Source organism: Sporosarcina sp. P29 (genome assembly GCF_002743265.1).
Taxonomy (GTDB): domain Bacteria; phylum Bacillota; class Bacilli; order Bacillales_A; family Planococcaceae; genus Sporosarcina.
Window position 1 is genome coordinate 230,686 of record NZ_PDYX01000002.1, and the last position, 110,638, is coordinate 341,323.

A 110,638-nucleotide genomic window follows, 5' to 3' on the forward strand; every position below is an offset into this window, starting at 1 on the left:
ATATTAAAGGTGAAGGTCAGGACGTTCGGATTAGCGAGACGATTGAGCCAACGAATAATCACCACGCGGAGTTTCAAGCGCTTGTGAGAGGTCTTGAGGAGGCGTCTAATCTGACAACAGGTATGGTGTCGGTAAGGTCGGATTCGAAGGTGGTCGTGCAGTCGATGGAGAAGGAGTTTGTAAAGAACGAACAGTATGCACCTCATTTGAAGGAAGCATTGAGACTGGCAGCGACGTTTGACTTTTTCTTTATTAAGTGGATTGCGGACAGCACAAACAAGACGGCAGATACACTTGCACGGCAGGCGATTTTGATGCAGAAGAAGCAAAAGGAATAGCCTGAGCGAACTGTTTTATTGTCTATTATAACCGTCACTAAAAGAGTGTACTGCTACTGTTCCATTTTTATTCGGAAAAGGTCGTGCTTCATGACGACCTTTTTGCACGAGGTTAAGTGGTTGCGATTTGTCGCTTTAGCTGGACGTGTATCTTATAAGCGGTGAACAACACCCTTCGTTTCGATCAACTAAGTGAGTGTGTTATGGTGTATGCCAAAATAAATACATCACTACGAAGAACAATAAGTAGATAACTATAATTATTGGAAAAACGTAAAGTGACACTCTCCCGAATTTGTCTTTTCTGCTAAACAAGGCTAAAACGAATGAGAATACAAGAAGGATAAATCCAAGTGGCATTGCAATGAATAGTCTACCTGAAAAAATAAACAGGCAGAGGAAAACCAATCCTATAAGTAGACTAATAAAAGAAATCATGCCTAATCTCCGTGTATTTTGCAAGTGTATGACCTCCTAATTCTCGACAAGAGGATAGCCCGTTACATGTTTTTTTATTCCACATATCCACCTTATTACACGCGATATTTCATTGCCGAGAATTTGATTAGCTTCAATAAAACGATCTTCATACTTTTCGTATCCATTACTTCGCACTCTAGTCGTTTGATTCATTCCCCGATAGCTTCGACTTCTCGCCATTTTCCATATCGGTAATACATAAATGCAGCGATACTACTAATAACAAAACTGACGCCCATCCCGAGTGCAATTCCTTTCTCACCCATCATGCCTGACAATATGTACGTAATTGGAAAACGAAGAATCCAAAAAGAAATGATGTTTAGCACAAGCACTTGGAACATGGCTCCCGCTGCACGGACAGCCCCATTTAAAACAAAATTAATGCCTAAGAATGGATAAAATAATGCAATCGCCTTTAAATAGTTTATACCAAAATCAGCAGCTTCCGGTTCTGTTATGAACAGCTTAATCCCATAATCTGCAAATAGGATGATCAGAATGGCGATCGCAAACATGACAATCAAATTATATATAAACCCGTACAACGTAATTTTATGAACTCGGTCCCATCTGCCTGCCCCGATATTTTGACCCGCCATACTATTGACCGCAGTTCCGAGTGCTTGGGCTGGCAGCATAATCAAACTATCCAATCGTTGTGCCGCCCCGTATCCCGCGACAACTGCTGGGCCGAATGATGCGACTACACTCATGATTGCCATCACACCTGCCGAAATGACACTCATCTGTAAACCCGCAGGAATTCCCAACTTTAATATATCGAGTACTTCTCGGCGCGCTGGAATATGTGGTTTTGAGAATGGAACCAGGCTTTTACGCACTGAATAAATAGCACCAGCGGCAAATGCGATTCCCTGTGATAATATCGTTGCATAAGCAGCGCCTTGAACTCCCCATCCAAAGACGTAAATAAATAAAGGATCCAGTACTGTGTTCAAAATAACTGCGGCTAGCACAAAATAAAGCGGTGTCTTCGAGTCGCCTACCGACCTAAATACGGTACCAATAAAATTATAGCCGAATAAGAAAAGGATGCCGATAAAATTAATTCGCAAATACGAAACGCCCATCGCCAACATCTCGTCAGGGGTCCCAAGTAAAAGCAAGAGTGGTTCCGCAAATATAAATCCTGCAATACCGAGTACGACGGACATACCGGAAAGCAGAACGACAAATGCATTTAAATAACGCCGAAGTCCTGACTCGCTACCTCTGCCTTTTTGCTGGGATAAAATTGTCAATGCAGCGTTGTTCAAGCCGATGACGAATGACAAAACCGTAAAGACGACCGTCCCGGAAATAGCCACAGCACCAAGTGCATCCGCACCAATTAAATTCCCAACCCACAAGCTATCGATAAATTGATAGGATGCTTGTAGTAAATTTGTTATCATAATGGGTCCTGAAAAAAGCATGAGTTGTTTGATTATACTTCCTTCTGTGAAATCCTGTTGCCTTGCCATTCTTTTCCTCCCTGCTTTTAATAAAAACTTACCATTTTATCTTTTTTAATATCTTAGCGATCTATTTTGGGAAAGCTGTTTAATGTATTATTTAAAAATTATGCCTGATTAAAACAGTGGCATCCTATACGGTATTGGTTAATTAATAAGAATAAATTTGGACAATTCATCAAAATTTACTTACATTCCCCTGTAACAGCGCCAGGGTTTCTTCTAATACAATGGACCAGGCATCAGATTTTGGATCAATTAATTTAAAGTGTTCAGCAGAAGATACTTCCACAAACTTCACATTTTCGTTCATACTATCAGCCATTTTTTATAACCTTGGCTAATCCCAATCGGAATGATATTATCCAATGCACCATGAATCAGTACTTGTGGTACACCAAGTGGAAGCAATCGAATTGGGGAGGCTTGCTCATAACGTTCCGGAACCTCAAGTGGTGTACCACCGAGTAAATCCCGCACAGGATTAAATTTGTTCTTCAGAATTTTTTCACCGGCGCTAAGCACATCTTCCATAAGGGAAAGATCGGCAACACCTGCTAAACTGATCGCCCCTTGCACAGCAAATGGCGAGTTACTTGTGTTAATCGCACTTTTTTCAGGAAGGCGATGGCGGCCAGCTAACCATAATGCCAAGTGTCCCCCTGCCGAATGCCCAATTGTCACGACACGACTTAAATCTAAGTTGACGTTCTTTGCCAATTCGGCTAAATAGTCAATAGCTAGAGCTGCATCTGTTAACGTCCCTGGCCATCCGCCACCAGCTTGTCCCACCCTGCGATATTCAATACTCCATGTAGCTATTCCGTGTTTTGTTAAACTTTTAGCAAGGTCAGCAATGGTATCCAACGCAACATCTGACTTCCAATAACCTCCGTGGATAACTACCGCTACGGGATGGGGACCTTCGCTGTTAGGAATCCGCAAGTCGCCGAATTGATAATCGAGATCGCCGTAATAATATCTTTTTATTGCCAATTGATTTTCGTTGTTACCTTCCATAAGATCACCTCTATTTTTAAGTTAATTAAACAAAAACTTTCAAATAATTATGGCCCTATCGTAGACCGAGTGCAAATACTTATTCCAGAATTACGCTCGTTAGTTACGTATTTTAAACTCTCCTTGAATCTGTTTCGTTTTTGCTTAATTTAAAGATGAGAACATAAACAACAGATAATAAATTCAAGATGAACATAATCCAATAATAGAGACTTGTAGAACCTTCTAAAAGGTAAGTTCCATACCTCGAAGTATTAAGTCCTAAAACAGCTAATAACGCTACAAAGATTTTAGTGCTTAAATTTGTCGCACTATTTTTTGAAACCTCGTAATTATTCATCTTAACCCTCCACTATATTCCGTTAAATGGCTCAATTCTAACTTAAATCTTATACGATAACTGCGCCCTTTTGATGAGAATTGTGATAAGAGTTACAATTCACTTCCGAAATTTACCTGGATTCTCAATCCTTGTAGATACAACCTCTCCACAATTCAGACAGAAGGTAAATATTTTATTCGATCCAACTGATAACTTTTTGTTCAGTGGTTTAACGGCCATAAAATCCGTACCTTCACCAAACTCAGTACCGTTACACTTCGGGCATTCATTTTTATTCATTCATAACATCTCCCTTATTTTTCTATACGACCGACCGAACTGATCCAATCTAGAGTACAATTCCCGTTCAAGAATTTGGCCTATAACTAAATAGGGTGCAAAACTCTTATACAAGAATCGCACCCTTTTGTTAAATAAACCACTATTTCGTTGTCTTTGATATGTCTATATAAGGTTTCAATTCTATTGTAAAAAAACTTCAATACATTGTTTTTTTAAAAATTACTCCCCCAGCGACTGATACTCTGCTGCAAGGCCTTTTTGAACGCCTGGTCGTTTCGCAATGCGATGAGACCATTCCAATAGATGAGTATATTCATCCATGTTTAAAAATTCATAAGAGCCTTCATACAATTTTCCTAAAGCTAAACGTCCGTACCAAGACCAGATCGCAATATCTGCAATGGTATAAGTGTCGCCAGCAATATAAGAACGCTGAGCTAATATTTTATCTAGTAAGTCTAATTGACGTTTCGTTTCCATAGTAAAACGATCAATTGGGTATTTCATTGGCTCTGGCGCATAAGCGAAAAAGTGACCAAATCCTCCACCAACATAAGGACCCGCGCCAATTTGCCAGAATAGCCAATTAAGGGTTTCTGTCCGTCCATGAATATCTGTCGGGATCAGTTTATTGAATTTCTCAGCCAAGTAAAGCAAAATCGATCCTGATTCAAAAATTTCCAAACGCGGACTTTGACTTTGATCAACTAGGGCCGGGATCTTTGAATTAGGATTGACCTTGACGAAATCTGAACCAAATTGTTCCTCGGCTCCAATATTGATTTCATACAAATCATAATCTGCACCATCGACATCCAACTCTTTTAATTCTTCCAGCATAATCGTCACTTTAATTCCGTTCGGTGTTCCGAGTGAATAGAGTTGGAACGGTGCCTCTCCGACCGGTAGTTTTTGTTCAAAACGTTCACCAGCTGTCGGGCGGTTCCCCCATCTATTTGAATTCTCTTCTTCCCACTTCCACACGTTTGATAATTCATATTTTGTCATCTGAACACTCCTCCTACTATTTATTTAGTAATTCCATCATACTAACAGTACAAAATTATTCCTAATATTTAGTTTACCACCTATAATTCTTTAACCTTCAACGCCGTCATACCAAAGATATACAAATAGATTTTAAAAATAAAAAAGCACCGCAAAATGCGATGCTTCCCTTACTATTTCACTATTCATTTCTCAACTAAACAGGTCAGACATAAACCTATTTAGCGTTGTGACACTTTCATAAATCTAACGGTTTGTTCTTCGGAATCGTATAACACCCATTCTCTAGAGCCCACTACAGCCCCTACGTTGACCACCGTTCGGGAACCCCTCACTGACATCTCTTCGTTCCAGTTAATCGCTATGTGTTTCCCATCGCTTGTAATGCCTGACCGATGGGTATGTCCGTGAAACACTACGCGTGATTCTGGTAGATGCTCAGCAAGCCACGCCGCCGCTTCGTTATGCGGCCATTGGTGACCGTGGATGATGATTGCCTCATCTATCTTCAAAGTCTCCGGTAAGTCGTTCAAGAAGTCCCGTATAGGTTCCGTTTGCTTGGTCAGCAGCAGAATGCGTTGTTCTTGATTGCCGTAAATGGACGAAAAAGTGAATAGCTCATCGATACCATCCGGATGTTTGATCACTTCTTCGATAGTGTGATAAATCTGCCCATGAAGGTCTTTTTTGCTGACCGTGCATTCGTATAAATCACCCGTCCCAATAAGAGTCGCTTCAGGTGCTTCATTAGCAATTTGCGCCAGAACGGCTTGCAAATCTTCTTTTGATGAATGAATATCTCCGAGCAATGCAAATTGCATCGTGTTTCAACCCCTTATTGCGGTTTCGATCGGTGCGTCGTCTTTTGAAATCCAGTCGCTGAAACTACCAACATATAGTTTTACATTTGGATAGTCCAGTTCTTTAAGTGCTGCGAATAAAGGGGAAGCCGTTACACCACTGCCACAGTAGACGATGACATCATCTTCAGGTGACACAACTTGTTGTAAGTGTTCTTTCGCTTGCTGCACGTCATACTGCCCATCTTGCTTTAATTGTTCCCAATCAAAGTTTCGCGCTGTCGGTATATGGCCCGCCTTGTGGTAGAGCGGTTCTATTTCTCCCCGATAGCGAACTTCAGAACGAGCGTCGACAAGTTGTGACGCTCGATTTCCCGCCACCACTTCTTCGACTTCCCTTCTACTTGCATATAGGTGATCTTGCCACTGCGGTTCCACTGTTGAGCGTGCAGGTGTTACAGAGTCACTTGTTACGTCAACGATTTCGCGTAATTCAGCATATCCTTCTGTTACAACATGCACATCCGTGAAGCCTCCATATTGCAACATCCACCAAGCACGTGTTGCAAAAGGACTCCCACCATCGTCGTAAATCAAAATTGTATCCGTACGTTCCAGTCCACTTTTACGGAATAGTTCAGTCAACTGTTCAGTAGAAGGCAACGGATGACGTCCACCTTCTACTGATGTGCCTGAAAGATCTTCTGCTAAATCCCAATGAACAGCGCCTTTTACGTGTTCTTTTTGATAATCAAGTTTGCCACGTTCTTCATCTTGCAATGAAAAGCGCGCATCGATCCATTTCGCATGACCTGTCTCTATATCGTGAATAGATACGAATACTTGTGTCATTGAACCAACTCCTCTTGACGGATTTTTTCATACGTTTTCTGCCATTGTTCCAGCTGCTCCGAACCATCAAGCAATGTACGCTCCGATTCGATTTGCACTAGACTTTCCTGCAATAAATGAACGCGTAATGCTTCTGCTTCATCGTCGATCCATAAGTCTGCCCACTTCTCAATACGTTCTTTCTGATCGCCAAGATAGCTCGATGCATCTTTTTTCAATATTTCTTCCAGCTTCGCTTTTAAGATATCGCGATCACCGCGCTCAAAGAACGATTTTTGATTTTTGAAGGATTTATTGACCGCACTATATACCATAGGTTCTTCATATGGCGTATCAAATGACAGCATGTCTTTGTCATTTGGCTCATATGGTGAAGGCACGATCGACTGATCCATTTCGGATAATGACCGAACTTCCATCCGTTGACGTTCTAGCAACTGCTTCTTCATGTACTGGAGAATACGCAAATTCGTTACTTTTAATTCCTGTGTTAAGTCAAAGCCTACCATATTGACTGTTTCCGCCAACGCAATTTTTAATGCTTTATCCGATGAGTTCTTCGCGAACGTGGACGGACTATAGCCTTCTTTAAAGAAATCGCCGAAACGCAAGAAGACGCGTTGCAAAATATAGTAGACAAGTTCACTCAATTCATCTTGAGTGGATTTCACTAAGATCTCACTTGCGCTCTTTTCAAAGCGCTCTTTAATTGCCTTTTCAGCAGTCGCGAGTTCCTCTAGTCTTTCCGCTTTACGTGAACGGTTTTGAATCGTTCTATCGATTAACGAAGCTAGACGATCGATTGTTTTCGTCGTTTCTTCTTCCAGAGCCTGAACAACTTGCGCGCGCAAATCATGCTCTAGGAATGAATAAAACTTCTCTTCAAAATCGACCATTAATGGATTCGGTTGTTGTGTTAATTTACCTTCCAACGCTTCAAGGCTTGAAATACCGTGCACTCGTGGATTACGGATTCCAAATTTCTGCAATTCATTCGCAACGAAGCCTTTTACTTCTTCTCCTTCTTCTTCATTCGAAGCAAGGTCGATTGCGTTGACGATAAAGAACATTTTATCAAGTTCGAATGCATCTTTTACACGGCCCAGCTGAATAAGGAATTCACGGTCGGCACGTGCGAATGCATGATTATAGTACGTTACAAAAAGAATCGCATCGGCATTACGAATATATTCAAATGCTACGTCGGTATGACGCGCGTTGATCGAATCCGCTCCCGGTGTATCCACTAATGTAATACCGTGGCGAGTTAAGGCACAATCATAAAAGAAGTCGATCGATTCGACGAAACAGCTACGTTCCTCTTGTGCAACAAATTTCGTAAACTCTTCACGCTCTACCGTCAACGTCGTACCGAGTGCAGGCGTATAGAGTGGATACCCTCTCTGGAATGCGCTGATGAACGACTTATGGATGTGCAAGTTCTCGTCTTCAAGTGGTTGTTTCATCGCAGCATCTGTTTTATTGAAAGCATCTTCAAGTGAAGAAATATTGATACCAAGTGCACCGAAAGAGAGCGCTACGTCTTCTGTCATCGTGGCAACATCTTTCAAGTGGATATCTGCAGTATTATGTAAGTGCGTTTCACTTACTGGACGAATTCGGTTGATCGCAGCGGTTGTTGGGTTCGGTGAAACAGGTAATACTTTTTCACCTATTAACGCGTTTGAGAATGAAGATTTACCCGCACTGAATGCACCAAACAACGCAACTGTGAATTCTTGCCCTTTTAAGCGATCTGCTTTTGTCATCAAATACGATGCCGTTTCTGCAAATCCTGGAATGGCTTCAACAGACCCTGCGATGTGTTGTGCATGAATGATTGCTTTTTCTGAATCGACGATTTGACGTTGTTCTTCCACCACTTCTTCTACTTCTTCAGCAACCGTTTCTTGCTCTTCTACTTTCGCTACATATTCAATTGTTTCAATTTTCTTAGGCTGTTCCCACTTAGCAACGAGTTGATCGCGGCCCATACGCGTCGGTGCTGACGGATTGGCGATTTCTTTATCGACCCATTCCATACGCTCTTGCCATTTATTCATTTCTTTTAGTGCATCTACTTTTTCTTGCAACACCGCAATCGTTTCCACTAGAGGTCCTGATTGCTCGCCACCGGATTCTTTCGCAATCACTGACATTTCCTGTTTCCATTTATCCGTTTTGCGCTTGTACACTAAATGAATAGCACGTTTCATTTGCTCTGCGTAATTCAAAATGGTTTCGCCGGTGATCACTTCTTGTACATGTAGTTGCTCATCCACTTCGTCAAACGGTAGTGTCAGATCCATATTATCAATCGCAAGTGAACGCTCATCGGTTAAAATCCCTGCTTGTTTCAATGAACTCTTCATCAAAGACTTCATATAAATTTCGATTTGCGTGTGGGCTAGACCTGAAATATTATCATCTAGCTTTTGACGACGTCTTTCGCGCTCTTCTGCTGTCTTCTTCGCGCCAAATAGTAAACCGACTTTGAATTTCGGTGACTTCGCTTCTAGATGATCTTTTAATAATTCTCTCGTTTCAAACGGCGCTAGTCCCGCGTTCGATAATAATTCATTGCGTTCTTTTTCAAAATTCACATAGAATTCGTCACCCGAGACTAGTTCTAAACGTTTTTTCGCATCTTTCAAATCTTGATTTAACTCTTCAAACTGCTCCCACTCGGATTCGCTTAAGATTTCCGAATGGTTCTCCTTCAAGTCATCTACTTGCTGCTGAAGATATGTCATATGCTCATCTTTTAATTTTAATAATGATTGTTCAATATTCTGTTCAAAGTTCTCTTCGCGGTGTTCAATCGAACCGTCAACAATCGCCTTAACTTTTTCAAAGTCATTATGCGGGTGATCCAGTTGTTTCAATGACGTGTAGAAAATTCCTTTTGGCACAACCCCCCATAACTTAAACGAATCTTCAACGGACTTTTTGAACTCATCGAATGATAATTCACTGTCACGGTGCTTATCGATCTGGTTAATAATTAAATACACATTACTGTTATAACGCATTAATTCTTTTGTGAAGCGGAAGTTCATTTCAGATTGTACATGGTTATAGTCCATCGTATAAAATACAAGATCCGCTAAGTGCAATGAAGACTCGGTAGATAGTCTATGTGCATCATCTGTCGAGTCGACACCTGGTGTATCCATTACCGTAATTCCTTCTGGTAAATTAGATTCGGTATGACCAATTTCAACTAATGAAACTTCAGCCCCGTCCTTACTGTAGGCTTTTACGCCTTCAGAGAAACCATGACCGCTGAATTTCACCGCACTTCCATCGACGCGGTGGATAATGGCATAATCCTCATCCGCTTTATGCACCTTCACAATATTCGCACTTGTCGGAATAGGGCTAGATGGTAAAAGGTCGTCTCCTGTTAATGCATTGATTGTCGAAGATTTCCCTGCTGAAAAGTGTCCAGCAAAAGCAATTGTATATTCTTTGTCGATTATTTTATTAGCGAGTAATGTCGTCTTTGCTTTGCGTTCATCATCTTCATTGTTTGAAAAAATTTGTCCATATGTAGCAGACTGCTGTAAAAACTCATGATTTGTAGACATAATCGTCGTCCTTTCAATTTAAACTCATCTCATCATACCATTAATGCGTGAAAAAATAGATAGTTACTTTATAAGTATTACTTTAATAATGAAGAATGTATGATGCAGGTGTGATTTGTATAATCATCCAAGCAAATTTTGTGGAAATTGAATGAATAGTGATAGTAGGACTATTCATTCAAAATTTATCTAGTCTTTTAGATATGTTTAGTGATATGATTGAACTACAAAATCGCTCGTGAAAGGATGTCCCTTTAGATGGATACAGCAACAAATGTTCAAAAAGTTTTAAATGCAACGATTGCCTCCCTCACTACTGTTGTTCCATTAAAATTCCAAGTGCTTTCTCCCACCCTTATACAGCAACCGTATGAACAACGTGAAATCAGTGTATTGATCGGTCTTATTGGAGATATTAAAGGTCGTTTAATTGTAGAGCCTACCCACTCCATTATCAGTGACATCGGTCTAGCTATGTTCGGTATGCAGATCGAAGGAGAAATGGCCGAGTCATTTACTGGAGAACTCGGGAATATGATTGCGGGAAACCTTTGTACAGTATTAGAAAAGGCTGATCTGACGCTAGATATTTCACCACCTACTGTCATGACAGGACAAACAAAGTTTTATGGCTTTAAGCAGGCATTTCAAATCCCAGTGAAGTTTGAAGATGGCCAGACGCTAAATTTATTGCTTACCATTGACGAAGAACGATGACAGGCAAAAAGCGTGTAGATATCGGAACTCCGATGTCTGCACGCTTTTTCTATCTTGTTCACGAGAATGGTACAGGCAACACACGTTCCATGACCGGTAATAATTCTATATTCTCTGGTTTTACAAATAAATGAATTGTACCGTGGTCATCGCTCGTTCGAATTAATCGTCCAATTCCTTGTCGCAAACGCAATAGCATAAATGGTAAGTCCACTTCGTCAAACGGATCTTCCGCAAATTCCCTTCTAGCTTGGAATAGCGGATCATGCGGTGGAAACGGTAAGTCAAAGATGATGACACGAGTCAACGCGTCATTCGGCAAATCCAGACCTTCCCATAAATGATAAGAGAAGAAGACATTCACTTTCTGCTGTTGGAAATCTTTCACTAAGGACGATAAGGAACGTTCCCCTTCATACGTCACCATGACACTTTGTTCGAGCGGTAATTGATCATAGGCTTCCATCATCGATTGCTTGGAACTGAACAATACCAATGTCTGTTCCTCTTCTTCGAGAAGTTCGGAAAGACGCGTGATGTTCTCTTGCGTATTGCCTTGTTCTAAATGAATTTTCATGACATTTTCATAGTCGAATGGTGATGCGATTGAAAATGATTGATAATCTACGATACCTAAGCTGTATGCCAAGTAATCAAATGATTTCTCAACTGACAATGTAGCAGAAGAGAAGATAATCGGCATCGTTCCAGTGAATAACTTCTCTTTCAAGATAGACGTGACAAGTCGCGGCATAATGAGCAAAGTACTTTCTTCACGACGATTTTCAAGCCAATCTACTGCGTCATTGTCACCCGCAAATAGCTCCATTGAATAAATATACTGTTCCAAATACTCTTCGACAATTTTTAAGTCGTACTCAGGAATCACATATAATTCGCCTTCAAAAACAAATTCTTCGAGAAGTTCATGCGATAATGCGACTGCTGTCTTAGCAAGCTTCATCATTTCCTGATTCTTTTCGATTGTCAGACGTTCATTGTCATGTTGAACGGCATTACTTTTCAACTGTTTGAAAAACAGTTCATGTGTTTCGAGTAATTGCTCCATTAACTGCAACGTTTTCTCTCGGATGCCGTCAACCATAATACGTTCAAGCAAATTGATAATCGTTTGTTCTTGCACTTCATATGTCAATGCACGCTGTGCGGAATACTCAAGCAAATGTCCTTCATCAAAAACAACCATTGATACTTCAGGTAATAAAGGTAACTGACCTTGTCTAACACGGGATTCTTTTGTCCATAAATGCTCCATATAGAAGTCATGTGAACAAATGATCAAGTCAGCAGCTTCACGATAATGATTACGATGAATCGTTTGCCCACAACGATTACGAATATCACAAGCTGCACATTGCATAATTGGATGGTAATTGATCATTTCCCACTCTTCATCAGCTAAATAAGGATAATCTGAACGCTCACCATAAGGATAGACCGACTGTAAAGAACGCTCCGCATTCACGAATTCCGGTAACTGATCTTCAACTAAATCGACAAAATCCTCGTTCGTCTTCATGCTTGTTTCTTCCAGACGTTTTAGACAAATATACTGATTACGCGCTTTCGCCAAACGTACGTCCACTGTCATATTGAGTGCGGTACTCAATTTCTGAATATCGCCTTCTTCTTTGATCAATTGATCGATCAGTGTTTCATCCGCGCAGGAAATTACAGCTGGCTTACCTGTATAACGTGCATACGCAATAGCCGGTAGTAAATAGGCAATCGTTTTTCCTGTACCTACTCCTGCTTCTGCAAGCAAGACGTTTTTTTCTTTCAGTGCTTTTTCTATTTGAAATGCCATATAAATTTGCTCATCACGGCATTCGAATCCTTTTTCTGTTAAATCATCATATAACGTATCTCCGAGCCAATCGTTGAGAGATTCATAAAACGTTTGCCCTTTATCCAACTCAAATGGAATTTTTGTACTCATACTGACTCCTCCTGATTGCAAGCGAAAGGAAGAGGGATCTACTCCTCTTCCTGCCCGTCTAATTATGAACGCTGTCCCCAGAACTGATATAAATCAGTACGGATGAAACCGTTAAATAGTTTACGTTTTTTCGTTGCACGTTTGCCGTACATCGTTTCATAGTTTTCAAGTGAAGATAAAATATATACGGACCATGATGGATATTGTTTCATAATCTCACCAAGTACTTCTGCAATATCTTCTGCTTCTTCCACTTCACCAAGTCGTTCACCGTATGGTGGGTTGGCGATCAAAACTCCATTTTGTCCTTCAAGACTCAAATCACGCACGTCTCGCTGTTCGAATGAAATCAAATCTGTAAATCCTGCTTCCATAGCATTCCGCTGTGCCACAGCGACGATATTATGATCTACATCAAAGCCACGAATATCAAGTGGTAAATCATATTTCGCAACGTCTTCTACTTCTTCGCGAACACGATCCCACACATTTGCTGTCATCCAAGGCCATTCTTCACTTAAGAAAGAACGATTATAACCTGGCGCTAAATTTTGTCCAATCATCGCGGCTTCGATAGCAATCGTACCAGAACCACAGAACGGGTCTACAAATGGACGATTCGGGTTCCACTTAGAAAGCTTAACGAGTGCAGCTGCCATCGTTTCCTTTAGTGGTGCATCCCCTTGGGCCATACGATAGCCGCGTTTATGCAAGCCTTGGCCACTTGAGTCTATTGTCAATGTTACTTTATCTTTTAATATAGAAACTTCTAATTTAAAAAGTGGACCTGATTCACTTAAGAATCCAGTTCGTTTATACGCGCCATTCAATCGTTCCACAATCGCTTTTTTCACGATCGCCTGACAGTCTGGCACGCTAAATAATTTTGACTTGACGGATTTACCCGAAACCGGGAAAGCGGCATCTACCGGCAAGAACTCTTCCCATGGCAAAGCTTTCGTACGTTCAAATAACTCATCGAATGTAAAGGCTTTGAATTCGCCGACAATAATCCGAACACGGTCACCTACACGCAACCACATATTCGTTCTAGCGATTGCTTCTTCGTCACCCGTAAAATAGACTTTTCCGTTCTCTGTTTGGCAGTCATAACCAAGATCTTTTATTTCAGATGCTACGATGGATTCGAGTCCCATGGCAGCAGTTGCTACTAAATTGTATTTACTCATGTTTCAACACTCCATTCTCTTCTTTCGGTCAATATGTCCCTTCTATCTTTAGAAAGGTATATGTATACGTTCGTTTCTATAAAAAGAAAAACTCTCCCAAAACTGTAGGAGAGCTAATTGTAAGATAAATGCCATAGAATATTCTGTAAGCCATGTTTTGTTCTTCGGTACTCAAACGGCTCGCGCCTCGTACTTGAAGTGGTAATCATCTATCTACAGACAATTGCCTGTTCCTTCCTCCATTGAATTCTTTTGGAAGAACGCCCCTACCATAATTTGGGTTTCTCACTCGTGGGGTTTACCCGTTCCACTCGACATGTTTCCATGCCGACTACGTCACTGTGGCACTTTCAGAGAATCTAGTCCATATCCGAAGACTTAGGAGTTATTCCCGCCATCAATGCAGATGCATTGCCCCGGCTTATTTTTTCACCGAGCACGAACACTACGGTCATCTCAGATCCGTGTGAGCATGGACTTTCCTCTACAACCGAAGTTGCAGCGATTACCTGAATACTCTCTATGGCACTCCTGAGTATACACCAAATCAGTTCGTTATACAATGGATTCGTTTGAAACTGTTAGATTTTATGTTTGGAGTGATATGGAGGGCGAATTAGTGTTATCTAAGATCTTATTTTAATTCAAAAGCAGATTATGTTCAGAATTTGATGTAGATACAGTGTGGATTGAGCGGTTATAACTAGTTTATGAGCGGTTAGAATGCAGTATAGAGCGGATACGGGTGAAGTATGAGCGGTTGCTGGAAGTTAAGAGCGGTTGAAGCGAAAGTATGAGCGCTTAACGGAATTAATGAGCGCAGACGACTTCGCTTACGTTAATTAATCACTTTTTCAACTAAATACCACATAAAATTGATCGTTTAGCATTAGCAAAGTGTTGGAAGCAGCTCTTTATACTGCCCCCCCTCAATTTCCCCAAATTACATAGTGTAACTTCTATAAAATAGGGAAATCATCTAGCAAGACTAGTATTTACGTTGTACAGGAGGGCTATTGTATGAAGGAAATCAAAGATGAGATTGTTTTGCGCGGACTACGAGAAAACAATTTGAAAGATATAGATTTAAATTTGCCGAAGGAACAGATTACGGTGTTTACTGGCTTATCTGGGTCGGGCAAGAGCTCGGTCGTGTTTGATACGCTTGCGACGGAAAGTAGACGTCAGATGACGTTGAATTACCCACTGTATGTACGAAACCAAATGCCTCGTTACGAACGGCCACGTGCTGATTTAATGCAGCATTTGAGCCCAGTTATTGTGGTGGAGCAAAAACCTGTTGGGGGTAATACTCGCTCGACAGTTGGGACGTATATGGATATTCATCCATTGATCCGTCTTTTGTTCTCGCGCATCGGTACACCTGCAATTGGCTCGGCTACTGATTTCTCCAGTCAAAGTTCATTTGGTAAATGTCCAGAGTGTAATGGTTTCGGTGAAGTCGTGTACCCTGATTTGCATAAAATTATCGACTTGGACAAGTCACTTCGTGAGTACGCCGTAAAGTTTAAGCCCTTGTCCCCTTCTGGTTGGCAAGGTAGATGGATGATGACAGGTGGATTATTCGACCCCGATTTGCCAATTAAAGAGTACCCACCAGATCAATACAATTTATTGATCTATGGTCCTCCTGAAGGTGAAAGAGTGTTTGCACCATTCCATACGAAAGATGGTCCGCATGATCATGAGTGGGATGGCTTATTACCTAGATTTGTACGTCTTTATATTAATCGAGATATCTCAAAGCTCAAACAAACATCACAAGAAGATGTTCTAGCTGTATCGACACACACATTATGCCCAACCTGTGATGGTTCAGGATTAAATCCTGAAGTGTTGAAGTCTAAAATTAACGGTTTCAATATCGCTGCGTACGATCACTTGGAACTGACAGAGCTTCTGCCAGAACTAAAAAACATACGTGATCCTTTAGGTGAGTCTATTGCGCAACAAGCAATCCCCAATGTAGAGCAACTAATTGACTTAGGACTTGGCTATTTAAGTCTATCAAGAAAAATGGGGACACTTTCTGGTGGAGAAGCGCAACGTGTGAAAATCGCACGGCATTTAGGTAGCAGTTTAAACAATATTACGTATATTTTCGATGAGCCAAGTGCTGGCCTTCATCCAGAAGAAGTGGATATGCTCATTCAAATGCTACAAAGCTTGAAAGCTAACCATAATACCGTCATCGTGATTGAACACGATTTATCCGTTATAAAGGTAGCGGATGAAATTGTGGAAATGGGGCCAGGCGCTGGTGCTGCTGGTGGGGAGATTGTTTATCAAGGTGAGCCAAATGGATTACAGAATGCTTCTGCATTAACGAAACTTGATCACAAATTAGAAATCAATCAGAACCCACGTGAGTCAAATGGACATTTCTCCGTGACTAGAGCGAATAATAATAACTTAAAGGATGTATCGATTGATATCCCTAAAAACGTTCTCGTATCTGTCTGCGGTGTTTCAGGTTCAGGGAAGAGTTCTTTACTATTTGAAGCGTTCTCAGCAAAATACCCCGATATAATTAAAGTTAACCAAGGCCGTATCGGAATCTCTAGCCGCTCGACGCTAGCTACCTATATGGGAATCATGGATGACATACGGCAGATCCTTGCGAAAGAAACGGGACAACCGGCTGGTCTATTTAGCTTTAACTCATTAGGCGCTTGCCCAGTATGTGATGGAAAAGGAGTCACCACTCCTGATGTCGCCTTTGCAGATCCGGTAACAGTAGTTTGCGAGGCTTGCGGCGGGTTACGCTATTCCGATGAGGCTCTTTCCTATGTGTACCGTGGAAAGAACATCGCAGAAATCTTGGAGTTGACAGTAGACGAATCACAAGAGTATTTTGTTTCGCCGAAGATATTAAAAAGAATGGATATGCTGGATGAAGTCGGTTTAAATTACCTCACATTAGGACAAACAACTAGTTCGTTTAGCGGTGGAGAAATTCAACGACTTAAACTGGCGAGTCACTTACAAAATGAAGGACAAATCTACCTGTTAGACGAACCGTCATTAGGGTTGCATATGAGCGATAATGATAAGCTGCTTGAATTGTTCCAAAGACTTGTAAACAAAGGGAATTCCGTGATCATCATTGAACATAATCTAGACTTCATTGCAGCCAGTGACTGGGTAATCGAGCTAGGTCCGGGCGGTGGGAAACGTGGAGGTACCATACTCTTTGAAGGAACACCGCAAGAAATGCTGTCTGCGGACACGCTAACAGCAAAATGGTTGAAGGATGGCGTTTGAATCTTTACTAGTTAACTTCAAGATAAGAGGTGAGCGATTTGGAAACACTTCGAATTCGTATACAAGATCCTGTAGTCAAATCTATTTGCGCGAAGGACCCTATACTTAAACAATTGATTACACTCATTGGTGATATTGAAGTTTCATTACGATCAGATTATCTATCTTCTATTGTACGATCCATCATAGGTCAGCAGATTTCAGTAAGTGCCGCAAGTGCCATCTACGCACGTTTGCTACATTTGCTCGGAGGTCGTATAACAGTGGACGGATTGCTAGCCACGTCTTTGGAAAAATTTAGGGAAGTCGGCTTGACTATGAGAAAAGCCGAGTATGTAAAGGACCTTGCGGATAAAATAGCGAACCGTGAGCTGGATCTTCGGAATATTGCAGACTATGATGATAACGCAATTCTCAAGCAATTGATCCATGTCAAAGGGATTGGTAAATGGACAGCAGAAATGTTTTTGATTTTATCACTCGGCCGTCAAGACGTGCTTGCGATCGATGATGTAGGAATCCAGCGATCTGCACAATGGCTATATGGAGTGGAAAAATCCGAACGCCGTCAACTACTTATTGAGAAATCACCGCTTTGGGCACCCAATCGTTCCATTGCGTCCTATTATCTTTGGGAAGCAATTCATCTAGGTTTCGTTCAGGATTTTGACTCGATTGAGGAATTGATCGATACGAGAAATGAACTTCAATAATTCAAAAAGCACCGCCACATATTATAAACTGTGGCGGTGCTTTTATTTCAAGGTAAAATTTTTATTCTTCAGGCTGAACTAGTTTGTCGCCAAATACTTCTCTTTCTAGGTTCGCGATGCGTTGAATGATATCAATATTCGTCGTTTGAGGAGCCGGTGTTGCAGAGCGTCTTTGAGAAGAATTGACTTCAGACTTCAATCTAGTATTCTCTTCTTGTAGACGTGCAATTTCTTTTTTGAATGTTTCATAATCTTGAATGACATCATCCAAAAACCAGTCCACTTCTTCTTGCTTATAACCCCGAATGGCTTGCTTAAATTCTTTTTCCAAAATCGTTTTCGTATCTAGCTTAAATTCCATGACAAAACGTCCTTCCGTCTATGATTCCATAAGGTCATTATAGCATATGTTGTCATTCTTTGTCTTACTGAAAAAGACTATTGTTCTTCATCTGTCGCTTCTTGCGCTTGCCCAGGAAATAACTTTCTATTCACTCGCATTTCCCGTTTTTCTAAAGATTTCTTCATCCGATTACTGAAGCGCAGCGTGAAATCATTGGATTGTTGCAATAATTGATCCGCACGTAGTATGTGCTCATATGCCAGCGAATAATCCTTTATTTGGTGTTCGTATAATTTTGCTAGTTCCTCATTAGCTAGTACTTGCTCCCTGCCTGCGCCATGCGTGGCGACGATGTCAAATGACTGAATGGCCCTGTCGAATTCTTTATGGCGCTTCAATAAAAATCCTAGATGATAATGCGTCATAGGATAACTCGTCCCGTAGACTTCCGCAATTCGTTGAAGTTCTGAAAAACTATGATCTTTCAAACCAAGATCTTGAAACCATTTGGCGATATTCGTTGCGATTTGAGCATTTTGCTGACTAGTTTCCTCCATGACAATATCCGTAGACAGACTAAACAGTGTCACAAGCGACAGAATATCCCATTCATTATGCCACATGACTTTCATTAAAATTTCTGCACGACCATTTTTCACCGCATCTTGATAAATAATAGGTGCCATATGGCCAGGTATATCATCTTTCCGGTGAAAGCCTAGCTGCGTTCGCTCTACTTCGGTCAACTTGAATGATTCCATCTGCCCTTTCCAAATTCGACGCGATCCATGTAACAAATCAATTTGATGCGGTACAGGCAGTGGCGGCAATAGCTTCCTATGCAATGACCAACGTGTCTGGAGTTGAGGGAAGTCAAAACTTTTCCCGTTATAGGTGACGAGTGTTAGTCCTTCTCTCCATAATTCTGAAGCATACAGAAATGCCGCTTCATGATCTGGATTCGGCAACACATACTGTGTCATGACGAATTCATCGGACTGTAATTCCAACAGTCCAATTAAAAAAATGACAGCTCCAGCGCCTTTTAAACCTGTTGTCTCCGTATCAAAAAATAACAACTTACCGGCGTTTGGCGATAAAGGATGCATGTAATCCGCTTCAGACCACTTTAGCAACTTTTGCTTCACATCGCCCAAGCGAAAGTCCCCATGCATCGTATCGAGCGGATAATGAATAACACGCTTATACACGACACCGAATTCATTTTCAATTTTCTCCATACCTGTCGTCAGCCAGCGTTTTTCATAGTTTGGTGCTGGTGGCGTCTTGAACGTCTCTTCCACTTCCTGAACAACTGTCGTCTTTTTTAACAGCGACTTCATCGCCATCAGTTTCTGCTCATATGACATGACGATTCAACTCATCTATCTGTTCCTCTAATTGTTGGCTATCCACTATATGTTGAACCCCTTGTCTATATAACCTATTAAATTTCTCTTTAGTTACATTCTGGTCTATCATAACTTCACCTCAGAAATGATCGTATTGCTCTAAATTATACATGATATGTCTAGATGTATATGAAATTTGATTTTCAAACGTTTTAATACATCTTATCTCGAACATTGAAAAAAGCGATGCATCCTTGAAAACCGGATAGATCGCTTGTATTCCTTCTATATTTATTCGATTAAACGATTACCGTTTCTTTCTCTCTTACAGGAACGACTGCCAGTACTTGGTCGATCAGGAAAGTTCGTTTAGAGTTTCGCAGAAAACAGTACGCTGTAAATGTTTTACCATGTAGATTCAGTACACGAATTTTTCGTTTGCTAATGGAGCCATCTTTCGCTTGGTACATCACTTCGAGAATATCACCATATCGTAATGCCTTTTCTAATGAAGACCGCACATTCGTTCCCTCCCTTTTACTCCAGTATAAAGAATGTGTGTTCTGTTGTAAAGAATTTTACATAATTAATTTTCACGTTTTTTGTAGTTCTTTCCAGGGTACTGTAGAGAAAAAAGGATGTGAGGATATGCCATTCAATTACGACTTAGATTACAGTACGTTAGACTTACGCAAAAACCCAGAATTATATAGAGTAGGAAGAGGCGAACAAGGTGTGTTGCTCGTTGAACCTTATAAAAGTGAAATTTTACCGCATTGGCGTTTTAAAACACCCGAAATCGCGAAAGAGTCTGCCACTCAAATTTATGAACTTTTTGAAGAGTATCGAAAGCAGGAAGACTTCGTTGGAATGGATATGGCGCGTAAATTCATTCAAATGGGATATACCCGTGCACGTCGCTATGCAAATCATAAAAGCGGACGGAAATATAATGAAGACGGAACGGTAAAAGAGCGCGATATGGATCCTGTTAAAGCAAAGTCTGCACAAATTTTCAAAGAACGATGGGACGCTATCCGCGAAGATGAAGATTATATTAAGCGAAAAAAAGCACATCAGAAAGCATATGGATAGCTAGTAAAAGCGGTGAATGCCTATTAGACATTCACCGCTTTATTCACTTCGTTAGTTCATGGATGACTTGAAGTTTCTCTTGTAACCTTGAACTATCCAATGACTCAAGTACTGAATGAGTAAAATGGTTCCACACATAATTGGACATCAACAACACTAGATCTTTTGTCTCTTGATCTTCCGAATATATTGCAATATACAGTAGTGCGTCTAGTAAAGCATTAAGAATACTTGCATCTTCTTTACCGTAATAACTAATTTGACTGAACGCTGCATAGAAATAGTCTCGCGTACTTGGATATACCGCCACTATACTTGGTTGGTTCTCCTCGGTATACGTCACCGCGACTCCCCCTGGCAACAAAGTAGCTCGCTGCAACACTTCCCCTATCGAATGAATACACCGGATTGCGGTATTAGGGTCATTGATTCCTGGAGAAAGCGCACGCAACGCAATTTCCACGATCTTTTCGATGCCATACTCTACATCTTGTAAAATTGAGCGTTCTTCACCTAATACGAAATGCGATGAAAGATCGTCAACAGCAAGTTCTTTCTGAGAATATACAGTAGCTAGGCTCGTATGTGATCCGCAAAAAGCTCCAATTGGCTTCACGACATCTACAATGGCATGATGATCAATCGCCCATTCTGTCAATTTTTCATACTCGATATATTGTATGTATCCAAAATCATGACTCTTGAGTTCCGTTACAAAAGGAAAACTCTGCATGAAGAATGGTTTTTCATCACTCCAAACGACACGATTTTCTTTCATTCCTTTTTTCTCACTTTTGAGCGCAGTTAGCACATCTTCGGTTAATTCACGAATTAACCGACTGACTTGAACCGAAGTTCCGACGTTATGTATAAAAAACGCAAAGAATGCAAGACAAATCACCGCAAGCACGACTCCGACAGAAGCGGAAATCACTTCGTGGTTAATGGATGCTTTGCGCATAAATAATAACGATAATATCGTATAAACAAAGCCACCCATAAAGATTCCTAGTACACGTTGGGTAGATGATTTATTCAAGAAGTTTTGAAGTGCACGGGGTGAAAATTGTGAAGAGTACATCGTCAGCACGACCATGATGGTTGAGAACGTAACGGTTGTCATAGTTAGCAATGCACCTGATAACGTACCTAAAATAGTTTGTGCCAAATCCACTGTTGTCCTGAAATAACTAGGTATGTATTCTTTCAGGGCGTTGTTATACTTCGTGTCGACTAATACCGTTGCGAGCGCAAGAATAGAGGCAAATGTCGTATAAACGCTCGGAATAAACCAAATACTTTCACGCATCTTCACGAGTAATCTTGTGAGCATAGACCTCATCTCCGTTTCCTTACTGCCTAAGTAACCATTCCGTTTAATGTACCCTATTTTGCTAGTTAAAAACCATATTAAATACGGTATACAGAGTATAAAACGACGTGTAAAATAGTCACCTTGACAAATGTAGTTGTCAAGATGAATACCATACATTACAATACAATGAAGAGGTGAGGCTAGTGAGAACAAGATTAAAAGAATTAAGAGCGCGTGACGGGCTTAACCAAACGGAACTTGCCAAGCGAGCAAAAGTATCTAGGCAAACGATTAGCTTAATTGAAAGGGAAGAATTTGTGCCTTCCTTGCTTATAGCGAAACGGATTGCACATATTTTCGATGAAACAATTGAAAGCATTTTTATTTTTGAGGAGGAGGAATTATAATGAGAATAATCATTTGGACACTGATCGGAGCTGCAGTTGGATTTTTTGGAATGTATGCCGCGTTATCTATTGACTTCAAGGCAGGCTTTCCGCCCATTGGATTTGAGGTGAATAGTGTGTTGATCGCAATCACTTTATTGCTTTTTGTCTACAGTGCTGTCAGTTCTGCTCAAATGAAAAAGAATGCCCATCTTCCTCTGACGGGTGTTGACGAAGATGAACGCGATGTTTGGCAGTATAAACGATTCAGTGACCTAAATTTATGTAATACCATCGCGCTGATCGTAAGTATCATGGCTCTTGGCGTCTCTATCATCACCGATCAGCCAACGTGGTTATTACTAACTTCCGGAGGCGTCCTACTAATATCCATCATATTTTCCATGTTGGTCCCCGGTTTGATGAAAATTGTTTATCCGGACCGTGATCTTCCCTCGGCTTCTGAGAAAAACTTTGCTAAGAAATTGCTAGCCGCTTCAGATGAAGGCGAGAGATTCGTTATGCTTCAAGGCTATTATAAAACGTTTAACACGATGAATCTGTCATTGATTATCGCATTGATGTTATTTATTCTGTACTCCGTGGGCACGGGGGATTCCCAGTTATTCTCTATTTTCATTGTAGGACTCATACTCATTGTAACGAACGCACAATATTTGCTAACGATACGAAATAAATGAACAGTAGCTCGATATATTGATACTCACTGTTCAAGTGTTTATTTCCTTGAACAGCGAGTATTTGTATTTGATCACTCCACTTGCTGATGATCCAAGATTTCTTTTAATACGACAGCTTGATTATTGATTTCATCTTTCGCTCCAAATACTAGCGTGATATTCTTCTTATGTTTCTTCGTCCAATCCTTCAGTTTATCTAACTCTTCTTGCTGTTCTTCATTGTTTTTCAATTCTTCTTTATACTTTTTCTTAAAACCTTCAAATTTATCAGGATCATGACCAAACCATTGACGAAGTTCCTTGCTCGGTCCTACTTCTTTCAGCCATTCATCCACATGTGCATCTTCCTTACTCATTCCACGTGGCCATAGACGATCCACTAGCACTCGCAATCCATCAGTTTTCTCTGCATCTTCATAAACCCGCTTGATTTGAACTGGCATATTGATCTCCTCCTATTCGGTTCTCCTAATTCTTCTACCCTATATTCTATAAATGAACAGGTCATTTGGTTTTAATGTATTACAAAGGATGCAGCGTCGAGATTCATCTCGACACTATCTTTATTCTTCATTTACTTAATAATACATTGGTAATAGGTTTGCCCAGTTTGGATCACTCCATTTGACCATTTCGAGTATATCCGTCGTTTCCATTTGTGCCGTACTTGTTTCAATCTGAAACGTCCACCGTACCATTTTGAATTTGAAAGATTGGCTTCGTATAATCGACGCGATACCATTTCGTTCTGTCAATTTTCATTTTATTGTATGAAGAATTGGAAATCAGATAACCTTGTGACTCTAAACTGTAAATAGTACGTCGGATTTTATTGAGTGACCAAAATGGGATTTCTTCTTTCCAGTCTTCATACGTTTTATATACCCATTTATACCCGTCCCGTACATTTTTTGATATAAGCGAACGATAATGTAGATGCTGCAGTAAAAAGGCTTCATTAAATCCTACTTCCATAACTAAGGTTGTTTGCAATGTAAATGATGGTTCATCGAGTAATAAATACATATAGTGTCCTCCTAATGAAATCAAATGTAAGAGATACATTTTCATCTCCTCATATGCTATATAGAGGCATAGTGCGGAAAGGATACATCTAGTAATTTTTTTTCAGGACAATTGATAATTATCATCATATTTATAATTACATGTTCCTGAGTATTCCATATTAAAGAGTTACAGGGATACTATAAAAAAATAACGTGATGACTGTTTGAAAGAGAGAAAATTTGTGAATAGAAAGAAGAAGGATAAAAGGAGTGTCACTACATGAAGACAAGTCGTATGGAAGCATTTAGTGATGGTGTACTAGCAATCATCATTACGATCATGGTTTTAGAGCTGAAGCCACCAACCGCCATAGATAAAGAAGCATTCCTTATATTGATACCGACCATCGTCAGTTATATGTTAAGTTTCGTATATGTCGGTATTTACTGGAACAATCATCACCACTTGGTTCATAAATTAACACGTTTGAACGGACACGTACTGTGGAGTAATTTGCATTGGTTATTTTGGATGTCGCTCATTCCGTTTTCGACCGCTTGGGTAGGAATGAACCCGTTAGAAGCGGTCCCAACATTATTTTATGGTGTGATTCTTTTCCTTTGTGCTGTGTCGTACTTATTCTTACAAAACCAAGTCGTTCAATGCGAAGGGACAGAATCAGATTTAGCGAAAGAAATAGGTTTTGACTGGAAAGGTAAAGTGTCCATGCTACTGTATGTCACTGGGGTAGTATTTGCATTTTGGGTACCGGCTGTTTCGTATGGTTTGTATTTAGTAGTGGCAATTATTTGGTTCATCCCAGATAAACGAATTGAAAAAACGTTTGTACAGTAGCCCCAAAAAATTGACGTATGTAACTTTTATTCCACATAAATGGTCTAATCGCAAACAGATGGAAAAGAATGTGGATACGTTGTAAAGCTTAATGTCCAACGAGTATGGGAAGGTTTGGATACGAAGACGGTTTCGATAGAGAGAGCAAGTGATTCAGCAATATGTAGCATAAAAATGTTAGTTCAACGACAAGAAGGACGCAAATTCACCTGTGAATTTGCGTCCTCATTTGCTATACTTTTTAACGTTTCCTTCGCATGTTCCAAACCCGTTAGATTAAGAACTAGCACTTATCAGTGAACACACATTACTTATTCAAATCAATAATTCGTCCTTCAATCTCAGGCTTAACTGTCCCAAGCTTGATCATATGATCGCGTAAGTTGACCCAGTCGTCTAAACCGAGATCAGTTACACGTCCATTTTCATAGGCTTCTCCAAGAACTTTAAACCCATCTCCGCCTCTTGCTGTAAAGGCATTTGTCGTGATCACGTATTCTTTATCCATCTCGACATCAACAAACTCATCATTCATCTTTACTTGCATAGTTTGAACACGTTTGCCTACTTCTTTACTACTGTCAAATGTCATCTTCATTCCGGACATATGCAAGAAACCGCCCTCTTCATTAGGAGAGTTTCGCACACTATGCTCAAGCGTATTTTTGATTTCTGCACCTGTTAGCGTGACAAGAGATAATGTATTACCAAATGGTAGTACTTCAATTACTGCTCCGACTGTGACTTGTCCTTTATTCAAATGGTTGCGGATTCCACCACCATTTTGCAGAGCAATGACTGTTTTCACATCATATTCTTTCGCTTTCTCAAGCATTCCGTCTGTTACTAAGTTACCAAGTGCTGTTTCATTGGCACGGACACTATCAGTCGGACCTTCATCTCCGCGACTTCTCGGATTTGGTAGATCTACTTCTAATGTTGCGCCAATTTCTTTACCAAACGTTTCATCGATTTTGCCCGAATACTTCAGAAGTGCTTTCGCTGCCTCTGCATCATTCGCTTTGTCTTTTAAGCTGATTAATTCACCAGCATGCCCTGTAATGACACCTTGATTATCAAATTCTACATCCAAAGTTCCAAGATGAGTCAAATATTGATCAGCTTGAACTATAACTGTAGGATCTTTGCTTTCTCCACTTACATTTTTATCGACAATGACCGGTTCTGTTAATTTCGTATGTGAATGACCACCTACAATAATATCAATCCCATCAACGGCTTGAGCTAGAAGTAAATCATTCCCTACAGATGGGTCACTATCAAATCCTAGATGATTTACAGAAATAATTTTATTGATTCCTTGACTCTCAAAGTAAGCTACGGCTTTTTCAGCTGACTCTTTATAATCCAAAAACTCTACTGCTCCTGGACTAGCGACAAATGCCGTACTTTCTGTAGTCAATCCAAAGATTCCAACTTTTTCCCCATTCACTTCTTTGATCAAGCCTTTATGAATTTCTCCCAATGCTGGCGTACTTGTAAATTCCGTTTCACTTACTAGATTTTTCATAGCTGGGTCTTTGGAAAAATCTATGTTGGTGCCGATTACAGGGAAGTTGGCGCCTTTCACAAAATTCGCCAATGATTGGTGGCCATTTATACTGTCGCCTAAATCAAATTCATGATTACCAAATACCATTGCATCCAAACCCATTAAATTCATCAATTCTAGATCGGCTTGTCCTTCAAACTCTGAGAAATACAATGTTCCTGAGAATACATCTCCGCCGTGAAGAAGCAATGCATCGGGCTTTTTATCTCGCACTTCTTTAATAGCAGTTATGGCTTTGGGCATTTCCGCAACGCGTGCATGCGAGTCATTCATATGCATCAATGATAATGTGAAATCACCTGGATTTAATTGGTTGGCACGGTGAATGAATGATGAGAATGCGCCCCGTGTAACAGGCTCGTTCGGTCTGAAATTAGTCAGTTGATCGGTCAAGCCGAGATTCGCAAGGATTTGCACACCTCTTTTATGGGACTCTCCTACATTTGATAAGTTGATTGTCACTTTTTTGCCTGTATCGTATTTTTCAAGATCCAATGCATTCACTAGAACATTCGCCATTTGTTGACGCGTGAGGGCTGCTGTCGGTTTAAAATTGCCATTTGAGTCCCCTTTAAACACATTCGCGTTCGCTAGAGTTGCCATTTCTTTCGCGTAGAAACTGTCCGCTGAAATATCTTTAAACTTTTTTAATGCATCCGCCACATTATTCGGTTCTTCAAAGTCCCCTAACTTTGCCAAAATTAACGCCGCGTGACGTCGTTCGATTGAATTCCCAGGCTTAAACTGATTTCCGGGATATCCACTAATGATTTGTTGATCCGTCAACGCTTTAATTGCTTCATAATGGGTGTTATCCTTTGATACGTCGGTATACCATTGCTCTGCTGCACTAACAGAACCCCCTGCCATTACAATGGCGCTAGCGACAGCAAATGTCGCACCAAACCTATGAACTTTTCTTTTATTCATCTGTTTTTACCTCCCCATTTTTACTAGTCTGATAGTTGTACATATTCATATTATCAGAATATACCTCAGTTTGGTTAGAGAGTCGGGAAGTTTTTTGATTTTCATGAATTTATTTACTTATTTCTTTTTATCCATAAAAAAAGAGTCGAAGTGATTCACTTCGACTCTTTTTCTACTCACTTGGCCAACTCTACTAGCAAGCTATGTGCACGGTGTTTGTTATTCTTCTGTCCTGCTTCCTGCGCTCCAATACAAACAGGACAGCCATATTCACAACGACATTCCGCTACATGATCCGCTGCAAGCATCAATAATTCTTTCCAACGACTATAAATATTTTCACTTAAACCAATTCCACCTGGATAACTATCGTAAATGAAGAATGTCGGTCGCTCCATGTGAATCGCTTTCACTTGTGGCACGACATGGATATCATTTCGATCGCATTTGATGAATAGAGGTACTAACGACTGAATGGCGTAGGCAGCAGCTGTCATCGCATCGGTCAAGTCTGACTTCTCCCAGTCTTCGGGAACATCGAACGTTAACCATGTACCGGACGTATGCATTTCTTCCGCCGGCAACGAGATCGGACCTGACCCAATATTGTCATGTGTATCAAACTTAATTTTCTTAAAGATGGTCGGAATGGCGAGTACCGCTAAATCACCGTAAGCTAACGTACGCTCCTCGTCTTCCATTCGCTTGTCTTCACTGATTACTTTCAGTTCCACCGCGAGATTGGCATCGGTGAAATAATCGACATCGACGACGGTCACATACGCTTTCTTTTCTTCCCAATCCAACTTCTCCACTTGATACTGCGTTCCTTGATGTAAATAAATTGCTTCTTCATGCAATAATGTCATGGCGCTGAATCGGTCCATCTCTCCAATGACGCGCGTTTCTTTCGGAAGTGACTGGTCAATGATGATGACATTTTCTTGTGAAGCCGACCGTAAACTGATTTCTCCAGCAGGAAAACGATCGGTCATCCAATGCCATTTATCCGATGTTTGTAACAACACACCTTCACTTTGCAAAAAAGCTAATAATTCTTGTACTTCAAATTCACCATACGTCTCAGTTGAACTAAATGGCAGTTCGAATGAAGCACATTTCAGATGATCCATCAATATCAGCATATTGTCCGGGTGAATATGAATCTCTTCCGGTTGCCTTCCGAGCAAATATTGCGGATGTTGAATAATATATTGATCAAGTGGCATCGATTGCGCTACATAAATAATTAGCGCATCTTCTTGGCGTCTACCCGCACGACCCGCTTGTTGCAATGCACTGGCAATATTTCCCGGGTAACCTGTCATAATACACGCTTGCAATTGACCGATATCAATACCCAGTTCCAAAGCGTTTGTACTGACTACGGTGCGAATATCACCATTTTTCAAACCACTTTCGATTGTTCTACGTTCTGATGGTAAGTAGCCGCCACGATAGCCCATTACAGTTTTATCGAATAACTTTTTCTTCGTTAGCTCTTTCATATAAGTCACGAGCATTTCTACACGCACACGACTTCGGGCAAAAATAATGGTCTGAATATGCTTTTGATATAAAAATGCGCCAAGATCTCGGACCACAAGCACTGCACTTCTTCGTATACCAAACACATCGTGAACAATGGGCGGATTGTAAAACACAAAATGTTTCTTACCGCGTGGTGCCCCATTCTGATCTATTAGCACCATATCTTTATTCGTCAAATTATCCGCCAATTCCTTGGCATTTGAAATCGTTGCGGACGTACAAATAAAAATTGGATCACTGCCATAAAATCGACAAATACGCTGTAATCTTCTTAAAACATGCGCCACATGACTACCGAACACACCTTTATACGTATGGAGCTCATCGACCACGATATATTTCAAGTTCTCGAACAATGAAATCCATTTAGTATGATGAGGCAGTATGGCCGAGTGAAGCATATCCGGGTTCGTTAAAATAATATGTCCAGATTTTCTCACTTTGGTTCGCAAGCCAGGTGCTGTATCACCGTCATACGTATGACTTAAAATCGTTTCGCCACTCGCTTCAATAAAATCATGCAAATCTGCTAACTGATCTTGTGCCAATGCTTTCGTTGGGAATAAATACAGAGCCCGTGAAGATGGATCATCCAAAATCGACTGCAATACTGGCAAATGATAACAAAGTGACTTCCCTGAGGCAGTCGGCGTTATAGCGGTAATCGAGTGACCTTCACGCACTTCATCAAACGCTTGTCGCTGGTGGCTATATAACTGTGTGATCCCTTTCGTTGCCAACGCTTTACGAATCGACGAATGTAAAACTGGAGGAAACTCCGCGGTGACGGCTTCTTGCTCTTTTAGTGTTTCGATATAGGCAATATTTGGCCCAAAGCGCGAGTCTGCGAATAGTTCTTGAATAGTATCGGGTATACTTTGTTTATTCATTCACACGGTCCTCTCCCCGGTCCGCGTTCATTGCGTCCAAAACCGTTTGCAATGTATAGCGCGCCGCACGGATAGATAGAATGAAACGTTTTTTTCCAGTTGCTTTATAGAATGATTGGACGACGAATTGTGTCATCGAGTCTTTCAGTGAATCCACTTGTACTTCATGCACATACCGTGGCTTTTCCTTCTGTATCCACACCTTCATCTCTTCCGCCCACTGCGCGATTGCCTTGTGACTTACATCGGCATATGGCTTCACTTCTTCAAAGAAATCAGGATCATGATCCGTCTCACGCATATGATAAAACCGTTGTTCGCATTCATCACAAATTGTCAGCAATAGCTTTGTGTCTTCAATCTTGCTCATTTATATAAAACTCCTTTAGAATTCATTATAATCAATGTACTCCCCTCATTTTATCAGATATTCAACTGTAGCTCCACTTTCTACGAACAAACATTCCAAGACGTCACCAATTTGACTACTTTTGACACGTTGGAAACTTTCTTTTTGGTAACTCGTCTAATAGTCGGTATGATATGATGTAGAGTACGAGGTGGTCACATTGGCGATACGTTATCCAAACGGAAAAAAGTTCAATCCTTCCGTGTCTTCTACGAAAAAGAAAACCTATGACTACTCCTTTAGTAATCGGGGTAAATCATTAGAAGACGAACTCAACGACACAAATGAATACTATTTGGCGCATGGTCTTGCCGTCATCCATAAAAAGCCGGTTCCCATACAAATCGTCAATGTCCGCTACCCTGCAAGAAGTGCTGCGGTGATCACAGAAGCGTATTTCCGTACACCTTCGACAACTGACTATAATGGTGTGTGGAATGGATATTATGTGGACTTTGAAGCGAAGGAAACAAAAAACAAAACTTCCTTGCCCCTGCAAAATATTCATTTGCATCAAGTGCAGCATATGAAGCAAGTAATCGACCAATCCGGACTTGCTTTTTTTATTGTCAATTTTACATTGTTGGATCGATATTTCTTACTGCCCTTTGAGGAATTCTATCCTCTGTGGCAACGCATGGAAGATGGCGGAAGAAAGTCTATTACGTTATCTGAAATAGAAGAACGATCTATCGAAATCAATACCGGTTTTCATCCTCGGCTAGATTATATACAAGCCGTGGCGGATTGGATGAAGCGCAAGACAGATTAATGAAAGCGAAAGGCAGGAACTACTATGAGTGATAACATAAACTCGAGAACGGCAAGAAGATCGAAACAAGTGAAGGAGCAACCGAAGCGTCCGCAGAAGAAACTTCCTAATGAATTATGGAAGAAAATCCTTTTAGGAATTGCAGCACTGTTTCTTTTAGTGCTAGTGGGCGGAGCTTCATTATTCGCTTATTATGCAAGTACTGCACCTGATTTAGACGAAGAGCTATTGAAAGATCCACTGACTTCGAACTTCGTGACAAAAGATGGCGATGTATTCATGAAGTTCGGTGCAGAGAAACGGGAATTCGTCCCGTATAAGGAAATTCCCGAGCAAATGAAAGATGCTATTTTAGCTACGGAAGACATTCGATTCTTTAAGCATGGCGGAATTGACTTTTATCGTCTTGGAGGAGCAATTATTGCCAACTTCCGTAGTGGGTTCGGATCACAAGGTGCTTCGACATTGACACAACAAGTCATCAAAAACTCATTCCTGAAGAATGAAAAAACATTAAAGCGTAAAGCGCAGGAAGCTTGGCTTGCGCACAAATTGGAAAAAGAATATACAAAAGAAGAAATTTTCGAGATGTACTTCAATAAAGTTCTTATGTCAGGCACTCGCTACGGAATCGGTACAGGTGCAAGTTACTTCTACGGTAAAAAAGTAGGCGAACTGGAGTTACCTGAAATGGCTATGCTCGCGGGTATGCCACAGTCTCCTAACGGCTATAATCCATTTAAGAATCCGGAGCGCTCAGAAAAGCGACGCAATATTGTACTAACACTTATGGAACGTCACGGTAAAATCACGACAGCTGAAATGAACGAAGCGAAAAAGGTCCCAGTTACTTCCACTTTATTAGCAGAAGAAAATCGCGAAGTGTTCGGTAAATACCCAGCTTATGTAGATGCAGTGCTAGATGAAATTGAAGCAGCAGGTTTTACGGATCTTTTATCTGAAGGTGTTACAGTTCAAACTGCTTTAGATCCAAAAGTACAAGAAACTGTAGAAGCCAAAATCAATGATCCAAGCTATTATGAATCAGATGAAATGCAAGCCGGTATGACAGTGTTGGATACGAAAACAAGTGCGATCGTGGCTATTGGTGGTGGACGCAATTATTCGGGGCGTGACTTGAATTTCGCCGAAGTCAGACGTGCACCAGGTTCGAGTATTAAGCCCATTTTATCTTATGGCCCGGCAATTGAAGAGCTAGATTGGTCTACAGGTCAAAAGGTAGTCGATGAACCTTACAGCTATAAAGGTTCAGGTACAGCCATTGGAAACGCAGATGGTAAATTCCTCGGTACTTTGACTATGCGGCAGGCGTTATATTGGTCAAGAAATATACCTGCAGTCAAAACGTTTGAACAAGTAGGACCGAAAAAAGCCGAAGCCTTTGCCAAGAAACTTGGGTTTACGTATAAAAATATAGATTCTTCCAACGCGCTTGGTGGCGGGGATGAATTCTCCACAGTTCAAATGGCAGGCGCTTATGCTGCTTTTGGTAATGGAGGTATTTATACAAAACCTCATACTGTCAATAAGCTGATCTTGCGTGACGGCAAGACGGAAAAGAATTTACGTCCGGACCCTGTCACTGCAATGAAAGATTCTACTGCGTACATGCTTACAGATGTATTGCGTGATGTCCTTACCGAGTATGAAGCAACAGGTACTCGAGCAAATATTAGCAATATGGACATTGCCGGAAAGACAGGTACAACAAATTATTCAGCTAAAAAAATGAAAAAAGACAATATGGAAAGTCATTTTGTGCCTGATACGTGGTTCACAGGCTATACAACCGAGTACACCATTTCAACATGGGGCGGGTATGGAGATTTCTCACCGATTAAGACCTATGACAATGGACGCTATGTACCGCAAAATTTATTCAGAGATGTTATGAGCAGTATCGCCAAAGATCCAGGTACGTTCGTTCAACCCGACTCCGTTGAAGAAGCAGCAATCGTCAAAGGCAGCGACCCTATTATGCTTGCTAGTTCATTCACTTATAGTAACCTCGTCAGTAATGAATTATTTGTCAGAGGCACATTACCTAAAAAAGCATCAATTCCTGAAAAGGTTTCAATTCCAAGTCCGGATGGATTAACTGCACAATTCGATGCGAATTCCAATACAGTTCAATTACAATGGAATTACGATGTGCCGAATAAATACAGCAGTCTCGGAAGTCCCACATTCAACGTCAGTGTTTCTGTTGATGGGGGTGGACCACAAAGTATTACGACGACATCCGATAAACAAACCACATACTCTGGTGTGGAGTACGGTAAGAACTACACATTCTATGTCAGTGCCAATATGGGCGGGTATACAAGTGGATCGGCTACAGCTTCCCTTTCGATAAAAGGTGCTGATGAACCGGTCATTGAAGATGAGCCTATCGTTGAACCCGATGAAAACCAAGATGATCAAAACAATAACGAGGATGATCAATCTGGAAATGATTCGGAAGACAATAATGATATAGACAATGAAGAGCCCGATCAATCAGAACCAGACGGCTCGAACAATCCAGATGGCAATAACTCAACTAACGACCAGAACGACCAAGACCAGAATCAGGATCAAAACCAAGGTCAGGGTCAGTCTAACCAAGGACAAGGAAATCAAGGGAACCAAGGCAATCAAGGACAAGGTCAAAATCCTAACGATGCCGGGGATACTTCATCTGACTCCTCTTCCAATTAAAAATAGAGCGACTCCACACGTCAAACAACGTGTAGAGTCGCTCTTTTTATTTACTGTTGAACACGTAACCGCGCTGCTTTCTTTTTCATCTCATCATACAGCATAGTCAGCTGTATGACTGCATAATGACTGTTTTTTTGAACTTTGATAAACTCGATTCGTTCCCCATAATTATTTGGTGCGAGTACGTGATACATTTTTCCTGTGTGTAGATTCTGAAGCTCTTCGCTTTGCTCAACTATCCATTCGAGTTGATCGATAGCTGGTTGTATTAATTCCAATTTACGCGGATCATTTACGGCGTATGCCTTTTCTACTTCAGGCTTTTGCTGTCCCCATATATCGAGTACTTGTTGTACGTTTTTCTTTAATTGTTCATGTGTCATTTCGCTTTCATCCTTTTCCGGCCTTCGCGGCATAAATCCAATAACGGACATTCTGGACAATTGGGATTTTGCGCTTTGCAATGATAGCGACCAAAGAAAATTACTTGATGATGGGTTTGTGTCCACTGTTCCATTGGCGTCCAACGCATGATTTTTTCTTCTACATCAATCGGGCGATCTTTCCAGCGATTCATACCTAATCTCTTCGCTACACGTTCGACATGTGTGTCGACAGCTAATGCCGGCACACCGAACGCGTTCGACACGACGACATTTGCTGTTTTCCTGCCCACACCCGGCAACGTCATCATGATATCTCGATTAGGAGGTACTTCTCCCCCAAATTCTTCAATCAAACGAAGGCTAAGTGCTTGGATATTTTTTGATTTATTACGGAACAAACCAATTGAACGAATATCTTGCTGTAATTCCTCAATGGGTACGGCTAAATAGTCTTCCGGTGTCTTATATTTCTTAAATAGCTCTGCTGTCACTCGGTTGACTAATACGTCCGTACATTGCGCTGATAAAAGTGTCGCGATCAGCAATTCAAAAGCGTTCTTATGAACGAGTTCACAATGTGCTTCGGGAAACATCTCATCGAACGTTTGCAAGCATGTTTGCCACTGTGTTTTTGTCAGCATCGTCTCACCTACTCCCGTTCTTCGAGCCAATTGTAGAAAGGCACATCTTTAATCGTCGTTTTCACTTGCGGCGTTGTTGCTACCGTCGTAGGACGAAACGCTTTAGTCTGCTTTTCTACATCACGCATCGTTTTTACATTTTTCTTTTTCCATTCAAATAAAATTCTGTCGATATAGCGCAAACTCATTTTTTGTGCTAATACGGCTTCTCTTAATGCCGCGCGAATGATTTCCGTTGAATGACCATCTTTATCAATCCACATACCGATTGTTTCAAATTCCATAGGGGATAGGAAGCGACCAAATTCCTGTTCAAACAACGAGAAGATTTCTCCCTCTTCATGCTTGACCACTTCTTCTTCGATTTCCATCGATTGTTTTTCGACTTCATCTATCAATCGTTTCCACAAAGGATAAAATGAAAACTGTTCATGTAATACTTTATTTTCATCGGTACTTTGCTCAATAGAAAACAATCCTTTTTGCATCATACGTTGTAGACAATTCGTTACATCTTTCTCTTGCAGTTGCATACGATTCGCGATATCGGTAGGCGTTGGAAAATAGTTCCCCGCTCCTTGAAATGCAATCAAATGCAATAATACCATGGCGTCACTATCTGAAATCAGCAGTTGTTTATAATGTTGAAAAAAGAGCTGGGAAATAGAAACATTTCCCTGCTCCATCCAAATTTTCAGCCGCTCATCTTGCTGCATATTTGAAACTTCCTCTCATCAGCAACTTGTTGGTTGCTTCTGTATTACGCTTTCCAATGATCTCTTACAAACTGATCGATACGTGTAATTCCTTCTTCCAGCTGATCGATCGATGTGGCATAAGAAAGACGGATCGTAGTATCTGAACCGAATCCTGAACCCGGAATGACAGCAACTTTAGCCTCTGTCAATAATGCTTGTGCAAAATCATCTACGTTGGCATAACCAGTTTTCTTTACTGCTTCCTGTACGTCTGGCAATAAATAAAATGCGCCTTGTGGCTTCAATACATTGAAACCTGGGATAGCAGAAAGCTTGGGGTACGCTTGATTTAAACGGGATTCAAAATCTTTCCGCATGACTTCTACAGTGTCTTGAGGTCCGTTATATGCTTCAATTGCTGCATATTGCGAAGTCGTTGTCGGATTGGATGTAGAATGGCTAGCGAGGTTTGTCATTGCGCTTACTACTTCTTCATTACCCGCAATATATCCTATTCTCCAGCCTGTCATTGAATGGGATTTCGATACTCCATTAATAATGAATGTACGATCTTTGGCATCATCTGAAAGCTGCGCAATCGATACATGCTCTTTACCATCATAAACAAGCTTTTCATAAATTTCATCCGAAATGATCCATACATCTTTTTCACGGCAAACTTCTGCAATGGCTGTGAGTTCTTCTTTCGAATAAATCATACCTGTTGGATTACCCGGTGAGTTGATGATGATGGCTTTTGTTTGATCCGTGATGGCATCACGAATTTGCTTGGCTGATACTTTGAACTGCTCAGCAGCTGTTCCTTCAACGAACACAGGAGTACCTTCTGCGAGCTTCACTTGTTCAGGATAACTCACCCAAAACGGAGAAGGGATGATGACTTCGTCACCTTTATTCAGAAGTACTTGGAAAAGTGTATAGAGCACATGCTTTGCTCCAATACCGACTAACACTTCCTTGCGTGTATATGTCAATCCTTGGTCTCTTTTCAATTTGTCAATTATGGCATCCTTTAGTTGCGGAAGACCACCGGCCGGAGTATATTTCGTCTTGCCATCCTTCATTGATTGATACGCTGCTTCTAAGATGTTTTTAGGCGTGTTATAATCAGGTTCTCCAGCTCCGAGTCCGATCACATCGATGCCCGCTGCCTTCATTTCTTTTGCCTTCGCTGTAATCGCTAATGTTGTAGATGGTGATAAAGTATTTACTCTGGACGCTAATTGCTTTCTCAAATTGACCGCTCTCCTTTTAGTCCTAATTCCATTTTTCTCTATAGTTTTGAAATTCGCTTTAACCATTTTCCATCTGCAAAATTCAGATACGCGTAGTTTAAGAAATCCTCGTCGTCCAGATAGCTGACTTCCCAAAACGGAGTGTCATTTTCCATACCCAATGAAGCATTGAGGACTTTTTTAACGTTCTTCTCATTTTTTACGATGTCTGTGGCTTTTCGCTTAGTAATACCATCTTTAATTGATACGGCTTTCAGAATTTTCGTCGTCTTTTCTTCCACAAAGATGATTTTTTCATGGTTATTTTTATCTGTACCATAGACGGTAATCCATGACGTCTTACCATGAAAATGATCCATCCTATCTACTTTTTCAAGAACATTATTTTCCAATACAGCTTCTTTCACTATGTTTTCAGATGCAGCAAACGGTTTCTCTGCTTGATAGAAAACGACAATAGTAATCGTGAACCCGAGCGCGAGTAAAAATAGGAATAGAAACTTAATCCAGTTGAGCATAAGTGACACTTCCTATCGAATGAACCGCTGATTTTTTTCGATTCATTTTCTAACCTGCTTTCTATTTGTACATCATTCATTATAACAATTTTCGATCTCGTTAACTAGACCTTCCAAAGATACTTTTTTTACAGATGACGTAGGCAATGCTTGTAAAAAGGATGTGCCGTAGGATTTCGTGTCTATGCGTCGATCCAATATGATGAAGAACCCTTGTTCATCTGATGAACGGATTAATCTACCAAATCCCTGTCTAAAACGCAGTATCGCTTCCGGTAAACCTAAATGGGTGAATGCATTTTTATGCTCCGCTACTAAAGCTTCTGAACGAGCTTTAAATAAAGGTTCCTCGGGTGAAGTAAACGGTAAACGAACGACCACTACTGCCGATAATTGTTCACTTGGAACATCCACACCTTCCCAGAAGCTTGTCGTGCCGAATAATACGGCTTTCTTTTGCTGTTTAAACGTCTTCAGCAACTTATGTCGGCTCCCCGAGCTAACACCTTGTGCGATCAGCATGTATTCTTCTTGTAATGACTCACTGTCGATTACTGCTTGATGCGTCTTCTTCAACATGTCATGAGACAAGAACAATGCAAAGACGCGTCCTTCAATCGCAACCGCTGTTTGGATTAACGCATCTGCCACCGCTTCGATGTACTCTTCATTTGAAACTTGCTGAATATCCGGCATATCTTCCACAATCAACGTATGAGCACCTTCATAGAAGTTCGCGGGTGCATCAAATGTGTAAAGCGGGACGCTAGAAGGCAATCCTGCCTGGTCTAGTACGAAGCGGTCCTGCTGCCCCGCGGTTAACGTTCCGGACGTCCAAACGATGCCTGCCTCCCCTTCAAACGTATCTATAAAATCACGGATTACTTGTGCACCGTTTACCGGACTTTTCTTGATCTGTAAACTGCCAGGCAAACTTCGACTATCTTTTTCCATCCAAATGGTCGTGCTTGATTTTGGCTGTTCTAAAAATAATTCAATCCACTCGCCAGCTTTAATTTTCATTTCATTGACCCAATAAAACCATTCATTTAGTGCTGCTTGCTCATGCAAGGTCAATTCGCTCGACAAATTCTGGATTGGCATGGCATAGTTCTCGGTAACACCGATATAATCATTCATCTTACGCAACACTTTGTCGAAAATTTCATTCGATCGCAGACGTTTGGACAATGGCTTTACTGTTCTTGTCGTCTGCTTATTATCGCTATTTGAGTTCGAGTTCACTAGTACGAGCATCGATTCATCGAATGCGAGCATGAATTCATTGAATGAATGTTGAAGTCGTTCGGTAGTAGTTTTGTGATTGAAATGAAATCGCTTTAAGATATCTTGAATATCAAACAGTAATTGACAGCTACTTAAACCGTTCAATTGACTCATTACATATTTCCATTTCGTATAGGAAAACACTTGTTGGTGAGTCCGTATTGCCGCTTGGTTCAGTTGATGGGCTTCATCAATCACCAACCCACTGATGGAGTGAAACAGCGGATCGTAACGCTGTTGGTCATTTACTAACATCGAATGATTCGTCAATAGCACCATCGACTGCTGACAGTTTTTTATGGTATGTGTATAAAAATCTGCTACTCGTTCGTCTTTCTTCACTCGCATCGAACGCTTACGAATTCGGTCGATAAATAACTGACCACCACCTGATACATTGACCTCATCCAAATCACCAGTAGTCGTTTCTGTTAACCAGACCAATAACTGCATGATGGTGATGGAGTCATCGTAAACCTCATCATTAAAATGCAAGAGCTCCTCAAATTTCCCAAATGAAATGTAATTCGCCATGCCTTTAACAACGGTCGTTGGAATCGTCACCTGCAAAGCCTTTTCAAGCTTCTGGACTTCTTCCGCAAGTGTGTCGACTAAGTGATTCGTAAACGTACTAATGACAACAGGCTGCTTTGTTTCATATGCACGGATTAAAGCAGGCACTAAATAACCGATCGTCTTGCCAGCACCGGTTGGAATCTCTACAGCGATTTGCTTCTTCTCAACAAAAGCTTGCCATGTTAAATCCATCAATTGTGCCTGACCTTCTCTCACATGGTAAGATGGATCAATTTTCTGCATGACTCGATCTTTCGCCGGAACATCGGCAGGAAAATCTATCGGCTGTGACCATGCTGTTGCAGGTAGCTTTGATTTCAAATACGGAATCCCGCGAAATAGCGCATAGTCAGCGGATGTTTCCTTTCCACGTACATGCTTCAGTGCTTCATAAAATAATGTTGAAACGTCAGATTTCATTGCGAATGAACGCTCATGCATACGATTCAGCGTCTCTTTAGGTAACGTTTTGATTTTCTCAATAGCCTGCAATAAAAACAATGCCGTTGCTTCCGCATCATCATCTGCCCGGTGAGCCTGCTTTAACGAAATATTTAATGATTCGGCAATATCCTGCAAACGATAGCCAGATAAAGTAGGATACATAATCTTCGCCAGCTCTACTGTATCAATTGTCTTACCATGCCATTTGGATACACCACAACGAACCAATTCTTTTTGTAGAAACGATACGTCAAAATCTGTATTGTGTGCGACAAAAATACATCCAGCAAGCAAATCCGCCACTTCTTCAGCAATGTTTTCAAAAGGAGCAGCATCCTTCACGTCTTCATCACCGATGGATGTAAGTTGGTGAATAAAAGGCGGAATCGAGCGCTGCGGATGCACGTAACGCATATATGTATCTATTATTTTATTGTTCTCAATAAAAACAATTGCAATTTGAATGATCCGATCTCCATTTGAAGGCGAATGACCAGTCGTTTCCAAATCGACAACTGCATATTTGCTTGTAGACATACCATCATCAACTTCCTATTTGGTTTCTAAAGCAAATTGTATCACACTTACCACGACGACTCACGTCTTGCATTCAGGGCAACCGAAAACCATTTGAACCAATAAACGAAAAAGTAATTCTGATAGCGGTTCGTGATTGAAGCTCCACCTTAGGACGCTTTCTTGTGGGCCCAGCTGGAGCAAAGCGAACAACGAAAGGTTTGCTTAGCCCAAGATCCCTCCCACGGAAAGCGCCCGCCTGGAACGCAGATCGACTTTGCTACCTTTCCCCACTTACTTAATCTACAAATGAAACCCCCATTCGAATAACTCTCAAATGGGGGTTTAGTACTCATTAGAATATAGCGACGCCTGGCTTTTCCGTGATAACTTCCTTCACACGATTCTGCTCATCCATAATCAACACAGTCGGCTGATGAGTACGAGCCTCTTCGTCCGACACATAAGCATAGGAAAGAATGATAACGATGTCGCCTGGCTGCACTAGACGCGCTGCAGCTCCATTGACACAAATTACTCCACTGCCCGGCTCTCCCTCGATAATATACGTTTCGAAGCGCGCACCGTTATTATTATTGACGATTTGCACCTTCTCATTCGGCAACATACCCGCAGCCTCTAATAGCGCTCCGTCGATTGTAATGCTCCCTACGTAATTCAAATTAGCTTCCGTCACAGTAGCGCGGTGTAATTTTCCATTCATCATCATTCTAAACATTTTTCTCATCCTTTATAGTTGACATAATAATATTATCTATCAATCTTGCGTGAGTAAATTGTACTGCCGCGGCCAAGATTACTTCCTGCGTATCATCGATCTTCTCTTCCAGTGACGGATACGCAAGTACTTCGACATAATCAATTGTACCGGATGTTTCTTCTTCGATCTCTTTGCGCACAATCTTCGCGACTTCTTGCAGTGGAACGCCTTCATAATAACTGCGTTTCCCCTGTGATAGTGCACGGTAGATTGCACTCGCTTCATTCCGTTCATGTTCAAGCAAACGAACATTACGAGAACTTTTTGCAAGTCCGTCTTCTTCTCGAACAGTAGGTACACGTGCAATCGACGTGCGAAGATTAAAATCACGAACGAACGTTTCGATAATCGCTAGTTGTTGCGCATCTTTCATGCCAAAATACGATTCATCTGGATCGACGATGCTGAATAATTTCAACAGAACTTTCAATACTCCGTCGAAATGTCCTGGCCTCGAAGCTCCACATAGTCGCGATGCTTGTTCTCCAGGTAAAATACTAATGCCGCTCTTACGAGGATACATTTCATCAACAGACGGAATAAATAAATAGTCGACACCTGCTGTGGAAGCCAGTTCTGCATCATGTTGTTCATCGCGTGGGTATGCTTCGTAATCTTCTCCTGGTCCAAACTGCGCAGGATTAACGAAAATACTCATTACGACAATATCATGATCTCTTCTAGCTTCTTCTACTAATTCCATATGGCCTTCGTGAAGGAAGCCCATTGTCGGTACGAAACCTACCGTGCGTCCTTCACGCTTTCTAGGATTTAAGATGTTTTGCAACTCTGCGATCGACCGAACTATTTGCATGGTGGCACTAGTATTCATAGTGTCTTGCCCCCGTACAATGCTTCAAGTTCTTCTTCTTTCATTGTAAAGCGATGGCTTTCAGAAGGGAATGATCCATCCTTAACTGCTAAATTATATAACTTCATTGCACCTTCAATATCTTTACCGACTTCTGCGTAACTTTCGACGAATTTCGGTAATTTATGATTACCGTAGCGCACCATATCATGGAATACGAGTACTTGGCCATCTGCTTCAGCGCCCGCACCGATGCCAATGATAGGAATAGATACTGCCTGCGCGACTTCTCTCGCCAATTGGAAAGGAATGCATTCCAGTACAATCATAAACGCACCCGCTGCTTCACAAGCTTTAGCATCTTCAATCAGTTGTTTAGCTGCAGCTGCCGTTTTCCCTTGTACCTTGTATCCGCCACTAACCCCAGCAGACTGCGGAAGCAATCCTAAGTGTGCACATACCGGCATGCCAGCTGTCGTCATCAAGTTGATTTTATCGATGACCGCACCACTTCCTTCAACTTTCAATGCATTCGCTGAAGTTTCCTGGAATAAACGTAAAGCATTCTGTAATGTGGTATCAGCAGATCCGTGATACGTACCAAACGGCATGTCTACGATTACGAATGTATCTTTTGCACCTCGTCGAACCGCTTTACCGTGGTGAATCATTTCATCAAGCGTTACATGTGCTGTCGAATCATAGCCAAGCACGACCATCCCTAAGGAATCCCCGACAAGAAGTACATCAATCTCGGCTTGTTCTGCAATTTGCGCTGTCGGATAATCATATGCAGTTAGCATACTAATCTTTTCACCGTTCGCTTTCATTTTCGAAAAATCTGTTGTAGATTTCACTGTTCATCTTCTCCTTTACGTCTGATTTCAGCAGGCGTTTGGTAGGCAAAAAAACCAAAAATAAAACCCTACTGATCCAAATTTGGACAGAAGGGTTGCGTAAGCGTTTGATTATGCTTCCTCCGTCCCTGTCTAAATAGATCAAGGCAGATCTCGTATATAATTCATTTGCCAAACAGGTGCAGCTCCAAAATCGATACCGCCCTATGCGTACACTATATCAAAACAGTAAGATTCTGTATAGTTTTAATTCTTAACTTCAATGTCTGCTGAATAAATTCCACGTACAGTGCCGTCAGCCAATCGAAGTTCTAGCATGCCATCATGAGAAATACCAAGTGCAATTCCTTCAACTGTTTCATGGACCATACTCGCTTTGATTTTCTTACCCGTAATCGCAGCATAGCTCTCCCATAAAATTTTAATTGGCGCAAATCCTTTTTCGACATATAAATCTGTATATTGCTCAAGGTACTTAAGAATAGCCGCCACTAATTGCGCACGGTTAATCATTTCTCCTTTTTCAATACGCAATGAAGTCGCTATTGTCTGAAGTTCTTCAGGGAAATCAGACTGCTGCTGATTGGCATTGATTCCCATCCCTAAAATAATTGCTTTGACACGATCGGGATCGGACTGAAGCTCTGTCAGGATACCTGTAACTTTTTTGCCATTTATTAATATATCGTTTGGCCACTTAATAACCGGTTGAATATCCGCTACCTCTTCAATCGCGCGAACAATTGCGACCGCTGCAACCAATGTCAGTTGTGGCGCATATTGAGGTGCCAAATCAGGACGAATAATCAAACTCATCCAAATACCTCGATTTGCTTTTGATTTCCAAGGTCTCGCTAAACGTCCTTTACCCGCTGTCTGCTCTTCCGAAATAATCAACGTGCCATCTTCCGCTCCATTTTGCGCATCTTCATGTGCAATGGTCTGCGTAGTAGGCACGGTTGTAAAGTATTTAATTGTATGACCGTAGCGTTGTGTCGTTAAATATTCGGTGATATTTCCTTGGTTGACTAAATCCGGTGCTTCTATTAAGTAATAGCCTTTTTTACGTTGTGACCCAATTTCATAGCCCTCTTCTTCAAGTTCTTTTATATATTTCCAGATTGCTGTGCGGGAAAGACCGAATTCATCGGCAATATCTTGACCCGATATGGGCTCACCTTGTGCGGCAAATAATCGTTTTAATAATTCATTTTTCACGGGAAGTTTCATTTATAAACCATTCCTTTATCGCCAGTGCGTCATTTTCGATTTGTCCGTAGACAACCGCTCGTTCAATTTTCATAATCCACTCACTTGTCCATCTGCCACCGCTTTTTCCTGACCATATCAATAAATCTTTTCCTGTGAACGCCAAGTCTGCACGTTGCAGAATCGGCAACTGCTTTTTATGTTGTTCAATTTGCTGACTGCTGAGATCATGACCTTCATGATTGGTGTAATAGATTCTTCCCACTACTTCCAGTACGTCGGTTGGATAACTATAGAAATCCCAAAGGTCAAATGGTCGTTCTGTACGTACAGCATATGCTTCTTCATATAGTTTCAGGAAGCGTTTTTCTTCATTGGATAATTTGTAGAGCCTAGCTAGTTCTGTTGCCGATGTGTCCGTTACTGTCAGCATCGCTGCGAAGCCATGGCGTGCGTGAAGAAAAGGTGTATAGCGATCCAGTGATTCAAACGCTGTAAATAACTCGGGAAATAGTTTGGGTAATCCAATTTCACGTCCGTAATGAAACGCCCGTGAAGGGTTCAGCCCTTGAAACAGTTTATCCATTTCTGTTTTGATCCGTTCAATTGCTACATGACGTAACGATGAAGCTAGTTGTCCCATCGAATACAATGTTTGCCATTCTATTTCAAAATCTAAAACAGACGAAAAACGCAAAGCACGGAAAATTCGCAGCGGATCTTCTTGAATGCGTTCTTCCGGTCTTCCAACAGAACGAATAACCTTTTGCCTCAAATCTTTAAGTCCATCAAATAAATCAATAAGTTCTCCGTCAACTGTCATAGCAAGCGCATTGACCGTAAAGTCACGGTGTTGCAAGTCCTCTTGCAATGAAGTTACATAGACGGTATGACTCAGTTCGTTGTATGTAGTGTCTGTCCGGTATGTCGTCACTTCAATCGGCTCGCCATGCATCAGCACAAGGATTGTCCCATGTTCAATGCCTATATCAATCGTGTGGCGGAACACCTCTTTCACTTGATGCGGTGTGGCGGAAGTCGTAATGTCAATATCCAATGGTTTTTTACCAAGCTCGGCATCACGTACTGCCCCACCAACAAATACAGCCTCATAGCCCGCTGCGTGCAATTCTCTAAGTACTTGCCGGCTCGCTGCTGAACCGAATGAAGCTGTCATTTCATCGCCGCCACTTCATAATATAATTCTTCATATTGTTCTACTATTGATTCGGAACTGAATTCTTCCACTACAGTTCGCATAGCATTCCTCTTCATTTGTTGATGTAATGTGGAATCACTCAGCAACTGTGTCACACGATTTGCGACGGCTTGCACATCACCTAATTCCACCAAAAATCCGTTGACCCCATCTTCCACAACTTCTGGAATACCACCTATCGCATTTGCTACAGCTGGCACACCACAAGCAAACGCTTCAAGTAACACGAGACCAAACGCTTCTTTCTCGGAAAGCAACAGCATCACATCACTGATGGATAATAATTCGGGCAGATCATCACGCTTCCCTAGGAACAAAATGTCGTCTTGCAACCCATTATCCTCAACATATTTCTCCAAATCAAATTTCTCCGGGCCTTCACCCACTAATAACAATTTTGCTTTATGTTGCTGATCTAGCAAACGGAAGCTTTCGATAATATCGGGAATACGCTTCACTTTACGGAAGTTAGATATATGAATTAGAACTTTTTCATCTGCTGCAATGCCGAGCTCTTCCCGAAGATGTCCCACTTCACGTGGATAATACTTTTCTTCATCGATGAAGTTATAAATCGTTCGAATTTCTGTCGTCGGTTGTAGCAACTCGATCGTTTCATTACGTAGAGATCGCGATACAGCCGTGACACGATCAGATTTATTAATACCATAAGACAATGTGTTTTTTAATGCAGGGTCGTGACCGAGAATCGTCACATCGGTGCCATGTAGAGTCGTAATGATACCAATAGATGATTGTGCCATATCTTTCGCCAGAACAGCGGAGATCGCATGTGGGACTGCGTAGTGGACATGCAGTAAATCCAGCTGTTCTGATTCAATGACTTGCGCGATGCGGTTGGCAAGGGCGATGTCATACGGAGGATACTTGAATACTGCATAGCCTTCTATCGTTACTTCATGAAAATGGATATTCGGATGGATATCTAAAAATCGAAACGGTTTACTAGATGTAATATAATGCATCTCATGACCTTTAGCCGCCATTTTTAGTCCTAACTCCGTTGCCACTACACCTGACCCTCCGAGTGAAGGATAACAAATGACGCCTACTTTTAATTTTCTTTGTTGCATACGTTAACCGCCTCACTGCAAAAGTTTAATCTATAATTTTTTCAAGACCGTAAATGAATCGTGTAGAAGAAACAGATTCACGGATTGCCAATAGTATTCCTGGCATAAAGGACTTTCGATCGAATGAATCATGTCGGATCTTGAGTAATTCCCCTTCACCGCCAAGTAGTACTTCTTGATGTGCGAGTAATCCCGGTAAACGAATGCTATGGATTTTCATTCCTTCAATATCTGCACCGCGTGCACCTTTAAGTGTCTCTTGTTCTTCTGGGTGCCCTTGAATGTGAGCTGCACGTACTTCACGGATCATCTCAGCTGTCTTGACAGCTGTTCCGGACGGTGCATCCAATTTACGATCATGATGCATTTCTATTATTTCAACGTCCCCTAAGTAACGAGCAGCTTGTTGAGCAAATTTCATCATGAGAACCGCACCAATAGAGAAGTTTGGTGCAATAATACAGCTTTTTTGCTGTTCATTAGACAAGTTCTCTAAATCTGTAAGCATTTCAGCAGTCAAGCCGGATGTTCCAATTACCACGTCCATGCCGAGTGACAACGCTTGACTTGCATTAGCGAATACAGCATCTGGATCTGTGACATCGAGTAGTACATCGGGATGGTGTGCAGCATGCAAAGCTTCGAGCGACGTATAAATCGGTATCCCATCTTTGGCATCTGTAACTATTCCATTATGTAAATATTCTCCATCATGTTTATAATCAAGTACTGCCACAATCTCAATGTCTGCTGCTTCCGTGCCTGCTATTATTGCAGTTCCACCCATTCTTCCACGTGCACCTGCTATCGCTAATTTAATCGTCATTCTTCTTCCTCCTTTTTCGTCCAACGGTCTTTATCTCTTGTGTTGAATTTTGTCATTACGGAATCAAGCGCTTCGGATAAATCAATTTGTTGTGAGTTGGCAAAACAGATGAGGACGAATAATAGATCGCCCGTTTCTTCCTCCAATGTTCGTACGGCCTCTGTAGATTTTTTCTTCTTCATACCGTAGCGATCCTGCACTTCACGGGATAATTCCCCTAACTCTTCTGATAGTCGAGCGATGAGTTCCATTGGAGGAAAATATCCTTCTTTAAAGCCGGTTATGTATGTATCCACATCTTGTTGCAATTGTTCCATTGTTTTAGTCATCGTAATCCACTCCCCTTCCTATCGTATGCATTCTTCTGGCTATTGTCAAAATATAATATTTAGCACATACTATGTATATTGCACGTATGGTCGAATGATAATACGCGCGTATATGGGACAAGCTACATAGAACAAGAAGCTCAATTACATCTAGAGTCAATTAACGGGAGGAGTGTTGTGTTTGTTCACTGGAATTCGTATACGAAATATCTTATTAATTATGTTAGGTGCAGCACTATTTAGTTTCGGACTCGTGAACTTTACGATTCAGCATGAACTGGCAGAAGGTGGATTTACCGGGATCACCTTGATTTTGTTGTTTGCTTTTAATTGGGATCCCGCTTTAATGAACCTAGTGCTGAATATTCCAATGTTCATAATAGGCTGGAAGATGCTCGGTAGACGTTCCTTTATATATACTGTCATTGGTACGGTAGCCGTGTCGCTTTTCATTAAAATCTTCATGAAGTATCAAGTGAACATCCATATGGAAGGTGATCTGTTTCTTGTCGCGTTATTTGCCGGCGTTTTCATCGGTGTAGGACTAGGTATAATATTTAGAAGCGGCGGGACGACAGGTGGCTCCGATATCATTGCGAGACTCGTGCATAATAAATATGGAATTACAATGGGCAAAACGATGTTTGTGTTTGATGCAGCTATTATTTTGTTATCGTGGGCTGTCTATTTAGATTATCGCTCCATGATGTATACATTAGTTGCGTTATTCGTCGGTGCCCGTGTCATTGATTTCGTGCAAGAAGGAGCCTACTCCGCTAGAGGTGCATTCATCGTCACAAACTTCCCGGATGAAATTGCTAGTAAAATCTCAGATTCAATGGAAAGAGGCGTGACAGTATTCAAAGGTTACGGTCATTTCTCAAAAGAAAATCGTGAAATACTTTATTGCGTAGTCGGAAAAAATGAAATGATTCGATTGAAAAATCTCATCACTTCTGTAGATCCCGAAGCATTTGTCTCCATGATGGAAGTGCATGATGTGATGGGAGAAGGATTTACATTGGATGAACAGAAACGACCTATAGGTGATTAAAAAAATCCTTCTGCATGAGCAGAAGGATTTTTTCTTTATTAGTCGCGGTTTGTAAAGATTAAAATCAAACGAACTAGTTCAAGTACTGCTACTGCAGTTGCGGCAACATATGTCATCGCGGCTGCACTTAATACTTTCTTCGCTTGTGGTTCTTCATCGTTACGAATAATACCTAGTTGAACGATTTGATCCATCGCACGTGATGATGCGTTAAACTCTACTGGCAAAGTGACTATTTGGAATAGTACCCCAACTGCCATCAACAGAATCCCAATACCTAGCAAAGAGTTCATGCTAGAGAAGATGATCCCGATCATGATGAATACCCATGATGCGTTGGAAGTTAAACTTGCGACTGGCGCCAATCTGTGGCGGAAACGCAAAAATGAATAAGCTTCTTTGTCTTGAATCGCGTGGCCAACTTCGTGCGCCGCTACTGCTGTACCTGCTACAGATGATTCGTGATAGTTACTTGTGGACAATGCCACGATTTTTGTCATTGGATTATAGTGATCCGTTAAGAATCCTTGGCTTTCCACAACTTTTACATCATGTAAACCATTTTGATCCAGAATGAGTCTCGCTACTTGAGCACCCGTCATCCCAGAAGTAGAACGAATCTTTGAATACTTTTTATATGTGCTTTTCACTTTAAATTGCGCATAGATAGGAAGCAATAAAATGATACCAAAGTAAATCCAGAACACGTCTATCTCTCCCCTTTCTCTCTACCCTTAATTTTATAATGTTTACTTACTTACTGCAACTATTAACTACGCTTTCAACACCCGTACATCCAGTCTTGACCTATAATTCCACATGGCAATGACAATACAAGCAATGGATAACCAAAATGTGAAATAACCGATTTGGGGACTGAATTGCGTCAAGTCATGATAGATCGGCATTTGTCCGAAAACATAATCGATGACATCGTTATGAAGTGTCCAAATTGCGGCAATTGCAATATGCCAAGCTGTGAACTTATACTTTGGCAGGTATAAGATTCCTTGCAATGCCATCGCGAAGTGAGAGGCAATCAACATCCAGCCTACCCAGCCGATTGAACCCGTTACAACGAGTGTCAACAAATTCATAGCGACAGCCCATAAGCCATACTTTACTAACGTGATGAGTGCAAGAGCCTCCATCAATTTAAAGTTTCGATTGAGTAGCCAGCCTATTATGGCGATACAAAAGAACAAAGTAGCTGTAGGACTATCCGGTACGAAAATCCGGAATTTCGGCTCAGTGATTTCTAATTGCCACATATACCAATCATAGCCGTAGACCGAGCCTACTATATTAATAAAAAGAAGAATCCATAAGAATGATTTATGTGAAAGGATCATCCAGATTTGTGCCCATAACATTCGCAAAAACATCACCACTTCCATCGGAATGTACTACTTCTATGTATAGTTTATTTACGGATAAATATATAGAAAAAAAGAGTCAGTTTCCTGACTCTTTTTTCTTACTTCGTTTCTAGCTCAGATATAAATTCAGCAAGTACTTGAAGATCTTCATCTGAACCTTCCCATGTACCAGCAGGCATTGAACCTCGGCCATCATGAGCGATTTCGATAATTTCTTCAGCTGTCATACCTGTGTTAGTTAACGGTAAGCCCAATCCACCTTGGAAGGAGTCACCGTGACAGCCAATACAGGAAGAGCCCTGATAAATCTCATACCCTTCAGCCGTTTCATCATATTCTACTTCATCCACAATTGCACCTTGAACTTTTGCTGCTTCCCAGTCGTGGTTTTCGACTGATTCCCAAGTCAAGTAGAAGATAGCTAAGAATGAAAGAATCATGAAGCCTGTTGGCAACGGACGCTTAAATGGACGTCTCTCTTTCGTTGTATCCATGAATGGAACTAGCATTAATGCCATAAATGCCAATCCTGGAATGACGATCGCACCGATCACGTTATAAGGACCGGAAGCGAATTCATATTTCAATAGCTGATACATGAATAGGAAATACCAGTCTGGTATCGGTATATACATTGTATCCGTCGGGTCCGCTTGACGCTCAAGCGGTGACGGGTGTGCAAGAGTAACGATTAGATAGCCGATTAAGAAAACTGCTCCAACCATCCACTCTTTCAATAGAAAGTTTGGCCAGAATGCTTCGGTTTTACCCGGATATTCTGAGTAGTCTTTTGGTGTATTCGCCATCTTGCCTGAAGCCTTGATGCGCGAATCCCCAACAAATTTCATCCCTTTTCCGCGGTGCATGTTATTCCCTCCTTCTTAAATTTCAGATGACCCTAACCATAAAACTGGTTCTTATAGTGGTCCGGAAATACCTTGTCTTCTGATCATGATAAAGTGTGCTGCAAGCAACCCAAGCAAAGCAGCTGGTAGGAAAAATACATGAATCGCGAAGAATCTTGTTAACGTCTGTGCACCTAAAATCGTGGAATCACCCGCGAGAAGGATTTTAATCTGTTCTCCGATGAAAGGTACTGACGCGGCAATCTCAATCCCAACTTTTGTTGCAAATAGAGCTTTCATATCCCAAGGTAATAGATATCCTGTGAATCCAAGACCTAGCATGACACCGAAGATCAATACTCCGACGATCCAGTTCAATTCACGAGGCTTCTTATAAGACCCTGTAAAGAATACACGCAAAGTATGTAGGAACATCATTACGATAACTAACGAAGCTCCCCAGTGGTGCATCCCTCGCACAAGTTCACCGAATGCAACATCGTTTTGAAGGTAGAAAACTGATTTCCATGCGTTTTCAATATCCGGTGTGTAATACATTGTCAGGAACATACCAGACAAGATTTGGATAACCGTTACGAAAAACGTCAAACCTCCGAAACAATAGATGAATGCAGAAAAATGATGTGCAGGGTTTACGTGCTCAGGTACTTCGTGGTCAGCGATATCTCGCCAAATTGGTGTGATATCTAACCGTTCATCCACCCAATCATAAATTTTATTTAACACTGCGGTCGTACCCCCTTACCCTTTAGACTAATGTGTTCGGTATTACTCCACCAAGATAGACAAATCCGTCGATGATTTCTACTTCAAACTCATCAAGCGGTCCAAGCGGCGGTGTTCCTGGAATATTATCACCATTTTTCTTGTAACGTCCAGCGTGACAAGGGCAGAAAAACTCGTTTTTATGCTCGTCGCCTTCCCAGTTAACTGTACACCCTAAGTGTTTACAGACCGGAGAAAGTGCTATGACTTTGTCGCCTTCTTTGTAGACCCAAGCCGTGTTAGATTCGTCAGAAGTATACCATGCATCTTGTCGATCTTTGATTGTATAGTCTACACGAACCGGTACTTCCGAAAGATCGGCTTCTTTTTGCGGTGTTGGAATCATGTCGGAACCGCCGGCACTAGCCAGAACGGGATCAATTGCGAAACGAATCATCGGCATCAGCATTGCAGATGCCATGAACCCACCAGTTCCCATTAGTGTATAACTTAGGAACGTGCGTCTTGACACTTTATTGCTCATCAGTAATTTCCCTCCTCTTACTCCAAAGTCAGTCCCACGGACATTCTTTTGCTAATTGTAATACTAGGACATATCTATGATATATCAATATGAAACTAAATTCAATAATGCTTTTAGTAGGTACTTAAGTTTGTGGACAAATATTAAGATTTGGTGACAAACGACGATCTCCCTTTAAATAAGTTGCAACTAGTGCTTGTACCCTTTTGACGACGGTGTTTAGAGTGCGTCTGTACTGATAATGACATGAAATTTGATTTACTTCAAGTTCTAAGACGAAATGAAGTAGCACTCTTACGTCAAGAGCACACTACCGTAGCACAAATTACCTACCTAACACTAAGTCTGCCTTCAATAATCATAACTTGACCTTTACTGTACGTTCCAACTCTCCATAAAGTGTGTCAGGACTTGCCTTAGCTGGTCTTCCATGATGGTCTGGCGTAGATGGTTGTCCATTGTCTCCAAAGGGATAGACGGTAGCCAGACGACTTTACCTTCCACCGTCACGCTCGTCCACTTAGGATCCGTCGTAAGATAGAAGACATGTGTAAAGGAAGATTTTTTCAAATCCTCCGACAATGTGTCCGCGATTTGCTGCAAATCTGTTGACTGCGTGTACGAAACGGGCGGCATGAACATCATACGCCCCTTGAACTGCTTCTCTATGAACATCGACAGATTCATCAAGAACTCAGAAGAGGAAGCACTGTTTTTCATCGTTTCAGGTCGTGTGTCTATAGCTATTAAAGGCACAACGACAGTATCAATATATTCTTTCTGATTGATATACGTATCCACATCTTTCGGAACCCAATTCATTGTCATTCCTCCTTGCATCACTCAGTAAAGTTTAGCCTATATTTTCCCTCAACGCAAACCAATGATTCCACCGCGGAGGGCGAAATCATTGGCTGATGTCTTTATCTTTTTTCATCTCATTCAACATAGCTGTTAAGCTTATGAACAGCTCACGGTCACCGTTGTCCAGCGCTTCGTCGATTCTCTTCAGCAACATGTCATTTGTCGTTAATGTGAAACTTTCTTCCAACAGCTTTTCCGCTATTTGTTGGTCTTTCTTTTTCTTCAGCAGATCTTCCGGCAAATAAGGATTCTCTTCCGCCACACTCGCATACTCGGGACATTTATTACTGTGTTTGAAATTCAGTTGGATGAACATATCCTCGTCAGGATGCAGTCTGAGGTCGTGAAAGGACTTTTCCGCATCAGCTGTCATCAAAGTACCCTTGTAGAAGCGAAAAGGGATACTGTCCACTTCTGTCGTAGAAATGATCATGGCGCGTGGACAGTGATGAGCCTCATTTGTAAAATGAACATTCGTTAATAAATGTTCGTTGCTGAGAAGATAATTTAAAATCCATACACATTCCCGCCGCTTTAATCGATAGCGCTTTAAAAACCACCTTAAAAATTCTTTTTTGGCAGCTACAGGAACCATGGCCTTCATCTTACCCCTCCTCTTCAGATTGCGCGATGTATGCCGTCCATTCCTCTTCATGCGGAGCGATTCTAACTAACTGCTGAATTATCGATAACGCTTCATCACGCTTACCATCCTCCAGCAAGAATCGTGCATATTGATCTAAGAAAGCAGCATCTTCGTTCATCCCATCATATGCTTTGAAATACATTTCATACGCTTTTTCGTAATCTTCTGTGCGTTCATAAGCATATGCAAGAAAAGCATGAAGTAAAGGGATTTCTAGTTGATCTACCTCAGAGAACGTCAGTAAATCAATTAACGCTTCGTCTTTTTCCTGATTTTCATAAACCGAAGCAAGCGTTACGAGTGCATCTATATACTCCGGATCTAAAACGAGCGCTTCTTTCAAATGTTCTTCTGCTTGTTGCGGCATTTGCAGTTTCAGAGCAGATTTTCCTGCCGCCAGCTGCAATTCTTTATCGAACTCATCACGTTCAATACCTTTTCTGAAAAGCTCTAACGCTTTGTCGTCTTCATTTTGTTGTGCATAGCTTTGACCCGCAAGCATATAAGCAGAGAAGTAATCTGGATCCATTTCTAACAACTGCTCAAGACGTGTGACTGCTTCCGAGTAGCGTGCAGTTTGATAGTATGCCAATCCTAATCCAAACAACTCTTCAGGATTTGCTTCCTGGTCAAGTAATGCCTCATAAAAAGGAATGGCTTCCTCGTACGCTGCACCTGCACTGTAGGCTTCCGCGAGACGTGAGGACAGTCGTACCCCAGCGATTTCTTCAGTCGCCTCGTGAAGCTTCTCATATATCCTCACAGCCTCACTGTATCTTCCTGATTCCAACAGAAGTTCTGCTTCCGCGAGTTGGATTATCGGTTCGTGCGGAGCCAACGTTAATGCTTCACGCACTTTAGATAATGCCGTTTCTGCAAGTCCGAGCATTTGATAATAATCCGCTTGTGCAAGCAATGCTTGTACATACTCATCTTCATCCGGCGAAATGTCCGTCAGCAATAATAACGCTTCGTCCTCTTCACCCAGTTCCAGTAAAGCCGCGGCGCGATCTATTTTCAACTGAGCTTCATCCGGGAATACTACCAATAACTGAGAAAATATATCGTCTGCTTGTCCGATGAATCCATATTCGATCAACAGATTTGCAGCATTGTATAATGCGTCATACTCGTTAGCAGCTTGCAGTTTCTGTATTTTATCTTGTAGAGCATCTAAATCCCCATCGAGTACTATTTGCTCCAATTCCTGCAATACATTCATTTTTTCACCTGAGCTTTCTATTCTACTTTATTGATTGACTAGCTCCGATAGATCTTCGAAAAAGTGTGGATAGGAAATCGCGATACAAGATGGATTATCGATATGAACAGGACTTGACGTGATCAATCCCGCTACCGCTGCCATCATGCCTAAACGATGGTCACCGTATGATTGAAGTGTAGCTCCCGTTAGCGGTGTCGGTCCATTAATAATCATGCCATCTGCTGTAGTCTCGATATCTGCTCCGAGTTTCCGTAATTCCGTAGCGACAGCTTCAATACGATCCGTTTCCTTGACACGAAGTTCTTCTGCATCCTTAATAATAGTCTTTCCATCTGCTTGTGTTGCCAATAAAGCAAGCACAGGAAGTTCATCGATCAATCTCGGAATCAAATCACCACCAATTTCAGTTCCTCGCAGACTCGAATGCTTTACTCGTACAGTGCCATAACGCTCACCCGAAAACCCTTGTTCATCTGATAATTCTATTTCTACACCCATCGCTTCTAGTACATCCAGTATACCTGTTCGTGTAGGGTTCAATCCAACTTTCAAGAACGACACATCACTGTCTTTCACTAACGCCGTGGCTACCATGAAAAACGCCGCAGAGGAAATGTCTCCTGGTACGACTACATCTGTTCCTGTCAGTTGCTGTCCGCCTTCGATTCGGATTACTTGATCTTGTTGATCCAGCTTCGCGCCAAATTGTACTAGCATACGCTCGGTGTGATCACGTGATACAGCAATTTCTGTAACAGACGTAATGCCCTTCGCTTGAAGACCGGCAAGTAATACAGCGGACTTTACTTGTGCACTAGCAACCGGCATCAAATAGTCAATTGCTTGTAACGCTTTCCCAGTGATGGTAAGTGGTAAATAATCAACCGTTCCTTTGCTCGTGATATTTGCACCCATTTCTTCTAAAGGTTCCGTCACGCGCTTCATTGGACGCTTGGATAAATACTGATCCCCACACATTTCAGATGTTACGGAAGAACCGGATAAAATGCCTAACATTAAACGGGCGGTCGTTCCTGAGTTACCCGCATCAAGTGCTTCAGCCGGAGTCTGCCAATTCGCAATGCCAGGACTTTCAACAGTCACATTTGTGCCGTTGCGGGTAATTTCCACACCAAGTTGCTTGAACATTTCAATCGTACTCAGACAATCTTCACCATCCAAAAATCCACTGATTGTTGTTTTACCTTTTGCAATTGATCCCAACATAACCGCACGGTGGGAAATTGATTTATCTCCAGGTACTTGTAAAGCGCCGCGAAGAACCGGCTTTTCAAATGAAACCGTTTGTTGTTCTGACATTACGCTCTCCCCCTTTTAAAGTACGTGCATAGAATAGTCAGTTTCTGCTGTCAATACTTGACGAGCTCTCTTACGTTCAGTAGCTGATTGAAAGCTGACAACTAAAATACCGTACACATCTGTACGTGTTTCTACGATTCGTATATTGGTCAAACTAATATTGGCAGTTGCCAGGATTTTCGTAATTTCGGAAATCACACCTGGATGATCGGGTACGTCGATGTGTAAATCAAACGTCATGTAGAGCGCCCCTTGGACCGCCCCTTCATTTGTAGAAGGAAGTTGATCGCGGTATTTTTTTGCTTGCGCAAAGAAATCAAAAATACGTTCTGGATTATTGTCTTCCAGCATAGCGCGAATGCCGTTCATTTCTTCGAGCCAGCCATCAACTTGCGACAATAATTCTTCTCGGTTTTGTATGGTGATATCTCTCCACATGACAGGATCTGCTGAGGCAATTCGCGTTAAATCCCGGAAACCACCTGCAGCCAATTTTTTCACAAACGGTTGTTGCTCTTCCTGTGCAGCTAAGCGGCCAACTAATGAAGAGGCTACAATATGCGGAAAATGGCTGATGATCGCTGTCATACGGTCGTGTTCTTCCGCTTGCAGAACAATCAATTTGGCTTTTGTTGGTGATAGCAATTTTTCAATAACATCGATTTGGTCTTCAGTTGTTGATTCATTCGGTGTCAGAATATAATACGCGTTTTCAAAAAGATGTTCCAACGCAGCAGATACACCACTTTTATGGGAACCTGCCATTGGATGGCCACCTATGAAAGTGATCCCTTTTTCTTGTAAGACCTTCGCAGCATCCATTATCGGTTTTTTCGTACTCCCTGTATCAGAGACGATTACATGTTCTTTGAAATCCCAGTCTACTGCTTCTTCAAAAAGAGCAACCGTCGTATTGACAGGCGTCGCAAAAACAACAAAGTCAGCCTGTTCGCAGGCTGATTTTGCAGAAGGTGCGACCGTGTCGATGATTCCTCTGCGAAATGCTTCGTCAGCAGTTGCATAAGAGCGGTCAAAACCTACAATATGAATTTCTGGATTTCGTTTTAATGCTAGACCAAGTGATCCACCGATCAATCCGAGTCCAATTATACTTACAGTCGTTTTCATTGTCATCTATCCTTATTGGTTAGTTAATAGTTGATCGAACGCTTTAAAGAAGCCGGTATTTTGTTCATGCGTTCCAATCGTCACGCGAACAAATCCTGGTGTGCCTAGCAGATTTCCGCTGCGGACAATATAGCCGTTTTGCAATAACACTTCGCATGCCGCATCTGCATCTCCAGGTACAGCAAGTAATACAAAATTAGTAGCAGACGGATAGATTGCCAATGCATGCTGTTTCGCATAGTCTGCGTAGCGTCTTCGTTGTTCTTCATTTTTAGTTACACACTCTTTTAGAAATTGCTGATCTCCAAGAGCAACTTCTGCTACAGCTAATGCGAGTGAGCTGTTGTTGAATGGATTCCGTACTTTATTGAGCTCAGTTACAACGCTCGCGTTAGTAACGCCATAGCCTATACGGAAACTTGCTAGGCCGTATGCTTTAGAGAACGTGCGAAGTATAATCAAGTTCGTATAGTCATGGATCCACTGCACCGCATCTTGTTGTGCTGGATCCGTAACAAATTCAAAATATGCTTCATCGAGAACAACAAGTGCGGTTTCAGGTACCCGATCTAAGAAGCTTTTTATGGATTCACTCGATAATAGATTACCTGTCGGGTTATTTGGATTACATACCCAGATGACAGCTGTTTCTTCATCAACAACTTTTAGAAACCCTTCTAAATCGTGGTCGCCATTTTCAAGCATAGCCACTTCACGAATTTCGGCACCTTCTACTTTTGCGTTATGTGCGTACTGAGGGAAAGTCGTGGAAGCCATCACCGTATTAGTACCGGGTTGTAGTATTGCGCGGGAAATGAGTGTGACAATTTCATCTGAACCATTACCAAATATCATTTCATTCGGATCGATTTGATGGAACTCTGCAAGCTTTCCGCGTAATCCGGCAGTGTAAGCATCTGGATAAATTTCAAATTGAGCTGCCTTTGAACGTAAATATTCTGCGACTTCAGGTGATGACCCGTAAGGATTTTCATTTGAAGCGAGCTTATGTACTTCTTGCAGACCATATGTACGTTTTACATCTTCTAATGAACGACCAGGTGTATAAGGCTTCATCGTGTGTAAAATTGGTTTCCACTTCATAGGATCGCTCCCCTTTACTTCTGTTTTGTTATTTTTGTAAATCAGGTCGTAATTGAACTGCGTTATTTTGATAGATATGTTGTATTTCCTCTTGTTTCTTGGAAGTATTGACGTTCATCATGACGCGTATACACTTACGCATAGAGCCTGGCACATCGATTTCATGTGTACACATGACCGGTACATACGTCCAACCTTCAATCGAGCGGATCGCTTTTGCAGGAAATGCCGCTTTGACATCTACTGTAGTTGAAACAATTACAGAACCGATATCTTCCGGTTTGAATTGATTCGCCTCTGCCATTTCGAGTACAAGAGATTCTGTTGCTTGTAACACTTCTTTTGCGTCATCCTGTTCAACGGTTGTCGCACCTCTAATTCCCCTTATGCTCATACAATTCCCTCGCTTTCCAATTTTGCTTTAAATTCCTCAAATGCCAACTGACACTCTTCTGAACTAATCTCTTTTACAAAAGGTTCACCAATTTTTTGTAATAAAACAAAATTCATCTTGCCGAATGAAGCTTTTTTATCCTTTTGCATATAGGATAATAACTCTTCGAAACTATAAGAGAATACTGGCTTAAATGTATAGCCATTTTTATTGGCAAAATGAAGATAGCGATTCGTGAATCCTTCAGGTACATTACCGTATTTTTCACTTAGCAAGAAGGCATACCCCATACCAATCATGACACATTCACCATGACTGAGGCTACCGAATCCAGAAGCCGCTTCCACTGCATGTCCAAATGTATGGCCGAAATTCAGAAACTTTCGCGTAGAATTCTCAAACTCGTCTTCTCCCACGATATCTGCTTTTACTTTGATGCCTTGCAGTAATTCTTTTTCAAGCCACTTGATAGATGGTGTAGAAAACTGTTCTTCTCCCAGTAATTGCTCCGTCCATAACGGATCCGAAATAAAGGCATGTTTTACCAATTCCGCTAAGCCAGAACGCATTTCTGAAGCAGGCAATGTTTTGAATACATCGGTATCAAACAATACAGCTGAAGGTTGATGGAACGACCCCACCATATTTTTTCCTTCAGGCATATTGATGGCTGTTTTGCCACCAACTGCACTGTCATGCGCAAGCACAGTTGTCGGACATTGGATAAAGCGAATACCACGCATAAACGTAGCTGCCACAAAACCAGTTAAATCCCCACAGGCTCCTCCACCAAATGCAATTAATAGTGAATTTCGTGTAAAACCTTCAGTCAGTAAGAAAGACTGACAATCCACGTATACTTCTGGCACTTTACACTTCTCGCCGCCAGGTACGATTTTCACCGATACCTCGCGACCAGAACGTACTAGTGCTTCTTGCAATAAAGGAAGGTGTAGCTCTGCCACTTGTGCATCGGCAATAATTCCAATTTTATCTGTCGTACGTAACAATTCTGCATATTCAGTTGAAAATAATTCATAGGTGTTCGAACCTACATAGACATCGTATTGGTGATCACGGACGGAAACAGTTAACTTATCCATCTTAAAACTCCTTTACATATTGTCTATATTGTTCAATGTCCTTCTGTAAACCATCCATCGTATCCGAACGGAATTCTTCCATGATTGCTTTAGCCATCTCTGTAGCGATGACATGTTCAGCTACAACAGATGCAGCAGGTACTGCACAAGGGTCGGAACGCTCAATCGTTGCAACGAAAGATTCCTTTGTATCGATATCTACGCTTTCTAGTGGTTTATAAAGCGTCGGAATGGGTTTCATTACACCTCGAACTACGATCGGCATACCCGTCGTCATTCCGCCTTCAAGTCCACCTAAACGATTGGATTTGCGGTAATAACCCAGCTCTTCATTCCAGCTGATTTCATCATGTACTTCACTGCCTGGCATTTTGGCCATATCAAATCCTAAGCCTACTTCAACACCTTTAAAAGCGTTGATGCTCATCATAGCACCTGCAAGTTTGCCATCCATTTTACGATCGAACTGTACGTAACTACCAATTCCTGGAGGACATCCTTCAATGATGACTTCTACTACGCCACCAAGTGTGTCGCCACGCTTTTTAATATCATCTATAGCTTCCGTCATTTTGACAGACGCGTCTGGATCCACACAATATACTGCATCTTCTTCAACAATCGCACGCAGTTCTTCTATGGATAGATTCGCATAAGCGGCAGGATCTGTTTCAATGCCGCCAATTTCCGTAACATGGGCTACAGTTTCGATCCCAAGCTGACGCAAGAATTGTTTCGCTACTGCTCCGATTGCTACACGCATCGTCGTCTCACGTGCAGATGAACGCTCCAAAACATTTCGCAAGTCACGATGGCCATATTTCATACCGCCGACTAGATCTGCGTGTCCAGGACGTGGACGAGTGATCTGACGCTTCACATCTTCCGGATTTACGTCTTCAGGAAGTGGTTCTACGCCCATGATACCCGTCCAATGTTTCCAATCATCGTTAACAACTGTTAGCGTAACTGGTGACCCTATCGTTTTGCCATGACGTACACCTGATGAGATTTCTACACGGTCCTTCTCTATTTGCATTCTACGACCTCTACCGTGACCGCCTTGTCTTCTCTTTAATTCTTTATTGATCATCTCAGCCGTTAGCTCCATCTGTGCAGGTAATCCTTCAATGATGGCAGTAAGCTGTGGACCATGAGATTCTCCAGCTGTAATAAAGCGCATATTCCATTCCTCCGTAACGTGGTTTAGTGTTTTTTTCTATAAAAGAATGTATCTACTGATTCAAAATTGTATTTTTCAGGATTAAATATTTGTTCTGTGCTTCCAACGAACAGAATACCACCTGGTTTAAGTGCTTTGGAGAAGTTGGTATAAATTTGATCTTTCGCTTCTTCCGTGAAGTAAATCATCACATTACGGCAGACAATCAAGTCGTAATTCGTATCATAGCGATCTTCCAGCAAGTTTTGCTGTTTAAACGTGACCGTTCTCTTGATATCTTCTACCACTTGATAGGAAGCACCTTCTTTTATGAAGAATTTATCAATGATTGGCTTTGGCACTTCTTTTAATGCACGATCATTATAAAGGCCAACTTTGGCACGATTTAATACACCCATATCTAAATCCGTTGCAAAAATGGAGATATCACGCAATGGAAGATAAGTTGATAGAACCATTGCAAGCGAATACGGCTCTTCGCCGGTAGAACAAGCTGCGCTCCAAATTTTCAATCGCCTATTCTTCTCCAATAATTGCGGAAAGATTTTTTTCTCCAAGACGTTCCAACGTATGGCGTTGCGGTAAAATTCTGACACATTAATCGTCATGCGGTCCAAGAATTCTTCCAATAAGGCTTTGTCCGTTTGAATAGCTAGAGAGTAATCTTTAAAATTACGAAAGCCTTTCTTTTCATATAGTGAAGTGAGTCTTCTCTTCATCTGGGCTTCTTTATACAAAGACAAATCGATCCCGGTTTTCTTCTTGACCCCTTGAATTAACATCGAATAATCAGACATTTAACAACCCCCTGTTGCCTTTTCTTTCTTATGTACGTTCTTATTATAGCGGAAAAAGTATGTCGTATGTATAAGAAAAACAGCCATGCGAAATTCGCTCGGCTGTTCTTGGCGATTAATTAATCCAGTTGTTCACTGTTTTGTCATAAGTCACAAGCTCTTCTTCTTTAAAGAACAAGTTAATCTCGCGGCTTGCTGACTCAGTTGAGTCTGAACCATGAATAATATTCTTGCCTACTGTTACAGCGAAATCTCCACGAATAGTTCCAGGAGCTGATTCTTTTGGATTTGTAGCACCCGTCATTAAGCGTGATGTAGAGATTACGTTCTCGCCTTCCCATACCATTGCGAAAACTGGTCCAGAAGTGATGAATTCTACAAGTTCTCCGAAGAATGGACGTTCTTTATGCTCTCCGTAATGCTGTTCAGCAAGTTCTTGAGAAATATTCATTAATTTCCCGCCAACTAGTTGGAATCCTTTACTTTCAAAACGACCAACGATTTCACCAATTAAGTTACGTTGTACGCCGTCAGGCTTTACCATTAAAAATGTTCTTTCCATCTCTAAAACACTCCTTCAATCTTCTATAGGGATAATCCCTTTTAAATCGTAACATTGACGCCTTTTTCTTTCAACTATTAACAAACATCGTCAATATTTTCGTTGGCCGATAAAATCAGCAATTTGAGTCAAAGCTTTCTTTGACTTGCCATTCGGCAGACTTTCCAATTCCTTCAGTGCTTTGATCAAGTACAAATCACTTACATGCTGTGCTTTTTCAATCGCACCACTTTGTCGAATATAACGAAGCATCGCTTGTCTATCCGATTCTTCCATCTCTCCGGTAAATGCACGTTCCATATAAGGCTTGAACTGTTCATCATCTTTTATGTATAGAACAGGCAATGTAATATGACCATTTAATAAGTCGCTTCCTGCCGGTTTACCAAGTTCTGCATCTGTTGAAGTGATATCTAAAATATCATCGATGATTTGAAATGCCATTCCAGTGAAGTATCCGTATCTCTTTAGTTTCCGTACAGTCTGAGCGTCCGCATCTGCACTGAGCGCGCCGAGTTCACAACTGGAGGATAGTAATAAAGCGGTTTTCCGCTTAATACGTTTCAAATAGTCGCGCAGATCTTGATCGGTTTGTTGTTGGAAATCAATTTGAATAATTTCCCCTTTGCATATCTCAAGCATCGTTTCAGCAAGAATCTGATGTACAGGTGCTTTTTCGATATTACCGATAGATGTTAGCGCTCTTGAAAAGATGAAGTCCCCTGCATACATAGCCACTCGGTTGTTCCACTTCGCTTTGACGGTTTCTAAACCACGTCGCATATCTGAATCATCAATTACATCATCATGGACGAGAGACGCCATGTGAATCAACTCAAGGGATACTGCAATCTTCGCAGCATTTTCCAGCGAATAGGTTCCGAATTGTGCAGCCATTATAACGAAAATCGGCCGAATCCTTTTTCCACCAGCTTTCAATAAATGCAAGGAAGCTTGACGAACAATGGGAGAAGAGGATTGCACGGAACGCTCAAGCTCTTTTTCAATATAGGACATATCTTTGCGGAAATCCGTATAAAGCGACATCAACTTAATTTTTTCCAACCCCATTACCTTCTCCCGTGTATTCATTATTTGTAAGCGATATGGCCTGCCGCCGCACCGCCACTGTAAGACTTATACGAAACTTCTTGATATCCAGCATCGACAAAAAGCTGTGCTAGCTCTTTCATACCTGGGAAATCATTTGCCGATTCTTGAAGCCAAGAGTATTCTTTGTAACTTTTTGCAAAAAGCTTACCGAATAACGGCATAATATATTTGAAATAGAAGCGAAACCCTTGACGATAGACAGGTATTTTAGGTTGAGACGTTTCCAAACATACTGCCATTCCACCTGGTTTTAATACGCGTCGCATTTCTTTTAATACAGTCAAGTAATCAGGAACATTGCGTAGACCAAAACCGATCGTCACATAATCAAATGTATTGTCCGCAAAAGGAAGTGACATGGCGTTACCTTGAACCAAGGTAAGATTCGGGTAAGGCGCTACTTTCTCTCTGCCGGAATCCAGCATGTTAGCACTGAAGTCTAAACCGACTACTTCACCAGTAGGTCCTGTAGCTTGAGCCAATGCGACTGTCCAATCTGCAGTACCACAACAAACGTCAAGTGCTTTAGCTCCTAACTGTACATTCATGCGTTCCATTATATCGTTCCGCCATTTAATATGTTGATTGAAACTGATCACGGAATTCATTTTATCATAGTCTGTAGAAATTTTTTCAAAGACGTTATGAACTTTTTCTTCTTTTGAGACCGCCACAGTTCGTCCCTTCTTTCTTCACTTCAGTTTACTTTCTTATGGGTTCGTCATTTTCTGCAACTCTGCTATGACTTCAGTATGTAAATAAAAGCTGTTCTCTAATCTGTTGTTGAGCTGTTGCTGTAATTGCTTGATCCAATCTTGTGTATCATTCGTACTCGGCACTAGATGCGGAAACTTCATTCGATTCAAATCCTGGTATCTGCTGTCAAGCAACCAGACGAGAGGAAAAATAGTCTCTACGATGTGTGTGTAGCGACTAAAGCCGAACGTCTCGAAGAATTCCACAATACATGCACTTTCCACTTCAGCGATTAACTGCAACCGCTCGTCAAGAGTAGTTGGCGGCGCTTGAAGCAATGTCGTCTTGCATTCGTTGACCCTGCCGATTGCTACTGACAAAGAACGAATGAGATGGAAGTTCGGGATCGACGCTAACAGCTTATAGTGGATACCACTGAAGTGATCTCCCGCAAGAACCATCAATTGCTGTTCTTTGGATGAAGCATCAACGATATCGATTTGATCATGGACATCAAAAGCCGTATGGATGGCACCAATCGCCAACGCCGCGGTTTGCATCTCATCTGTCCACTGCTCGCCGTTAAGCAAAGGCAATAGGAGCAACGAAGCTTTACGCCTGTCAATCGGAGCATGCCCTGCATCTCGTTCGACCACTGGCTGATAAATAGCACGTCGCAAATGGTGTATATAATTGTCGACTTGGTCAGTGAATCCTTTTGTTTCCATCAGTAAGCTCCATTCCCGTAAGGATACGGTCATTCTTTTTCTTCGCTCTCAATTACGCCGTGAGCTGTATGAATTTCAGCTTCTCCCCGAATCTTTATAGCGGAGGTATGCTCGGTAAACTGCGCGATCATGACTTCTCCTCTATCTAGCTTTTCGGTATGGTGAAACTTGGTGTCATTGCCTCTCGTGAGACCAATGACATTCACTCCATCTTTTTTCGCTTTGATAATTAGATAATCTGGTTGTGTCATTTTCGCATCTCCAGTCTATATATAATCCTAATGATAGCATATACAGCAAGCGCTCGGCAAAGACCTTAGTTCGTTCTAATAAGAGATAAAATTTCAGCACGTTTCACGTCATCATGTTCATAGATTCCTCTAGCAACGGTCGTGATCGTTTTAGCTCCCGGCTTCTTAATGCCTCTCATCGTCATACACATATGTTCAGCTTCGATGATGATATAGACACCATGGGGATTCAACTTTTCCATCATCGCATCTGCCACACTGGATGTAATGCGTTCTTGCAATTGTGGACGACGCGCTGCTGTTTCAACAGCTCTTGCCAACTTGCTCAAACCAGCAACTACTCCATTGCGTGGAATGTATGCTACATGGGCCACTCCAAAAAACGGCACTAAGTGATGCTCACACATAGAATAGAATGAAATATCTTTCACCAATACGACTTCATCATGGTTCTCATGGAATACCGTATCGAAATACTCTTTTGGATCTTTGTTTAAACCTTCAAATACCTCTTGGTACATTTTTGCCACACGTTTTGGCGTCTCAAGCAATCCTTCACGAGTCGGATCTTCACCGATTGCTTCTAGGATCATCGTAACCGCCTGCTCTAATTTATTTATATCTTGCTCTTTCATAACAGCATGTCCTCCTTGTAGGAACAAAACCTATTTCCCCAAAATACTAGCACATTCCATTCATTCCGTATAGTTACTTGTATTTCATTATGTATACCATTAAAAAACGGAAAGGAGTCCATCCATGGCCATCTGATGAACAGATTCGCTGGACGGACTCCTATGTAAAATCTCAAATTATTTTACTGCGTCTTTAAGTGCTTTACCTGCTTTGAAAGCTGGAACTTTACTTGCAGCGATTTCGATTTCTTCACCTGATTGTGGGTTACGTCCTTTACGTGCAGCACGTTCGCGTACTTCGAAGTTTCCGAAACCAATCAATTGAACTTTATCACCGTTAGCAAGAGTCGATTGAATTGTATCGAATACAGCTTCAACAGCTTTAGTTGCGTCTTTTTTTGTTAGACCTGCCGCTTCTGCCACAGAGTTAATTAATTCTGTTTTATTCACACCGTTCACCTCCTCTCAAAGGGGGATGCTATTGCTGTTAACACTGTAAAAAGAGTAACATAAGAAAAACCACGGTGCAACAATATTATCGCTCTTTTCCTTTATTCACGGCATTTCAAGCGATTTTCATAGAAAAGCATAGAAAAAAGACCCGTTTTTGACGGATCTTTCTTCATTTAAAATAATATTTCTTGCGTTATTTTCAGCTTTTTACACCTTAAACGATAAAAGTAATCATACCTTTATTTCCATCATTAACCATCTGTTCAATCGTTTCACGCAAGCGTTTTCTTGCTCGATCCGGAACTGCCGCCGTCTTATATCGAATACTTTCTTTCATAACTTCATGAAGTGGCGTGCCAAATAATTGTGTTTCCCATAATGCTTCACGGTCATGTAAATAAGCATTTTTCAATTCCTTTAGCAAGTGATGACTGTGGAATTCGGAACCAATTAAGGGAGCAAATTCCGCTTCCATATCGATTCGAATAATATGAAGCGAAGGTGCTTTCGCTTTCATTTTCACTCCATAAAACGTATCTTGTTTAATTAATTCAGGAGCAGTCGGCTGGAAATCTTCAATCGATGGCAACGCTACACCATAACCTGATTTTTTCGCAGTATCGATTGCTTCTGCGTACATATCATACGATTTTTTCGCCTTAACGGCTTCTTGAATAAAAACAAGCCAATCTTTTTTCGAGCGCATTTCCGTTCCCATGAACTCTTCACACACATTGACAAAAGCTTGCTCATCCATATCAATCTTCACGATGGCACGGCCTTTACCTGCATCGACTTCTACTACTTCCGCTTGTCTAATAAACTCTTCTTCTTGCAATAACTCCGCAATCTCCTGAACTTTACGAATCTTAGAGACACCAAGGAAGCCATCTGTAATCAACTGATCAATACGTGCGTTCAGCTTGTGGCTGTCCCCTAACTCCTCCATCCAGTCCGGACGTTGCAGTTCGATATCCGTGATAGGGAATTCATACAGCGCCTCTTTAAGAATGAGCTGGATCTCCGCTGCATTGAGTTGATCCGCACTGATAGCAATTACGGGAACACCGTATTTTTCATGTAATTGCTGTTTTAGTTCCAATGCTTTTTCATGAGCAGGCATTTTAGAATTTAATACAATGACGAACGGCTTACCAATTTCTTGAAGTTTCGAAACAATTTCTTTCTCAGCGACTTCAGCGGCTGCGCGTGAAATATTGTTCACCGTGCCGTCCGTCGTCAACAAAATTCCAATGGTGGAGTGATCACGAATGACTTTGTCCGTTCCGATGCGTGCTGCTTCTTGGAACGGGATTGGCTCGTTGTGCCATGGTGTATGGACATACTTCGGTCCATCCTCGTCCTCATATCCTTTCACGCCGTCTATAACATAGCCTACACAGTCTGCTAGGCGAATTTGGAATTCCAGTTCGCCATCCCCGATTGAAACGCTTGTGCCTTGGGCAGGTACGAATTTAGGTTCTGCAGTCATGATTACGGGACCTGGTGAACTTTGGGGAAGTTCGTCTTGTGCGCGTATCCGATCGTTGGCATCCGTCATGTTGGGAATTACAACTTCCTCCATGACTCGTTTGACAAAAGTGGATTTCCCTACTCGAACAGGGCCTACCACGCCTATATAAATATCGCCGTCTGTTCTTCTAGCTAAGTTTTCGTATAGTTCTTCTTTCATCATTAGCCCTCCTTTTTCTCCGCATTGTAGCTTATGAAATAGAAAAACGTTTCATGCATGATTGCATGAAACGTTTTTGGGTAATGGTACTAATTTAGTTAATAAACTTTGTAACGGTTCGGGATTGGTACTCCAGATGGGAACGCTTTCTGGAGGGCCCGCGGTGAGCCCGCTAGTCACTACGTTCCTTTAGCGGTCTCACCTGTCGGGCTGACCCTCCCAGAGTCGTCCCATCTTCCGCACCAATCCTAGTTATAGTATGGTGACAGTTTGTATCACTTTTTGAAATATGTAATGTTCAAATGATAATACATGAGGTCACCTGCAAATTAAAAACCGTTATTTCTTCATAAACACAGGTTCGTTGTTTTCGTCTACCGTGTACGGCAAGGAGTATGCCGGGAGGACTAGGGAGTCTTCGTATAGTAGGTAACGGATATCTGTGCCAGGTTCTATTTCAGGCTTTTGTTCCATCAAGATTTTGTTGAGGTCGATGGAGTAGTCTACATAGAAGTTTCCGTCGCCGCCTACTACAATGGGCAGGTGGGCGTCAGAGTATGGGCTTTGGACGGTTAGTGGTTCTTTAAAGCCCATTTTCTTGAAGTCTACTGCATACACGTTGTCGCCAACCGGATCTAGAAATGGAAGTTCTCCATTGATAAATTTGCGCAAATTTAAATCACGCAGTTTTTCAGTCGTACGTAAGTCGACTAGTTTAACTGTAGGATTTTCTTCTACATCCATAAGAACATACTGAAAGATCCCACCGTTTTCGAATGCGTTGGAGGGTATTTTTTCAGTGAAGTCCGGAACGATTTTCGAGAACTCAATTGGATATTTGATGAATTGATCAACTTCCTGATCGCGTGTTTTGATTGGTAGTAGACCGCCTGATTGTTCTTGGTAGCGCTCTACGGCTTTTTGGATTGTCTCTTGCATTTCAGGATACGGCGTTTCACTTGCTTGTTTTTCTTCAGGGGGACGGCCGCCACAAGCAGACAGCAAGACTCCGCATAGTAAGACCGAAAGTATAAGTAATCGTTTATTCATAATTTACGCCCCTCCAGTCGGTCCGTTGAATACCAAATAGACCATTGCGAAGAACGATGATATTAATAGTGTATAGGCAATAATCGCAAATAGGATTTGTAGTACACGGTTTTTTATTTTATAACGGCTCAAATAAATTAAGCCCATTGAAATCACCATGAATCCCATTGCGTAAAATGATAGCCACATTTTATCTAACGAGGACAAAATTGTCACCCTCCTACTGTTTAAATACCGAAAAATGTATCGATTTCTTGCTTCTTACCGCGGGTCATTAATTGATCCACTGCTTGTTTAGGTGGAATGCCTCCAAATAGTATAGAATATAAGGCTTCTGTCAACGGCATGTTGACATCAAATTGCTGCGCCAACTGAAACGAAGCCTTCGTTGTACGCACACCTTCTATTACCATGCCCATTTCTTCGGTCACTCTCTCTAAGGATTGGCCTTTACCAAGTAAGTTTCCTGCTCGCCAGTTTCTCGAGTGGACACTTGTACACGTAACAACCAAATCACCAAGGCCGGTTAATCCGGAAAATGTTTGTTGATCCGCACCCATTTTAACACCTAGTCGCGTTATTTCTGCCAGTCCTCTAGTAATCAGAGCCGCTTTTGCATTATCGCCATAGCCAAGTCCATCAGATATTCCAGCAGCTAAAGCAATGACATTTTTCAATGCCCCGCCCAGCTCCACGCCGATTACATCTTTATTCGTATAGACACGGAAATACTGGCTCATGAATAAATCTTGTATCCGTTCTGCCGCTTCCATGTTGCTTGAGGCGACTGCCACCGTTGTTGGATGTCTAAGTACGACTTCCTCCGCGTGACTCGGTCCAGACAGCACTACAATGGCTTCGCGCAGTGTTTCATCAATTTCATCTGCTATGATTTCAGAAATCCGTTCCAACGAATCTGGATCAATTCCTTTGGAGACGTGGACAAATGTAACCGGTTCTGTTAGTAATTCCTGTATATGACGACACGTCTCACGCATCGCAACAGTCGGTACGGCCAGTATAATCGTCTTCGCATGCTGGACCGCCATGTGCAGTTCATTAGTAGAGTTAAGGTTATCGGGCAGTTTCACATCTGGCAAATACCGGTTGTTCGTGTGCTGATTATGAATTTCATCCGCTTGTTCGGCACGCCTTGTCCAAATTAAGCTGTCATGTCCATTTTCAGCCAGCACGACAGCAAGTGCGGTACCCCAACTGCCTGCCCCGATTATAGAGACTTTTTCCATTACCTCCACCCTTTCTGTTTGCGTAGTTAACTTCTTGCTCTTGTGATTAAGCGAATTGGTGTACCTTCAAACCCAAAAGCTTCACGTAATCTATTCTGTAAAAAGCGTTCATAAGAAAAGTGCATAAGTTCCGGTTCATTGACAAAGACCACGAATGTCGGTGGCTTAACAGCAACTTGTGTTGCATAGTAAATCCGCAAACGACGTCCTTTATCTGAAGGTGCAGGATTTCTAGCTACTGCGTCTTCTACTACCTCATTCAAGACACTTGACTGAATACGCATCGCATGATTTTCACTGATCAATTGGATATTAGAGAATAATGTATGCACACGTTGTTTCGTTTTAGCTGACACAAAGAAAATAGGTGCATAATCAAGGAATCTAAACTGATCGCGAATATCATCAATAAATTTATTCATCGTCTTATCATCTTTTTCAAGCGTATCCCATTTGTTCACAACAAACATGACACCTTTTCCTGCTTCTTCCGCAAAACCGGCTACACGTTTGTCCTGCTCACGAATACCTTCTTCTGCGTTCATGACAATCAATACAACATCAGAGCGATCAATCGCCTTCAAGGCACGTAATACACTGTATTTCTCTGTATTTTCGTATACCTTCCCTTTTTTACGCATTCCCGCTGTATCGATAATTTTAAATTCTTGTCCTTCAATTACTTTTGTAGAGTCAATCGCATCTGTTGTCGTTCCAGCGATATTACTGACGATGACACGGTCTTCACCAAGTAATGCGTTAACAAGTGACGATTTTCCGACATTCGGCCGGCCAATTAAACAGAATTTGATGGAATCGTCTTCCTCTTCTTCTAAGTTCATATCTTTAAAGCTTTCTGCGACTGCATCCAATAAATCACCAAGTCCTAGACCGTGTGATCCTGAAAGTGGATACGGCTCGCCAAATCCAAGTGAGTAGAAGTCATAGATCATGTCTCTCATTTCTGGATTATCTACTTTATTCACTGCCAATACGACTGGCTTGTTCGTTTTATACAACATGCGTGCTACTTGTTCATCTGAATCTGTCACACCATCTCTACCATTCGTCAAAAAGATGATGACGTCCGCTTCTTCAATGGCGATTTCAGCTTGCATACGAATTTGATCAAGTAATGGCTCATCACTCAGTTCAATGCCACCTGTATCGATTAAGTTAAATTCATAATTCAACCAATCTGCTGCGCTGTATATACGATCTCGCGTTACACCGGCAACGTCTTCTACGATCGAAATACGTTCGCCTACGATCCGGTTAAAGATTGTCGACTTACCGACGTTTGGTCTTCCTACGATTGCTACTGTTGGTTTTTTCATGTTCTTTCATTACACCCTTCCGACCTATCTTTGAATATTATACACAAAAAGAATGATGATGCATATGAAAGCATCATCATTCCAGTTACGCTTATTCATCATTTGTGGCTAGTTTATCACATTCTGAAGATTATTTTTGGAATTTCTTTAGTTGATCGCCGATGACATCTGCTAAAGAGAAGCCAGTTGTTTCTTCAGGCATTTCATAACTAAAGTTTTCTTCACGTGCTTCTTGAGGCTTTTCTATAAGATCTTTAATGCTTAATGAGATACGTTTTTCCTGTGGGTTCACGTCTAATACTTTCACTTGTATAGACTGTCCTTCTTCAAGTACTTCTTGTGGTGTACCGATATGCTCATGTGCAATACGTGAAATGTGAACGAGTCCTTCCACGCCAGGCAAGATCTCAACGAATGCACCGTATGCTACAAGTCGTTTCACCGTACCTTCCAGTACAGAGCCGACTTCAGCTTTTTCTTCGATATTTTCCCATGGTCCGGGCAATGTATCTTTAATGGATAGAGATACGCGTTCTGCATCACGGTCAACAGACAATACTTTGACTTGAATTTCGTCTCCTTCTTTCAACACGTCCGACACGCTTTCGATATGTCCGTATGAAATTTGTGAGATGTGTACCAAACCATCTACGCCACCGATATCAACGAATGCACCAAAAGAGGCGATGCGTTGTACGGTACCATCTAGAATGTCACCTTCTTGAATTTCAGAAAGTGCGGCTTCTTTTTTCTTCTCATTCTGCGCTTGAACAACTGCACGGTGAGACAAAATTAACCGGTTCTTTTCTTTATCCATTTCAACGATTTTGAATGTCATCGTACGTCCTTTATAATCATCAAATGATTCAACGAAGTGATCTTCTACTAAAGAAGCTGGAATAAATCCACGTACGCCAAGGTCGACTACCAGTCCACCCTTTACTACGTCCTTTACTTCTGTTTCGATGATTTCACCGTTTTCAAATTTCTCTTCTAGTGAATCCCACGCATTTTCTGCATCTACTTGGCGCTTGGACAAGACGTAGGTCTCATCTTCCACTTTCGTAATCGCCAATTCTAATTCGTCACCGACTGAGACTGCATCTGCTGCTTTTTCAATATGCAAGCTAGAAAGTTCACTGATCGGAATCACGCCGTCAAAAGGAGCGCCAGCGATTTCAACCGTCACCGATTTCTCTTCAACCTTTGTCACTACACCTGTTACGTGTGCACCTTCACCGTATTCTTTAACTTCATCCATATTCATCTCTTCAGTCATATGTAGTCCTCCTCCATAATGATCCTATCTCTATATTATGCGAATTGAGACTTAAAAACAAAAAATTGCACTTATTCTTTTATTTGTACTGTTCAATCAACTTGGATATCTCTGCCATAATTGCCTCTGTTACCTCTTCTGCAGATGCTTTTCTTTCACGGTAAGTTGTCATATCCATAGCTTCACCATAAACTACTTTCAATTGAGAAAAGGCTTTATACGGTCCAATGATTGCACAAGGGACAACTTTTGCATCGCCACCTTTTAACGCAAAGAATCCTGCGCCTGCCAAACCTTTTCCAATCTCTCCCGTTTTGCTTCTAGTTCCTTCAGGGAAAAGGCCAACGACTTTGTCTTCGCGTAATAGTTTAATGGTTTTACGGAATGCTTCCCGGTCACTCATGCCGCGTTTTACAGGATATGACTGCACTTTCGGTAACAACGTTTTAAGAATTGGCTTTTCAAATAGTTCTTCTTTGGCCATAAAATGAACCGTTCTCGGGCATGTAATACCGACTATAGGCGGATCTAAATTATCTATATGATTTGTACATAAAAGCACGCCACCTTGTTTAGGAAAGTTTTCTTTGCCAATTACCTTAATTCGATAGAGTGGAAAACAAACAGTACTAATCAAAAATTTGCCAAGTGGATATAAATTCATTGAGCTAACCTCTTTTCGGCATATTCGATAATCCTATTCGTCACTTCTTCTATTGTTTTCCCTGATGTATCAATTATAATCGCATCTTCTGCTTTTTTTAAAGGCGAGATTTTACGTTCGCTGTCTGCTTGATCTCTCTCACTAATTTCTCTTTTCAATGTTTCATAATCAGACTTCATTCCGCGCTTTTGTTCTTCTAATAAACGGCGCTCTGCACGCTCTTCTACAGAAGCTGTCATGAAGATTTTTAGTTCAGCGTCGGGCAAAACAGCAGTACCAATGTCCCTGCCATCCATTACAACGGATGATGCTGCTGCCAAATTTTGCTGTTTAGCGACTAACAGTTCACGGACAGATGTCAAAGCCGCGATCGCTGAAACATTCGTCGTCACTTCGTGCGAACGTATCGCATCAGTTACCTCGATACCGTCCAGCAAAACTTTTTGCACTTCTTCATCCGGTTGCAATTCAATATCCGTTTGTGCAATCAGTCTGGTTATTTCTTCTTCATTACGTGGATCAGTGGAGCTTTGAAGTACTTTGTAAGTAATGGCACGATACATGGCTCCCGTATCGATATACGTGTATCCTAATTTTTTAGCTACTAATTTAGCAATTGTACTTTTACCTGCCGCTGCAGGTCCGTCAATTGCGATTCTCATTCCACCTGTCATGATGAAAACCCCTCCATTTACGCCTTTATTGTACCATAAGCAAAAAGGAAAAGTCTGCTCTCGACAGACTTTTCCTTTAGCTATTTCGTAATTCTAACTGACGTTCAAAGCAATAGCGAATAATGTGTTGTCGATCTTTGTCGTCTATTTCATTAAACGTGAAAGAGCTCAGGCTGCGCTTCTCACTCTCCCAGTTTCTAACTACTCTCGCTTTACATGAAACATATTTGATTTCAGTTTTCGAGAAATACAATACGATCAATAATTTCACTTCTGTATTTTGCGAGAAATAATCATGGTCTTTCATATTGACTGCTAATCCTCCAGCACTGATATCCATTGACACCAATTGCAACAATGAGGAATCTGCCTGTAACGCCACATCCAATGATGTATCGACACGAACGAATTCTCTTCTTTGGATTTTAATCAATTGCTGATCACCAGGATACTTCAGTTTGAGCATGGGTATCGTTTGGTTGACTCGGCTATGCACCTCAGTACGAAATGCATACGACATCTTATACTGGTCAACGAATGTAATGAGAAGCTGCGTACCATCTATGAAGAATGCTGTTTTACCCGTCATCATGTTGATAGGGTAATCCATCATGAAGTGCTCTTCACCTTCAATATCCACTACACGACATTTAAATTTCTCCGATTCCTCGGTATAATCTTTCTCTAATGTTAATACCGTCCCGATACTTAGTCTCATTTCTCCACCTGCCATTCGTCCTATGCTTACATTATGTCATGTGGAGTAAATTTTTCCAATCTTTTTTTATTGTTTTTCGGTCGTTATGACTTCTAATGTCTCTGTGTCAACAAGAATCTTATATGTCTCCAAGTTGTCTTTTCCGGAAACGACTGTTAAATAATGCGCAAGGCGTTGGTCCATTTGACTATTTTCTACGTAGGCAAGTTCCTGAGCCATTACTGTAACATCCGGTCTAAAGAATGTGTGCCACTCCGCTGTACGAATAGGTTGTGATTTCGGTTGCTCTTTTCGAATGTACTCCGACGCATTCAGACCGATCACTTCACCGTTGTCTTTCGCTAACTTGATATGAATCGGGTCAGAGAATACTTTGGCATCATTTTCAGGATGCACTCGCACATAAACAAAATGCCATGCGGTATCATTCTCTCTTGCCTCTTCCAAAACTAGATCCGTATAATCCGCCTTTCGTAAAAACTCATCAGCCAGTTTCTCTAGTTCTTCATAGGATACTGTGGGCTTACCCATACGACGCTCCACGAGATACGACAGAACATGTCCACCTTTTTCAGTTATATCAATATAGCCAATTGAAGAATTTTCCGCGAAACGGATATGATAAAATGGATAGGGAGCGCCTTTTCTACTTCTTTCTGCTGCAATGATATCATTCGACACAGCCGGCAGAAGCTTCTTGAATTTCTGAATCGCTTCGTCCTCGCTAATTTTCTTTTCTTTAATATCTCGCAACTCTTTTTTCTTCTTGGCATCAGACTCGCTTGCTGTTAAAGGGAATACCGCTTCTGTATATTGCATGACAGATTCCCCCATTTTAGACCAGTTTGCCTTACCATCGGGTGAGTCACGCAACTTTTTTTCCCAGTTGCTCATCGACATTCTTCTTGAAAACATATCTTTCGTTGCCAACTGCCATTCACTCGTCAGGTCATTCAGATTAACTGATGCACGTTGCATCACGCCATAATATTCGTCAGGATCACCTTTCTCTGTGGATTCCTTTGCGAAATTACCTAACCGTCCTAAGTAATTCATCCAGGAAGTAGAAAAACTTTCATCCACGGGAAGGGAGGAAATTGATGATTTAATGTCTGAAGACAAACGCCAAATATCTTCCCTTTCCTTTGCAGAACTTTTTTGATCTTCAAAAAGCAACGACTTGTTTACGGCGTCTTCTAACTCACCAAGTTTTTGCGAGGCATCCGTCATACTTTTCGAATATTGCCCATTCAATGCAATCGATAATTCTTCATTTTCACGCACTGTTCCAAACGTATATATCCCCAATACAATAAATGAATAGGTCAAAATGAAAATCATTCGTTTCATAAGTAGCTAGGTCCTCCTTTCTATTAGTCACAAAAGATGTGTAAACCGATTTTCTTAATTTGCGGTCTTGACCAAATCCATTTACTAGTCGCTGTGATTGGATTGAAATAGTATATTGCATTTTCTGAAGGATCCCAGCCGTTAATTGCATCAATGACTGCTTCTTTCGCGCGCTCATTCGGTGTCAGCCAAATCTGCCCATCCGCAACTGCAGTAAACGCCCCTGGTTGAAAGATAACGCCACCAATAGAATCAGGAAAATCTGCATGTTCGACACGATTTAAAATAACTGCCGCCACCGCCACTTGTCCTTCGTATGGCTCCCCGCGAGATTCACCATATACTGCATTGGCCAATAAATTTATATCCTGGTCGGTATATTTAGGCGGTGCTTGCATTTGGGTTTGCGACTGCTTATGTGGCGCACTCCCTTTTTTCACCTGCGACTCCAGCGACTGACCACCATAATAGGTAAATTGGTTACCCTTAGCAATCTGTCCCTTTACATACTTTTCATCGTAATCAGAAATTCCTTGCAACTTCTTCTGAGTCCCTTTACCCGCAATTCCGTCAAGCGGCAAGCCGTATTGTTCCTGGAAATTGCGTAATGCCCAGTAAGTCCCAAATCCGAAATTACCATCAATCTCTCCATGATAGAAACCGATATATTGAAGCCTCGCTTGTAACTCAATGACATCATCTCCTTTTGCACCTTTTGCCAAGTCACGTCCACTGAATGCTTCACTATGACTTACAAAGAAAGAAAACATCATGATGCCTGCCAGTAATAAAAATAGGAAGCGTTTTGTAATTCGCTTCATAGACATCCACCTCCAAAAAATTGTGCTTCCTTGTAGGTTATCCAATATTCAGTATTTTATAAGGCGAAAAATCCGTCTGATTTACTCAGACGGATTTCTAAAAGTTTGATTGATTTCTTTTTCTGAATTGCTGCATTGCAAATGTGTGCGCATACTTCACTCGCGTCAAGCCAAACCACCAAAGGAATAGCATAAAAGGGATCATTAAATATAACCAATAATCATAAGTAAATAAAATCGCATTGTAGAAGACATGGAGCAAGAATGGAGCCAAAAATGCAATAGTTATCCATTTTGCTTTTTCTGATACAGCAGAAAACTTTGCTTTTCCAAAATAATACCCCATGACGACACCAAATAACGCGTGGCTTGAGACAGGGAGTAATGCACGAATAAAAGCTGTGTCTAAACCAAAGGATAATAAATATAAAATATTTTCTACTGTAGCGAATCCAAGCGAAACACTCGCCCCGTATAAAATCCCATCATAGGCATCTTCAAATTCAATTGTTTTATACACGAGAATAAAAATAATAATCCATTTAAAAAATTCTTCTAAACTGCTCGTAAATAATACATTACGGAAAAATTCATTGTTAAATACATGCTCTTCTTCAAATACATGCTGAATAAACAAAATAGGAAATGTCATGATTGCACCGTAAATGAATGCATGGAATAGCGTCTTGGATGGCTCCTTAGCAATTTGTTTACGTAAATACAAATAACTGAAAAGTGCCAGCGCCGGCGCTATTGCGACTGTCAGTAAAATAAACATAGGCGCCTCCTCATGTCGGTAGTATATCACATCATAAATGAAAAAAGCCGCTTGACCTGTAAGGCAAGCGACTGATCCATTCACTTATTTTGTGCAATACATTGCGCAATCATTCCACCATGGAACCGACCATTTTCGATGAAAATTTCATTGGCATTATTTCCTGCCGCAATGACACCCGCGATGAATAAATTATCGACGTTCGTTTCCATTGTATCTTCATTGAAAATAGGTCTTCCAGATTGTTCATCTACTTTGATACCTATTTTACGTAAAAATGCATGATCCGGATGATAACCGATCATCGCGAAAACATAGTCACTTTCGAGATCAAATATAGTTCCTTGCTGATTGACGGTGACAGTTTTTTCAGTGATTTTCGTTACACACGCGTTAAAATGCATATCGATTTGACCGTTACGCACTAAACTGTCAAAGCCCGGCAGTATCCATGGCTTTACACTTTTCGAATACGTTTCATTTCGATAGACGACAGTTACATGCGCGCCTGCACGTTGTAATTCCAGTGCCGCGTCAACAGCAGAGTTCTTCCCACCAATCACGGTTACCTTTTTATTGAAGTAGGGATGCGCTTCTTTAAAGTAATGATAGACAGTAGGTAAATTTTCTCCTTCAACATTCAAGCGATTGGGTTGATCGTAATAACCTGTTGCCACTACGACATACCTCGCGTCATACATCGCCTTATCTGTTTTCACGATAAAACGATCGGGTTGTTTGTCTATATCTTCTACTCGCTCATGGCTATTGATCCGCAAGTTTTCGATTTGTGCAACCGTCCTATAATAGACCAGGGCATCATTACGCTTCGGCTTATCTATCGCTGTAATAAATGGCGTCTTGCCTATCGATAATTTCATACTTGAACTAAAAAATGTTTGGTGAGTCGGATAATTATATATCGAATGCACGATATTCCCTTTTTCGATTACCACCACCGACAAACCGATGTTTTGCAATTCAATCGCTGCTGACAAGCCACACGGACCGCCACCGACAATTACTGCATCTACAGAATTCATGACATCTACTCTCCTAATTTCTTGCGTTCTAGTAATGAACTTCCACTACATGACATTCGGGTTTCGCACCGAAACGCAACGGCACCATCGTCGTTCCATATCCATTACTGATTAATTTCGCACTGTTTTCTGTCGTCTCGAAACGCCCAAGGTCTTGCATACCCCAACGCCCCAATCTAATTTGGCCACCATGTGTATGACCGCCAAGAGATAATTCCGGTCGCAACTTCTCTTCAAACTTTCGGAAATAAGAAGGATTATGAACAGCGAGAATCAAATGTTCATATCCTTTTGCAGAATCCACGGCCTGATCAATCTTTACTTTTCCATTATTCGGATCTTGCAATCCACATATACCGAAACTTGGATGGTTCGGTATCGATGCTGTACTATTGACCAGCACTTTGCCATTCACTCGTTTCATCACACGTAGTATATTTTCTGTCCCTACTTCTTGATCATTATTGCCGAAAATATAAAAAACCGGTCCTATCGAAGCAAGTAAGCGCATGTTGCGTTCAATTCGCTCGATTGGCACACCGCCTTCCGCCACATCTCCACCTACGATCACTGCATCAATAGAACACGTACGCAAATCATCTATCAGTCGCTGAGGAATTCTGCGTCTGTGGATATCTGAAATAAAGAATACGTTCAATTTATTAGTAGGAGTGGAGTTAATATGTAACGTATGGGTAAGCACACGATTCCGATGAGCTAAGGCATACATATACGTCAGCATAGTCATTGCTGATAAAAAAACTGATAATCCTGCTATTCGAACCTTTTTCATTAGTCAACTCCCATAAAAAAAAGCAAAGCGTCTACTTTGCTTTTGTAGTAGTAATTTTCATTAGTAGTATAGCAAGATTCCGATAAAACCCCAAACCATTGTATTGCGCTTAGGAAACAGCATGCATGTAATCTGTCATGGCCGGATAAAAGCCGACCGACAACTCGACTTTTTCAACAGGGACTTGATCGGGAACATCAGGGGAATAAAGATCCGATAATACATAGAGTAATATAATAATAGGGATTAAAGTAAAAATCGCCAGAAAAATATTGATGACTTTCACACGACCATATTTCTCCTCTTTCTTCTTTCCATGTACTTCTGCACGGGAAGGAAGTTTATCGAAAGGCACTTTTTCTTTAACCTCTTTTCGCTGCTGTTCAAAATCCACTTTATACTGATTGTTTAACATGTCTAATTTCTCCTTCACACCGCATAATGTCTGTTGCTATTATATGATGCAATTCCTATATTCATCCGTGAAAAGTACGTCCGTTCACAAACTCATCTATCTCTATTATGCCGAATTTTGTCTAAAAAGTAAATACAGACTGTCTGCTTCAACCTAATAACTGGAGCAGTCGATCACGCCATTGTAACGCTTCAACTTCTCGTTCAGTTGAAATTTCAGACTTAATCAGCCAGTCTTCATCAAGATTCTGACAGTTTGAACAGCAATCCGTTTCTGCTGGTAAAGTGTTTTCACCAAAAAACTGTACTAGCTTTTCCCGTAAACAACTGTCACTTTTTACATAGCTCTCCATTTCCGCAATTTGTTTTTCTTTGACTTGATAGATTTGTTGAATTTGCCTAACGACATTTTCTACATCATACTGCTCCAAATAATAATCAAGTAAACGACTAGCTACTTCTGATAGTCCTGCTTGTTCTGCAGCCAATTGACACGGAGTACGTGACTGTAGTAAAGAATGATAATAAAGGATTTGTTGTTCATCTGGTAGATCTTCATAGACTATAAATTTCACTTTCTGAATATCCCGTTCACTATACAAAAGAGTGGCCGCAGCTTTTTCTCCGTCACGTCCTGCACGTCCTACTTCCTGAATATACGCGCTTGGGGTAGCTGGTAGATGCTCATGAATAATTTGTCGAATATCATCTTTATGAATTCCCATGCCAAATGCATTGGTAGCACAAATCCACTCAAGTTCACCTTGTACAAATTGTTGTTGAATAATGGATCGTTCATCCTGTTCCTTACCACCGTGATAGCTAGCTGTCGGGATTCCCCTTTCTCGGATTATTGCCGAGAGTTCATCCGCACGTTTCCGCGACGCCACATAAATAACACCAGGACCAATTGTCGTCGCAAGCCTTTTTATAATCCACTCAGTTTTTGCTAATTCATTATTCAGATGCATAACGCTATAGGATATAGCAGGACGATCCATCGGCTGTCGTTCGATGTGAGGATTTCTCATGTGTAAGTAAGTAATAATGTCTTCCACTACTTTGTCATTAGCAGTAGCAGTTAATGCCAATACCGGTGCTCTTTCTATATCTGAAAACAGTTCTTTTAATCGTAAATAGTCGGGCCTGAAATCAAAGCCCCACTCTGAAATACAATGGGCTTCATCTACTACAAAAAAAGCAATATGTAATTGTTGAACAAGTTGTCGGACAGATGGTTGCATCATCATTTCAGGCGATAGGAAGATGAATTTATACTGCGCTAAAGTAGAAAGCGCCAATTCTTTTTCTTGCCTAGATAAAAATGAATTGATTGCGACAACACGCTTTTCTTTATGTTTTCGTAGATTGGCTACTTGATCTTCCATTAATGCAACGAGAGGAGAGATGATGACCACTGCACCATCGAGAATGTATGCGGGTAATTGATAGCAAAGTGATTTCCCCATACCCGTCGGAAAAATTGCTACAGCATCCCGCCCAGCCAGTAACTCAGTAATGACTTCCTGTTGTCCAGGTCGAAATGATTCATAACCAAACTTTTGATACAATACTTCCTGAAGTTCCATCAGCTCTCCCTCCTTCCAATGATGATGATCAATCGCAGTTGAAAATACGATAATTCAGGGCACTGTTGTTTCAATAGACGCAATCGTTTAGTCTGCAACTGTTCAACATGACGCCAAACTGTATCCCTTTGTTCTTCCGTTATAAATTCTTTATATGGAAAACTCTCCATATTCGCTGCCATCTCAATAAAATGATCTTCTATTGTACTTAATTTCAAATTTCGTAAAGATGCAATTTGCTCTACCGAATAGCCCCGCTCGAATAGTTTCTGTGTCCGTTCCGCAGATTGTGTCAAATACGTGTCAACTCTGCAACCTATCGCTAATTCTGACAGCAATGGCAAGTTGGGATGATGTTGTAAGTAATCGAGCAACATATGTAACGCTTCTAAATAATACAGCTGTATAGTTTTGACCGACATGTTGAGACGATCCGCCATCTGCTCCCAAGTTGATCCAGTAAGCTTGTATCCCGTCAATCGACCGCTCACGATCGTACATTGTAAATCCGATAATGAAGAATGAGTAAACACATATTCCAATTCTTTTCGCAATGACGTGGATAGACTGATCATGCTACTTGATTGATTACGTAAGAACCCTTTGATAAATTGCTGGGTAGGCAACTCCTTCTGGATCGGCATAAACATCGTTTCACCACTGCGTAAATTAGACAAGGTCTGCACTAACAATGCCAACCGTCTAGCGAACTCTCTTTCGAGTCCACGGTAATTCCAGCCATTAAATCGCCACATCTCACTACCCGTCGCCATCTGACCTTTTGCCGTCACATAGACGAGTTCATTTATATAGATCAGATCGTCCGCTTGCATTCTCTCTAGAGCTTGCTGAAATTCGCTTGCCGTCAAATGTGGCAACAATGCATAGTATGATTTAACTTGATAATATTCAACGTCTTGTAACGTCTGTCCCGATTTTTTTCCACGAAGTATATGATAAACACCCTGCGCTGAACGCTCACCATGGAGGCGTTGGAAGATCGTTAATAAGATGGAATCAAAACTCATTTGAGCTCCCCCCTGAAGAAATAACGTTTTTTTGTTGAAAAGTGATGAAAACAGCTTTAGAATAGAGTAGATACAAAATAGGTTGAGTGAATGGAAGAAGGGAGAAAGACAAATGTCTAGCAAAAAGTATACGATTGTCGATCAGGATACGTGTATAGCCTGCGGGGCCTGTGGGGCTGCTGCACCGGATATCTATGATTATGACGATGAGGGAATTGCATTTGTTATTTTAGATGATAACACGGGAAACACTGAAGTTCCAGAAGAACTGATGGAGGATCTCGAGGATGCATATGATGGCTGCCCTACCGATTCAATTAAAATTGCGGATGAGGCCTTCGAAGGCGATCCATTAAAATATGAAGATTGATTCAATCCCAACAACACTTCCAACTATTGGATGTGTTGTTTTTTATTCATCGGCCTCAGAAGTTAGGCTGAAGGCTGTTGGGAAGGGAATTGCCGTTCCAATCCCTGCGACGAAAATGGGCTTTAATTAGTATAGTGGATTAAAAATAGAGTGGCATTCAATTTTAAACCCGATATGCATTTGAACTTCAATAATTAAACGACAATAAAAAACGCCAGGCTTCCTATTATTCAGGGAGCCTGGCGTGTATTTGTTTAAAACGATAATTTCTTTTGTTGCTGAAGAATCCACTTCTCCATGCTTCTATATAACATCAACGTGATGGCTAATAGCATTACACCCTTGACCAAGTTGAACGGTAAGATTCCTAATATAATCATCTGATACAGCGAGTCGCCTGTAACTGCTGGCATACCTAGGAAATATGTGTACATTGGCAAGAACACTAAGTAATTTAATACGCTCATACCTACTGCCATTGCTACCGTACCCGCGATCAAACCTGATGCAAGACCTTTAGCTGAACGATACTTCGTGAAAATCCAGTAGATTGGCATAATGAATAATACACCTGTCACAAAGTTTGCAACTTCTCCTACCGGTACTCCTGTCGGGCTTCCTGATAAGAACCAGTGCATGACGTTCTTCAATATCTCTACGCCTATACCTGCAACAGGTCCCATCGTCATGATTGCCATAACAGCAGGAATCTCACTAAAATCGATCTTTAAAAATCCAGGCATTGCCGGGATCGGAAAGTTGAACTGCATTAGCACAGTTGAAATACTTCCCAAAATCGCCACCAAAATTAGCTTACGTAACTTCTTGTTATTCACTTGTTCCTCTCTCCTTTTGCGATTCACTTCAAAAGAGGAAAGGCTGGCTCATCTGTTGTTCCGCTAAAAATCCCTAAAGCATAAATGCTTTAGGGAGAGTTAAATGCACTGTTAAGAACAGATAATTAACAAACTTATCCGTCAGGAAACAAGCACCACTTTTGCGTACACAAAAAGATGGCTGCACCTTCACCTTCTCCCATCCAGACTATACTGTCGGCTCCGGAATCTCACCAGAATCAGCTGTTAAGCTCGCGGGCTAAAAGTAGAATTCTACTTCATTTCCGCCGGTCGGGAATTACACCCTGCCCCGAAGATGAATCAATATTTAATTATGAACCTATTATAGCGTAAAAAAACTGTTTTGTAAACTTCACGAGTTTACAAAACAGAATTATTCGTTAATTAAATACTTTGGATTTGAACCAATCGGCTTTTCCAATGGTTGAGTGAAGTCAAAATGATTCCATTGTTCCTGCGCGATTTGATCAAATTCTACCTGTTTATCGAAACTTGCCGCCGTCAGCAAGATTCCGTCTAGTAGTTGCATTGCTTCTTCTGATTCCATTTTATCTAAATCAAGCACATCAGTAAATTTTACGTTAACAATACCTTTAACTTCTTTGACTGTGAAGTCTATTCCTTTAGGGACCAAAGTCGAATAGATATCATTTGGTGTCTTCTTCATGTCACGCAAAGCTTGCTCTACCGTTTCAGAGGTCTTGCCGAAATTAGTGGAGAGTACTGCTTCTCCATCTGATTTTAAAAATCGATAGTAGGCTTGATGTGAAACCGCTCCTGACAAGGCAATCGGTTCATCCACTTGACCTACTTGTTCAAACGTTATTGTAGATGCATCTTCTTGCAAAAACTTTATTTCATCGTATCCTTGAAATGTATCTTGTACAGATAAATTCAACATCTCAAGTGTCGCACTCGACGTATCATAGTTATGGTTTGCAGCAAACTTCATTTGAACTTGCTTACCGTTTGAGGAGATCATCGCTTTATACGGATGGTACTCTATAAATCCAAGTGCTTCTTCATCTATTGTATTTGCATACTCATTATACAGTGCAACTGTATCCGGCGATGCCCCTAAGCCTTCAGGAAGACGTTCATTCGGTATTAGGAATGTTATAGGAACAATGGTTGCCTGATCGGTAGCCAGGCCAATATGAAACGCTGTGTGATCCAGGACGTCGGCAGGATAGACAGCGTACGAAAGCGGAGCTGAAACTTGCCTTGTAAACACGGCTGCATCACTCGCGTCATTCGACTGCATTTCTTCACTATTCTCCATCTCGATAGTATCAGCTGTTTCGTCTGTCGTTGCTTTATCCATCGATACTTCATTATTTTGCTGAATGAATGTCGGCACGATGATGGTGAGCAATACAATGGCAGCAACAGCTGCAATGATTGGTGGCCATTTTGACTTGGAAGGCTTTTTTATAGGCTCTTTCGATTCAGAAAGTCTCGAATCTTCTTTTAACCGTTGCAAAATTTCGTCTTTGGTACGCTGATCTTTAACGACCGGCATGTCACGTAAACGTTTTTCAATATCGTCTTCATTCCACTTGTCTTTGCTCACCTCATCACCCCTCCCTCACGGAACGTACTTCCAATTTCACCTGCAACGCTTTGATCGCACGATGTTGTGTCGTTTTCACTTTGCTTTCGGTCCAACCTAAGACCTCAGCCGTTTCTGCAACTGATAGATCCTGAAAGAACCGCATGAGGATGACCATTTTCTGATCACCCGTACATGTGTGCAACGCTTCAAGCACTTGCTTCTGTTCTTCATCCGCTTCAATTAAATGTTCAGGCAAGCGATCAGTTGAAGCTAATTGCTCTGTTTCCCAATCAAAATGAATATTTGCATGTTTCTTAATTGTGGATTGTTTTCGGAAATAATCAATGGAGACATTTTTCGCAATCGCAAACAGCCAAGTTTTCTCAGAGCTTTTCCCTTCAAAACGGCCATATGATTTGAGTACACGCACATATACCTCATGCATCAAATCTTCCGCTACTTCTCGATTGCGAGTCAAATAGGTGAGGAAGTTGAATACGTCACCGTTATAGTCTTCATATAATCGTTGAAAAACGGAATCATCCATTCAATCCCCTCGCTCTATAATAGTAGTCGGTTCAGTTTAGGAAAAGTTTCATTGGTCTATTGGTTCATAAGGAAGTGAACAGATAAAGATGGTTCCTTTTTCTTTACCACGCGTAGCTAAAATCGCCCCATTATGTGCTTCCATAATATTTTTGGCAATGGCTAAACCAAGTCCTGTACCGCCTTTTCCTCTTGTTCTTGCTTTATCCGCCTTATAGAAACGCTCAAAGACGAATGGCAAGTCTTTTTCAGGTATACCGACACCTGTATCGGCTACGGTAATATCAAGCATTCCAGTAGACCGGAAGACACCTAGTGTCACTGCTCCACCGTCTGGAGTATGTCGGATGGCGTTATCAATCAAATTAGTGAATACCTGCTCAAGCCGATCTTCATCAGCCGTTACCAGTAGCGTATTCAATTCTTCCGATTCCAAAGACAAGTCCACTTTTGCATCTTTCGCTACTTGCGAGAACTTTGTTACCATACGTTCCAAGAACTCTACTATTGATAAAGGATTTTTATTTAGTTGAATGTAGCCGGACTCCATTCTTGCCAAATTCAGCAAGTCTGTGACGAGGCGACTCATACGCTTAGATTCATCATGGATGATCTGAACCATTTCCAACCGTTCTTCCTCACTGCTCACAACATCGTCTATGATGGCCTCACTATATCCTTGCAACATCGAAATCGGCGTTCGCAATTCGTGTGATACGTTGGCAATGAAATCCGAACGTAATTTATCCAGTTTATGTTGTTCCGTCATATCACGGAATACAGCCACCGCTCCTCGAATACTATTTTCACTGTACAACGGGCTGATGGAAATTACATAAAACTGTCCACCCAATTCCAACTCATCCTCGACTTCTTCGGCGAATGAAATGGCATGCTCTAGCATATGAAAAACTTCTTTAGGCAACGGATGATGATTTTTCTGATTATATCCATACCATTTTTTCAACAATAACTCAGCTTGCGGATTTTTCAGAAGGATTGAATAATCTTGATTAAACGTCACGACTGCATCTGTCATAGATGTAAGAATGCTCGAGAGCTGTTCTTTCTCCTGCTTAATTACTTCAATATTATATTTCAACTGCCGTCCCATTTGATTGAACGCAGTTGCCAATTGACCAATTTCATCTTTTTGTGCAACTGGTAAATGGGTATCGAAATTTCCTTTTGACAACTCAAACGCCGCCTGTTTCATCTTACGTAACGGCAATGTGATACGTGTAGATAAGAAAAATGCAAAGAATGTAGTTAAAATAAATGCGATGAATGCAGATAGGAAGACAATATTCGTCGTGCTTTTCGTCGTACGGTGCACAGCATCAAGACTTTGGTACATAAGTACACTCGCTTGCTCACCGCTTACCCGTTCGAATGGATAGGATAAAATCAAAAATTGCTCCATGACGTCTTTCTCTGTCAATGAAGGCAATATCATTTCTTTCATTTTTTGCTTACCCAATTCTGGCGACTTGAATAAGCTGCCTTCGGATAGCAATTTATCTTCAATTTCATCTTTACTTGAAGACGTATGGAATGAATACAACACATCCCCCTGTTGATCAACGACAATGGCATTGGTCTCCACATCCAAGATATCATCGATAATCTGGTTCATAGACTGTTTCATGGAGGGATTCGTTTGCCCATTATAATCATTGACGATTTTGCTGATGGTAGTTGCTTCCCTCTGCAATGACTCTTCTGCTTGTTTCGTATGGAAGTTATCTAGAAACTCTAACAGGAACAGAGTGACAATAAACAGGACAAAGGAAACGAGAAGCAATATGGTGGCCCATAGCTTCCCGACAATTGAATTCCATATTCTAATCATTCGTTTGGAACCTCGAACTTATAACCGACACCCCAAACGGTGACAATCATTTTCGCTGCCCGTTCTGAAACACGGCTCAATTTTTCACGTAGCCGTTTGACGTGTGTATCCACTGTGCGCAAATCTCCAAAGAATTCGTAATGCCATACCTCTTTTAGCAATTGTTCACGATCGAATACTTTGTCTGGTGATTTCGCTAGGAAATATAATAACTCATATTCTTTCGGTGTTAAATTAACTTCCTTACCTTCAGCTGTTACGCGATGTGCATCATGATCAATCGTCAGCTGCGGGAAGACTACTAAGTCTTTCGATGTTGTGTTAGACGACACATTTGGGAATGCAACAGAACGTCTGAGCATAGCTTTTACGCGTAAGACTACTTCTCTTGGGCTGAATGGCTTGACGATGTAATCATCTGCACCACTTTCAAACCCACTTACACGGTCTGCTTCTTCACCTTTTGCTGTCAATAAAATAACAGGTGTCATAATTTTATTTTCACGCAGTTCAGCTAATACTTCCATGCCATCTTTTTCAGGCATCATCACGTCGAGCAATATACAGTCATATTGTCCAGCAAACACTTTCTCTAATGCATCTGCTCCATCGACTGCTTCTTCAATTTCATAACCTTCTCTAGATAAATACATATTCAACAGGCGACGAATGCGATCCTCGTCATCCACCACTAAGAGCTTCACAGTTTCTTCCACAGTTCATTACCCCTTTCGACAACCTTCTATCACCATTGTACAATTACTGACCTATAAAAAGAAATAAAAAGACTGCATGACAATTAATGTCATGCAGTCGAAGATTATGCGTATGAGTGTAAACCTGCAATAATTAAGTTTACGGCAATTAAGTTGAACATGATAATAACAAATCCGATGACAGCAAGCCATGCAGACTTCTTACCTTCCCAACCTCTTGATAGACGCAAGTGAAGGAATGCAGCGTAGAACAACCATGTAATGAGTGCCCACACTTCTTTCGGATCCCAACCCCAGAATCGTGACCAAGCTTCATGTGCCCAAATCATGGCGAAAATCAACGCACCGAGCGTGAAGACGGGGAAACCAATCAATACAGCACGATAGCCGATTTCATCCATCAGTTGAGAATTCGCCTTCTTCGCCAACGGTTGGAATACCGCGGCAAGAGGTTTGCGTGCGATTAAGCGTAATAATACGTAAAGCACTGAACCTACAGCTATAGACCAAACAAGAGAAGACATTTTTTGTGCATTGATAATCGGAGGTAATTCAACCCAAGGTGTCATTTTCTCCGGCGTCATCGCTTCATACTCATTCATTCCGAATAACGGAGGTACGTGATACGTAATTTCAGCTGGTGCTTGATCTCTATCTATATACGTGAATTCTGCTTCATAGTCCATGACTTTGAAAGTCGTAGAAGATATGACAAAACCAAGAACTAGAACTAGTGTATACATAACTGCTTCTATCCAAAAGCGTGATTTAGATTTTTTCGTCATATCGATATTCTTCACTAAGAATACAAGACCCGCTATTGCACTGATCGCCAGTATGGATTCACCAATAACCGTCGTGATTACGTGAATAAACAACCATTTACTTTGAAGTGCAGGAATTAGTGGAGTGACATCAGTTGGGAACATCGTTGCATATGAAATAATGATAATCGCAATGGGCAACGCGAATAATCCAAGTGATGGTGTTCGGTAAATAATATACAACAGGATAAATGCCCCTACGAGCATCATGCCGAACGCAGTTGTAAACTCGAACATATTACTAAGTGGTGCGTGACCTGATGCAGCCCATCTTGTAAAGAAATAGCCTAAGTGAGTAAGGAACCCAATGATTGTAATAACTAGACCAATCGTTCCCCATTTACTATTATGATATGCTTTTTCTGATTTCGACTTTTTTATAGCGCCTCCAAAAAAGAGTGTCGCTACTAAATAAGCAACAAATGAAACAAATAATAAGTTACTACTAATGGTTACTAAGTCCATATTTCCTCGTCCCCTTCCTGTTCTGGCTTGTCCAACTCAGGATCCTGACGATCTATATAAGCAGGCAAGTCTGCAGTTTCTCGTAATGTATCCAGCTCTTTTCGTAAAGAGAACCAGTTTTTATTCGTATGTGCAGCAATCAATAGATGACCTTCTGTATCTTCTTGGATCCATACTCTGCGATGTTGCCAGTACATACCTTGAATAACACCAATCATAAATACTAGGCCACCGAGTAAGAGAATATATAAAGTTTTATCTTTGCGGATGGTTAAACCTGAAATGTTTCGAGTCTCGGCAGCTGCGAACTTAATCGCATAGTCGTTCTCTTCTACTTCCAGCGTTTGACGAATTGCAACGAAACTCTTTTCACCTTTTGGCTTATCCGGTGTGTTCATTTGAAAAATGAACGCTGGATTATTCGGAACAGGTGATTTCGAATAGGGTTCCCCGTCTTTAATTCCATCATAATCTGGATAAAAACCGAGCATATTGACAGTAGAGCCATTTCCAAGATCATATTCCTTCTCTGGGTCACTTAAATTCACCGTAAATTCTCCAAGAGATTCTTCAGAAGATTTATTTACCAAATGGAATGTCATGTTTTTAAGCTCGTCCAGTTTATAATCCATCTGGAAAACATTATATCCATCAAACTTCAATGGCTTGTTGACATTGATGGAGTAATCCTCCACTTTTTTAAGACTTTCACTACCAGGTAGTGCTCCCTCTTCTTGTTTATACAATGTAACGTCTGTTGTATATGATTTGGCGATCGTGCCATTCTTATCCAACGCCTCACCGAATACTTCTTCTGCTTCTTCTTTTGTATAATTCTCTAAAGTGAACTTTTTATTTTCAAGTACATAACCTGGTGCTCCGACGATATTACGTGTTTCTCCTTCACGGAGCCACATCGCTTCGTCAACATAAAAACCAGGAATCCCTCTCAGCAGAATGCCCGAAATGAAAATAATTAATCCGACGTGGTTAATATATGGGCCCCAACGTGAAAATCGATGTTTTTCAGCTAAAATTGCGCCATTTTCCGTTTTCACATTGTAGCGCATTGCTTTTAGTTTCTCTTCTGCTTTTACAAGTGACTCTTCTGTATTTTGAACATCACCTTCTCCGAAAATCCGCTGACGCTTCATAAAGGATGGATGACGACGTGTACGTTGCTTTTTAAGTGATTTATAAAGCGGAACCACACGGTCAATACTTGCGATAATAATAGACGTTGCAAGCATACCGACCAGCACTTTAAACCACCAGCTATTATACATATCATATAAGCCTAGCTCATAATAAAGTTTTCCTACCGTACCATACAAACGCTCATAGTATTCCAAATAGCCTTCCGGCGTAGTGGCAGGTACATAGAACTTCTGCGGAAAGATGGTTCCAATTGCTGACGCGATTAATACCGCCGCAATAATACTAACGCCAATCTTGACACTGGAGAAGAAGTTCCAAATTTTATCGACAATGGAACTCTTATAGGTTTGAGATCTTCTAGAAGATCCTTCGTAGCGCATATCTACAATATCACTTTTCTTTGCTTTTTCAGATAAGGGACGACCACACTTCTCACAAAGCTCTGTACCATAAGGATTTTCATGCCCGCATTGGCATTTGATTTTGCTCATTGAGTAACAATCTCCTTACTTTGGTTGAATGCTTTCTAAATACTCGTAAATTTGTTGCTCTGTCATTCCCTGTTTAATGACTTTCGTAATCTTTCCTTCTGGATTGATGAGGAAAGTTGTAGGTAATGGTTTGATATTATACAAATCCATAACGGTTTTGTTCTTATCCCATAACATCGGGAATGAAAGGTCCATGTCATCTCTAAAAAGTTCTATTTTCACTTTGGGTTCTCCTACGTTGACAGTAAGGATATGTACACCTTTCGCTTCAAAGTCTTTATAGAGATCCTCCATGTGAGGCATTTCCTTTTTACAAGGTGGACACCATGTACCCCAGAAATTCAGGAATACGCCTTGTCCTTTATAATCCGATAACCTATGTTCATTTCCTTCTAAATCTACAAGCTCGAAATCAGGCGCTGTATCACCTTCCGCCAAGACTTTCACTTTATCTTTTGAAGTAATTGCGTAGATAAGAATTGCAGCTAAAATTAATAGAAGGGCTGCTCTGCTAATTAGCCTGATAGTCTTTTTATTTTTTTTTTGGGCCAATCATGTAACCTCCTGTCTAATTTATGTCCCAACTGCTATTATACCAAAACATAAAATCAGTTGGCTCGGCACTAGTGATAGGTTTGTGAACTTTTGACACTTTCTTAGCCGATCTTTCCTGTTTCTGCTAACACGCGTAGTTGTTTCAATTCATGTCTCGTTAGTTCACGCGCTTCTCCGGCATTCAATCCACGTGTAGTTAAGTTAGCAAACTCTTCACGCTTCAATTTTTGCACGGGACAATTAATTGCATCAAACATTCTTCGTACTTGACGGTTACGTCCTTCATGAATTGTGATCTCGACAATTGCAGAATTCGTTTTTTTATCCGAGCTTGTCATTTTCACACGAGCAGGAGCCGTACTGCCGTCATCTAATTCAATTCCTGTCTCGAGCTTTTTGAGATCATCGCGAGAAGGGATTCCTTTTACTTTAGCTACATACTTCTTTTTTATTTCAAATTTCGGGTGAGTCATTAAATACGAGAAATCACCGTCGTTTGTCATCAGCAATACGCCTGATGTATCATAGTCTAGTCTTCCAACTGGGAATATTCTCTGGCTGACTTCCGGTACTAAATCCATTACTGTTTTACGACCTTTTTCATCATCAACTGTAGAGATATAACCGCGTGGTTTATAAAGCAGATAATAGACAGGTGTTTCTTTCGTCAATTGAACGCCTTCCACTTCAATTGTGTCCATTCTGCTAACTTTTGTCCCAAGTTCCGTTATGACTTTACCATTCACTTTAACTAAACCGTCCAAAATTAGTTTTTCTGACTTTCTTCTTGATGCTACGCCGGCCTGTGCCAATACCTTTTGTAATCTTTCCATGGGTTCCTCCTTGATGTTACATACTGAAAAAATTATGTCATACTTTCGGGTAAATGAAAAGAAGACTGACCTGTGTAGGTCAATCTTCGAAATAGTATGTTTTCTATTCACTTTTCGGACTCGATATCTACTGCTACCGTCTTAATTGGTTCTGTCCCTAAATAAATAGACCAATAGCCTTTTTTCTGTGGTTCATCTGCTTGAGGAATCTGTAACACATTGGACAACATTTTCTTCTCTTCTTTCGTTACGAGTAACTTAACAGATTGATCTAGCTTTGCGATCATATGAGGAAATACTTGATACTTACCTTTTTTCACTGCAGTATACGATTGATATTCAGAGAATACTTGCTCGGATAACTGCTTGTGGACTTGCCAATCGTTTCCATTGTTTAATGTAACGACAATGACGGACTTGCCATCCTTTTCGAAATAGGTAGCCAATGTACGTCCTGCTGCTTTTGTAAAACCTGTTTTACCTGCAACAGCAGTCGGTTCAGATATCACTAGGCGATGTTTGTTTTGCCAACTGTTTTTCCCCTGTTCCGTTTCAAAAGGATAGTTCTTTGTAGAAGCTATCTTACGAAATTCTGGATTCTTCATAGCAAAATACAACATTTTAGCCGTGTCATACGCAGAAGAGAGATGATGCTCGCCGTGTAAACCGGATGGATTCATGAAATGCGTTTGCTCTAGGCCATGACTTTGCGCTACTTCATTCATTAGATAGACGAATCCTTCAAGTGAGCCACCCGCATGTTCAGCGAGCGCTTGCGCTGCATCATTACCTGAACGAAGCATTAAGCCATACAGTAAATCTTTTGTCTTCATTACTTGACCCGTTTCGAGATAAATGGATGACCCTTCTGCTGTCGCGGCTTGTGAAGAAATGACCGTTTCCTCTTCACTGGGCTTTAACTCCAAAAAAGTATAAGCCGTCCACATTTTAGTTAAACTGGCGATAGGAAGTGGAACATGTTCATTTGATCCCATCAGTAACCTACCATTCTCTCCGTCTATCACTGCATAAGACGAACCCATAGCCTGGCTACTTGCGGCATTCATCAATAAACCGATGATCAGTAGAGCGATGACCGAAATCTTTTTCAAGCATCATGTCCTCCTTCTTCTGTTATGGAAAATGCTTCTTGGAATTTCGTCATGAATAAATCCGTTTCTTCCGACGTTTCTTGTTCTTCGTCAAGTGATAGTGGCGGCATATCTTCGAGCGACGCCAATCCGAAACGATCTAAGAAGAAAGTGGTTGTTCCATATAGAATAGGTCGACCTGGTCCATCCATGCGCCCTACTTCTTCTACAAAGCCTTTGCCGGCCAACGAAGACAATGCCCGCTCGGACTTTACACCACGCAAGTCATCAATCTCTACACGCGTCACAGGCTGCTTGTAGGCGATGATGGCAAGTACCTCGAGTGCTGCTTGTGTAAATGTAGAAGGTTTTGGATCTTCTAGCATTCGTTTGATGTCATCTGCCCATTTACTCTTCGTCACCAAGCGGAAAATCCCGCCGTAACTTTTCAACGTGATGCCACGTGTGTCATCGTCGTCATACGCAGCTTGCAAGAATATAAGTACTTGTTCTGCTTTTTGCTCTTCACATTCCAATAGCGCAGCTAGTTGTGCAATTGATAAGCCTTCTTCACCTGCTACGAATAAAAAGCTTTCCGTCATCCCGACGAAACGTGTTTCGATGTCCATTCCTATCATCCCTTCACATCAACGAGATTCGTAATTCTTCAAAATTATTATTTTGTCGCACTTTCACTTCTTGTAACTTCATCAGTTCAAGCAACGATAAAAATGTTAATACGAGTTCGGGCACAGTCGTCGTTTCAAAAAGCGCATGAAAATCACATTCTCCACCGCATAGTTCCAACTTGCTCATGATCGATGACATCTTATCCCCGACAGATTGCTCGGATTTTGTTATACTCGCAGTAAGAGGCAGTTTCAGCTTCTTTCTGTGTAACATTTTTTGAAATGCACCAATCAAGTCAAAAACATTCAGCTGTTCTTCTGACTCGGTTACAAGCGGTTCACCATAATCCGTTAAGTCTTCAGGTTCTTTGGTGAAATGCTCATCACGGTGCGCCGCCGACTCACGAAGCGAGTTTGCTGCTTCTTTAAACTTCCGATATTCCATTAAGCGGGCAATCAATTCTTCACGCGGATCTTCCTCATAACCGAATTCTTCGATGAACGCTTCTTCTTCATTGACCGGCAATAGCATTTTGCTTTTTACTTCCAGCAACGTCGCTGCCAGTACAAGGTATTCGCTTAATTCATCCAATCGAAGAACTCGCATGGCATGCAAATGTTCTATGTACTGCTGTGTTAGCTCCGCCATGGGGATGTCATAAATATCAATTTCAAGCCGATTGATCAAATGCAGCAACAGATCAAGTGGCCCTTCGAAGACTTCGAGTTTTACACTATAACTCATTTTACCAACCTACCTAACCAGAAAGGAATGATTTGGATGAACCCTTACTACCATCCTCTTTTTCTACAGTTTATTGTGTATTTCAACGACAATCAAGATTATTTCGAATGCCATGAGGTGCTGGAGGAATATTGGAAAGAACAAGAGAACTTTTCAAAAGACCATCCACTGACAGGGTATATTCTTATGGCTACCGGATTATACCATTGGCGCAGAGGAAATACAGCAGGTGCTTCTCGTACTTTAACTAAAGCCATCACACGCTTCCGTGAAATGCCTGTACAATTTGGCGACTACCTTGAAGATGTGGCCATTGATGAAATTATCATGCAGCTGGAGCATTGCCTTACACGCATTGAATCAGATGAAGATTTTTATTCATTCCAACTTCCGATCTCTCCAGAGTTAAGAGTTAAAGCAGAGAAATCCAAGCCTCTGATTGCATTACTGCCCAAAGACAGCGCGTCTGTTATTCATAAGCATATGCAACGGGACAGGTCAGATATTCTTTTACAACGTGAAGAAAAGAAGAAGGGCAGAGGTTAAAGATCTGCGCCTTCTTCTTTCCTTAAACAACTTTGTATAAATGGTTCGGTAAAGTCAGTACCTTGACAACCGTACCCTGGATAGATTTCTTGCAATTCTTTCATCATCTTAAATGCAATTCCTTCTCCACGAAACGATGGATTGACGGAAATATGCTGAACAGTGTACATCTTGTCAGTGTCGTTGACTTCTACCCCTATTAATCCGATGTAATCTTCTGCCTCTTTATAAAGAAATAGCTGCCACTGTTCAACACTTAGATATTGCTGTACAGTCTCTTGCAATTTGCATAACATCTTTTCACTAGGGATATAAGATAAAAAGCCCATAGCAATTTTCTCTTGTGCCTTCTTAAAACGAATAAGATTCAATAGTAACCCCTTCTTTTCAGAAATCCTTTGTACAGTCTACACCATTAGCTCGCTTACTTCAACTAGCGCATTATTTATAGCGCGGATCGATCACTGGGACAACCAAGTACCAATAGATGACTCCCCAAATTATAGCGACAGCAACAATGGAAGCAAAAAGAATAATGTTTTTCTTCTTCATCAGAAATTCTCCTTCTCATCTAATTGTAACGGAAGGTCCAATTTAATGATGTCTTCGTAGGTTTCGCGTCTTACCACTAATTGATGTTGTCCTTTTTCTACAAACACAACGGCAGGTCGAGGCAAACGATTATAATTGCTGGCCATGGAGTACGTATAGGCTCCTGTACAAAAGACAGCTAGTAGATCACCGGTTTCCACATTGGGTAAATCGGCATTTTCAATTAATTTATCGCCAGACTCACAGCATTTCCCTGCTACTGTCCATTGCTGGTCATGTGGCTCGTTCATCCGATTAGCAAGCGCACTGGAATAGTGTGCGTCATATAAAGCCGGACGAATATTATCAGACATTCCGCCATCTACTGCTACGTATGTACGGACACCCGGCACAACTTTCGTACTGCCAGCAGAATAAATGGTCGTTCCTGCATCTCCGACAAGCGAGCGGCCGGGTTCAATCCAAATTTCAGGAATTGGATACTCACATTCCTGCGCCATCTTTTTCACTACATCTGCCATTTCTTCTACATAGACAGCTGGCTCAAGCGGCGTATCTTCCTCAGTATAACGAATACCAAATCCGCCACCTAGATTTAAGACAGGACAGATAAATTGATAATTCTTCCGCCATTCAACCATTCTTTCCATTAGCACTTCTGCTGCGAATTTGAATGCATCGGTTTCAAAAATCTGTGAGCCTATATGACAATGCATGCCTAGGAATTTAATAAATCCATGATCATGCAATGCTAGGAACGCTTGATCCGTTTGGCCATTTTTTAAATCAAAACCAAACTTTGAATCTTCTTGGCCTGTCGTAATATAGTCATGAGTATGTGCTTCAATTCCCGGTGTTACACGGATTAAGACATTCATTGTCTGCTTTCGTTCATCTGCAATTTCTTTGATCATGTCGATTTCTAAGAAATTATCGACTACGATGCATCCAATTTTTTCTTCAAATGCGTATACTATTTCTTCTCTGCTTTTATTATTACCATGGAAATGAATCCGCTCGCGTGGGAATCCTGCCGCTACGGCCGTATACAATTCCCCACCTGAAACAACATCAAGGGATAACCCTTGCTGTTCTGCCAACTGATAAATTGCGATTGAAGAAAAGGCTTTACTCGCATAAGCAACTTGTGCTTTAATATCCTTTTTCTCAAACGTTTCTTTAAATGCCTGCGCACGCTCTTTGAATAACTCTGTATCATAGACCATGACTGGTGTTCCGTATTGTGCAGCCAGTTCTGAAACGTCCACTCCACCGATTGTCAGATGACCGTTTCCATTCACTGCCTGTGTTCCATAAAGATGCATGTCCCATACCCCTCCCGAATTCTCTCAGATAACTTTATCACAAGAAGGCGGAAAGTAGCAACGACATGCAGTATGTCTAAATAGTCCTATGACATCCTATCACGGTTCGGCGATTTCGTAATAAACGGCCGTGGATCGTCGATTGTCATAGGGAAACGAATCAATACACGTAACAAAGCTTTCGGGAAGAAAGGCGTAAACGGCCACAAATATGGCACATTCATAGGCTTTAATGAACATAAATAATAATAAATGACAGCAAGTGCTATGAAAAATCCTGGAGCCCCGAGTAATGCAGTGGAGACTAATAAGAAAATCCTAAACACTTTTGTCGTGATACTTAATTCAAATGAAGGAATCGCAAATGTTAAAATGGCACTGACCGCCACATATAATACGACTTCCGAAGAGAACAAGCCTACGTCAATCGCCACTTGCCCAATAACAATAGCTGCAACGAGTCCCATGGCTGTCGATAGCGGTGTCGGTGTATGGATTGCAGCCATCCGTAATATTTCTATACCGACATCTGCTATTAACAATTGGACCAATAACGGAACTTCTCCCCATTCATTTGGACCAATATATTTGATTGCTTCCGGAACGAATTGTGTTTCGACGGACATCAAATACCAAAACGGCAACATGACTAAACTTAAAAATGTCCCCATGAAGCGTACCAATCGAATGAACGTCCCGATTAAAGGCGCTTGTCTATATTCTTCCGCATGTTGCAGATGATGTACAAGCGTAACCGGGACTAAAATGACGGATGGAGACGTATCGACGATGATGGCAATATGCCCCTCGAGTAAATGAGCCGCACAAATATCAGCGCGTTCCGTATACCGAACGAATGGCATCGGATGAAACCCTTGTTTGAAGAGAAATTCTTCGAGTGATTTATCGGTCATCGTCAAGCCATCCGTTTTCAATGCATCCAGTCGCTCTCTCACAAAATCCAAATGCCCTTCATTGGCGGCACCTTTCAAAAAAGCTATAGTAATGTCCGTTTTACCCTTTACGGACGTCTCATGCATTTCAAACCGTAGTTCCGTTGTGCGTAAGCGTCTCCGAATTAATGCTGTATTCGTCAGAATATTTTCCGTAAAACCGTCTCGTGAGCCACGTATGACTTTTTCAGTATCCGGTTCTTCAGGGTTTCTACCTGGATATGACCGAACATCAAGCGCGAATGTGAAACCGTCTTTCATAACGAATACAGCTAACCCACTTAAGATCACTTTCGCAAGTTGATCTTCATCCTTTACAATTTCCAGCGAATGATACGGAAAATAATCGACCATAGCACGATCAATATTCTCAACGGATTCACTTGCAAATATTTCATTTCGATTCTGCATTTCTGTCAATAAGGTAGTTAAGACCTCACCATCCACTAACCCGTTCATATACAGAAGAAGTATTTCTTTATCCCATAGGTGGATCAACCGTTTAGTCGCGTCGAATGTCTCGTCTTCGCCAAACTGATTGATAAACCACCTTTCCCCTTCTCGTATGGACGTAAATAGTGTATCGGTCAAATTACGGTCTCCTCACCTTCTCGAGCGCATCTTCCGCATCCGCGCCCATCCATGTTTTCATTTGAGCTAGAATTTTCTTTTCTAGCCGTGAAACTTGAACTTGTGATATTCCAATTCGTTTCGCAATATCACTTTGTGTGTAATCCAAATAATATCGCATATAAATGATCGTCTGATCCCGTTTATTTAACCGCGTAATGACATCTCGAAGCGGGATATGATCGAATACTCTCTCTGATCTATCATCCCGAAGTTGATCCATTAGCGTCAAGCTATCTCCATCGCTTTCATACAATTGTTCATGTAGCGAAGCCGGATCTCGAAGCGCGTCAGAAGCTAGAATAATATCTTCCTGTTTCACTTCCAATATTTCCGCAATTTCTGAAATAGAAGGTGAACGGCCATTTTTCTTAAAGAAATCATCGGTTGCGTGACGAATTTTATAGCTTAACTCACGAATGGTGCGCCCTACTTTCACCATTCCGTCATCACGTAAATAACGTTGGATTTCTCCGACGATCATCGGCACTGCATACGTTGAAAACTTCACCTCATAGGATAGATCGAACTTATCTATTGATTTCATCAAGCCAATGCAGCCTATTTGAAATAAATCTTCTAAATCCGCACCACGCGAAGCGAAGCGTTGAACGATGGACCACACAAGTCTTGTATTGCCTTCTACCATCATTCGTCTAGCTTCTTTGTCACCCGCTTGTGATTCTTTGATGAGTTCTCGCATTTTTTCTTGTGACAATAGAGCGTGTTGCTTCTCAACAGATGCTTCCATACGTCACCTCATTCTACTTACTTCTGTGACTGGAGAAAAATTCTTCTCAAATGTCACGATTGTCCCATTTCCAAGGGTAGAATCTACACGGATACCGTCCGAGAAACTTTCCATGATCGTAAAGCCCATACCGGAACGCTCCATTTGTGGTTTAGTCGTGAACATTGGTTCCATCGCTTGCTCTATGTCGAAGATACCCATTCCTTCATCTGTTACCGTCATTTTTACTGAGCGGTCATCGATCGTTGCATGGATCTTCACCATACTTTTCCCATCGCATTCGTAACCGTGGATAATGGCATTAGTGACAGCTTCGGAAACAATAGTTTTAAATTCCGAAATTTCTTCCAGTGTCGGATCCAACGGTGCGATAAAACAGGTGAGTGCCATTCTGGCAAGTGCTTCATTTTGTTCTATCGCTAGAAACGACAAGGTCATTTCATTTTTCATGTACAACCCCTCCGATTTCGTCGATTGCTTCTTCGACTGTACATATTCTGACGACATCACCAAGACCCGAAAATTGGAATAGTTTCTGCATTGTCGGAGATGGATTCAATATAAGTGTTTCTCCGTTTACAGGGACTAAATCGCGCATTCTTCCGAGTATAAGTCCGATTCCTGCGCTGTCCATGAAGCCTAGTTGGTAGAGGTCCCAGATGATTGCACGCGTCTTTCCTGTGAATATAGCGGTAGATACTTCTTCTCTAATTTGATTCGCTTCGTGGTTGTCGAGTTCTCCTGCTAGCGTGATTAGGACTATGCCATTTTCCAGTTGTGTAATAGTTGCCATGTGTGGATACGCCTCCTTCATGAAGGCATTGTCGCACATTTAGAACCGCTATCCTTTAGTTTTGACAAAACTAGTCAGCTGTCCCTAAAACTTCTTACGTTGTGACAGAGAAGCTAAGGGTGTGTGAGAAGTCATCGTTGGTCTGCGTTCCAGGCGGATACTTTCCTGCGGGTACGGCTTGAGTCACCGCCTTCCACTTCCATCAACTAGTTTGGCTTTCTAACTATTATGACGTGTAAATAGTTGTTCCATTACTAAATAAAGCTAGCTTCCAAAAGGTAAGCCTCTCAATGAGACAGTTAGTCACACTTTCGAACTGGCTAATTACGTGGAAGCCATTCGTCAGCGCTGTAGTGTATTTAATGACGTCACTCCTTCACTCTTCACGAGCTACACAAGAGTATGTACAGTTGGAATTGTTTTTACACATGAACGACAAAAAAGCCATGTGCTCTGAAGGCGACCAATTTCTTGGCGTTCTTCAGGCACATGGCTTGAATTGATTATTGGGAATGTATAAGTGTTGGTGCTTCTATTTTTTCTTTTGAGATGTGCATATGAGATTGCAGTAGTTTGATCGAGTCATCAACTTGTTCGGTGTTTGCATGGAGAATCGCGAGCGCTTCTCCTTTTTCTACAAAGTCACCTATTTTCTTGCGCAATACAATCCCAACTGCGAGATCAATGACGTCCTCTTTTGTGGCACGACCTGCACCCAGAAGCATGGCAGCTACACCTATTTCATCGGCATCAATCATGGATACATACCCACTTTCAAGAGCGGGTACTTCAATTTGATTCTGTGCTTGAGGCAGTAGATTTGTATCCACTATCACTTTTTCATTGCCACCTTGCGCTTTGATCAATTCACCGAACAAGCGCAGTGCGTCACCATTTTCTATGACATTCTGTAGTTGTTTACGTGCGTCTTCTTCAGTTTGATCTGTGTTCGCAGCTAGCAACATCTTACTACCAAGTACTAAACATAGCTCTGTTAAATCGGCCGGACCTTTTCCTTGCAACGTATCAATGGCTTCTTTTACTTCGAGAGCATTACCGATCGCAAATCCGAGCGGCTGACTCATATCCGATATAACAGCACTTGTGTTTCTTCCCACTTCATTTCCGATCGCAGTCATCGCATCCGCCAACCGCTTGGAGTCCGCCAAAGTTTTCATGAAGGCTCCCGCGCCTGTCTTGACGTCCAATACGATAGCATCTGCTCCCGCCGCAAGCTTTTTACTCATGATAGAGCTTGCAATCAGCGGGATGCTATTGACGGTCGCTGTGACGTCTCGCAGCGCATATAGTTTTTTATCAGCGGGCGTCAAGTTGCCGCTTTGGCCGATTACAGCGATTTTCAAATCATTGACCTGTTGAATAAATTGTTCCGTAGAAATCTCTACGTGAAAGCCGTCAATTGCTTCAAGCTTGTCAAGTGTACCGCCTGTATGACCTAGTCCCCTGCCACTCATTTTGGCAACTGGCACACCACATGCTGCGACCAGTGGAGCTAAGATGAGTGTCGTAGTATCACCTACTCCACCCGTTGAGTGTTTGTCTACCTTCACTCCTTCAATGGCAGATAAATCGATTTGATCACCTGACTCCGCCATAGCCATCGTTAAGTAGCCTTGTTCTTCTGTAGTCATGCCTTTAAAGTAAATAGCCATCAAAAATGCACTGGCTTGATAATCAGGGATTGAGCCATCGGTATACCCCGTCACAAAAAACTCTATCTCTTCTTTATTTAGTTCTTTCCCGTCTCGCTTATCCTCAATGATATCTACCATGCGCAACATAAAATTAGTCCTCCTTAACCAATGCAGACAAGAAACTTTCACCATGTTCAGGCTTATCTACTTGGAAATTTTCAGCAATCGTTGCACCTACGTCAGAGAATGTTTTACGGATTGGCAACTGGCCAGCCCCTTTATTCGAAGGTGAATACACAAGTAGTGGTACATATTCTCTTGTGTGATCCGTTCCTTCATGAGTCGGGTCGTTTCCGTGGTCTGCTGTGATAATTAATAAATCATCCGGGCGCAGTGCAGCCATGATCTCAGGTAAACGTGCATCAAATTCTTCAAGTGCATTACCGTAACCAATCGGATCGCGACGGTGACCATATAATGCATCAAAGTCTACTAGATTAACGAAACTGATGCCCTCAAAATCTTTTTTCATAACCGTGACAAGCTGATCCACACCGTCCATGTTCCCAGTTGTACGAACCGCTTCCGTTACACCCTCACCATTATAAATATCTGCAATTTTACCGATTGCGATTACGTCATAGCCTTTATCCTGCAATTCATTCATCACCGTTTTTCCAAATGGCTTCAATGCATAATCATGACGATTTGTTGTGCGTGTGAATGTACCGGGTTCTCCAACAAATGGACGTGCAATCACGCGACCTACTAAGAATTCGGGTTGCAACGTAAGTTCTCTTGCGATTTCACAAATACGATATTGCTCTTCAATAGGAATGATTTCCTCATGTGCTGCAATTTGCAGTACAGGGTCACCTGACGTGTAAACGATGAGAGCGCCTGTCTTCATATGCTCTTCTCCAAGTTCTTCGATAATTTCCGTTCCGCTTGCCGGCTTATTTCCGATAACTTTCCTACCCGTTTTTAATTCCAATTCATCTATTAATTCTTTTGGAAAACCATTTGGATACACTTTGAATGCATCATCTATACGCAAGCCCATGATTTCCCAGTGTCCTGTCATCGTATCTTTACCGACAGATGCTTCTTGCATCTTTGTGTAATATCCTTGCGCTTCTTTTTGAGGTGCAAGACCTTTAATTGGTGCTATATTCGCAAGACCGAGACGTTCCAAGTTTGGTAGTTTCAGTCCATCCATCTCTTCACCGATATGTCCAAGAGTATTGGATCCAACATCACCAAAAGCTTTAGCATCGGGTGCTTCACCGATCCCTACTGAGTCAAGTACGATTAAATGTATACGATTATAACGAAATTTCTCCATATGAAAACCTCCAGTAATAGTAGTTTACGCTCTAGGATGATATTGACTATAGACATCTTTCAAACGTTTTTTGCTGACATGCGTGTAAAGTTGCGTCGTAGAAATATCGGCATGTCCGAGCATTTCCTGAACTGCGCGCAAGTCCGCTCCATTTTCAATCAAATGCGTGGCGAAAGAGTGGCGCAATAAGTGTGGTGAAATGACTTTCTGAATTTCTGCCTTCACTCCTGCATCCTTCAAGATTTTCCAACATCCCTGTCTCGTCAGCCGTCTGCCATGCATATTGAGAAACAAGGCTTCGGTATCGTTGATCAACTTAGGACGCCCTTCATTTAAATATAAAGTACAAGCATCGATTGCGGAACGTCCAAGTGGAACTATCCGTTCCTTACTACCTTTTCCGAATACCCGCACAAAACCCATTGTCAAATGAAGATCAGCCAAATCAATCGCTATTAATTCACTTACCCTCATTCCCGTTCCATATAACAATTCAAGCAATGCAATATCGCGCATGCCTTGTGAAGTATTACCATCAACGGCATTAATCAATCGTTCAATCTCAGGTATAGAGAGCACATCCGGCAACTTTTGTTCGATTTTAGGTAATTCGATATGAATCGTACAATCATGTGTCGTGATTTGCTCTCTCACTAAAAATTGATGAAACGAACGAATGGAGGAAATATGTCGAGAAAGGGTACGACTGGATTTACCACTATCTTTCAACTTCTGCAAATACTGTAGAACCATCGTTCGTTCGATCAAATTCACTGTTTCCAAATTCAAACTTTCTATGAAACGTATATAGGCTGTAAGGTCGCGTTGATACGACTTGACGGTGTTTTGAGCTAATTGTCTTTCAACTGTTAAAAAATGCACATAGTCTTCTAAAGCAAACTGCGCATCCTTCATAGACTGTCCCTCCTTTCTTATGTAAAAAGTAAAAAAGGACAGCGCTTAGGCCATCCCATTGTCTTCCTGTTCTGTCTCTTCGTCTTTCGCTTTACAACGTTTACAAATTCCATGGAACGTCAGCCAATGATCTTTGACTGTAAAACCATAACGACCTTCTACGACTTTTTCCACTTCGCCAAGTAGGTCTTCCTGAATTTCATCAACCGTTCCACATTCTAGACAAATTAAGTGATGGTGGAACCGCGCAGCGCCTTCTTCTCGCAAATCATAACGTGCTACACCATCGCCAAAGTTAATTTTATCGACAACTTTTAGTTCAGTTAATAATTCTAATGTACGATATACAGTCGCCAGACCGATATCTGGCGCTTTTTCTTTTACTAATAAAAATACATCTTCTGCACTTAAATGGTCTTCTTCATTTTCCAGAAGAACTGCTACAGTCGCTTCACGCTGAGGCGTCAACTTGTAGCTGGCCCCGTGCAATTGCTTCTTGATTCGTTCGATTCGGCTTTCCATACGACGCCCCCCTCAAATTGTTTCCATTATACCAAACTGTCGTTCCAGATGACAATAGAAAGGAAAGGTTCAGTTCATTATAGTGTGTAGTGGATATTACTTTATAAAATGAAAGATCGATAGTTCCAGTATTTGCGTGATCAACAATAAAGCAATCAATGGCGGAACAGCAGTTAATGGACGATCTTTTTTACTTGCTGGTGTAGAGAAAAATGGTGGATTTAACGCAGAACATAAAATCAGGAACAACAAACAGCTGATTAATTGAAATGGGAACCACCAAATCGTATAGGATACCAATTTTAAGCCTGTCGACAATAAATAAGTGGATGACAAGCCAAAAAAAGCACATTTAATTGCACCGAGAAACATAGTGATAAAACGGAGTCTTTTATATTTAGACAGAATGATGGCTACTAGAATAAAGCTCAATGTCACCACAACAGGCGACCACATAGCCGCTTCAGATCCCTTCACTACGCGTTGATCATATAAACCGATGATCTGCTCTAGCGACGTGACCGGCCACTCCCTGAATAATAAAGCCCCTCCTATATAACTGATTGCGAGTATAACGAATAAATACACAAAAGACAATGATCGAGCCATAAATAGGACACCTCCGCATCGTTTCTATAACATATGCTTGTCCGTCCAGAAATAGCTCAATCCTTTATAGGTTTTTTACATACCAGACAGCAGCGACCGTCTTGGCATCATAAATCCTTTCATTCGCAATGAATTCCTCTGCCTCTTCAACAGTTACTTCCAGCACTTCTATGAATTCATCTTCATCTCCAACAGCAGGATGCTCCACTTTTTCGAGCTCTTTTGCCACATATAAGTGAATGATTTCATCCGCGAAGCCTGGTGAAGTTGAGAAAGTCTGCAAATATTCGAATGAATGCGCACGGTATCCAGTCTCTTCTTCCAGTTCACGAATCGCCGTCAGCTTAGGTTCTTCTCCCGGCTCAATCTTGCCTGCAGGTATTTCTAGCATCGTTCGTTCCAAAGGCTTTCTGTACTGTTCAACTAACACGATTTTTTTATCTTTAGTCAAGGCGATAATCGCCACCGCTCCTGGATGTTTAACTAATTCTCTTTTTGCTAGTTTTCCATCAGGCAATTCTACTTCGTCGACTTGCACCGAAATGATTTTGCCTTTAAAGATCTGTTCTGTTGAGAGGGTTCTTTCTTCAAACTTCATCAAGCACTCAACCCTTTCCATTGGTTTTATATCCCGCTTTCATTGTACCATGAAACGAAAGGAGTGAGGCACATGAAGAAGCGTACTATTGGTACAAGTAATTTGCTTGTTTCGGAACTCGGATTGGGCTGTATGTCGTTACCAAGTGAATTGGAAGCGGCTCGTTCTGTACTCGACGAAGCAGTTGATCATGGCATCAATTATTTCGATACAGCAGATCTTTATGATAAAGGAACCAATGAAGAACTCGTTGGAAAAGTGTTGAAAGAAAAACGTCAAGACTTGATCATTGCGACAAAAGCCGGTAACAAGTGGATGTCAGGAGAAGAGTCCTGGACATGGGATCCTTCCAAAGCGCATATTATGGATGCTGTAAAACAGAGTTTACGACGTTTACAACTCGATTATATCGATCTGTATCAGCTTCACGGCGGTACGATGGAAGATGATGTAGATGAAACAATTGAGGCGTTTGAAACATTAAAAAAAGAAGGAATCATACGTGAATATGGTATCTCAAGTATTCGTCCCACTGTTATCGAACGTTTCCTGAATAATAGCCATGCTGTTTCCGTCATGATGCAATACAACTTGCTTGACCGACGTCCCGAAGAATACTTTTCTATGATTGCTAAAAAGGGTGCATCTGTCGTCACTAGAGGCACTCTGGCAAAAGGCTTACTGACGAACGAAGGCATGGAGCGTGCGAAGAAATTGAATGGCTTCGTAGCTTATGCACCGTCTGATTTACAGCAGACAGTTGAAGCACTATCCAAAGAAACGAACGACTTACATGCATATGCTCTTGCTTTTGCACTGAAAGAGCCTGCTGTTGCCTCTGCTTTGATTGGTTCAAGAACACAACAACAACTTCGCGAATCATTAAACGCTTATGAAACGCAAATTGATCCACAATTGCTAACGTTATTGACAAGCAAAACAGAGCCACATCAATATGAACAGCACCGAGTGTAAATAGTAAAAGAGCAACTGCATTTTCCAGCAGTTGCTCTTTTACTTATTTATGATTAGCAGTTGCATTTACCAAGATAGAAGATGGCCCTTCTTTGATGCTAAGAGGCATAGCTTTAGCTTCATACGCTTGTTTTGTTGTTTGCTTCTTTTTTGAAGGAATCATATTGAAAATGATATTCAAGAAAATCGCAGTGATACTTCCGAGTACAATCCCGTTACTAGTTAAAATTTGTACACTTTCCGGCAATTCCTTAAATAGATCCGGTACAACCGAAACACCAAGGCCGATACCGATAGAACATGCTACGATCATCGCGTTATCTTGAGTTTTTGAAATAACAGGACTCAACATTTTAATTCCTTGCGAAACCACCATGCCGAACATAGCAACCATCGCTCCGCCCAGAACTGCGGGAGGGATAATCGTTGCAAGAGCTGCTATTTTCGGCAAGAAACCTAAAGAAATCAGCATGATTGCAGTAACGAATATTACACGGCGTGATTTCACACCAGACAATTGCATTAAGCCGACGTTTTGTGAAAATGTCGTATAAGGAAATGCGTTAAATATACCCCCAATAACGGAAGCTAGTCCTTCTGCACGATATCCTTTTTCCAGCATTTTTTGATCGATTTCTTCCTCACAAATATCGCCGAGTGCAAAGTATACGCCAGTCGATTCTACGAGCGACACCATTGCAACCAGTGTCATAATGGCAATCGGCAGTAGATGGAACGTAGGTGTTGCTAAATAAAATGGCATGACCATATGAACATAAGAAGCATCTTGTACATTGGAGAAATCTACAATACCAAGGAAAATCGCTGCGATCGTACCACCGACTAAACCTAATAAAATGGCGATCGACTGCATAAAACCTGAAGTAAATCGGAACATCAAGACAATAAATAATAACGTTCCAAATGAAAGTGATATATTTGTCAACGATCCGAAATCTTCCGCACCTTGTCCGCCACCCATATTATTGATCGCAACCGGAATCAATGTGATTCCAATAATTGTTACGACAGAGCCGGTAACGATTGGCGGGAAGAATTTCACAAGACTCCCAAAGAATCGGCTGATGAAGAAAATGATTACGCCTGAAGCAATAACCGCTCCATAAATAGCTGAAATTCCATAATCATTGCCTATCAATATCATCGGGCCAACCGCTGTGAATGTACAACCGAGAACTACAGGTAATCCAATGCCAAAATATTTATTACGTGAAATTTGTAACAACGTGGCGATACCACACATTAAAATATCAATCGAAACAAGATAGGTCAGCTGTGTTGGAGTTAAACCAATAGCATTCCCCACAATAAGCGGTACCAATACTGCGCCTGCATACATAGCTAGTAAATGTTGAAAACCTAGCAGCGTAGTTTTCATCGTTCCGTTTCCTCCCCGACAAACTGGACTTGACCATTTTGTAACGACTGAAGTTCAGCTAACGATTCCAAACGTACCCCTTCTTTGCGGATCAGATCTCCGCCTGGCTGGAAGCATTTTTCAATAACAATTCCAACTCCTGCAATAGTTGCACCTGCTTGTTTTGCGATATCTATGAGTCCAAGTGCAGCTTGTCCATTCGCAAGGAAATCGTCAATGAGCAATACCGTATCTTCACTTGAAATGAAATCTTTAGAAACTGATATATCATTTGATTCCTTCTTCGTGAAAGAATACACTTTCGCGGAGTATAAATGATCCGTCAATGTAAGTGATTTACGTTTTCTGGCAAACACTACCGGAACGCCTAAAATCATTCCCGCCATTGTCGCAGGAGCAATACCTGAAGATTCAATCGTGATGATTCTCGTGATGTTTTGATCGCTGAATCGGCTAACAAACTCTTTTCCGATTTCTTGCATCAGTAATGGATCGATTTGATGATTCAAAAAGGAATCCACTTTTAGTACCTCTTCCGATAATACTTTACCTTCTTGTCGAATCTTGTTTTTTAGCAACTCCACGCTGTTATGCTCCCTTCATTTTTCCGAATAAAAAAAGCGTATATGCCATACTCCCATATAACAACTATGAGAGAGCGGCATGTACGCTTTTAAAAATGAAAAAGCAATTTCTTGTCGAACGACAAAGAAAGCTGCTTTTCATTCTCCCCATAGGCGGTCTATTTTCGGTAGACCGGTAGAAACTTACGGGCCATATCCCCGTGATTATATGAGTCTTATTTAACTGAATGCTAACAGTATAGCACGATTCGACATTTTTTCAATACGAATATTTGACGATTTGCTTGCTAGCTTTCACTCAGTGAGCATGTGGACATATTCTTGACAAGAAGTTGGGAGGGATTGGAATAAACGTTATTTGCAAAGTGAGTTAATAATGAGTGCGAGGGGATGGAAGCTCCAGTTGATAGTAGTGTTACTTAGATCACTCACTGTCTGAAGTATGTGAATCATTGTTTTGTCTTAACTTATTTAGATTCAAGTGCTGAAGTTCAAAGCCAATTACTACCCTAACTTCAATACGCAACTAGGAGTATCACCCACTTACACTGCAAGGGATTGGAGCGAGAGTCGTAGCGAAGGACGGCTTTTGCGAGTAAAAGCGAAGCGTTAGGAGCACATCTTTGCACTAGGAGTGACGACTTCCAGAGGATCAATTTGCCGCGAACCCTCAGGTAAGCGTCCCCTCCGAAGTGCCAATCCCCATCCCAACGATTACTCTCTCTTATTCGTTTATTGAAACAAGATAGATGATAGATAAATTACTACGCCAACTGTGAAGCTGCTGGCTACGGTGTTGAATAGGACGATTTGGGCTGCTAGCTCGGACTCTACGTCGTATTCCAATGCCAGTGTTGAGCTATTTCTCGATGTTGGAAACGAACTGGCGATCCACAGTGACTGAGCCGTGACCCCGTCTATTTTTAACAGTAAGATCAACAGCAACGCAACGGCTGGCGAGATGATGAGTCGGCCGATAGCGCTAAGGTAAATCAAACGATTCCAAAGTGTCTTCACTTTAATCTGTGCTAACTGTGCGCCAAGTGTGATGAGTGCGATGGCGATAAAAGCATCCGATAAATGACCGATCGGTAGCTCGATAAACTGCGGCAACTGGATATCGGCCAAGTTAAGCAAAGCACCTAGCCACAAAGCATGGATAA

Annotated in this window: 114 protein-coding genes, 1 other RNA gene and 2 riboswitches (1 of these 117 cut by a window edge); of the genes, 15 read left to right on the plus strand and 100 right to left on the minus strand. The window is 41.4% G+C overall.

Annotation, left to right across the window (positions count from 1 at the left end; translation table 11 throughout):
* A protein-coding gene (locus CSV68_RS03040; RefSeq protein WP_099634231.1) for a ribonuclease HI family protein crosses the window boundary here: on the plus strand, positions 1-338 show its 3' portion. The gene continues 64 nt to the left of window position 1, outside the view; the window shows 338 of its 402 coding nt (coding positions 65-402); the start codon falls outside the window, past its left edge; it ends in the stop codon at positions 336-338.
* A gap of 629 nt (positions 339-967) precedes the next feature.
* Here CSV68_RS03040 and CSV68_RS03050 read toward each other — a convergent pair.
* From CSV68_RS03050 to CSV68_RS03085, 8 genes are all read right to left on the minus strand, one after another.
* Entirely contained in the window at positions 968-2,305 is a 1,338-nt protein-coding gene (locus CSV68_RS03050) for an MATE family efflux transporter (protein ID WP_099661430.1), read from the minus strand.
* Between the two features lie 300 nt (positions 2,306-2,605).
* The gene (locus CSV68_RS03055) at positions 2,606-3,316 is read right to left on the minus strand and encodes an alpha/beta hydrolase (protein ID WP_233192848.1); all 711 of its coding nucleotides are present in this window, start codon (positions 3,314-3,316) and stop codon (positions 2,606-2,608) included.
* A gap of 112 nt (positions 3,317-3,428) precedes the next feature.
* Positions 3,429-3,656 (minus strand): hypothetical protein, encoded by a 228-nt coding sequence (locus CSV68_RS03060; protein WP_099634219.1) that lies wholly within the window; start codon positions 3,654-3,656, stop codon positions 3,429-3,431.
* A 99-nt stretch (positions 3,657-3,755) separates the two neighbouring features.
* Complete coding sequence (locus tag CSV68_RS03065) at positions 3,756-3,938, minus strand: hypothetical protein (RefSeq protein WP_099634220.1); 183 nt, start codon at positions 3,936-3,938, stop codon at positions 3,756-3,758.
* A 222-nt stretch (positions 3,939-4,160) separates the two neighbouring features.
* Complete coding sequence (gene yghU, locus CSV68_RS03070) at positions 4,161-4,949, minus strand: glutathione-dependent disulfide-bond oxidoreductase (protein WP_099661431.1); 789 nt, start codon at positions 4,947-4,949, stop codon at positions 4,161-4,163.
* Positions 4,950-5,170: 221 nt separating this feature from the next.
* The gene (locus tag CSV68_RS03075) at positions 5,171-5,770 is read right to left on the minus strand and encodes a metallophosphoesterase family protein (RefSeq protein ID WP_099661432.1); all 600 of its coding nucleotides are present in this window, start codon (positions 5,768-5,770) and stop codon (positions 5,171-5,173) included.
* Between the two features lie 6 nt (positions 5,771-5,776).
* Positions 5,777-6,601 carry a sulfurtransferase gene (locus tag CSV68_RS03080; protein WP_099661433.1) on the minus strand — a complete coding sequence of 275 codons (825 nt, stop codon included), beginning with the start codon at positions 6,599-6,601 and terminating at the stop codon, positions 5,777-5,779.
* Positions 6,598-10,191, minus strand: a complete 3,594-nt coding sequence (locus CSV68_RS03085; protein ID WP_099634723.1) for a dynamin family protein — start codon at positions 10,189-10,191, stop codon at positions 6,598-6,600. The genes CSV68_RS03080 and CSV68_RS03085 overlap by 4 nt, the downstream gene beginning before the upstream one ends.
* 258 nt (positions 10,192-10,449) lie before the next feature.
* On the opposite strand from CSV68_RS03085, the gene CSV68_RS03090 reads away from it, so the two are divergent.
* The gene (locus CSV68_RS03090) at positions 10,450-10,908 is read left to right on the plus strand and encodes a chemotaxis protein CheX (protein WP_099634722.1); all 459 of its coding nucleotides are present in this window, start codon (positions 10,450-10,452) and stop codon (positions 10,906-10,908) included.
* A 58-nt stretch (positions 10,909-10,966) separates the two neighbouring features.
* Here the strand turns inward: CSV68_RS03090 and CSV68_RS03095 are convergent, their stop codons facing one another.
* The 3 genes from CSV68_RS03095 to rnpB form a co-directional block, all read right to left on the minus strand.
* A complete protein-coding gene (locus tag CSV68_RS03095; RefSeq protein WP_099661434.1) occupies positions 10,967-12,868 on the minus strand; it encodes an ATP-dependent DNA helicase in 1,902 nt (633 codons plus the stop codon).
* Between the two features lie 62 nt (positions 12,869-12,930).
* Complete coding sequence (locus CSV68_RS03100; RefSeq protein WP_099661435.1) at positions 12,931-14,058, minus strand: THUMP domain-containing class I SAM-dependent RNA methyltransferase; 1,128 nt, start codon at positions 14,056-14,058, stop codon at positions 12,931-12,933.
* 141 nt (positions 14,059-14,199) lie between these two features.
* Positions 14,200-14,575: RNase P RNA component class B (gene rnpB, locus CSV68_RS03105), an RNA gene on the minus strand.
* A gap of 503 nt (positions 14,576-15,078) precedes the next feature.
* Between rnpB and CSV68_RS03110 the strand changes: the two genes are divergently transcribed.
* Together CSV68_RS03110 and CSV68_RS03115 are read left to right on the plus strand one after the other, a co-directional pair.
* Positions 15,079-17,343, plus strand: coding sequence for an ATP-binding cassette domain-containing protein (locus CSV68_RS03110; protein WP_099661436.1), 2,265 nt, complete (start codon positions 15,079-15,081; stop codon positions 17,341-17,343).
* Between the two features lie 38 nt (positions 17,344-17,381).
* Positions 17,382-18,056, plus strand: coding sequence for a DNA-3-methyladenine glycosylase family protein (locus tag CSV68_RS03115; RefSeq protein WP_158233482.1), 675 nt, complete (start codon positions 17,382-17,384; stop codon positions 18,054-18,056).
* Positions 18,057-18,117: 61 nt separating this feature from the next.
* On the opposite strand, the gene gpsB is transcribed toward CSV68_RS03115, so the two are convergent.
* From gpsB to CSV68_RS03130, 3 genes are all read right to left on the minus strand, one after another.
* Entirely contained in the window at positions 18,118-18,417 is a 300-nt protein-coding gene (gpsB, locus tag CSV68_RS03120) for a cell division regulator GpsB (protein ID WP_099634717.1), read from the minus strand.
* Between the two features lie 77 nt (positions 18,418-18,494).
* The gene (locus CSV68_RS03125) at positions 18,495-19,769 is read right to left on the minus strand and encodes a ribonuclease H-like domain-containing protein (RefSeq protein WP_099661438.1); all 1,275 of its coding nucleotides are present in this window, start codon (positions 19,767-19,769) and stop codon (positions 18,495-18,497) included.
* Between the two features lie 281 nt (positions 19,770-20,050).
* Positions 20,051-20,272 carry a transcriptional regulator gene (locus CSV68_RS03130; RefSeq protein WP_099634715.1) on the minus strand — a complete coding sequence of 74 codons (222 nt, stop codon included), beginning with the start codon at positions 20,270-20,272 and terminating at the stop codon, positions 20,051-20,053.
* A 127-nt stretch (positions 20,273-20,399) separates the two neighbouring features.
* Here CSV68_RS03130 and CSV68_RS03135 point away from each other — a divergent pair, with 127 nt between their 5' ends.
* Entirely contained in the window at positions 20,400-20,846 is a 447-nt protein-coding gene (locus CSV68_RS03135; RefSeq protein WP_099634714.1) for a DUF4385 domain-containing protein, read from the plus strand.
* A gap of 43 nt (positions 20,847-20,889) precedes the next feature.
* Here CSV68_RS03135 and CSV68_RS03140 read toward each other — a convergent pair whose 3' ends face one another.
* On the minus strand, positions 20,890-22,179 hold the full coding sequence (locus CSV68_RS03140) for a DUF2254 domain-containing protein (RefSeq protein WP_158233483.1): 1,290 nt from the start codon (positions 22,177-22,179) through the stop codon (positions 20,890-20,892).
* A gap of 185 nt (positions 22,180-22,364) precedes the next feature.
* Between CSV68_RS03140 and CSV68_RS03145 the strand changes: the two genes are divergently transcribed.
* Together CSV68_RS03145 and CSV68_RS03150 are read left to right on the plus strand one after the other, a co-directional pair.
* Positions 22,365-22,568: a helix-turn-helix transcriptional regulator gene (locus tag CSV68_RS03145; RefSeq protein ID WP_099661440.1), complete on the plus strand. Its 204-nt coding sequence runs from the start codon at positions 22,365-22,367 to the stop codon at positions 22,566-22,568.
* The gene (locus CSV68_RS03150) at positions 22,568-23,248 is read left to right on the plus strand and encodes a DUF3169 family protein (RefSeq protein WP_099661441.1); all 681 of its coding nucleotides are present in this window, start codon (positions 22,568-22,570) and stop codon (positions 23,246-23,248) included. The genes CSV68_RS03145 and CSV68_RS03150 overlap by 1 nt, the downstream gene beginning before the upstream one ends.
* Before the next feature lie 71 nt (positions 23,249-23,319).
* On the opposite strand, the gene CSV68_RS03155 is transcribed toward CSV68_RS03150, so the two are convergent.
* Together CSV68_RS03155 and CSV68_RS03160 are read right to left on the minus strand one after the other, a co-directional pair.
* Entirely contained in the window at positions 23,320-23,691 is a 372-nt protein-coding gene (locus tag CSV68_RS03155; RefSeq protein WP_099661442.1) for a DUF488 domain-containing protein, read from the minus strand.
* A 229-nt stretch (positions 23,692-23,920) separates the two neighbouring features.
* Positions 23,921-24,274: a hypothetical protein gene (locus CSV68_RS03160; protein WP_099634709.1), complete on the minus strand. Its 354-nt coding sequence runs from the start codon at positions 24,272-24,274 to the stop codon at positions 23,921-23,923.
* A 261-nt stretch (positions 24,275-24,535) separates the two neighbouring features.
* Here CSV68_RS03160 and CSV68_RS03165 point away from each other — a divergent pair, with 261 nt between their 5' ends.
* Positions 24,536-25,111, plus strand: coding sequence for a TMEM175 family protein (locus CSV68_RS03165; protein ID WP_099634708.1), 576 nt, complete (start codon positions 24,536-24,538; stop codon positions 25,109-25,111).
* A gap of 307 nt (positions 25,112-25,418) precedes the next feature.
* Here the strand turns inward: CSV68_RS03165 and CSV68_RS03170 are convergent, their stop codons facing one another.
* The 3 genes from CSV68_RS03170 to CSV68_RS03180 form a co-directional block, all read right to left on the minus strand.
* Entirely contained in the window at positions 25,419-27,614 is a 2,196-nt protein-coding gene (locus tag CSV68_RS03170; RefSeq protein ID WP_099661443.1) for a 5'-nucleotidase C-terminal domain-containing protein, read from the minus strand.
* 176 nt (positions 27,615-27,790) lie between these two features.
* Positions 27,791-30,055, minus strand: a complete 2,265-nt coding sequence (locus tag CSV68_RS03175; RefSeq protein WP_099661444.1) for a DEAD/DEAH box helicase — start codon at positions 30,053-30,055, stop codon at positions 27,791-27,793.
* Positions 30,048-30,425, minus strand: coding sequence for a YppE family protein (locus tag CSV68_RS03180; RefSeq protein ID WP_099634705.1), 378 nt, complete (start codon positions 30,423-30,425; stop codon positions 30,048-30,050). Before CSV68_RS03180 ends, CSV68_RS03175 begins: the two co-directional genes overlap by 8 nt.
* A 199-nt stretch (positions 30,426-30,624) precedes the next feature.
* Between CSV68_RS03180 and recU the strand changes: the two genes are divergently transcribed.
* Positions 30,625-31,236 carry a Holliday junction resolvase RecU gene (gene recU, locus CSV68_RS03185; RefSeq protein ID WP_099661445.1) on the plus strand — a complete coding sequence of 204 codons (612 nt, stop codon included), beginning with the start codon at positions 30,625-30,627 and terminating at the stop codon, positions 31,234-31,236.
* A 24-nt stretch (positions 31,237-31,260) separates the two neighbouring features.
* Positions 31,261-33,957 (plus strand): transglycosylase domain-containing protein, encoded by a 2,697-nt coding sequence (locus tag CSV68_RS03190; protein WP_233192849.1) that lies wholly within the window; start codon positions 31,261-31,263, stop codon positions 33,955-33,957.
* 50 nt (positions 33,958-34,007) lie between these two features.
* Here CSV68_RS03190 and CSV68_RS03195 read toward each other — a convergent pair whose 3' ends face one another.
* From CSV68_RS03195 to CSV68_RS03260, 14 genes are all read right to left on the minus strand, one after another.
* Positions 34,008-34,343, minus strand: coding sequence for a YpoC family protein (locus CSV68_RS03195; protein ID WP_099661446.1), 336 nt, complete (start codon positions 34,341-34,343; stop codon positions 34,008-34,010).
* On the minus strand, positions 34,340-34,987 hold the full coding sequence (nth, locus tag CSV68_RS03200) for an endonuclease III (protein WP_099634701.1): 648 nt from the start codon (positions 34,985-34,987) through the stop codon (positions 34,340-34,342). Before nth ends, CSV68_RS03195 begins: the two co-directional genes overlap by 4 nt.
* A gap of 8 nt (positions 34,988-34,995) precedes the next feature.
* Positions 34,996-35,703, minus strand: a complete 708-nt coding sequence (locus CSV68_RS03205) for a DnaD domain-containing protein (RefSeq protein WP_099634700.1) — start codon at positions 35,701-35,703, stop codon at positions 34,996-34,998.
* A gap of 44 nt (positions 35,704-35,747) precedes the next feature.
* Entirely contained in the window at positions 35,748-36,941 is a 1,194-nt protein-coding gene (locus tag CSV68_RS03210; RefSeq protein ID WP_233192850.1) for a pyridoxal phosphate-dependent aminotransferase, read from the minus strand.
* A gap of 38 nt (positions 36,942-36,979) precedes the next feature.
* Complete coding sequence (locus CSV68_RS03215; protein ID WP_099634698.1) at positions 36,980-37,459, minus strand: cell wall elongation regulator TseB-like domain-containing protein; 480 nt, start codon at positions 37,457-37,459, stop codon at positions 36,980-36,982.
* A gap of 72 nt (positions 37,460-37,531) precedes the next feature.
* Positions 37,532-40,303, minus strand: a complete 2,772-nt coding sequence (dinG, locus tag CSV68_RS03220) for an ATP-dependent DNA helicase DinG (RefSeq protein WP_099661448.1) — start codon at positions 40,301-40,303, stop codon at positions 37,532-37,534.
* Positions 40,304-40,637: 334 nt separating this feature from the next.
* Complete coding sequence (gene panD / locus CSV68_RS03225) at positions 40,638-41,021, minus strand: aspartate 1-decarboxylase (RefSeq protein WP_083035608.1); 384 nt, start codon at positions 41,019-41,021, stop codon at positions 40,638-40,640.
* On the minus strand, positions 41,014-41,895 hold the full coding sequence (panC, locus tag CSV68_RS03230) for a pantoate--beta-alanine ligase (RefSeq protein WP_368665168.1): 882 nt from the start codon (positions 41,893-41,895) through the stop codon (positions 41,014-41,016). Before panC ends, panD begins: the two co-directional genes overlap by 8 nt.
* Entirely contained in the window at positions 41,892-42,731 is an 840-nt protein-coding gene (panB, locus tag CSV68_RS03235; protein WP_099661449.1) for a 3-methyl-2-oxobutanoate hydroxymethyltransferase, read from the minus strand. The genes panC and panB overlap by 4 nt, the downstream gene beginning before the upstream one ends.
* 246 nt (positions 42,732-42,977) lie before the next feature.
* Positions 42,978-43,961, minus strand: coding sequence for a biotin--[acetyl-CoA-carboxylase] ligase (locus CSV68_RS03240; RefSeq protein WP_099634695.1), 984 nt, complete (start codon positions 43,959-43,961; stop codon positions 42,978-42,980).
* A complete protein-coding gene (locus CSV68_RS03245) occupies positions 43,939-45,117 on the minus strand; it encodes a CCA tRNA nucleotidyltransferase (protein WP_099661450.1) in 1,179 nt (392 codons plus the stop codon). The genes CSV68_RS03240 and CSV68_RS03245 overlap by 23 nt, the downstream gene beginning before the upstream one ends.
* A complete protein-coding gene (gene bshA, locus CSV68_RS03250) occupies positions 45,114-46,253 on the minus strand; it encodes an N-acetyl-alpha-D-glucosaminyl L-malate synthase BshA (protein ID WP_099661451.1) in 1,140 nt (379 codons plus the stop codon). Before bshA ends, CSV68_RS03245 begins: the two co-directional genes overlap by 4 nt.
* A gap of 25 nt (positions 46,254-46,278) precedes the next feature.
* Positions 46,279-47,079 carry a 4-hydroxy-tetrahydrodipicolinate reductase gene (gene dapB, locus CSV68_RS03255; protein WP_099661452.1) on the minus strand — a complete coding sequence of 267 codons (801 nt, stop codon included), beginning with the start codon at positions 47,077-47,079 and terminating at the stop codon, positions 46,279-46,281.
* Positions 47,076-47,408, minus strand: coding sequence for a nucleotide pyrophosphohydrolase (locus CSV68_RS03260; protein ID WP_099634691.1), 333 nt, complete (start codon positions 47,406-47,408; stop codon positions 47,076-47,078). The genes dapB and CSV68_RS03260 overlap by 4 nt, the downstream gene beginning before the upstream one ends.
* Before the next feature lie 181 nt (positions 47,409-47,589).
* On the opposite strand from CSV68_RS03260, the gene CSV68_RS03265 reads away from it, so the two are divergent.
* A complete protein-coding gene (locus CSV68_RS03265) occupies positions 47,590-48,462 on the plus strand; it encodes a YitT family protein (protein ID WP_099661453.1) in 873 nt (290 codons plus the stop codon).
* A 38-nt stretch (positions 48,463-48,500) separates the two neighbouring features.
* Here the strand turns inward: CSV68_RS03265 and CSV68_RS03270 are convergent, their stop codons facing one another.
* The 39 genes from CSV68_RS03270 to CSV68_RS03460 form a co-directional block, all read right to left on the minus strand.
* Positions 48,501-49,169 (minus strand): zinc metallopeptidase, encoded by a 669-nt coding sequence (locus tag CSV68_RS03270; RefSeq protein WP_233190451.1) that lies wholly within the window; start codon positions 49,167-49,169, stop codon positions 48,501-48,503.
* Between the two features lie 66 nt (positions 49,170-49,235).
* A complete protein-coding gene (lhaT, locus tag CSV68_RS03275) occupies positions 49,236-49,847 on the minus strand; it encodes a lipoprotein heptaprenylglyceryl N-acetyltransferase LhaT (RefSeq protein ID WP_199175005.1) in 612 nt (203 codons plus the stop codon).
* Between the two features lie 92 nt (positions 49,848-49,939).
* Positions 49,940-50,707 (minus strand): menaquinol-cytochrome c reductase cytochrome b/c subunit, encoded by a 768-nt coding sequence (locus tag CSV68_RS03280; protein WP_099634688.1) that lies wholly within the window; start codon positions 50,705-50,707, stop codon positions 49,940-49,942.
* Between the two features lie 51 nt (positions 50,708-50,758).
* On the minus strand, positions 50,759-51,433 hold the full coding sequence (gene qcrB / locus CSV68_RS03285; RefSeq protein WP_029053030.1) for a menaquinol-cytochrome c reductase cytochrome b subunit: 675 nt from the start codon (positions 51,431-51,433) through the stop codon (positions 50,759-50,761).
* 22 nt (positions 51,434-51,455) lie between these two features.
* Complete coding sequence (locus tag CSV68_RS03290; RefSeq protein ID WP_099661454.1) at positions 51,456-51,959, minus strand: QcrA and Rieske domain-containing protein; 504 nt, start codon at positions 51,957-51,959, stop codon at positions 51,456-51,458.
* A gap of 369 nt (positions 51,960-52,328) precedes the next feature.
* Positions 52,329-52,778: a DUF2487 family protein gene (locus tag CSV68_RS03295; RefSeq protein ID WP_158233038.1), complete on the minus strand. Its 450-nt coding sequence runs from the start codon at positions 52,776-52,778 to the stop codon at positions 52,329-52,331.
* An 85-nt stretch (positions 52,779-52,863) separates the two neighbouring features.
* A complete protein-coding gene (locus CSV68_RS03300; RefSeq protein WP_099634686.1) occupies positions 52,864-53,424 on the minus strand; it encodes a ReoY family proteolytic degradation factor in 561 nt (186 codons plus the stop codon).
* A 1-nt stretch (position 53,425) separates the two neighbouring features.
* Positions 53,426-54,688 carry a tetratricopeptide repeat protein gene (locus CSV68_RS03305; protein ID WP_099661455.1) on the minus strand — a complete coding sequence of 421 codons (1,263 nt, stop codon included), beginning with the start codon at positions 54,686-54,688 and terminating at the stop codon, positions 53,426-53,428.
* A gap of 27 nt (positions 54,689-54,715) precedes the next feature.
* Entirely contained in the window at positions 54,716-56,011 is a 1,296-nt protein-coding gene (gene aroA / locus CSV68_RS03310; RefSeq protein ID WP_099634684.1) for a 3-phosphoshikimate 1-carboxyvinyltransferase, read from the minus strand.
* A 15-nt stretch (positions 56,012-56,026) separates the two neighbouring features.
* Entirely contained in the window at positions 56,027-57,139 is a 1,113-nt protein-coding gene (locus tag CSV68_RS03315; protein ID WP_099661456.1) for a prephenate dehydrogenase, read from the minus strand.
* Positions 57,140-57,151: 12 nt separating this feature from the next.
* Positions 57,152-58,243: a histidinol-phosphate transaminase gene (hisC, locus tag CSV68_RS03320; RefSeq protein ID WP_099634682.1), complete on the minus strand. Its 1,092-nt coding sequence runs from the start codon at positions 58,241-58,243 to the stop codon at positions 57,152-57,154.
* A 28-nt stretch (positions 58,244-58,271) separates the two neighbouring features.
* Positions 58,272-58,637 (minus strand): chorismate mutase, encoded by a 366-nt coding sequence (aroH, locus tag CSV68_RS03325; protein WP_099634681.1) that lies wholly within the window; start codon positions 58,635-58,637, stop codon positions 58,272-58,274.
* Positions 58,634-59,740, minus strand: a complete 1,107-nt coding sequence (gene aroB, locus CSV68_RS03330; protein ID WP_099661457.1) for a 3-dehydroquinate synthase — start codon at positions 59,738-59,740, stop codon at positions 58,634-58,636. The genes aroH and aroB overlap by 4 nt, the downstream gene beginning before the upstream one ends.
* A 1-nt stretch (position 59,741) precedes the next feature.
* Positions 59,742-60,923, minus strand: coding sequence for a chorismate synthase (gene aroC / locus CSV68_RS03335; RefSeq protein ID WP_099661458.1), 1,182 nt, complete (start codon positions 60,921-60,923; stop codon positions 59,742-59,744).
* A 23-nt stretch (positions 60,924-60,946) separates the two neighbouring features.
* A complete protein-coding gene (locus tag CSV68_RS03340) occupies positions 60,947-61,720 on the minus strand; it encodes a CheR family methyltransferase (protein ID WP_099661459.1) in 774 nt (257 codons plus the stop codon).
* A gap of 115 nt (positions 61,721-61,835) precedes the next feature.
* Entirely contained in the window at positions 61,836-62,282 is a 447-nt protein-coding gene (ndk, locus tag CSV68_RS03345) for a nucleoside-diphosphate kinase (RefSeq protein ID WP_085428805.1), read from the minus strand.
* A gap of 90 nt (positions 62,283-62,372) precedes the next feature.
* On the minus strand, positions 62,373-63,347 hold the full coding sequence (locus tag CSV68_RS03350) for a polyprenyl synthetase family protein (protein WP_099634727.1): 975 nt from the start codon (positions 63,345-63,347) through the stop codon (positions 62,373-62,375).
* 26 nt (positions 63,348-63,373) lie between these two features.
* The gene (locus CSV68_RS03355; protein WP_099634677.1) at positions 63,374-64,069 is read right to left on the minus strand and encodes a demethylmenaquinone methyltransferase; all 696 of its coding nucleotides are present in this window, start codon (positions 64,067-64,069) and stop codon (positions 63,374-63,376) included.
* 36 nt (positions 64,070-64,105) lie between these two features.
* Complete coding sequence (locus CSV68_RS03360) at positions 64,106-64,819, minus strand: heptaprenyl diphosphate synthase component 1 (RefSeq protein WP_158233037.1); 714 nt, start codon at positions 64,817-64,819, stop codon at positions 64,106-64,108.
* Positions 64,820-64,848: 29 nt separating this feature from the next.
* On the minus strand, positions 64,849-65,070 hold the full coding sequence (mtrB, locus tag CSV68_RS03365) for a trp RNA-binding attenuation protein MtrB (protein ID WP_099634675.1): 222 nt from the start codon (positions 65,068-65,070) through the stop codon (positions 64,849-64,851).
* Positions 65,071-65,135: 65 nt separating this feature from the next.
* Complete coding sequence (gene folE, locus CSV68_RS03370; protein WP_099634674.1) at positions 65,136-65,705, minus strand: GTP cyclohydrolase I FolE; 570 nt, start codon at positions 65,703-65,705, stop codon at positions 65,136-65,138.
* Positions 65,706-65,882: 177 nt separating this feature from the next.
* Positions 65,883-66,155 (minus strand): HU family DNA-binding protein, encoded by a 273-nt coding sequence (locus CSV68_RS03375; RefSeq protein WP_037561579.1) that lies wholly within the window; start codon positions 66,153-66,155, stop codon positions 65,883-65,885.
* 217 nt (positions 66,156-66,372) lie between these two features.
* Positions 66,373-67,851, minus strand: coding sequence for a stage IV sporulation protein A (spoIVA, locus tag CSV68_RS03380; protein WP_099634673.1), 1,479 nt, complete (start codon positions 67,849-67,851; stop codon positions 66,373-66,375).
* Positions 67,852-68,190: 339 nt separating this feature from the next.
* Positions 68,191-68,901 (minus strand): LptM family lipoprotein, encoded by a 711-nt coding sequence (locus CSV68_RS03385; RefSeq protein WP_099634672.1) that lies wholly within the window; start codon positions 68,899-68,901, stop codon positions 68,191-68,193.
* A 3-nt stretch (positions 68,902-68,904) separates the two neighbouring features.
* The gene (locus CSV68_RS03390) at positions 68,905-69,108 is read right to left on the minus strand and encodes a DUF2768 domain-containing protein (RefSeq protein ID WP_099634671.1); all 204 of its coding nucleotides are present in this window, start codon (positions 69,106-69,108) and stop codon (positions 68,905-68,907) included.
* A gap of 20 nt (positions 69,109-69,128) precedes the next feature.
* Entirely contained in the window at positions 69,129-70,148 is a 1,020-nt protein-coding gene (locus tag CSV68_RS03395) for an NAD(P)H-dependent glycerol-3-phosphate dehydrogenase (protein ID WP_099634670.1), read from the minus strand.
* Positions 70,149-70,174: 26 nt separating this feature from the next.
* Positions 70,175-71,485, minus strand: coding sequence for a ribosome biogenesis GTPase Der (gene der, locus CSV68_RS03400; RefSeq protein ID WP_099661460.1), 1,311 nt, complete (start codon positions 71,483-71,485; stop codon positions 70,175-70,177).
* 130 nt (positions 71,486-71,615) lie between these two features.
* A complete protein-coding gene (rpsA, locus tag CSV68_RS03405; protein ID WP_099661461.1) occupies positions 71,616-72,764 on the minus strand; it encodes a 30S ribosomal protein S1 in 1,149 nt (382 codons plus the stop codon).
* Positions 72,765-72,843: 79 nt separating this feature from the next.
* A complete protein-coding gene (locus tag CSV68_RS03410; RefSeq protein WP_099634667.1) occupies positions 72,844-73,428 on the minus strand; it encodes a lysophospholipid acyltransferase family protein in 585 nt (194 codons plus the stop codon).
* Positions 73,425-74,102: a (d)CMP kinase gene (cmk, locus tag CSV68_RS03415; protein WP_099661462.1), complete on the minus strand. Its 678-nt coding sequence runs from the start codon at positions 74,100-74,102 to the stop codon at positions 73,425-73,427. The genes CSV68_RS03410 and cmk overlap by 4 nt, the downstream gene beginning before the upstream one ends.
* Before the next feature lie 76 nt (positions 74,103-74,178).
* Complete coding sequence (locus tag CSV68_RS03420) at positions 74,179-74,820, minus strand: flagellar brake protein (protein ID WP_158233484.1); 642 nt, start codon at positions 74,818-74,820, stop codon at positions 74,179-74,181.
* A gap of 66 nt (positions 74,821-74,886) precedes the next feature.
* Complete coding sequence (locus CSV68_RS03425) at positions 74,887-76,170, minus strand: PepSY1/2 domain-containing protein (RefSeq protein WP_099634664.1); 1,284 nt, start codon at positions 76,168-76,170, stop codon at positions 74,887-74,889.
* 23 nt (positions 76,171-76,193) lie between these two features.
* Entirely contained in the window at positions 76,194-76,991 is a 798-nt protein-coding gene (sleB, locus tag CSV68_RS03430) for a spore cortex-lytic enzyme (protein WP_099661464.1), read from the minus strand.
* 97 nt (positions 76,992-77,088) lie between these two features.
* Positions 77,089-77,769, minus strand: coding sequence for a glutamic-type intramembrane protease PrsW (gene prsW / locus CSV68_RS03435; RefSeq protein ID WP_099634662.1), 681 nt, complete (start codon positions 77,767-77,769; stop codon positions 77,089-77,091).
* 80 nt (positions 77,770-77,849) lie between these two features.
* Positions 77,850-78,812, minus strand: a complete 963-nt coding sequence (locus tag CSV68_RS03440; RefSeq protein WP_099634661.1) for a YpdA family putative bacillithiol disulfide reductase — start codon at positions 78,810-78,812, stop codon at positions 77,850-77,852.
* A 28-nt stretch (positions 78,813-78,840) separates the two neighbouring features.
* Positions 78,841-79,605, minus strand: a complete 765-nt coding sequence (locus CSV68_RS03445) for a metallophosphoesterase (RefSeq protein ID WP_099661465.1) — start codon at positions 79,603-79,605, stop codon at positions 78,841-78,843.
* Between the two features lie 109 nt (positions 79,606-79,714).
* The gene (locus CSV68_RS03450; protein WP_099661466.1) at positions 79,715-80,020 is read right to left on the minus strand and encodes a hypothetical protein; all 306 of its coding nucleotides are present in this window, start codon (positions 80,018-80,020) and stop codon (positions 79,715-79,717) included.
* A 148-nt stretch (positions 80,021-80,168) separates the two neighbouring features.
* Complete coding sequence (locus CSV68_RS03455) at positions 80,169-81,608, minus strand: RecQ family ATP-dependent DNA helicase (protein WP_099661467.1); 1,440 nt, start codon at positions 81,606-81,608, stop codon at positions 80,169-80,171.
* Positions 81,608-82,636: a YpbB family protein gene (locus tag CSV68_RS03460; RefSeq protein WP_099634657.1), complete on the minus strand. Its 1,029-nt coding sequence runs from the start codon at positions 82,634-82,636 to the stop codon at positions 81,608-81,610. Before CSV68_RS03460 ends, CSV68_RS03455 begins: the two co-directional genes overlap by 1 nt.
* 112 nt (positions 82,637-82,748) lie before the next feature.
* Here CSV68_RS03460 and CSV68_RS03465 point away from each other — a divergent pair, with 112 nt between their 5' ends.
* Entirely contained in the window at positions 82,749-83,006 is a 258-nt protein-coding gene (locus CSV68_RS03465) for a ferredoxin (protein ID WP_029053065.1), read from the plus strand.
* Between the two features lie 254 nt (positions 83,007-83,260).
* Here CSV68_RS03465 and CSV68_RS03470 read toward each other — a convergent pair whose 3' ends face one another.
* The 12 genes from CSV68_RS03470 to CSV68_RS03525 form a co-directional block, all read right to left on the minus strand.
* On the minus strand, positions 83,261-83,842 hold the full coding sequence (locus tag CSV68_RS03470; protein WP_099633302.1) for an ECF transporter S component: 582 nt from the start codon (positions 83,840-83,842) through the stop codon (positions 83,261-83,263).
* A gap of 187 nt (positions 83,843-84,029) precedes the next feature.
* Positions 84,030-84,164: riboswitch (FMN riboswitch) on the minus strand.
* Between the two features lie 72 nt (positions 84,165-84,236).
* A complete protein-coding gene (locus CSV68_RS03475) occupies positions 84,237-85,436 on the minus strand; it encodes a GerMN domain-containing protein (protein ID WP_099661468.1) in 1,200 nt (399 codons plus the stop codon).
* A 4-nt stretch (positions 85,437-85,440) separates the two neighbouring features.
* Positions 85,441-85,965: an RNA polymerase sigma factor SigX gene (locus CSV68_RS03480; RefSeq protein ID WP_099633300.1), complete on the minus strand. Its 525-nt coding sequence runs from the start codon at positions 85,963-85,965 to the stop codon at positions 85,441-85,443.
* A gap of 48 nt (positions 85,966-86,013) precedes the next feature.
* Positions 86,014-87,816: an ATP-binding protein gene (locus CSV68_RS03485; RefSeq protein ID WP_099661469.1), complete on the minus strand. Its 1,803-nt coding sequence runs from the start codon at positions 87,814-87,816 to the stop codon at positions 86,014-86,016.
* Positions 87,813-88,532, minus strand: coding sequence for a response regulator transcription factor (locus tag CSV68_RS03490; RefSeq protein WP_085133365.1), 720 nt, complete (start codon positions 88,530-88,532; stop codon positions 87,813-87,815). Before CSV68_RS03490 ends, CSV68_RS03485 begins: the two co-directional genes overlap by 4 nt.
* 104 nt (positions 88,533-88,636) lie before the next feature.
* On the minus strand, positions 88,637-89,821 hold the full coding sequence (gene ccsB, locus CSV68_RS03495; RefSeq protein WP_099633297.1) for a c-type cytochrome biogenesis protein CcsB: 1,185 nt from the start codon (positions 89,819-89,821) through the stop codon (positions 88,637-88,639).
* Positions 89,812-91,470: a cytochrome c biogenesis protein ResB gene (gene resB, locus CSV68_RS03500; protein WP_099633296.1), complete on the minus strand. Its 1,659-nt coding sequence runs from the start codon at positions 91,468-91,470 to the stop codon at positions 89,812-89,814. Before resB ends, ccsB begins: the two co-directional genes overlap by 10 nt.
* A 15-nt stretch (positions 91,471-91,485) precedes the next feature.
* Positions 91,486-92,022, minus strand: coding sequence for a thiol-disulfide oxidoreductase ResA (gene resA / locus CSV68_RS03505; RefSeq protein ID WP_099633295.1), 537 nt, complete (start codon positions 92,020-92,022; stop codon positions 91,486-91,488).
* Between the two features lie 104 nt (positions 92,023-92,126).
* Complete coding sequence (locus CSV68_RS03510) at positions 92,127-92,858, minus strand: pseudouridine synthase (RefSeq protein ID WP_099633294.1); 732 nt, start codon at positions 92,856-92,858, stop codon at positions 92,127-92,129.
* A 107-nt stretch (positions 92,859-92,965) separates the two neighbouring features.
* The gene (locus CSV68_RS03515) at positions 92,966-93,970 is read right to left on the minus strand and encodes a D-alanyl-D-alanine carboxypeptidase family protein (protein WP_233192851.1); all 1,005 of its coding nucleotides are present in this window, start codon (positions 93,968-93,970) and stop codon (positions 92,966-92,968) included.
* Entirely contained in the window at positions 93,967-94,578 is a 612-nt protein-coding gene (gene scpB, locus CSV68_RS03520) for an SMC-Scp complex subunit ScpB (RefSeq protein WP_099633293.1), read from the minus strand. The genes CSV68_RS03515 and scpB overlap by 4 nt, the downstream gene beginning before the upstream one ends.
* Positions 94,579-94,591: 13 nt before the next feature.
* A complete protein-coding gene (locus CSV68_RS03525) occupies positions 94,592-95,323 on the minus strand; it encodes a segregation/condensation protein A (protein ID WP_099633292.1) in 732 nt (243 codons plus the stop codon).
* Between the two features lie 36 nt (positions 95,324-95,359).
* On the opposite strand from CSV68_RS03525, the gene CSV68_RS03530 reads away from it, so the two are divergent.
* On the plus strand, positions 95,360-95,869 hold the full coding sequence (locus CSV68_RS03530; RefSeq protein WP_158233485.1) for a DUF309 domain-containing protein: 510 nt from the start codon (positions 95,360-95,362) through the stop codon (positions 95,867-95,869).
* Here the strand turns inward: CSV68_RS03530 and CSV68_RS03535 are convergent.
* The 6 genes from CSV68_RS03535 to CSV68_RS03560 form a co-directional block, all read right to left on the minus strand.
* On the minus strand, positions 95,866-96,240 hold the full coding sequence (locus tag CSV68_RS03535) for a GNAT family N-acetyltransferase (protein ID WP_233190381.1): 375 nt from the start codon (positions 96,238-96,240) through the stop codon (positions 95,866-95,868). The two genes, CSV68_RS03530 and CSV68_RS03535, sit on opposite strands and share 4 nt — an antisense overlap.
* 180 nt (positions 96,241-96,420) lie before the next feature.
* Complete coding sequence (lysA, locus tag CSV68_RS03540) at positions 96,421-97,746, minus strand: diaminopimelate decarboxylase (RefSeq protein WP_099661471.1); 1,326 nt, start codon at positions 97,744-97,746, stop codon at positions 96,421-96,423.
* A gap of 86 nt (positions 97,747-97,832) precedes the next feature.
* Positions 97,833-99,290 (minus strand): spore germination protein, encoded by a 1,458-nt coding sequence (locus tag CSV68_RS03545; protein WP_099633289.1) that lies wholly within the window; start codon positions 99,288-99,290, stop codon positions 97,833-97,835.
* A 1-nt stretch (position 99,291) separates the two neighbouring features.
* Complete coding sequence (locus CSV68_RS03550; protein WP_099633288.1) at positions 99,292-100,080, minus strand: SigF/SigG family RNA polymerase sporulation sigma factor; 789 nt, start codon at positions 100,078-100,080, stop codon at positions 99,292-99,294.
* 3 nt (positions 100,081-100,083) lie between these two features.
* Complete coding sequence (gene spoIIAB, locus CSV68_RS03555; protein ID WP_099633287.1) at positions 100,084-100,530, minus strand: anti-sigma F factor; 447 nt, start codon at positions 100,528-100,530, stop codon at positions 100,084-100,086.
* On the minus strand, positions 100,520-100,873 hold the full coding sequence (locus CSV68_RS03560; protein ID WP_167693452.1) for an STAS domain-containing protein: 354 nt from the start codon (positions 100,871-100,873) through the stop codon (positions 100,520-100,522). The genes spoIIAB and CSV68_RS03560 overlap by 11 nt, the downstream gene beginning before the upstream one ends.
* A 290-nt stretch (positions 100,874-101,163) precedes the next feature.
* Here CSV68_RS03560 and CSV68_RS03565 point away from each other — a divergent pair, with 290 nt between their 5' ends.
* Complete coding sequence (locus CSV68_RS03565) at positions 101,164-101,376, plus strand: hypothetical protein (RefSeq protein WP_099633285.1); 213 nt, start codon at positions 101,164-101,166, stop codon at positions 101,374-101,376.
* Here CSV68_RS03565 and CSV68_RS03570 read toward each other — a convergent pair whose 3' ends face one another.
* From CSV68_RS03570 to CSV68_RS03595, 6 genes are all read right to left on the minus strand, one after another.
* Positions 101,377-102,672 carry a pyrimidine-nucleoside phosphorylase gene (locus tag CSV68_RS03570; protein ID WP_099661487.1) on the minus strand — a complete coding sequence of 432 codons (1,296 nt, stop codon included), beginning with the start codon at positions 102,670-102,672 and terminating at the stop codon, positions 101,377-101,379. It abuts the gene before it with no gap.
* Positions 102,673-102,679: 7 nt separating this feature from the next.
* Positions 102,680-103,873 carry a phosphopentomutase gene (deoB, locus tag CSV68_RS03575; protein ID WP_099661472.1) on the minus strand — a complete coding sequence of 398 codons (1,194 nt, stop codon included), beginning with the start codon at positions 103,871-103,873 and terminating at the stop codon, positions 102,680-102,682.
* Between the two features lie 24 nt (positions 103,874-103,897).
* Entirely contained in the window at positions 103,898-104,788 is an 891-nt protein-coding gene (gene xerD, locus CSV68_RS03580; RefSeq protein ID WP_099661473.1) for a site-specific tyrosine recombinase XerD, read from the minus strand.
* Between the two features lie 45 nt (positions 104,789-104,833).
* Positions 104,834-105,310 (minus strand): ferric iron uptake transcriptional regulator, encoded by a 477-nt coding sequence (gene fur / locus CSV68_RS03585; RefSeq protein ID WP_099633282.1) that lies wholly within the window; start codon positions 105,308-105,310, stop codon positions 104,834-104,836.
* A 96-nt stretch (positions 105,311-105,406) separates the two neighbouring features.
* The gene (locus CSV68_RS03590; protein ID WP_099633281.1) at positions 105,407-105,919 is read right to left on the minus strand and encodes a hypothetical protein; all 513 of its coding nucleotides are present in this window, start codon (positions 105,917-105,919) and stop codon (positions 105,407-105,409) included.
* A gap of 64 nt (positions 105,920-105,983) precedes the next feature.
* Positions 105,984-106,520 carry an NUDIX hydrolase gene (locus CSV68_RS03595; protein WP_099661474.1) on the minus strand — a complete coding sequence of 179 codons (537 nt, stop codon included), beginning with the start codon at positions 106,518-106,520 and terminating at the stop codon, positions 105,984-105,986.
* A gap of 69 nt (positions 106,521-106,589) precedes the next feature.
* Here CSV68_RS03595 and CSV68_RS03600 point away from each other — a divergent pair, with 69 nt between their 5' ends.
* Positions 106,590-107,492, plus strand: coding sequence for an aldo/keto reductase (locus tag CSV68_RS03600; RefSeq protein WP_099633279.1), 903 nt, complete (start codon positions 106,590-106,592; stop codon positions 107,490-107,492).
* A 43-nt stretch (positions 107,493-107,535) separates the two neighbouring features.
* Here the strand turns inward: CSV68_RS03600 and CSV68_RS03605 are convergent, their stop codons facing one another.
* From CSV68_RS03605 to CSV68_RS03615, 3 genes are all read right to left on the minus strand, one after another.
* Positions 107,536-108,891, minus strand: a complete 1,356-nt coding sequence (locus CSV68_RS03605) for a nucleobase:cation symporter-2 family protein (RefSeq protein WP_099633278.1) — start codon at positions 108,889-108,891, stop codon at positions 107,536-107,538.
* Positions 108,888-109,475, minus strand: coding sequence for a xanthine phosphoribosyltransferase (locus CSV68_RS03610; RefSeq protein WP_099661475.1), 588 nt, complete (start codon positions 109,473-109,475; stop codon positions 108,888-108,890). Before CSV68_RS03610 ends, CSV68_RS03605 begins: the two co-directional genes overlap by 4 nt.
* 130 nt (positions 109,476-109,605) lie before the next feature.
* Positions 109,606-109,707: riboswitch (purine riboswitch) on the minus strand.
* Positions 109,708-110,207: 500 nt separating this feature from the next.
* Positions 110,208-110,638: AEC family transporter (locus tag CSV68_RS03615; RefSeq protein ID WP_199175004.1), on the minus strand; the 431-nt coding region annotated here is incomplete at its 5' end.

Excerpts from the sequence above, each read along its gene's own strand:
- CSV68_RS03050 (WP_099661430.1), bottom strand. The coding sequence starts at position 2,305 with ATGGCAAGGCAACAGGATTTCACAGAAGGAAGTATAATCAAACAACTC.
- CSV68_RS03055 (WP_233192848.1), bottom strand. The coding sequence starts at position 3,316 with ATGGAAGGTAACAACGAAAATCAATTGGCAATAAAAAGATATTATTAC.
- CSV68_RS03060 (WP_099634219.1), bottom strand. The coding sequence starts at position 3,656 with ATGAATAATTACGAGGTTTCAAAAAATAGTGCGACAAATTTAAGCACT.
- CSV68_RS03065 (WP_099634220.1), bottom strand. The coding sequence starts at position 3,938 with ATGAATAAAAATGAATGCCCGAAGTGTAACGGTACTGAGTTTGGTGAA.
- yghU (WP_099661431.1), bottom strand. The coding sequence starts at position 4,949 with ATGACAAAATATGAATTATCAAACGTGTGGAAGTGGGAAGAAGAGAAT.
- CSV68_RS03075 (WP_099661432.1), bottom strand. The coding sequence starts at position 5,770 with ATGCAATTTGCATTGCTCGGAGATATTCATTCATCAAAAGAAGATTTG.
- CSV68_RS03080 (WP_099661433.1), bottom strand. The coding sequence starts at position 6,601 with ATGACACAAGTATTCGTATCTATTCACGATATAGAGACAGGTCATGCG.
- CSV68_RS03085 (WP_099634723.1), bottom strand. The coding sequence starts at position 10,191 with ATGTCTACAAATCATGAGTTTTTACAGCAGTCTGCTACATATGGACAA.
- CSV68_RS03090 (WP_099634722.1), top strand. The coding sequence starts at position 10,450 with ATGGATACAGCAACAAATGTTCAAAAAGTTTTAAATGCAACGATTGCC.
- CSV68_RS03095 (WP_099661434.1), bottom strand. The coding sequence starts at position 12,868 with ATGAGTACAAAAATTCCATTTGAGTTGGATAAAGGGCAAACGTTTTAT.
- CSV68_RS03100 (WP_099661435.1), bottom strand. The coding sequence starts at position 14,058 with ATGAGTAAATACAATTTAGTAGCAACTGCTGCCATGGGACTCGAATCC.
- CSV68_RS03110 (WP_099661436.1), top strand. The coding sequence starts at position 15,079 with ATGAAGGAAATCAAAGATGAGATTGTTTTGCGCGGACTACGAGAAAAC.
- gpsB (WP_099634717.1), bottom strand. The coding sequence starts at position 18,417 with ATGGAATTTAAGCTAGATACGAAAACGATTTTGGAAAAAGAATTTAAG.
- CSV68_RS03125 (WP_099661438.1), bottom strand. The coding sequence starts at position 19,769 with ATGTCATATGAGCAGAAACTGATGGCGATGAAGTCGCTGTTAAAAAAG.
- CSV68_RS03135 (WP_099634714.1), top strand. The coding sequence starts at position 20,400 with ATGCCATTCAATTACGACTTAGATTACAGTACGTTAGACTTACGCAAA.
- CSV68_RS03140 (WP_158233483.1), bottom strand. The coding sequence starts at position 22,179 with ATGCTCACAAGATTACTCGTGAAGATGCGTGAAAGTATTTGGTTTATT.
- CSV68_RS03150 (WP_099661441.1), top strand. The coding sequence starts at position 22,568 with ATGAGAATAATCATTTGGACACTGATCGGAGCTGCAGTTGGATTTTTT.
- CSV68_RS03155 (WP_099661442.1), bottom strand. The coding sequence starts at position 23,691 with ATGCCAGTTCAAATCAAGCGGGTTTATGAAGATGCAGAGAAAACTGAT.
- CSV68_RS03160 (WP_099634709.1), bottom strand. The coding sequence starts at position 24,274 with ATGTATTTATTACTCGATGAACCATCATTTACATTGCAAACAACCTTA.
- CSV68_RS03165 (WP_099634708.1), top strand. The coding sequence starts at position 24,536 with ATGAAGACAAGTCGTATGGAAGCATTTAGTGATGGTGTACTAGCAATC.
- CSV68_RS03170 (WP_099661443.1), bottom strand. The coding sequence starts at position 27,614 with ATGAATAAAAGAAAAGTTCATAGGTTTGGTGCGACATTTGCTGTCGCT.
- CSV68_RS03175 (WP_099661444.1), bottom strand. The coding sequence starts at position 30,055 with ATGAATAAACAAAGTATACCCGATACTATTCAAGAACTATTCGCAGAC.
- CSV68_RS03180 (WP_099634705.1), bottom strand. The coding sequence starts at position 30,425 with ATGAGCAAGATTGAAGACACAAAGCTATTGCTGACAATTTGTGATGAA.
- CSV68_RS03190 (WP_233192849.1), top strand. The coding sequence starts at position 31,261 with ATGAGTGATAACATAAACTCGAGAACGGCAAGAAGATCGAAACAAGTG.
- CSV68_RS03195 (WP_099661446.1), bottom strand. The coding sequence starts at position 34,343 with ATGACACATGAACAATTAAAGAAAAACGTACAACAAGTACTCGATATA.
- nth (WP_099634701.1), bottom strand. The coding sequence starts at position 34,987 with ATGCTGACAAAAACACAGTGGCAAACATGCTTGCAAACGTTCGATGAG.
- CSV68_RS03205 (WP_099634700.1), bottom strand. The coding sequence starts at position 35,703 with ATGCAGCAAGATGAGCGGCTGAAAATTTGGATGGAGCAGGGAAATGTT.
- CSV68_RS03215 (WP_099634698.1), bottom strand. The coding sequence starts at position 37,459 with ATGCTCAACTGGATTAAGTTTCTATTCCTATTTTTACTCGCGCTCGGG.
- dinG (WP_099661448.1), bottom strand. The coding sequence starts at position 40,303 with ATGTCTACAAGCAAATATGCAGTTGTCGATTTGGAAACGACTGGTCAT.
- panD (WP_083035608.1), bottom strand. The coding sequence starts at position 41,021 with ATGTTTAGAATGATGATGAATGGAAAATTACACCGCGCTACTGTGACG.
- panC (WP_368665168.1), bottom strand. The coding sequence starts at position 41,895 with ATGAATACTAGTGCCACCATGCAAATAGTTCGGTCGATCGCAGAGTTG.
- CSV68_RS03240 (WP_099634695.1), bottom strand. The coding sequence starts at position 43,961 with ATGAAACTTCCCGTGAAAAATGAATTATTAAAACGATTATTTGCCGCA.
- CSV68_RS03245 (WP_099661450.1), bottom strand. The coding sequence starts at position 45,117 with ATGACAGCTTCATTCGGTTCAGCAGCGAGCCGGCAAGTACTTAGAGAA.
- bshA (WP_099661451.1), bottom strand. The coding sequence starts at position 46,253 with ATGCAACAAAGAAAATTAAAAGTAGGCGTCATTTGTTATCCTTCACTC.
- dapB (WP_099661452.1), bottom strand. The coding sequence starts at position 47,079 with ATGACGATTAAATTAGCGATAGCAGGTGCACGTGGAAGAATGGGTGGA.
- CSV68_RS03260 (WP_099634691.1), bottom strand. The coding sequence starts at position 47,408 with ATGACTAAAACAATGGAACAATTGCAACAAGATGTGGATACATACATA.
- lhaT (WP_199175005.1), bottom strand. The coding sequence starts at position 49,847 with ATGTTTTTGCGAATGTTATGGGCACAAATCTGGATGATCCTTTCACAT.
- CSV68_RS03280 (WP_099634688.1), bottom strand. The coding sequence starts at position 50,707 with ATGCACCGCGGAAAAGGGATGAAATTTGTTGGGGATTCGCGCATCAAG.
- CSV68_RS03295 (WP_158233038.1), bottom strand. The coding sequence starts at position 52,778 with ATGAATTGGGTTCCGAAAGATGTGGATACGTATATCAATCAGAAAGAA.
- CSV68_RS03300 (WP_099634686.1), bottom strand. The coding sequence starts at position 53,424 with ATGAAGGCCATGGTTCCTGTAGCTGCCAAAAAAGAATTTTTAAGGTGG.
- CSV68_RS03305 (WP_099661455.1), bottom strand. The coding sequence starts at position 54,688 with ATGAATGTATTGCAGGAATTGGAGCAAATAGTACTCGATGGGGATTTA.
- aroA (WP_099634684.1), bottom strand. The coding sequence starts at position 56,011 with ATGTCAGAACAACAAACGGTTTCATTTGAAAAGCCGGTTCTTCGCGGC.
- CSV68_RS03315 (WP_099661456.1), bottom strand. The coding sequence starts at position 57,139 with ATGAAAACGACTGTAAGTATAATTGGACTCGGATTGATCGGTGGATCA.
- hisC (WP_099634682.1), bottom strand. The coding sequence starts at position 58,243 with ATGAAGTGGAAACCAATTTTACACACGATGAAGCCTTATACACCTGGT.
- aroH (WP_099634681.1), bottom strand. The coding sequence starts at position 58,637 with ATGAGCATAAGGGGAATTAGAGGTGCGACAACCGTTGAACAGGATGAC.
- aroB (WP_099661457.1), bottom strand. The coding sequence starts at position 59,740 with ATGGATAAGTTAACTGTTTCCGTCCGTGATCACCAATACGATGTCTAT.
- aroC (WP_099661458.1), bottom strand. The coding sequence starts at position 60,923 with ATGCGCTTTATTACAGCTGGAGAATCTCATGGTCCACAGCTTACTGCC.
- CSV68_RS03340 (WP_099661459.1), bottom strand. The coding sequence starts at position 61,720 with ATGTCTGATTATTCGATGTTAATTCAAGGGGTCAAGAAGAAAACCGGG.
- ndk (WP_085428805.1), bottom strand. The coding sequence starts at position 62,282 with ATGGAAAGAACATTTTTAATGGTAAAGCCTGACGGCGTACAACGTAAC.
- CSV68_RS03360 (WP_158233037.1), bottom strand. The coding sequence starts at position 64,819 with ATGGAAACAAAAGGATTCACTGACCAAGTCGACAATTATATACACCAT.
- mtrB (WP_099634675.1), bottom strand. The coding sequence starts at position 65,070 with ATGACACAACCAGATTATCTAATTATCAAAGCGAAAAAAGATGGAGTG.
- folE (WP_099634674.1), bottom strand. The coding sequence starts at position 65,705 with ATGAAAGAGCAAGATATAAATAAATTAGAGCAGGCGGTTACGATGATC.
- spoIVA (WP_099634673.1), bottom strand. The coding sequence starts at position 67,851 with ATGAAAGAAGAACTATACGAAAACTTAGCTAGAAGAACAGACGGCGAT.
- CSV68_RS03385 (WP_099634672.1), bottom strand. The coding sequence starts at position 68,901 with ATGAATAAACGATTACTTATACTTTCGGTCTTACTATGCGGAGTCTTG.
- CSV68_RS03395 (WP_099634670.1), bottom strand. The coding sequence starts at position 70,148 with ATGGAAAAAGTCTCTATAATCGGGGCAGGCAGTTGGGGTACCGCACTT.
- der (WP_099661460.1), bottom strand. The coding sequence starts at position 71,485 with ATGAAAAAACCAACAGTAGCAATCGTAGGAAGACCAAACGTCGGTAAG.
- rpsA (WP_099661461.1), bottom strand. The coding sequence starts at position 72,764 with ATGACTGAAGAGATGAATATGGATGAAGTTAAAGAATACGGTGAAGGT.
- CSV68_RS03410 (WP_099634667.1), bottom strand. The coding sequence starts at position 73,428 with ATGAATTTATATCCACTTGGCAAATTTTTGATTAGTACTGTTTGTTTT.
- cmk (WP_099661462.1), bottom strand. The coding sequence starts at position 74,102 with ATGACAGGTGGAATGAGAATCGCAATTGACGGACCTGCAGCGGCAGGT.
- CSV68_RS03420 (WP_158233484.1), bottom strand. The coding sequence starts at position 74,820 with ATGAGACTAAGTATCGGGACGGTATTAACATTAGAGAAAGATTATACC.
- CSV68_RS03425 (WP_099634664.1), bottom strand. The coding sequence starts at position 76,170 with ATGAAACGAATGATTTTCATTTTGACCTATTCATTTATTGTATTGGGG.
- sleB (WP_099661464.1), bottom strand. The coding sequence starts at position 76,991 with ATGAAGCGAATTACAAAACGCTTCCTATTTTTATTACTGGCAGGCATC.
- prsW (WP_099634662.1), bottom strand. The coding sequence starts at position 77,769 with ATGTTTATTTTACTGACAGTCGCAATAGCGCCGGCGCTGGCACTTTTC.
- CSV68_RS03440 (WP_099634661.1), bottom strand. The coding sequence starts at position 78,812 with ATGAATTCTGTAGATGCAGTAATTGTCGGTGGCGGTCCGTGTGGCTTG.
- CSV68_RS03445 (WP_099661465.1), bottom strand. The coding sequence starts at position 79,605 with ATGAAAAAGGTTCGAATAGCAGGATTATCAGTTTTTTTATCAGCAATG.
- CSV68_RS03450 (WP_099661466.1), bottom strand. The coding sequence starts at position 80,020 with ATGTTAAACAATCAGTATAAAGTGGATTTTGAACAGCAGCGAAAAGAG.
- CSV68_RS03455 (WP_099661467.1), bottom strand. The coding sequence starts at position 81,608 with ATGGAACTTCAGGAAGTATTGTATCAAAAGTTTGGTTATGAATCATTT.
- CSV68_RS03460 (WP_099634657.1), bottom strand. The coding sequence starts at position 82,636 with ATGAGTTTTGATTCCATCTTATTAACGATCTTCCAACGCCTCCATGGT.
- CSV68_RS03465 (WP_029053065.1), top strand. The coding sequence starts at position 82,749 with ATGTCTAGCAAAAAGTATACGATTGTCGATCAGGATACGTGTATAGCC.
- CSV68_RS03480 (WP_099633300.1), bottom strand. The coding sequence starts at position 85,965 with ATGGATGATTCCGTTTTTCAACGATTATATGAAGACTATAACGGTGAC.
- CSV68_RS03485 (WP_099661469.1), bottom strand. The coding sequence starts at position 87,816 with ATGATTAGAATATGGAATTCAATTGTCGGGAAGCTATGGGCCACCATA.
- ccsB (WP_099633297.1), bottom strand. The coding sequence starts at position 89,821 with ATGGACTTAGTAACCATTAGTAGTAACTTATTATTTGTTTCATTTGTT.
- resB (WP_099633296.1), bottom strand. The coding sequence starts at position 91,470 with ATGAGCAAAATCAAATGCCAATGCGGGCATGAAAATCCTTATGGTACA.
- CSV68_RS03510 (WP_099633294.1), bottom strand. The coding sequence starts at position 92,858 with ATGGAAAGATTACAAAAGGTATTGGCACAGGCCGGCGTAGCATCAAGA.
- scpB (WP_099633293.1), bottom strand. The coding sequence starts at position 94,578 with ATGGACATCGAAACACGTTTCGTCGGGATGACGGAAAGCTTTTTATTC.
- CSV68_RS03525 (WP_099633292.1), bottom strand. The coding sequence starts at position 95,323 with ATGAGTTATAGTGTAAAACTCGAAGTCTTCGAAGGGCCACTTGATCTG.
- CSV68_RS03530 (WP_158233485.1), top strand. The coding sequence starts at position 95,360 with ATGAACCCTTACTACCATCCTCTTTTTCTACAGTTTATTGTGTATTTC.
- lysA (WP_099661471.1), bottom strand. The coding sequence starts at position 97,746 with ATGCATCTTTATGGAACACAGGCAGTGAATGGAAACGGTCATCTGACA.
- CSV68_RS03550 (WP_099633288.1), bottom strand. The coding sequence starts at position 100,080 with ATGGAAGCATCTGTTGAGAAGCAACACGCTCTATTGTCACAAGAAAAA.
- spoIIAB (WP_099633287.1), bottom strand. The coding sequence starts at position 100,530 with ATGAAAAATGAAATGACCTTGTCGTTTCTAGCGATAGAACAAAATGAA.
- CSV68_RS03560 (WP_167693452.1), bottom strand. The coding sequence starts at position 100,873 with ATGGCAACTATTACACAACTGGAAAATGGCATAGTCCTAATCACGCTA.
- CSV68_RS03565 (WP_099633285.1), top strand. The coding sequence starts at position 101,164 with ATGAGACAGTTAGTCACACTTTCGAACTGGCTAATTACGTGGAAGCCA.
- deoB (WP_099661472.1), bottom strand. The coding sequence starts at position 103,873 with ATGGAGAAATTTCGTTATAATCGTATACATTTAATCGTACTTGACTCA.
- xerD (WP_099661473.1), bottom strand. The coding sequence starts at position 104,788 with ATGAAGGATGCGCAGTTTGCTTTAGAAGACTATGTGCATTTTTTAACA.
- fur (WP_099633282.1), bottom strand. The coding sequence starts at position 105,310 with ATGGAAAGCCGAATCGAACGAATCAAGAAGCAATTGCACGGGGCCAGC.
- CSV68_RS03590 (WP_099633281.1), bottom strand. The coding sequence starts at position 105,919 with ATGGCTCGATCATTGTCTTTTGTGTATTTATTCGTTATACTCGCAATC.
- CSV68_RS03600 (WP_099633279.1), top strand. The coding sequence starts at position 106,590 with ATGAAGAAGCGTACTATTGGTACAAGTAATTTGCTTGTTTCGGAACTC.
- CSV68_RS03605 (WP_099633278.1), bottom strand. The coding sequence starts at position 108,891 with ATGAAAACTACGCTGCTAGGTTTTCAACATTTACTAGCTATGTATGCA.